At 69.7% G+C, this 113,568-nt stretch carries 100 protein-coding genes, 1 tRNA gene, 1 pseudogene and 1 riboswitch (2 of these 103 running past the window's edge); of the genes and pseudogenes, 64 read left to right on the top strand and 38 right to left on the bottom strand.

Annotation, left to right across the window (positions count from 1 at the left end; all coding sequences use genetic code 11):
- Positions 1-1,980 carry the 5' portion of a S41 family peptidase gene (locus AB0H78_RS25395; RefSeq protein WP_363236864.1) on the bottom strand. The gene continues 1,278 nt to the left of window position 1, outside the view, so only the first 1,980 of its 3,258 coding nucleotides appear in the window; the start codon lies at positions 1,978-1,980; its stop codon lies beyond the left edge, outside the window.
- A gap of 255 nt (positions 1,981-2,235) precedes the next feature.
- On the opposite strand from AB0H78_RS25395, the gene AB0H78_RS25390 reads away from it, so the two are divergent.
- Both AB0H78_RS25390 and AB0H78_RS25385 read left to right on the top strand, forming a co-directional pair.
- Positions 2,236-2,805, top strand: coding sequence for a TetR/AcrR family transcriptional regulator (locus AB0H78_RS25390; protein ID WP_363236863.1), 570 nt, complete (start codon positions 2,236-2,238; stop codon positions 2,803-2,805).
- A gap of 119 nt (positions 2,806-2,924) precedes the next feature.
- Positions 2,925-5,162, top strand: coding sequence for an MMPL family transporter (locus AB0H78_RS25385; RefSeq protein ID WP_363236862.1), 2,238 nt, complete (start codon positions 2,925-2,927; stop codon positions 5,160-5,162).
- 32 nt (positions 5,163-5,194) lie between these two features.
- On the opposite strand, the gene AB0H78_RS25380 is transcribed toward AB0H78_RS25385, so the two are convergent.
- Entirely contained in the window at positions 5,195-5,575 is a 381-nt protein-coding gene (locus AB0H78_RS25380; protein WP_363236861.1) for an SsgA family sporulation/cell division regulator, read from the bottom strand.
- A gap of 155 nt (positions 5,576-5,730) precedes the next feature.
- On the opposite strand from AB0H78_RS25380, the gene AB0H78_RS25375 reads away from it, so the two are divergent.
- The 3 genes from AB0H78_RS25375 to AB0H78_RS25365 are packed head-to-tail and all read left to right on the top strand — an operon-like array spanning position 5,731 to position 8,325.
- The gene (locus AB0H78_RS25375) at positions 5,731-6,807 is read left to right on the top strand and encodes an energy-coupling factor ABC transporter permease (RefSeq protein WP_363236860.1); all 1,077 of its coding nucleotides are present in this window, start codon (positions 5,731-5,733) and stop codon (positions 6,805-6,807) included.
- A 1-nt stretch (position 6,808) separates the two neighbouring features.
- Positions 6,809-7,570, top strand: coding sequence for a cobalt ECF transporter T component CbiQ (cbiQ, locus tag AB0H78_RS25370; protein WP_363236859.1), 762 nt, complete (start codon positions 6,809-6,811; stop codon positions 7,568-7,570).
- On the top strand, positions 7,558-8,325 hold the full coding sequence (locus AB0H78_RS25365) for an ABC transporter ATP-binding protein (RefSeq protein WP_363236858.1): 768 nt from the start codon (positions 7,558-7,560) through the stop codon (positions 8,323-8,325). The genes cbiQ and AB0H78_RS25365 overlap by 13 nt, the downstream gene beginning before the upstream one ends.
- A gap of 3 nt (positions 8,326-8,328) precedes the next feature.
- On the opposite strand, the gene AB0H78_RS25360 is transcribed toward AB0H78_RS25365, so the two are convergent.
- Together AB0H78_RS25360 and AB0H78_RS25355 are read right to left on the bottom strand one after the other, a co-directional pair.
- Positions 8,329-8,988 (bottom strand): NUDIX domain-containing protein, encoded by a 660-nt coding sequence (locus AB0H78_RS25360; RefSeq protein ID WP_363236857.1) that lies wholly within the window; start codon positions 8,986-8,988, stop codon positions 8,329-8,331.
- Positions 8,989-9,022: 34 nt separating this feature from the next.
- Positions 9,023-9,808, bottom strand: a complete 786-nt coding sequence (locus tag AB0H78_RS25355; RefSeq protein WP_363236856.1) for a DeoR/GlpR family DNA-binding transcription regulator — start codon at positions 9,806-9,808, stop codon at positions 9,023-9,025.
- Positions 9,809-9,929: 121 nt separating this feature from the next.
- Here AB0H78_RS25355 and AB0H78_RS25350 point away from each other — a divergent pair, with 121 nt between their 5' ends.
- Together AB0H78_RS25350 and AB0H78_RS25345 are read left to right on the top strand one after the other, a co-directional pair.
- The gene (locus AB0H78_RS25350; protein WP_363236922.1) at positions 9,930-11,087 is read left to right on the top strand and encodes a serine hydrolase domain-containing protein; all 1,158 of its coding nucleotides are present in this window, start codon (positions 9,930-9,932) and stop codon (positions 11,085-11,087) included.
- A gap of 7 nt (positions 11,088-11,094) precedes the next feature.
- A complete protein-coding gene (locus AB0H78_RS25345; RefSeq protein ID WP_363236855.1) occupies positions 11,095-11,862 on the top strand; it encodes an SDR family NAD(P)-dependent oxidoreductase in 768 nt (255 codons plus the stop codon).
- A 54-nt stretch (positions 11,863-11,916) separates the two neighbouring features.
- Here AB0H78_RS25345 and AB0H78_RS25340 read toward each other — a convergent pair whose 3' ends face one another.
- From AB0H78_RS25340 to AB0H78_RS25315, 6 genes are all read right to left on the bottom strand, one after another.
- Positions 11,917-12,762, bottom strand: coding sequence for a DMT family transporter (locus tag AB0H78_RS25340; RefSeq protein WP_363236854.1), 846 nt, complete (start codon positions 12,760-12,762; stop codon positions 11,917-11,919).
- Positions 12,759-13,238, bottom strand: a complete 480-nt coding sequence (locus tag AB0H78_RS25335) for a YbaK/EbsC family protein (RefSeq protein ID WP_363236853.1) — start codon at positions 13,236-13,238, stop codon at positions 12,759-12,761. The genes AB0H78_RS25340 and AB0H78_RS25335 overlap by 4 nt, the downstream gene beginning before the upstream one ends.
- A 56-nt stretch (positions 13,239-13,294) precedes the next feature.
- Positions 13,295-14,947 (bottom strand): penicillin-binding transpeptidase domain-containing protein, encoded by a 1,653-nt coding sequence (locus AB0H78_RS25330; RefSeq protein WP_363236852.1) that lies wholly within the window; start codon positions 14,945-14,947, stop codon positions 13,295-13,297.
- A 136-nt stretch (positions 14,948-15,083) separates the two neighbouring features.
- The gene (locus AB0H78_RS25325) at positions 15,084-16,637 is read right to left on the bottom strand and encodes a TULIP family P47-like protein (RefSeq protein ID WP_363236851.1); all 1,554 of its coding nucleotides are present in this window, start codon (positions 16,635-16,637) and stop codon (positions 15,084-15,086) included.
- Between the two features lie 72 nt (positions 16,638-16,709).
- A complete protein-coding gene (locus AB0H78_RS25320) occupies positions 16,710-17,999 on the bottom strand; it encodes a TULIP family P47-like protein (protein WP_363236850.1) in 1,290 nt (429 codons plus the stop codon).
- 146 nt (positions 18,000-18,145) lie between these two features.
- The gene (locus AB0H78_RS25315) at positions 18,146-19,927 is read right to left on the bottom strand and encodes a phospholipid carrier-dependent glycosyltransferase (RefSeq protein WP_363236849.1); all 1,782 of its coding nucleotides are present in this window, start codon (positions 19,925-19,927) and stop codon (positions 18,146-18,148) included.
- A 62-nt stretch (positions 19,928-19,989) separates the two neighbouring features.
- Here AB0H78_RS25315 and rsmI point away from each other — a divergent pair, with 62 nt between their 5' ends.
- From rsmI to AB0H78_RS25265, 10 genes are all read left to right on the top strand, one after another.
- Entirely contained in the window at positions 19,990-20,898 is a 909-nt protein-coding gene (gene rsmI, locus AB0H78_RS25310) for a 16S rRNA (cytidine(1402)-2'-O)-methyltransferase (RefSeq protein WP_363236848.1), read from the top strand.
- A 164-nt stretch (positions 20,899-21,062) separates the two neighbouring features.
- Complete coding sequence (locus AB0H78_RS25305; RefSeq protein ID WP_363236847.1) at positions 21,063-21,440, top strand: hypothetical protein; 378 nt, start codon at positions 21,063-21,065, stop codon at positions 21,438-21,440.
- Positions 21,441-21,473: 33 nt separating this feature from the next.
- Positions 21,474-22,358 (top strand): TatD family hydrolase, encoded by an 885-nt coding sequence (locus tag AB0H78_RS25300; protein WP_363236846.1) that lies wholly within the window; start codon positions 21,474-21,476, stop codon positions 22,356-22,358.
- A gap of 84 nt (positions 22,359-22,442) precedes the next feature.
- Entirely contained in the window at positions 22,443-23,864 is a 1,422-nt protein-coding gene (locus tag AB0H78_RS25295; RefSeq protein WP_363236845.1) for a ubiquitin-like domain-containing protein, read from the top strand.
- Positions 23,861-24,721 carry a 16S rRNA (adenine(1518)-N(6)/adenine(1519)-N(6))-dimethyltransferase RsmA gene (rsmA, locus tag AB0H78_RS25290; RefSeq protein ID WP_363236844.1) on the top strand — a complete coding sequence of 287 codons (861 nt, stop codon included), beginning with the start codon at positions 23,861-23,863 and terminating at the stop codon, positions 24,719-24,721. Before AB0H78_RS25295 ends, rsmA begins: the two co-directional genes overlap by 4 nt.
- The gene (locus AB0H78_RS25285) at positions 24,718-25,620 is read left to right on the top strand and encodes a 4-(cytidine 5'-diphospho)-2-C-methyl-D-erythritol kinase (RefSeq protein WP_363236843.1); all 903 of its coding nucleotides are present in this window, start codon (positions 24,718-24,720) and stop codon (positions 25,618-25,620) included. The genes rsmA and AB0H78_RS25285 overlap by 4 nt, the downstream gene beginning before the upstream one ends.
- A gap of 221 nt (positions 25,621-25,841) precedes the next feature.
- Positions 25,842-27,653 (top strand): ABC-F family ATP-binding cassette domain-containing protein, encoded by a 1,812-nt coding sequence (locus tag AB0H78_RS25280; protein ID WP_363236842.1) that lies wholly within the window; start codon positions 25,842-25,844, stop codon positions 27,651-27,653.
- A 164-nt stretch (positions 27,654-27,817) separates the two neighbouring features.
- Positions 27,818-29,626 (top strand): PQQ-binding-like beta-propeller repeat protein, encoded by a 1,809-nt coding sequence (locus AB0H78_RS25275; RefSeq protein ID WP_363236841.1) that lies wholly within the window; start codon positions 27,818-27,820, stop codon positions 29,624-29,626.
- Between the two features lie 46 nt (positions 29,627-29,672).
- Complete coding sequence (locus AB0H78_RS25270; protein ID WP_363236840.1) at positions 29,673-31,421, top strand: PQQ-binding-like beta-propeller repeat protein; 1,749 nt, start codon at positions 29,673-29,675, stop codon at positions 31,419-31,421.
- A gap of 156 nt (positions 31,422-31,577) precedes the next feature.
- Complete coding sequence (locus AB0H78_RS25265; RefSeq protein ID WP_363236839.1) at positions 31,578-32,312, top strand: LuxR C-terminal-related transcriptional regulator; 735 nt, start codon at positions 31,578-31,580, stop codon at positions 32,310-32,312.
- Positions 32,313-32,334: 22 nt separating this feature from the next.
- Here AB0H78_RS25265 and AB0H78_RS25260 read toward each other — a convergent pair whose 3' ends face one another.
- Positions 32,335-32,610 carry a hypothetical protein gene (locus AB0H78_RS25260; protein ID WP_363236838.1) on the bottom strand — a complete coding sequence of 92 codons (276 nt, stop codon included), beginning with the start codon at positions 32,608-32,610 and terminating at the stop codon, positions 32,335-32,337.
- Between the two features lie 15 nt (positions 32,611-32,625).
- On the bottom strand, positions 32,626-34,296 hold the full coding sequence (locus AB0H78_RS25255; protein ID WP_363236837.1) for a sodium:solute symporter family protein: 1,671 nt from the start codon (positions 34,294-34,296) through the stop codon (positions 32,626-32,628).
- A 239-nt stretch (positions 34,297-34,535) separates the two neighbouring features.
- Here AB0H78_RS25255 and galT point away from each other — a divergent pair, with 239 nt between their 5' ends.
- The 5 genes from galT (at position 34,536) to AB0H78_RS25230 (ending at position 39,071) form a co-directional block, all read left to right on the top strand.
- A complete protein-coding gene (gene galT / locus AB0H78_RS25250) occupies positions 34,536-35,597 on the top strand; it encodes a galactose-1-phosphate uridylyltransferase (RefSeq protein ID WP_363236835.1) in 1,062 nt (353 codons plus the stop codon).
- A gap of 11 nt (positions 35,598-35,608) precedes the next feature.
- Complete coding sequence (gene galE, locus AB0H78_RS25245; RefSeq protein WP_363236834.1) at positions 35,609-36,580, top strand: UDP-glucose 4-epimerase GalE; 972 nt, start codon at positions 35,609-35,611, stop codon at positions 36,578-36,580.
- A complete protein-coding gene (gene galK / locus AB0H78_RS25240) occupies positions 36,577-37,707 on the top strand; it encodes a galactokinase (RefSeq protein ID WP_363236833.1) in 1,131 nt (376 codons plus the stop codon). The genes galE and galK overlap by 4 nt, the downstream gene beginning before the upstream one ends.
- Before the next feature lie 77 nt (positions 37,708-37,784).
- Positions 37,785-37,946, top strand: a complete 162-nt coding sequence (locus AB0H78_RS25235) for a hypothetical protein (protein ID WP_363236832.1) — start codon at positions 37,785-37,787, stop codon at positions 37,944-37,946.
- A gap of 351 nt (positions 37,947-38,297) precedes the next feature.
- A complete protein-coding gene (locus AB0H78_RS25230) occupies positions 38,298-39,071 on the top strand; it encodes a response regulator transcription factor (RefSeq protein ID WP_363236831.1) in 774 nt (257 codons plus the stop codon).
- Here the strand turns inward: AB0H78_RS25230 and AB0H78_RS25225 are convergent.
- On the bottom strand, positions 39,030-39,527 hold the full coding sequence (locus AB0H78_RS25225; RefSeq protein WP_363236830.1) for a MarR family transcriptional regulator: 498 nt from the start codon (positions 39,525-39,527) through the stop codon (positions 39,030-39,032). The genes AB0H78_RS25230 and AB0H78_RS25225 overlap by 42 nt on opposite strands.
- Positions 39,528-39,617: 90 nt before the next feature.
- Between AB0H78_RS25225 and AB0H78_RS25220 the strand changes: the two genes are divergently transcribed.
- Together AB0H78_RS25220 and AB0H78_RS25215 are read left to right on the top strand one after the other, a co-directional pair.
- Complete coding sequence (locus tag AB0H78_RS25220) at positions 39,618-40,421, top strand: trans-aconitate 2-methyltransferase (protein WP_363236829.1); 804 nt, start codon at positions 39,618-39,620, stop codon at positions 40,419-40,421.
- On the top strand, positions 40,421-40,792 hold the full coding sequence (locus tag AB0H78_RS25215; protein ID WP_363236828.1) for a VOC family protein: 372 nt from the start codon (positions 40,421-40,423) through the stop codon (positions 40,790-40,792). The genes AB0H78_RS25220 and AB0H78_RS25215 overlap by 1 nt, the downstream gene beginning before the upstream one ends.
- Here the strand turns inward: AB0H78_RS25215 and AB0H78_RS25210 are convergent.
- Positions 40,768-41,526, bottom strand: a complete 759-nt coding sequence (locus AB0H78_RS25210) for a helix-turn-helix transcriptional regulator (protein WP_363236826.1) — start codon at positions 41,524-41,526, stop codon at positions 40,768-40,770. The two genes, AB0H78_RS25215 and AB0H78_RS25210, sit on opposite strands and share 25 nt — an antisense overlap.
- 55 nt (positions 41,527-41,581) lie before the next feature.
- Here AB0H78_RS25210 and AB0H78_RS25205 point away from each other — a divergent pair, with 55 nt between their 5' ends.
- The gene (locus AB0H78_RS25205) at positions 41,582-42,757 is read left to right on the top strand and encodes an MFS transporter (protein ID WP_363236825.1); all 1,176 of its coding nucleotides are present in this window, start codon (positions 41,582-41,584) and stop codon (positions 42,755-42,757) included.
- On the opposite strand, the gene AB0H78_RS25200 is transcribed toward AB0H78_RS25205, so the two are convergent.
- Both AB0H78_RS25200 and AB0H78_RS25195 read right to left on the bottom strand, forming a co-directional pair.
- Positions 42,754-43,452 carry a TetR/AcrR family transcriptional regulator gene (locus tag AB0H78_RS25200; RefSeq protein WP_363236824.1) on the bottom strand — a complete coding sequence of 233 codons (699 nt, stop codon included), beginning with the start codon at positions 43,450-43,452 and terminating at the stop codon, positions 42,754-42,756. The two genes, AB0H78_RS25205 and AB0H78_RS25200, sit on opposite strands and share 4 nt — an antisense overlap.
- On the bottom strand, positions 43,449-44,426 hold the full coding sequence (locus AB0H78_RS25195) for a fatty acid desaturase (RefSeq protein ID WP_363236823.1): 978 nt from the start codon (positions 44,424-44,426) through the stop codon (positions 43,449-43,451). Before AB0H78_RS25195 ends, AB0H78_RS25200 begins: the two co-directional genes overlap by 4 nt.
- 293 nt (positions 44,427-44,719) lie before the next feature.
- On the opposite strand from AB0H78_RS25195, the gene ppc reads away from it, so the two are divergent.
- A complete protein-coding gene (gene ppc / locus AB0H78_RS25190; RefSeq protein ID WP_363236822.1) occupies positions 44,720-47,449 on the top strand; it encodes a phosphoenolpyruvate carboxylase in 2,730 nt (909 codons plus the stop codon).
- Between the two features lie 58 nt (positions 47,450-47,507).
- Here the strand turns inward: ppc and AB0H78_RS25185 are convergent, their stop codons facing one another.
- From AB0H78_RS25185 to AB0H78_RS25160, 6 genes are all read right to left on the bottom strand, one after another.
- Positions 47,508-47,954 carry a hypothetical protein gene (locus AB0H78_RS25185; RefSeq protein WP_363236921.1) on the bottom strand — a complete coding sequence of 149 codons (447 nt, stop codon included), beginning with the start codon at positions 47,952-47,954 and terminating at the stop codon, positions 47,508-47,510.
- Positions 47,955-48,007: 53 nt separating this feature from the next.
- Positions 48,008-48,598: an aminoacyl-tRNA hydrolase gene (gene pth / locus AB0H78_RS25180; protein WP_363236821.1), complete on the bottom strand. Its 591-nt coding sequence runs from the start codon at positions 48,596-48,598 to the stop codon at positions 48,008-48,010.
- Positions 48,599-48,685: 87 nt separating this feature from the next.
- On the bottom strand, positions 48,686-49,270 hold the full coding sequence (locus AB0H78_RS25175) for a 50S ribosomal protein L25/general stress protein Ctc (protein ID WP_363236820.1): 585 nt from the start codon (positions 49,268-49,270) through the stop codon (positions 48,686-48,688).
- A gap of 193 nt (positions 49,271-49,463) precedes the next feature.
- Positions 49,464-50,441: a ribose-phosphate diphosphokinase gene (locus AB0H78_RS25170; RefSeq protein WP_363236819.1), complete on the bottom strand. Its 978-nt coding sequence runs from the start codon at positions 50,439-50,441 to the stop codon at positions 49,464-49,466.
- 93 nt (positions 50,442-50,534) lie between these two features.
- Positions 50,535-51,983, bottom strand: a complete 1,449-nt coding sequence (gene glmU, locus AB0H78_RS25165; protein WP_363236818.1) for a bifunctional UDP-N-acetylglucosamine diphosphorylase/glucosamine-1-phosphate N-acetyltransferase GlmU — start codon at positions 51,981-51,983, stop codon at positions 50,535-50,537.
- An 84-nt stretch (positions 51,984-52,067) separates the two neighbouring features.
- Positions 52,068-52,139 (bottom strand) — tRNA-Gln (locus AB0H78_RS25160).
- Positions 52,140-52,290: 151 nt separating this feature from the next.
- Between AB0H78_RS25160 and AB0H78_RS25155 the strand changes: the two genes are divergently transcribed.
- Complete coding sequence (locus AB0H78_RS25155; RefSeq protein ID WP_363236817.1) at positions 52,291-53,595, top strand: histidine kinase; 1,305 nt, start codon at positions 52,291-52,293, stop codon at positions 53,593-53,595.
- Between the two features lie 6 nt (positions 53,596-53,601).
- Here the strand turns inward: AB0H78_RS25155 and AB0H78_RS25150 are convergent, their stop codons facing one another.
- Positions 53,602-54,105, bottom strand: coding sequence for an SUKH-3 domain-containing protein (locus AB0H78_RS25150; protein ID WP_363236816.1), 504 nt, complete (start codon positions 54,103-54,105; stop codon positions 53,602-53,604).
- 10 nt (positions 54,106-54,115) lie between these two features.
- On the bottom strand, positions 54,116-54,631 hold the full coding sequence (locus AB0H78_RS25145) for a YwqJ-related putative deaminase (RefSeq protein WP_363236815.1): 516 nt from the start codon (positions 54,629-54,631) through the stop codon (positions 54,116-54,118).
- A gap of 236 nt (positions 54,632-54,867) precedes the next feature.
- Between AB0H78_RS25145 and AB0H78_RS25140 the strand changes: the two genes are divergently transcribed.
- From AB0H78_RS25140 to AB0H78_RS25125, 4 genes are all read left to right on the top strand, one after another.
- A complete protein-coding gene (locus AB0H78_RS25140) occupies positions 54,868-55,875 on the top strand; it encodes an HNH endonuclease (RefSeq protein ID WP_363236814.1) in 1,008 nt (335 codons plus the stop codon).
- A gap of 7 nt (positions 55,876-55,882) precedes the next feature.
- Positions 55,883-58,312 carry an SUKH-4 family immunity protein gene (locus tag AB0H78_RS25135; RefSeq protein WP_363236813.1) on the top strand — a complete coding sequence of 810 codons (2,430 nt, stop codon included), beginning with the start codon at positions 55,883-55,885 and terminating at the stop codon, positions 58,310-58,312.
- Between the two features lie 76 nt (positions 58,313-58,388).
- Entirely contained in the window at positions 58,389-59,447 is a 1,059-nt protein-coding gene (locus tag AB0H78_RS25130) for an LCP family protein (protein WP_363236811.1), read from the top strand.
- 102 nt (positions 59,448-59,549) lie between these two features.
- The gene (locus AB0H78_RS25125; protein WP_363236810.1) at positions 59,550-60,440 is read left to right on the top strand and encodes a cellulose-binding protein; all 891 of its coding nucleotides are present in this window, start codon (positions 59,550-59,552) and stop codon (positions 60,438-60,440) included.
- Here AB0H78_RS25125 and AB0H78_RS25120 read toward each other — a convergent pair.
- Entirely contained in the window at positions 60,412-61,164 is a 753-nt protein-coding gene (locus AB0H78_RS25120; protein WP_363236808.1) for a helix-turn-helix domain-containing protein, read from the bottom strand. The two genes, AB0H78_RS25125 and AB0H78_RS25120, sit on opposite strands and share 29 nt — an antisense overlap.
- Before the next feature lie 263 nt (positions 61,165-61,427).
- On the opposite strand from AB0H78_RS25120, the gene AB0H78_RS25115 reads away from it, so the two are divergent.
- Genes AB0H78_RS25115 through AB0H78_RS25105 form a run of 3 tightly spaced genes read left to right on the top strand, consistent with a single transcriptional unit; the run spans position 61,428 to position 63,870 of the window.
- The gene (locus AB0H78_RS25115; protein ID WP_363236807.1) at positions 61,428-62,096 is read left to right on the top strand and encodes a DUF4097 family beta strand repeat-containing protein; all 669 of its coding nucleotides are present in this window, start codon (positions 61,428-61,430) and stop codon (positions 62,094-62,096) included.
- A 20-nt stretch (positions 62,097-62,116) separates the two neighbouring features.
- Positions 62,117-63,088, top strand: a complete 972-nt coding sequence (locus tag AB0H78_RS25110) for an ATP-binding cassette domain-containing protein (protein ID WP_363236806.1) — start codon at positions 62,117-62,119, stop codon at positions 63,086-63,088.
- Positions 63,085-63,870: an ABC transporter permease gene (locus tag AB0H78_RS25105; protein WP_363236805.1), complete on the top strand. Its 786-nt coding sequence runs from the start codon at positions 63,085-63,087 to the stop codon at positions 63,868-63,870. Before AB0H78_RS25110 ends, AB0H78_RS25105 begins: the two co-directional genes overlap by 4 nt.
- A gap of 107 nt (positions 63,871-63,977) precedes the next feature.
- Here AB0H78_RS25105 and AB0H78_RS25100 read toward each other — a convergent pair.
- The 7 genes and pseudogenes from AB0H78_RS25100 to AB0H78_RS25070 form a co-directional block, all read right to left on the bottom strand.
- Positions 63,978-64,163, bottom strand: a pseudogene (locus tag AB0H78_RS25100) (DUF1266 domain-containing protein); the annotation flags it as partial.
- A gap of 675 nt (positions 64,164-64,838) precedes the next feature.
- Positions 64,839-65,024, bottom strand: coding sequence for a 4-oxalocrotonate tautomerase DmpI (dmpI, locus tag AB0H78_RS25095; RefSeq protein ID WP_363236804.1), 186 nt, complete (start codon positions 65,022-65,024; stop codon positions 64,839-64,841).
- A gap of 115 nt (positions 65,025-65,139) precedes the next feature.
- Complete coding sequence (locus tag AB0H78_RS25090; RefSeq protein WP_363236803.1) at positions 65,140-66,006, bottom strand: LysR family transcriptional regulator; 867 nt, start codon at positions 66,004-66,006, stop codon at positions 65,140-65,142.
- Between the two features lie 146 nt (positions 66,007-66,152).
- Positions 66,153-66,383 (bottom strand): e9imm peptide, encoded by a 231-nt coding sequence (locus tag AB0H78_RS25085; RefSeq protein WP_363236802.1) that lies wholly within the window; start codon positions 66,381-66,383, stop codon positions 66,153-66,155.
- A gap of 98 nt (positions 66,384-66,481) precedes the next feature.
- Positions 66,482-66,835 (bottom strand): DUF4333 domain-containing protein, encoded by a 354-nt coding sequence (locus AB0H78_RS25080; RefSeq protein WP_363236801.1) that lies wholly within the window; start codon positions 66,833-66,835, stop codon positions 66,482-66,484.
- Positions 66,836-67,032: 197 nt separating this feature from the next.
- Positions 67,033-68,208 (bottom strand): S8 family serine peptidase, encoded by a 1,176-nt coding sequence (locus AB0H78_RS25075; protein ID WP_363236800.1) that lies wholly within the window; start codon positions 68,206-68,208, stop codon positions 67,033-67,035.
- The gene (locus AB0H78_RS25070; RefSeq protein WP_363236799.1) at positions 68,205-69,014 is read right to left on the bottom strand and encodes a hypothetical protein; all 810 of its coding nucleotides are present in this window, start codon (positions 69,012-69,014) and stop codon (positions 68,205-68,207) included. Before AB0H78_RS25070 ends, AB0H78_RS25075 begins: the two co-directional genes overlap by 4 nt.
- A gap of 967 nt (positions 69,015-69,981) precedes the next feature.
- Between AB0H78_RS25070 and AB0H78_RS25065 the strand changes: the two genes are divergently transcribed.
- The 9 genes from AB0H78_RS25065 to AB0H78_RS25025 all read left to right on the top strand — a co-directional run bounded on the left by AB0H78_RS25065 (position 69,982) and on the right by AB0H78_RS25025 (position 77,496).
- Positions 69,982-70,323 carry a hypothetical protein gene (locus AB0H78_RS25065; RefSeq protein ID WP_363236798.1) on the top strand — a complete coding sequence of 114 codons (342 nt, stop codon included), beginning with the start codon at positions 69,982-69,984 and terminating at the stop codon, positions 70,321-70,323.
- 7 nt (positions 70,324-70,330) lie between these two features.
- A complete protein-coding gene (locus AB0H78_RS25060) occupies positions 70,331-71,776 on the top strand; it encodes a hypothetical protein (RefSeq protein WP_363236797.1) in 1,446 nt (481 codons plus the stop codon).
- Between the two features lie 89 nt (positions 71,777-71,865).
- Positions 71,866-73,203, top strand: a complete 1,338-nt coding sequence (gene mycP / locus AB0H78_RS25055) for a type VII secretion-associated serine protease mycosin (RefSeq protein ID WP_363236796.1) — start codon at positions 71,866-71,868, stop codon at positions 73,201-73,203.
- 689 nt (positions 73,204-73,892) lie between these two features.
- Complete coding sequence (locus AB0H78_RS25050; RefSeq protein WP_363236795.1) at positions 73,893-74,156, top strand: hypothetical protein; 264 nt, start codon at positions 73,893-73,895, stop codon at positions 74,154-74,156.
- Between the two features lie 64 nt (positions 74,157-74,220).
- A complete protein-coding gene (locus tag AB0H78_RS25045) occupies positions 74,221-75,555 on the top strand; it encodes a hypothetical protein (RefSeq protein WP_363236794.1) in 1,335 nt (444 codons plus the stop codon).
- A 41-nt stretch (positions 75,556-75,596) separates the two neighbouring features.
- Positions 75,597-76,091 carry a hypothetical protein gene (locus tag AB0H78_RS25040; RefSeq protein WP_363236793.1) on the top strand — a complete coding sequence of 165 codons (495 nt, stop codon included), beginning with the start codon at positions 75,597-75,599 and terminating at the stop codon, positions 76,089-76,091.
- A 70-nt stretch (positions 76,092-76,161) separates the two neighbouring features.
- Positions 76,162-76,671: a hypothetical protein gene (locus AB0H78_RS25035; RefSeq protein WP_363236792.1), complete on the top strand. Its 510-nt coding sequence runs from the start codon at positions 76,162-76,164 to the stop codon at positions 76,669-76,671.
- Positions 76,672-76,733: 62 nt separating this feature from the next.
- A complete protein-coding gene (locus AB0H78_RS25030; RefSeq protein ID WP_363236791.1) occupies positions 76,734-77,087 on the top strand; it encodes a DUF4333 domain-containing protein in 354 nt (117 codons plus the stop codon).
- Positions 77,088-77,253: 166 nt separating this feature from the next.
- Entirely contained in the window at positions 77,254-77,496 is a 243-nt protein-coding gene (locus AB0H78_RS25025; protein WP_363236790.1) for a hypothetical protein, read from the top strand.
- Between the two features lie 58 nt (positions 77,497-77,554).
- Here AB0H78_RS25025 and AB0H78_RS25020 read toward each other — a convergent pair whose 3' ends face one another.
- On the bottom strand, positions 77,555-78,997 hold the full coding sequence (locus AB0H78_RS25020; protein ID WP_363236920.1) for an MDR family MFS transporter: 1,443 nt from the start codon (positions 78,995-78,997) through the stop codon (positions 77,555-77,557).
- Between the two features lie 741 nt (positions 78,998-79,738).
- On the opposite strand from AB0H78_RS25020, the gene AB0H78_RS25015 reads away from it, so the two are divergent.
- The 5 genes from AB0H78_RS25015 to AB0H78_RS24995 all read left to right on the top strand — a co-directional run bounded on the left by AB0H78_RS25015 (position 79,739) and on the right by AB0H78_RS24995 (position 88,069).
- Positions 79,739-80,527, top strand: coding sequence for an ABC transporter ATP-binding protein (locus AB0H78_RS25015; protein ID WP_363236789.1), 789 nt, complete (start codon positions 79,739-79,741; stop codon positions 80,525-80,527).
- Positions 80,524-83,097: an FtsX-like permease family protein gene (locus AB0H78_RS25010; protein WP_363236788.1), complete on the top strand. Its 2,574-nt coding sequence runs from the start codon at positions 80,524-80,526 to the stop codon at positions 83,095-83,097. Before AB0H78_RS25015 ends, AB0H78_RS25010 begins: the two co-directional genes overlap by 4 nt.
- A 187-nt stretch (positions 83,098-83,284) precedes the next feature.
- A complete protein-coding gene (gene mfd / locus AB0H78_RS25005) occupies positions 83,285-86,818 on the top strand; it encodes a transcription-repair coupling factor (RefSeq protein ID WP_363236787.1) in 3,534 nt (1,177 codons plus the stop codon).
- Positions 86,815-87,273: a hypothetical protein gene (locus AB0H78_RS25000; protein WP_363236786.1), complete on the top strand. Its 459-nt coding sequence runs from the start codon at positions 86,815-86,817 to the stop codon at positions 87,271-87,273. The genes mfd and AB0H78_RS25000 overlap by 4 nt, the downstream gene beginning before the upstream one ends.
- 19 nt (positions 87,274-87,292) lie before the next feature.
- Positions 87,293-88,069 (top strand): HNH endonuclease family protein, encoded by a 777-nt coding sequence (locus AB0H78_RS24995; RefSeq protein ID WP_363236785.1) that lies wholly within the window; start codon positions 87,293-87,295, stop codon positions 88,067-88,069.
- A 115-nt stretch (positions 88,070-88,184) separates the two neighbouring features.
- On the opposite strand, the gene AB0H78_RS24990 is transcribed toward AB0H78_RS24995, so the two are convergent.
- Positions 88,185-88,889 (bottom strand): hypothetical protein, encoded by a 705-nt coding sequence (locus AB0H78_RS24990; RefSeq protein ID WP_363236784.1) that lies wholly within the window; start codon positions 88,887-88,889, stop codon positions 88,185-88,187.
- 54 nt (positions 88,890-88,943) lie between these two features.
- A complete protein-coding gene (locus tag AB0H78_RS24985) occupies positions 88,944-89,408 on the bottom strand; it encodes a hypothetical protein (protein WP_363236783.1) in 465 nt (154 codons plus the stop codon).
- A gap of 185 nt (positions 89,409-89,593) precedes the next feature.
- Here AB0H78_RS24985 and AB0H78_RS24980 point away from each other — a divergent pair, with 185 nt between their 5' ends.
- From AB0H78_RS24980 to AB0H78_RS24965, 4 genes are all read left to right on the top strand, one after another.
- Positions 89,594-91,654 carry an N-6 DNA methylase gene (locus AB0H78_RS24980; RefSeq protein WP_363236782.1) on the top strand — a complete coding sequence of 687 codons (2,061 nt, stop codon included), beginning with the start codon at positions 89,594-89,596 and terminating at the stop codon, positions 91,652-91,654.
- 96 nt (positions 91,655-91,750) lie between these two features.
- Positions 91,751-92,332, top strand: a complete 582-nt coding sequence (locus tag AB0H78_RS24975; protein ID WP_363236781.1) for a hypothetical protein — start codon at positions 91,751-91,753, stop codon at positions 92,330-92,332.
- A complete protein-coding gene (locus AB0H78_RS24970; RefSeq protein WP_363236780.1) occupies positions 92,329-93,870 on the top strand; it encodes a serine/threonine-protein kinase in 1,542 nt (513 codons plus the stop codon). The genes AB0H78_RS24975 and AB0H78_RS24970 overlap by 4 nt, the downstream gene beginning before the upstream one ends.
- Positions 93,871-93,945: 75 nt before the next feature.
- Positions 93,946-94,788: a glycoside hydrolase domain-containing protein gene (locus tag AB0H78_RS24965; RefSeq protein WP_363236779.1), complete on the top strand. Its 843-nt coding sequence runs from the start codon at positions 93,946-93,948 to the stop codon at positions 94,786-94,788.
- A 31-nt stretch (positions 94,789-94,819) separates the two neighbouring features.
- Here AB0H78_RS24965 and AB0H78_RS24960 read toward each other — a convergent pair whose 3' ends face one another.
- Positions 94,820-95,719, bottom strand: coding sequence for a class I SAM-dependent methyltransferase (locus tag AB0H78_RS24960; RefSeq protein ID WP_363236778.1), 900 nt, complete (start codon positions 95,717-95,719; stop codon positions 94,820-94,822).
- A 98-nt stretch (positions 95,720-95,817) separates the two neighbouring features.
- Positions 95,818-98,289: a YfhO family protein gene (locus AB0H78_RS24955; protein ID WP_363236777.1), complete on the bottom strand. Its 2,472-nt coding sequence runs from the start codon at positions 98,287-98,289 to the stop codon at positions 95,818-95,820.
- A 219-nt stretch (positions 98,290-98,508) separates the two neighbouring features.
- Here AB0H78_RS24955 and AB0H78_RS24950 point away from each other — a divergent pair, with 219 nt between their 5' ends.
- From AB0H78_RS24950 to AB0H78_RS24895, 12 genes are all read left to right on the top strand, one after another.
- On the top strand, positions 98,509-98,955 hold the full coding sequence (locus tag AB0H78_RS24950) for a GtrA family protein (protein ID WP_363236776.1): 447 nt from the start codon (positions 98,509-98,511) through the stop codon (positions 98,953-98,955).
- Between the two features lie 59 nt (positions 98,956-99,014).
- Positions 99,015-99,671, top strand: a complete 657-nt coding sequence (locus AB0H78_RS24945; RefSeq protein ID WP_363236775.1) for a SurA N-terminal domain-containing protein — start codon at positions 99,015-99,017, stop codon at positions 99,669-99,671.
- A gap of 148 nt (positions 99,672-99,819) precedes the next feature.
- Positions 99,820-100,800, top strand: a complete 981-nt coding sequence (locus AB0H78_RS24940; RefSeq protein ID WP_363236774.1) for a nucleoside triphosphate pyrophosphohydrolase — start codon at positions 99,820-99,822, stop codon at positions 100,798-100,800.
- Positions 100,797-102,038, top strand: a complete 1,242-nt coding sequence (locus AB0H78_RS24935) for a cytochrome P450 (protein ID WP_363236773.1) — start codon at positions 100,797-100,799, stop codon at positions 102,036-102,038. Before AB0H78_RS24940 ends, AB0H78_RS24935 begins: the two co-directional genes overlap by 4 nt.
- Before the next feature lie 113 nt (positions 102,039-102,151).
- On the top strand, positions 102,152-103,018 hold the full coding sequence (locus AB0H78_RS24930; RefSeq protein WP_363236772.1) for a transglycosylase family protein: 867 nt from the start codon (positions 102,152-102,154) through the stop codon (positions 103,016-103,018).
- A gap of 269 nt (positions 103,019-103,287) precedes the next feature.
- Positions 103,288-103,435, top strand: a riboswitch (cyclic di-AMP (ydaO/yuaA leader).
- Between the two features lie 3 nt (positions 103,436-103,438).
- Positions 103,439-104,173: a transglycosylase family protein gene (locus tag AB0H78_RS24925; RefSeq protein ID WP_363236771.1), complete on the top strand. Its 735-nt coding sequence runs from the start codon at positions 103,439-103,441 to the stop codon at positions 104,171-104,173.
- Positions 104,174-104,433: 260 nt separating this feature from the next.
- Positions 104,434-105,720: a phosphopyruvate hydratase gene (eno, locus tag AB0H78_RS24920; protein ID WP_363236770.1), complete on the top strand. Its 1,287-nt coding sequence runs from the start codon at positions 104,434-104,436 to the stop codon at positions 105,718-105,720.
- 96 nt (positions 105,721-105,816) lie between these two features.
- The gene (locus tag AB0H78_RS24915; protein ID WP_363236769.1) at positions 105,817-106,287 is read left to right on the top strand and encodes a septum formation initiator family protein; all 471 of its coding nucleotides are present in this window, start codon (positions 105,817-105,819) and stop codon (positions 106,285-106,287) included.
- Between the two features lie 25 nt (positions 106,288-106,312).
- Positions 106,313-106,846 (top strand): DUF501 domain-containing protein, encoded by a 534-nt coding sequence (locus tag AB0H78_RS24910; protein ID WP_363236768.1) that lies wholly within the window; start codon positions 106,313-106,315, stop codon positions 106,844-106,846.
- Positions 106,843-107,778, top strand: a complete 936-nt coding sequence (locus AB0H78_RS24905) for a Ppx/GppA phosphatase family protein (protein ID WP_363236767.1) — start codon at positions 106,843-106,845, stop codon at positions 107,776-107,778. The genes AB0H78_RS24910 and AB0H78_RS24905 overlap by 4 nt, the downstream gene beginning before the upstream one ends.
- A 344-nt stretch (positions 107,779-108,122) precedes the next feature.
- Positions 108,123-109,514, top strand: coding sequence for an NAD(P)/FAD-dependent oxidoreductase (locus AB0H78_RS24900; protein ID WP_363236766.1), 1,392 nt, complete (start codon positions 108,123-108,125; stop codon positions 109,512-109,514).
- A gap of 196 nt (positions 109,515-109,710) precedes the next feature.
- Positions 109,711-111,003: a cyclopropane-fatty-acyl-phospholipid synthase family protein gene (locus tag AB0H78_RS24895; RefSeq protein ID WP_363236765.1), complete on the top strand. Its 1,293-nt coding sequence runs from the start codon at positions 109,711-109,713 to the stop codon at positions 111,001-111,003.
- Positions 111,004-111,084: 81 nt separating this feature from the next.
- Here the strand turns inward: AB0H78_RS24895 and AB0H78_RS24890 are convergent, their stop codons facing one another.
- Positions 111,085-113,568: the 3' portion of an FtsX-like permease family protein gene (locus AB0H78_RS24890; protein WP_363236764.1), read on the bottom strand. It continues 36 nt past the right edge of the window; only the last 2,484 of its 2,520 coding nucleotides appear in the window; its start codon lies off the right edge, out of view — the gene reads right to left on this strand; it ends in the stop codon at positions 111,085-111,087.

Raw genomic sequence — 113,568 nt, 5'->3', positions numbered from 1 at the left:
GCCGGTCTCGGTCGAGGGGACGGCCCGCAGCTCGCCCTCGTCCATCACCACCAGGCGCGTTCCGTCGCCGCTGAGCGCGAAGTAGTCGAGGTTGTCGACCAGTTCGGTGCGCCGCGCCTTCGCGATGTTGAAGTGTTCGAGGGTGGGGCGTCCGGACGTGTCGGCCGGGTTGGCGAAGGTCTCGCCGAGTGCGCCGGAGATCGGCCAGCGCAGCCAGACCAGGCCGCCGCCGCTGACCGCGTACAGGGCGGAGTACTTGGAGGCGCGTACGGGGAAGGGCGTGACCCGGTTCTCCAGGCCCTCGATCTCGACGGTGACCGCCGATCCGTCGCCCACGTCGTCCACCGGGTCCAGACCGCCGGCCGCCGGGCGCCCGTCGGGGGAGAGCGCGAAGGGGGAGGGGGTCGCGGAGGAGAGGGGGACCAGGTACGGGCGGCAGCCGAGCGGGAAGGAGAGGTCGCCGGTGTGGACGTCGTAGACCGGGTCGAAACCGCGCCAGGAGAGGAAGGCGAGGTAGCGGCCGTCCGCCGTGAAGACCGGATTCTCGTCCTCGAAGCGGCCGTTGGTGACGTCGACGATCGTGCGGTCCTTGATACGGGCCATCTTGATCTGGCGCAGCGAGCGGCCGATCCCGGGGTGCGACCAGGTCAGCCAGGCGCCGTCGGGGGAGAAGGCGAGGTCGCGGACGGGGCCGTTGATGGAGCGGATCAGCTCGGTGACCTCGCCGTTGGACTCCTCGGTGGCGTCGATGAGGAGCAGGCGGCCGTCGTGGGACGCGATGGCGAGGCGCTCGCCGTCCGGATCCGAGAGGAGCTCCAGTACGCGGCCGAGCTCGCCCGAGGCGAGCCGGCGGGGCTCGCGTTCGCCGCTGGCCCGGGGGAGGTAGGCGATCTCCACGGTGTCCTCGCCCAGGGCGTCGGTCACGTAGGCGACCTGGCCGCCGCTGCCGAGCATTTCGGGGAGGCGTACGCGAACGCCCGCGGTGTCGGTGATGGTGCGGGCCGGGCCGTCGCGGTGGGTGAGCCAGTACAGGCTGCCGCGTACGACGACCGCGCTCGCCCGGCCCGTCTCGTCGACGGAGAGGGCGTCCACGTGGTTGGCGGCCGGGACCTGATAGCCGCGGCGTCCTGCGCGGGGGCCGCCGAGGCGCACTTCGAGCTTGCGGGGCGTGGAGTCGGCGGCGAGGTCGTCCACCAGCCAGATGTCGCCCGCGCACTGGTAGATCACGCGGCGGCCGTCGGACGAGGCGTGCCGGGCGTAGAAGGCGTCGTGGTCGGTGTGGCGGCGCAGGTCGGAACCGTCGGGGAGGCAGGAGTAGAGGTTGCCGATGCCCTCGTGGTCGGAGAGGAACGCGATGCGGCCCGCGACGAACATGGGGGAGTCGAGGTGGCCGTTCAGATCGGGCAGGATCCGCTCGCCGTGCAGCCACAGGCGGCCTGTGGCGCCGCCCCGGTAGCGCTTCCAGGCCGCCGGCTCGTGGGGCGGCTTGCCGGTGAGGAGGAGGGTGCGGCGCTCGCCGTCGACGTCCGCGACCGCGATGTCCGCGACCGGGCCCCAGGGGAGCTTGCCGCCCGGGGAGCCGTCGGTGGACAGGCTGTAGGCCCAGGAGAAGTACGAGAAGGGCTGGCCGTGCGAGGAGACGGCGAGGATGGACGCCGGGCCGTCCGCGGTCTCGGGGGCCCAGCCGCAGACCCGGGTGTCCATGGAGCCCCAGTGGCTGAGGCGGCGCGAGGGGCCCCCGTCGACGGGGGCGAGATGGATCTCGGGGTCCAGGGAACGCCAGGTCGTGTACGCGATGGACCCGCCGTCGGGGGAGAAACGGGGGTGGCCCACGCGGGTCCGGTCGACGGTGATGCGCCAGGCGCGGCCCGGGCGGTGGCCCTCGGGGACGAGCGGGGCGACCCAGAGGTCGTCCTCGGCGGCGAAGCACAGCAAGTCGCCGTGCAGGTGCGGGAAGCGGAGGTACGCGGCGTCGCTCACCTTCCTATGTTTTCCGCAGGTGAGGGGGTCGGCAACCGGAAGCCGGGCGGGTTCCTGATCCCCGCTCCCGGGGGCGCTGCCCCCGGACCCCCGCTGCTCAATCGCCGCAGGGGCCTGATCCTGCCGGGACGCAGGCCGCAGGCCCAGGGTTGCTGTGGCGGAGCCCACATGCGAAACGACGTCGTTTCGTTTACGCGTCGCGTACGGTCGTGGTGTACGACACCGTTTCGCTTCGCATCCAGGAGGAGGTCGACGATGGCAGGCAGGCTCACGCCCGAGCGCGAGGCAGAGCTCTACGAAGCCGTGCTCGATCTGCTCCGCGAGGTCGGTTACGACGGCCTCACCATGGACGCCGTGGCCACCCGTACGCGCTCCAGCAAAGCCACCCTCTACCGCCAGTGGGGGAGCAAGCCGGAGCTCGTCGCGAGGGCGTTGCGGCACAACAAGCCGGCGCAGCTCGACCAGATCGACACCGGTTCGCTGCGCGGTGATTTCCATGCGGCGATGGCGCTCGGGGACGACTGCAAGATGGAAGAGGACTCCGCGCTGATGCGGGGTCTGATGCATGCCGTCCACGACAATCCCGATCTCCACAAGGCGATGCGCGAGCTGCTGGTCGAGCCCGAGATGAACGGGCTCAACCGCATCTTGAGGCGCGCGGTGGACCGTGGCGAGATCAGTGCCGATCTCCCCGCGCTCAAGTACGTCACCCACATGCTCGTCGGCGCCTTCGCCGGCAGGCAGTTCATCGAGGACAAGGCGCCCGACCGGGCCTTCCTCACCGACTATGTCGACGCCGTGGTCCTCCCCGCCCTCGGCGTCTGACCTCCAGATCTCCCCAGCTGTCCCCGTACGACCACGCCCCACCTGACACGCCGCTCTCGTCGTCGGGCTGGTTCAATACGCCCTTTTTCGTCCCACGACCTGACCGGGAGTCCGCCCTCGTGGCCACTTTCCTTTACAAGCTCGGACGGTTCGCCTTCCGGCGCCGCCGCTATGTCGCCCTGGTGTGGGTGGCGCTCCTGGCCCTCGCGGGCTTCGGAGCCGCCTCCGCAGCCACCTCGACCTCCAGCTCCTTCTCGATCCCCGGCACCGAGGCCCAGAAGGCCTTCGACCTGCTGGACCAGCGCTTCCCGGGCTCCAGCTCGGACGGCGCCACGGCCCGGATCGTCTTCAAGGCCCCGTCGGGCGACAAGATGACCGACCCGGCCGCCAAGGCCGAGGTCAAGAAGGTCTCGAACGAGCTGACGGACGGCTCCGACCAGATCAAGTCGGTCTCGGACCCGTACGCCACGAACGCGGTCTCCAAGAAGGGCGACATCGCCTACGTCACCGTCGCGTACAAGGTCAACGCGATGGAGCTGAAGGACGAGGCCAAGGACTCGCTCCAGGACACCGCGACCGCCGCCCAGAAGGCCGGGTACACCGTCGAGATCGGCGGTGACGCGCTCCAGGCCATGCCCGAGACCGGCTCCGGCGAGGTCATCGGTGTCATCCTCGCCGGCATCGTGCTGGTGGTGACCTTCGGTTCGCTGGTCGCCGCAGGGCTGCCGCTGCTGACCGCGCTCATCGGCGTGGGCATCGGCGTCTCGTCGATCACCGCACTCGCCAACGTCCTGGACCTCGGCTCCACCACCTCCACGCTCGCGATGATGATCGGCCTCGCGGTCGGCATCGACTACGCGCTCTTCATCGTCTCCCGCTACCGCGCGGAGCTCGCCGAGGGCCGTGAACGCGAGGAAGCGATCGGCCGTGCCGTGGGGACAGCCGGTTCCGCGGTCGTCTTCGCCGGTCTGACCGTGGTCATCGCCCTGGTCGGCCTGGCCGTCGTCAACATCCCGATGCTGACGAAGATGGGCATGGCAGCCGCAGGTACGGTCGCCATCGCCGTTCTCATCGCGCTGACCCTCATCCCCGCGATGCTCGGCTTCGTCGGCAAGCGCGTCTTCGGCCGCAAGGCCCGCAAGGCCGCCGACGTGAAGAAGACCTCGCTCGCCAAGGGCGAGGCCGCCACCGAGGCCAAGCCCAACATGGGTACCCGCTGGGCCCGCACGGTGCTGCGCCGCCCGGTCCTGGTCCTGCTCATCGGTGTACTGGGCCTCGGCGCCATCGCGCTCCCCGTCTCCTCGCTGGAGATGGGCCTGCCCGACGACGGCTCGCAGCCGACCAGCACCACCCAGCGCAAGGCGTACGACCTGCTCTCCGACGGCTTCGGCGCCGGATTCAACGGTCCGCTGATCGCCGTCGTCGATGCCAAGACCAGCGACAACCCCAAGGCCGCAGCCACCGACATCGAGAAGAAGATCAAGGCGCTCGACGGCATCGCGGCCGTCATCCCGGCCCAGTTCAACAAGGCCGGCGACACCGCCACGATCACCGTCGTACCGAAGTCGGGTCCCAGCGACATCAAGACCGAGGACGTCGTCCACTCCATCCGCGACGCCGCCCCGGACATCAAGTCCGACACCGGCGCCGAGGTCCTGGTCACCGGCTCCACGGCCATGAACATCGACTTCTCGCAGAAGATGAACGACGCGCTGCTGCCCTACCTGGGGCTCGTGGTCGGCCTGGCCTTCCTGCTGCTGATGATCGTCTTCCGCTCCATCCTGGTGCCGCTGAAGGCAGCCCTCGGCTTCCTTCTCTCGGTCGTCGCCGCACTCGGCGCGGTCGTCGCGGTCTTCCAGTGGGGCTGGCTCGGCTCGCTCTTCGGTGTCGAGCAGACCGGTCCGATCATGTCGATGATGCCGATCTTCATGGTCGGTGTGGTCTTCGGTCTCGCGATGGACTACGAGGTCTTCCTGGTCACGCGCATGCGTGAGGCGTACGTCCACGGGGAGCGCCCCGCCGACGCGATCGTCACCGGCTTCAAGCACGGCGCCCGGGTGGTCACGGCCGCGGCCGTCATCATGATCGCGGTGTTCTCCGGCTTCATCGGGGCCAGCGACTCGATGATCAAGATGATCGGCTTCGGCCTCGCGATCGCGGTCTTCTTCGACGCCTTCGTGGTCCGTATGGCGATCGTGCCCGCGGTCCTGGCCCTGCTCGGCAAGCGGGCGTGGTGGCTGCCGCGCTGGCTGGACCGGGCGCTGCCGAACGTGGACGTCGAGGGCGAGGGGCTGCGCAAGCTCGAAGCGGAGCGGACCTCCGACCCCGACGACAAGCGCGAGCTCGTGAACGCGTAATGCGCGACGCGTGACGTGCGACGCGTGACGCGTCAGTGAAGTCGTCCCCCGTGCCCGGCCAGGGCGCGGGGGACTTCTTCGTTCTCGTACGTACGACGGAGAAAGCGGATCAGCGCCGCGCTGTCGAACTGCACCAGCGCCGCCCCCTGCGCCGAATGGAACTCCAGGACCGCCTGCACCCGGCCGCAGGGCCACACGCCCACGTCCCCGCTGCGGACCGGGGTGCGCAGGCCGGTGATCAGCAGCTCGCGGGCGAAGATCCAGTCGCTGCCGCCGGGGAAGACGACATGGACGTCGGCCGGACTGGCCGCGGGGTCGTAGCGCAGGGCCACAGGGACGGAGCGGTGGCCGATGGCGTCCGAGACGATCTGGCCCCGGGTGTGGGCCTCGATGGCGGGATACGTCGGGGTCATCGGCTGGCTCCTCACGCTTTGCGGCGATTCGTATCTAATGTCGCATATTTCTCGGCGCAAGCCGTCCGCCTTGTGTGCCCCCATGCGCTGTTGCAAGCCATTCGCAATAAGGCACTATCATCGAACGGTTCGCCGCCTGCCCGCGAGGAGTTCCGATGCACGTACCCGACGGATTCATCAACACACCCGTCTCCGCCGCCACGGGTGTCATAGCCGCCGGAGCCATAGCCGTCTCCCTGCGCGGAGCCCGCAAGGAGCTCGACGAGCGGACCGCGCCGCTCGCCGGACTGGTCGCCGCCTTCATCTTCTCCGTGCAGATGCTGAACTTCCCGGTCGCGGCCGGCACCAGCGGACACCTGCTGGGAGGGGCCTTGGCCGCGATACTCGTAGGCCCCTATACAGGGGTTCTCTGCGTTTCCGTGGTCCTCCTCATGCAGGGCATCCTCTTCGCCGACGGCGGGCTCACCGCGCTCGGCGTGAACATCACCGACATGGCGATCGTGACGACGGTCGTCGCGTACGCCGTCTTCCGCGGCCTGGTGAAGGTCCTGCCGCGCCGCCGCAGCTCCATCACTTTCGCCTCCTTCGCCGCGGCGCTGCTCTCCGTGCCGGCCGCCGCACTCGCCTTCACCGCGATGTACGCGCTCGGCGGGACCACCGACGTGCCCATCGGCAAGGTGCTGACCGCGATGGTCGGCGTACATGTCCTCATCGGAATCGGCGAGGCCGCCATCACCGCGCTGACCGTGGGTGCGGTCATCGCCGTACGCCCCGACCTGGTCTACGGCGCACGCGGTCTCACCGCCCCGCTCAAGCTGCGCGTCGGCGGGGAGCTCGTGGACGCCCCGGCCTCCGCGCCGGTCCCGGTTGCCGCCCGTACGAAGACCTCCACCCGTAAGGGCCCCTCCACTCGTAAAATCTGGGGCACCGGCCTCATCGCCGCCCTCGTCCTCGCCGGCTTCGTCTCCTTCTACGCCTCGGCCAGCCCCGACGGCCTGGAGAAGGTCGCCCACGACAAGGGCATCGACGCCAACACCAAGCCGCACCACACCGAGGACTCCCCGTTCGCGGGCTACAGCCTCAAGGACGTCTCCAACTCCCGCCTGGCAGGCGGCATCGCGGGCGCCGTCGGCGTCGGCGCGACGATCGCGGTCGGCAGCGGGGTCTTCTGGGTGATCCGGCGCCGCCGTACGGACACGACCACCCCGGCCCGTATCGCGGAATCCGTCTGACATGGGCGCGGGCCACGCACACCGCCTCTACCGGCACGGGCACTCGCCGGTCCACGAGCTCCCTCCGCACTGCAAACTCGCCGCCGTCTTCGCCTTCGTGATCATCGTCGTCTCGACGCCGCGCGAGTCGATGTGGGCCTTCGGGCTGTACGCGGTGCTGCTCGCGGCGGTCGCGGCGGCGGCCCGCATCCCGGCCGGATTCCTCCTCAAGCGCCTCCTGATCGAGATCCCCTTCGTGGCCTTCGCGGTCCTGATGCCGTTCGTCGTACCCGGCGACCAGGTGCACGTCCTCGGTCTCTCGCTCAGCGAGCCCGGCCTGTGGGGCGCCTGGAACGTCCTGGCCAAGGGGACGCTGGGCGTGGCCGCGTCCGTCATCCTCGCCTCGACGACCGAACTGCGCTCGCTGCTCCTGGGGTTGCAGCGGCTGAAGCTGCCGCCGCTCCTCGTGCAGATCGCGTCCTTCATGATCCGCTACGGCGACGTCATCACCGACGAGATGCGCCGGATGTCGATCGCCCGCAGGTCCCGCGGGTTCGAGGCGAAGGGCATCCGCCACTGGGGCGTGCTCGGCAAGTCGGCCGGCGCCCTGTTCATCCGCTCCTACGAACGGGGCGAACGCGTCCACCTGGCCATGGTCAGCCGCGGATATGCGGGCTCCATGCCGGTCATCGACGAGGTCACCGCCTCGCGCGAGCAGTGGACGTACGCCGCGGGCCTCCCGGTCGCGGCCCTCTTCATCTGTCTGCTGGGATGGACGCTATGACGACCACCGCACCCGCACCCTCCCTTGAGGTCTCCGGCCTCGCGTACGCCTATCCCGACGGCCACCAGGCGCTCTTCGGCGTCGACCTGACCGTCGCCCACGGCGAGCGCGTCGCCCTGCTCGGGCCCAACGGCGCGGGCAAGACGACCCTCGTACTGCACCTCAACGGCATCCTCACCGCCGGCGCGGGCACGGTCGCGGTGGCCGGTCTGCCCGTCGCCAAGGCGAACCTCGCGGAGATCCGCCGCCGCGTCGGCATCGTCTTCCAGGACCCCGACGACCAGCTGTTCATGCCGACCGTCCGCGAGGACGTGGCCTTCGGCCCGGCGGCCGCGGGCATGCGCGGGCCCGAACTGGAGGCGCGCGTACGCAAGGCGCTCGCCCTGGTCGGCATGGAGGAGTACGCGGAGCGGCCCCCGCACCACCTCTCCTTCGGGCAGCGGCGCCGGGTGGCGGTGGCGACCGTACTGGCGATGGAGCCGGAGATCCTGGTCCTGGACGAGCCCTCGTCCAACCTGGACCCGGCCTCGCGGCGCGAACTGGCCGACATCCTGCGGTCGTTGGACGTCACGGTGCTGATGGTCACGCACGACCTTCCGTACGCCATGGAGCTCTGCCCGCGCGCGGTCATCCTCAGCGAGGGCACGATCGTCGCGGACGCCCCGACCCGCGAGCTGCTGAGCGACGACGAGCTGATGCGCTCGCACCGGCTGGAGCTGCCGTTCGGCTTCGACCCGAAGAGCGTCAGCGTTTGAGGATCAGCGTCTGAACGGGCCGTCCAGCGCCGCCCATTGGAGCAGCATGACGGTCTTCGCGTCGGCGATCGAGCCGTCGCGGACCATCGCCAGGGCCTTGTCGAAGGCGAGCTCGACCGTCTCGATGTCCTCGCCCTCCTCGGCGATCCCGCCGCCGCTGCCGGTGGCCGCCGACGGGCTGTAGGGGGCGGCGAAGAAGTGCAGGCGCTCGGTGACGGAACCCGGGCTCATGTACACGGCGAAGACCGGCTCGGGCGTGCCGACGGTGTGCCCGGTCTCCTCGGCCGCCTCCCTGCGGATGGCCTCCTCGGGGCTGTCGCCGTCGAGGAGTCCGGCCGCGGTCTCCAGGAGCATGCCGTCGGGGTGGCCGTTGACGTACGCGGGCAGCCGGAACTGGCGCGTCAGCAGCACGGTCGCGCGCTCGGTGTCGTAGAGGAGGATCGTCGCGCCGTCGCCCCGGTCGTAGGTCTCGCGCTGCTCGCGGCTCCAGTGGCCGTCGCTGTGGCGGTAGTCGAAGGTGGTCTTGCGCAGGACGTACCAGTCGCAGGCGAGCACCTCGACGTCGCTGATCCGGACGCCGGGATTGCCGTCGAGGTCGCGGCCGTGCCGGTCGAGGCCGGTGCGGCCGCGGCGGTCGGGGGTGTCGATGCCGGGGGTGGGCATGAGGGTGCTGCTCCTTGATAGGAGATACGAGTTCTTATACGAGGACGGTTTCCGCGCCCGCTTCGCGCAGGGCGCGCAGGGTGTCCGGGCCGCTGGGGTGAGTCGCCGGGTCGTCGGCGGCGGTGTCGGTGACGAAGGTGTCCACCGCGCCGAGCGCGGCGACCTGGCCGAAGGCGCGCACGCCGAGCTTGGTGGCATCGGCCACCGCTGTCGTACGGGCGGACTGGGCGAGGCCCACCTGCTTGACGGCCGCGTCCTCCAGCGAGAACTCCGAGAAGCCGTGCTCGGCGTGCACTCCGCCGATGGACATGACGAAGTGGTCGAAGACCAGGGACTCCAGCGTGCGCAGCGCCAGCGGACCGACCAGCGAACGCTCCCCGGGCCGCGACAGCCCGCCGACGACGAGGAGGTCGATCCCTGGCCGGTCCGCGAGCACGACCGCCGCCTGAAGGCTGAGGACGGCGACCGTCAACGGGCCCTGCGCGGCGAGGTGTTCGGCGACGTGCACGGTGGTGGTCCCCGCGTCCAGCAGGACCCGGGACCCCGGCTCCACGGTCGCGGCGACGCGTGCACCGAGCCGGTCCTTGGTCGCGGCCTCCCACGGCTCCCGTACGGCGAAGCCCGCCCCCTCCTCGCGGGTGCGGTGCGCGACCGCGCCGCCGTGCACCCTGCGGACGAGGCCCTGGCGTTCCAGGGCGTCCAGGTCTCTTCGTACGGTCATCTCCGAGACGCCCAGGCGCTGGGCGAGTTCGGACACGGAGGCCTGGCCCGATCCCTGGACGAGGCGCAGGGTCAGATCGAGGCGGTGGGCGACACTCATGGATCATTTCTAACATGTGAGTGTGAGAGCGAACAAAAACCTGTTCGTTGTTGTTCGGCGATGCACTATGGAGTGCGGGTGGCGCCGGTGGGGCGCGCAGGATCGGCGGGAGCAGGCAGTGGTGGACGTCCAGGGCGCGGTGGCGGACGGTTTCGAGCCGGTCAGGGATGCGTTCGTGCGCAACTTCGAGCAGCGCGGCGAGCGCGGTGCCGCCGTCACCGTCTACCGCGACGGGCACAAGGTCGTCGACCTGTGGGGCGGGACGCGGGATGTGGACGGGGATGCGCCATGGGCCGTGGACACCGCTCAGGTCGTACGGTCCGCGACGAAGGGCGTCGCGGCCGCTGTGCCGCTGCTGCTGCACCAGCGGGGGCAGCTGGACCTGGACGCACCCGTCTCCACGTACTGGCCGGAGTTCAAGGCGGGCGGCAAGGAGCGGGCGCTGGTGCGGCACCTGCTGTCGCACCGGACCGGGGTGCCGGCGCTCGACCGTCCGCTGAGCGTGGCGGAGGCGTGCGACGGGGAGTCGGGGCCGCGGGCCGTCGCGGCGCAACAGGCGGTGTGGGAGCCGGGGACCGACCACGGGTATCACGCGCAGACCTACAGCTGGCTGATGGCCGAACTGGTGCGGCGGGTCACCGGGCGGACGATCGGCCGCTGGATCGCGGAGGAGATCGCGCGCCCGCTGGACCTCGACTTCTGGGTCGGTCTGCCGGCCGAGGAGGCGCACCGGGTGGGCCGGATCGGGAGTGTCGAAGTGGCTTCGGTGGGCGGGGAGTTGAAGCTGCGCCCCAAGCGTTCGGTGACCGAGGCGTACACCGATCCCGCCTCTCTCACCCGCCGTGCCTTCGGCGCCATCGACCCCCTCCCGGACGAGAACGACCCCGCCTACCGCGCCGCCGAACTCCCCGCGTCGGCCGGGATCTCGACCGCGCGGGCGCTCGCGCGGGTGTACGCGTCGATGCTCGGCCCCGTCGACAACGGCACGCGCCTCTTCGCCCCCGCGACGCTCGCGCTGGCGCGCACGGAGGAGTCCACGGGCCCGGACCGCGTCCTGGTGGTCAACACCCGCTTCGGCCTCGGCTTCATGCTGCACGGCCCCGCGTCCCCGCTCCTGGGCCCCGGCTCCTTCGGTCACCCCGGACGGGGCGGGTCGCTGGGCTTCGGCGATCCGGAGTCGGGGATCGCGCTCGGATACGTGACCAACGGGATGCAGAAGGGAGTCACCGCCGATCCCCGTGCGCAGGCTCTGGTCAGGGCGGTGCGGGCGGCGTCATGATCGCGGGATGAAGCGATTCGAGGGTTACGGAGTCCTGATCACCGCCGCCGGACAGGGAATCGGGGCGGCAGCGGCCCGACGGCTCGCCGAGGAGGGGGCCAGAGTCCTGGTCACCGACCTGGACGGGGAGCGCGCGCGGAAGACGGCCGGCGAGATACCCGGCGCCCTCGGACTCGCCTGCGACGTCGGCGACCGGGCGGCGGTGGAGGCGGCGGTCGCGTACGCGGTGGGGGAATTCGGATCGCTGGACGTGGTGGTGAACAACGCCTACTCCTGCACCCTCGACGCCCCGCGCTTCGAGGACGAGGACGAGGAGACCTGGAACCGGGACCTGGACGTGACGCTGACCGGCGCGTACCGGGTGTGCAGGGCGGCGATGACACATCTGGCGGCGGCGCCGGGCGGGCGCGGCGCGATCGTGAACGTCGGCTCCATCAACGCCGAACAGGACTTCGGCAACCACTCCTACAGCGCGGCCAAGGCGGGCCTGGCCTCACTGACCCGCACCCTGGCGGGCCACGCGGCTCCGCGCGGCGTACGCGTCAACATCGTGGAGCCCGGCACGATCCACACCCCCGCCTGGGCGGGCCGCGAGGACCAGCTCGCGGAGCTGGCGGGCGCCTACCCGCTGGGCCGGGTGGGCGAGCCCGAGGACATCGCGGCGGCGATCGCTTTCCTGGCGTCGCGCGACGCGTCGTGGATCACGGGGACGACGCTGCGGGTCGACGGCGGGATGCTGGCGGTCAACTCACCGTTCCGGCAGAGCACTCCGTGAGGATCCTGGCCTCCTGGCCTCCTGACCTCCATGCCGTCGGCCCGGTAGGCGCCGTCAGCCCGCGTGCAGCATCAGGCCGATGCCGACCACCATCAGGCCGGCCGCGGCGATTCTCGGCGCCCCGAACTTCTCCTTGAAGAAGAGCGCGCCGATCGCCGCGCCCACGATGATCGACGACTCGCGCAGGGCCGCGATCGGCGCGAGCTCGGCGCGGGTCTGGGCCCACAGGACCAGGCCGTACGCGATGATCGACAGCGTGGCGCCGGTCATGCCCCGGGCCGCCACCGGCCGCAGCTGCGGCAGGAGTTGGGCACGCCGCTTGTGCAGGGCGTAGACCGGGATCGCGATCCCCTCCAGGATCATCAGCCAGGCGATGTAGCCGAGCGAGGATCCCGAGGCGCGCACCCCGACCCCGTCGACCGTCGTGTACGAGGCGATCGCGAGCCCCGTCGCCAGCGCCGCGAACAGCGCCGGCCACTGCGGGCGCGAACCCTTCATGCCCCACAGGGCGACCCCGACCAGACCGGCCGAAGCGACGGCGACGCCCGCCAACTGCCAGGCCCCCGGCACCTCGTGGACGAAGACGGCGGCCAGGACGGTGACCACGAGCGGTGCCGTACCGCGCGCGATCGGATACATCTGGCCGAAGTCGCCCAGCGTGAACGACCGCATGAGCAGCAGCATGTACGCGACGTGCAGGACCGCCGAGCCGATCAGATACGGCCAGGCCCCCGCGTCCGGGAAGGGGACGAACGGCGCGGCCAGCAGCCCGAGCAGCGCGCCGCCGCCGGATATGAGTGTGAAGGAGACCAGCTGGTCCTTCATGTGGTGGGCGAGGGCGTTCCAGGTGGCGTGCGTTATCGCGGCGATGACGACCGCGAGGGTGACGAGCGGAGTCACGCGGTGAGCTCCCGGACGTCGACGAGCTTCGCCCCGGCGTGCTCGATCACGGACTTGGGGTCGAGGGCGAAGACGGTGTGCGGGGTCCCGGCCGCCGCCCAGACCACGTCGTGGTCGAGCAGGCCGCGGTCGGCGAGGACGCGGGTGCGGTTGCGGTGGCCGAAGGGCGGGACGCCGCCGATGGCGTAGCCGGTCGTCTCCCGTACGAGAGAGGCGTCGGCGCGCTTGACCTTCGCGGCGTAGAGCGCGGAGCGGACCAGCTCGGTGTCGACGCGCGAGGCGCCGTCCACGAGGACGAGGACGGGGACCTTGTCCGCCTCGAAGATCAGGGACTTGACGATGGCGCTGAGCTCGCAGCCGATCGCGGCGGCGGTACGGGTGGCGTCGGGGAAGCTGCGGACCTCGACGTCTTCCAGGCCGAGTGCGCGGAGCGCTTCGGCGAACCTGGGGTTGACGGCAGGTGCGGGAGTACTCATGGTCCGCACGCTAGCGGGCGGCGTGCGGACCATGCGAAGGAGTATCAGGGGGTGGGTCAGCCTGCGTTCAGGACGGCCGCGACGACCGGGCCTGCGGCGGTGCCGCCGTGGCCGCCGTCCTGGACGACCGCGGCTGCGGCGAGGTCGCCGCTGTAACCGGTGAACCAGCTGTTGGGCTTGCCCTGGGCATCGACCTCGGCGGAGCCGGTCTTGGCACCCTTGTCGTAGCCACCGACGCTCGACATGGCCTGCGCAGCGGTGCCGCTCGTCGCGGTGAGATGCATCATGCTGCGCACCTGCTGCGCCACGTAGGCGGGCAACTGGCGTTGGGCGCGCGCGATGTCGCGCCCGTCCAGCGACGCCGCGACGAGGATCGGCTGCTTGAAGTATCCGGCTTTCACGGTGGCCGTGATCGACGCCATGTTGAGCGGGTTCATCTGGACCTGACCCTGACCGATGTACTCGGCAGCGGCTTCGCCGCCGGTGACCTCGGGCACGCTGCCGTCGAAGGTGACCACACCGGTCTTCCAGTTGTTGAGGCCGATCCCGAAGACCTGGTGGGCCTCCTTGGAGAGTGCGGCGTCATCCTTCGTGTCATCGATTAGCTTGATGAAGGCGGTATTGCAGGAGCGGGCGAAACTCTGCGCGAAGGTGGACCCTGCGGGCAGGGAGAAATTCTTCAGGTTGACGAAGGTCCGGCCCTGGTAGAGGACGTTCGGCGGGCACTCGGTGGCTTTGCCGGCGGAGGCCAGACCCTTCTCGATCAGCATCGACGCGGTGACGATCTTCATCGTCGACCCGGGTGCCAGCTTTCCCTGGGTCGATGCGGGGAACTTGTCCGCCCGGTTGTCGGCGATGGCCCGGATCGCTCCTGTGCTGGGCTTGATCGCCACCACGGATGACTCCGGGAACTTCTTCACCGCCCGCTCGGCCGCCCCCTGCACATCCGCGTCCAGCGTCGTCTGCAGCCGGGCGGGCGTGCCCTTGGAGAGCGTGAGAATCGTGGAGTTCACGGCCGATGCGTCATCGCCGCCCGTGATGTACGTCTCGATGCCCGGCTTCCCGCCGGTCTTCGCGCCGTACTTGTTCCGGAGCGTGTCCAGGATCGCCCCCAGCGACGGGTACTTCTCCTTCGTCAGTTCCCGTCCCCGGTAGTCGACCGCCTTGATCGCCGCCGTCGGCGCCTCGCCCGTGCGGATCGACTGCCCGGTCTTCAGCTGCGGGTACAGCACGCTCGGCAGCCAGTCGACCAGCGGGCGCCCCGTGGACTTTCCGCGTACGACGGTGAGCGTCGACGCGTACGACCACGGCTTACTCACGCCGCCCGAGGAGACCGTGGCCTTCACCGTGTACGGCACCTTCGTGCCGGCCGGCGCCCCCGGCTCGATCTGCAGCTTCGAGACCGCCGCGTCCTCCTTGAAGGAGGCCAGTGAACTCAGCGAGTCCACCGGGTTGTTGGTGAGCTGCGAGGCCTTGTCCGGGTCCCCCGACGCCCACGCCGCCAGGAAGTCCTTCGCGGTGTTCTTGATCTCGTCGTCGCTCACCGGGCCGGTCCCCGCCGGGGCGGCCTGGGTGGACGTGCCGCCCTTGCCGTTCCCCGACGACCCGCCGGTGACCCCGTTGAACACGTTGTACGCGCCGTAGCCGATGCCGCCGACCACCACCGCGAACACGCTGCCGACTATGCCGACCTTCACCCCGCTGCGCATTGCGCTGTCCCCTCCCCAGGAGCCCCGTTTCCTTGAACATGTTCAAGGAATCACTGGAGGACACAGTAAGCGCATTCCGTGAGGGAGATGTGTCTGCAGGGGCCACCGTTACAAGACCGGGATCCCGTGCCGGGCCCTAGAAGGGGTTGCCTCCCATCTGCAGGCCTCCGTTGAGGACGACCTGGGTGAGTTTGAAGTCCTTGGAGTCGGTCCACTTCTGGTTCGCGGTCGCCCCGGACACCAGCGCGTTGAGGTTGGGCACCGAGTCGGGCACCGACCCCGCTATCCACTCCGGTATGTGCTCCAGAACGGCGGCCACGGCCGAGACGACCCCGCCCACCAGGATCCCGACCAGCACCCGCACCACGGTCCGCTCGATCGCGGGGACGATTCCGCCGATCACCGCGCCGATGACGGCGAGGATGACGTCGGCGATGGCCTCGGTGATCTGCACCCAGGGGGCCACGGTGTACCAGGTGTGCTCCACCGGGTTCTGCAGCTGGACCCAGGTCAGCGACTGCGTGCCGTCGTTCTTCGTGGCCAGCTGCATGCCGCTGTAGTACGTGATCTCGCAGTAGGAGTCGATTCCCGGCGAGATGGGCGTGTGGACGTAGATGTAGGACTCCATGGTGGAGCCCTGGATGGTCATCTTGTACGAGGTCACCGTCGGCGTGTAGTCGATCGCGCCGACCCTGACCTTGTTCAGGTTGAAGCTCGACGTCGCGGTGATCTGTGTGTCGTTGTTGCCCAGCGCGAAGGTGTTGGGCGGCGCGTTGGTGAACTGCGCGGGCAGGCTCGGCAGCACCATCTTGCGCATGAAGCGCTCCAGCGACATGTTGAAGCTCGCCCGTGCCCCGGACGGTATGGCGCCGGCGGCGATCTCCTGGACGGTGCCCTCGTCGGAGCGGTTCTCCGTCATGCACAGGACGCCGAGGAGCGCCTTGTTGATGTCCGCGTTGTCGATGTACGCGTACTCGGTCTCGGTGGGGTTCATCCACGCGAAGCCGCCGGTGGCCGCCTGCGCGCTGAGGTTGACGCTGGCGAAGACGTGCTGGAACGCCTGGAGATTGGCGTTGAACCAGCTGGCGAGGAGCTGCTGCAGGATGTTGCCCATGCCCTGGTCGTACGGGGTCGGGGAGGTGTACGTCACGGAGGAGACGGTGACGACCGGGTCGTCCGGACTGCCGCCGGACGTACGGACCTTGAGGTTGTTGGGGGTGCCCTTCGAGCTCGGCGCCTGCGGGATGTAGACGAGCTTGACCTCGATGTAGGCCGTACCGCCGCTGAACTGCAGGTTGGTGGTCCCGGAGGTCAGGCGGGCGGTGAACGGGACGCGCATCCGGATGATGGAGCCCGAGCCGCCCTGCGCCAGCGACCAGGTGCCGAAGCTGCCGGTGCCGTCGATCTTCGGGGTGAACATCGAGGCGGGCAGGCTCGCCGTCCAGCTGGTGGGCGAGGTCTTCTTCGACGCGATCGCCTTGTTCACGTCGGGGATCGGGACGACGTAGACGGTGTCCCAGCCGTTGGTGTTGTACGGCACGGACGTGGCGGCGGCCATGGCCAGCTGCCTCGTGCTGCGGAGGAGCTGCTGCGAGGGGCCCGAACGGTCCGCGCTGGCCTTGAGGTGCTCGACCTCGATGTGCAGGAGCTTGTCCTCGTCGATGTGCGGGAGGTAGTGCTGTGTCGCCATCGGGCACCTCTCAGGCTCAGGCTGGAACCGGCCCCGGAGCCGGGGCCGGCAAAGAAAGGGAGGAAGGGGTGTTCAGGCCCCGGTGCCGTTGACCATCAGTGCGCCGTTGAGCCGGGCCAGGGAGGCGGAGAAGGCACGCGCGCCCTGCCAGTGGACGGACTGGGCCGCCAGCGAGCCGAGCCCCACGGACCCCAGGTGTGCGCTCAGGTCTCCGGCGAGGCTGTCGGCGATCATCGTGACCACGACCTCGGTGATCGCCTCGACCAGCGGACCGCCGGCCCAGAACCACCACGGGATGCTCGCCGAATGGCCCGAGCGCGATCCGGTGCTGTTGGCGAAGGAGACCCGCTGCCCGGTCCGGTCGAACGCCATCGGGTACTGGCCGGTGATCCACCAGTTCATCGAGATGCCGGCCTTGAGGTCGCAGTCCCCGCTGACCGCCAGGGCGAGCTGGCCGCCGACCACGCCGACACTGAGCGAGCCGACCTGCGGGGTGTACCAGATCGCCCCCTCCTTGACGGAGTTGGTGGCGAACCTGCGGGCCGCGGTGATGATGTGCCGGCCGGCGTCGTACCCGAAGCAGCCGGGGCCCGACCCGCCGCCGAAGACCTGGGGCAGTGCCGGGGCGATCAGCTTGGTGAGCAGGAGGTCCTGCGACATCGCGAAGGCGAGTTCGTCGCCGGTGGCGAAGAGTTCGGGGTCCACCGTGTGTTCCAGGCGGCTGATGTCCCGGTCGGTGGTCACGCTCATGATCACGAGCTGCCCGCTGCGGCCGCGCGGCTCCTGATAGACGAACGCGCTGCGGACCGGCGTGAGCCAGCTCCCGGACGCGGGCGGCACCAGATTGAGAGAGGCGAAGACGAAGGAGACCTCGGAGGCGTGGGCGGCCAGGGCTCCGGCGACCGCGTTCAGCACCAGCCCCTCGCCGACCGGACCCAGCGTGTTCGCGGTCGCCGGCGACGCGTTGAGCCGGACCGGGGTCACCACGCCAGGAATGCTGGGCACACCGACGCGTCCGGCCTGGTGCATCGCGAACACCAGGTTCTGGCTGCGTCCGTCGGCGGTCGGCAGCAGTTCCAGCGACACATCGACCAGCGCGGAGCTGCCCGCCAGGTCGACGGGGCCCGCCGAGGCCGGACGGATGGTGCCGGCCGCGATGGGCACGACGACGCGCAGGATGTTGCCCGATCCGCCCGGGACGATACGCCAGGTGCCGAATTCACCCTGCAATTCGTACGAGGTCCCCAGCGTTTCGCCGCTCACCTTGAATTGGGTGACCAGGCGTGCTGAATTCTGCGCCAAGGATCGATTCGCCGCGTCAATGGAGAGCGCGCTGACTGTGTCCCACCCGTAAATGTTCATTAGCCCCCCCGGCCAGGTTCCTTGGATAAGGAACCACCCCGTGCCGTATGGAGAGTTCTACCGGGATCAACAGATGTCAATACGACGCAGCGGAAGTGTGGCGGCTGGGGCGGGCCAGGCCCCGACGCAGGGCCCGGCCCGGACCGTCAGACCCAGGTGGTCAACCACATCCTGTTGTTCCAGGAATCCAGTGGGATTGCCTGTCCGGTGAAAATCGGCCAGAAGTAGATGAAATTCCAGACAATCAGCAGGACCAGAACACCGGAGCCGATTGCTCCGATGGCCCGCCGCCGTTCGCTCGAACCCGGTGGGCCGAGAATCGCGCCGATCATCATGGCCAGTGCCAGACAGATGAAGGGGACGAATACGACCGCGTAGAAGAGAAAGATCGTCCGCTGCTGGTACATGAACCACGGCAGATATCCCGCCGCGATTCCGCACGCGATCGCGCCCGCCCGCCAGTCGCGCTTGAAGATCCAGCGCCACAGCACGTACAGCAGCGCGAAGCACCCCGCCCACCACAGCAGCGGTGTCCCGATCGCCAGGACCTCGCGGGCGCAGGTGCCCGCCGTGTTCGCGGGGCAGCCGTCGGTGCCGGCCTTGGGGGACTCGTAGAAGTACGAGACCGGGCGGCCCAGGACCATCCAGCTCCACGGGTTCGACTGGTACTGGTGCCCCTCCGTCAGGCCCACATGGAAGCTGTAGACCTCGGACTCGTAGTGCCAGAAGCTGCGGATCACCGGGGGCACCCAGTCCGTACCGAACTGCGGCAGGTTGATCGTCCCGATCAGCGGCAGCTTGATGTGGTCGGGGGAGAGGCTCTGGCGGTTGTCGGCCCAGCCCCTGAAATAGCCGCCGGTCTTGGGGTCGCTCATGAACCAGCCGGTCCAGGACACCATGTACGTCACGAACGCGACCGGGATCGTCGACACGAACGCCGGCAGCACGTCGCGCCGCAGCACCGCGCGGTACGGGGAGACCGCGCCCGCGGTCCGCCGTGCACCCGCGTCCCACAGGACCGACATCAGGGCGAACGCCGCCAGGATGTACAGCCCGTTCCACTTCGTCGCACAGGCCAGGCCCAGCATCACGCCGGCCGTGATCCGCCACGGCCGCCAGCCGAGGCGCAGCGTCTCGGCGATGTCCGCGTCGGGACGCAGTACGCCTTCCTCGTCCTCCGGGAGCGCGGCCACGAAGCGTGCCCGCGTCTTGTCCCGGTCGATGAGCAGCGCCCCGAAGGCCGCCACGGTGAAGAACATCACCATGAGGTCGAGGAGCGCGGTGCGGCTCATCACGAATTCGAGGCCGTCCACGGCGAGCAGCAGACCCGCCAGGCAGCCCAGGAAGGTGGAACGCAGCAGGCGCCGTCCGATGCGGCAGATCATCAGCACCGCGAGGGTGCCGAGCAGCGCCGTCATGAACCGCCAGCCGAACGGCGTGAAGCCGAAGAGCTGTTCACCGATCCCGATGACCCACTTGCCGACCGGCGGGTGCACCACATAGCCGGGGGCGGACGGCACGGGTACGGCGTCGGGGTTCGCCAGGATCGACGGGTCGATTTTGGCGGGCCATGATCCCTCGTACCCCTGGTGCATCAGCGCCCAGGCGTCCTTGGCGTAGTACGTCTCGTCGAATATCACCGCATCCGGGCTGCCGAGCCGCCAGAAGCGCATCAGCCCCGCGACAAGGGTGACCAGCAGCGGGCCGCCCCAGGCCGACCACCGCACCAGCCGCTCCGCGAGCACAGGCGAGAAGCCGAGCACGCTCCACAGCTGGGAACTGGGCTTGGTGTACGGCGGCACCAGCCGGTCGCGCAGGGAGATTCTCGACGGGATCGCATAACCGAACCGTCGCAGCCGCTGCCCCCATGTGGGCGGCTGTTCCCCGGCGTCTTGGCCCTGCAGGGCTTTGGGCGCTGTACTCGTCACCGCGCCATCGTAGAGAAGGCATCTGTGCGAGTCGCCGGTGCGGGGCTGGGAGTATGGGGATTGTGACTGGAACGCACGCTGAATCGTCAACGACGGCCGGAACGCTCGTCCTCGCCGGGACCCCCATCGGCGACATCGCCGACGCCCCGCCGCGGCTCTCCGCCGAACTGGAGCGCGCCGATGTGATCGCCGCGGAGGACACCCGGCGGCTGCGCTCGCTGACGCGGGCACTCGGGGTGCACACCTCGGGGCGCGTCGTCTCGTACTTCGAGGGCAACGAGACCGCCCGTACGCCCGAGCTGGTCGAGGCCCTGGAGAGCGGTGCGCGCGTCCTCCTGGTGACCGACGCGGGCATGCCGTCCGTCTCCGACCCCGGCTACCGCCTCGTCGCCGCGGCCGTCGAAAAGGACATCCGCGTCACCGCCGTGCCGGGACCCTCCGCCGTGCTCACCGCCCTCGCCCTCTCCGGGCTGCCCGTCGACCGTTTCTGCTTCGAGGGCTTCCTGCCCAGGAAGGCGGGCGAGCGGCTCGGACGGCTGAAGGAGGTCGCCGGTGACCGTCGTACGCTCGTCTACTTCGAGGCCCCGCACCGGATCGCCGACTCCCTCGCCGCGATGGCCGAGGCCTTCGGGGACGACCGCAGGGCGGCCGTCTGCCGCGAGCTCACCAAGACGTACGAGGAAGTGAAGCGCGGTGCGCTGAAGGACCTCGCCGCGTGGGCGCTGGAGGGCGTACGGGGAGAGATCACCGTCGTCGTCGAGGGCGCCCCGGAGAGCGGACCCGGCGATCTGGACGCCGCCGAGCTGGTGCGCAGGGTGCAGGTGCGCGAGGAGGCGGGGGAGCGGCGCAAGGAGGCCATCGTGTCGGTCGCCGCGGAGGTCGGGCTACCCAAAAGGGACGTTTTCGATGCGGTCGTCGCCGCAAAGAATGCGGCTCGCGGAAGCTCTTCAGAAGGTAAAGAACGCGCGTAGATGGCAAAAGCGCCCCGGCTTCCACCGGGGCCTTTTCCATGACTGGGCCAAGAGCCGATCAATACTCGGCAGCCCCTGGTGCGCATCGGCCGCCACGGGCGTCCACTGGTTGAGGAGGCGCATTCGTCTCCGAACGGCTTGTCCGGCGGACAAGAGGAGTGGGCATGAGCGAGATCGTCGAAACCACAGCGCACGAGGCCTACGCGTTCGCGTGCATGCGGTGTGGACATGGCTGGGAGCAGGCGTACGAAATCGAGCATCACGTGGACGCTTCGGGCCACGCATTCGTCATGTACAAGGCCGAGGGCGAAAGGGTCCCCTCGCCGCTTTCCACCCCCAGCTGCTTGAACTGCGGCAACAACGTTGTACGGATCATGCGGTCGGGCCAGGTCTCGACCGTGCAGGGCCTCATGCACCCCCAGAAGAAGACACCGAAGCCTTCCGAGCCCGGGACCGCGGAGGCACCGGCCGAGCCGGATGCCGAACGCCACGATCACCACTGGCACCTGTCGGACCTCCTCCACCCCTTCCACCGCAAGTGACCATCGCGACCATGGCTGGCTAGCCTGGGGCCCATGAGCCCCAAGGACGCCATCCCGCCGCTGCCCGAACCCCTGAAGGCCGCGGTCGCGGACTCGCACACCCACCTGGACATGCAGGACTCCACGGTCGAAGAGGCCCTGGCCAAGGCCGCCTCGGTCGGTGTGACGACCGTCGTCCAGGTGGGCTGCGACATCAAGGGCTCCCGGTGGGCGGCCGAGACGGCCGAGGCGCACGAGAACGTGCACGCCGCCGTCGCCCTGCACCCCAATGAGGCGCCGCGCATCGTGCTCGGCGATCCCGACGGCTGGTCCCGCCAGGGGGCCCGAACCCCTGGCGGGGACAGCGCACTCGACGAGGCGCTCGCCGAGATCGACCGGCTCGCCGGCCTCCCGCACGTCCGGGCGGTCGGCGAGACCGGTCTCGACTATTTCCGTACGGGACCCGAGGGCATGGCCGCCCAGGAGCGGTCCTTCCGCGCGCACATCGAGATCGCCAAGCGGCGGGGCAAGGCGCTGGTGATCCACGACCGCGAGGCCCATGCCGATGTGCTACGCGTCCTCGCCGAGGAGGGCGCCCCCGAGCGGACCGTTTTCCACTGCTACTCCGGTGACGCGGAAATGGCCGAAATCTGCGCCGCCCAGGGCTACTTCATGTCCTTCGCGGGAAACGTCACCTTCAAGAACGCCCAGTCGCTGCGCGACGCCCTCGCCGTCGCCCCGCTGGAACTGGTCCTCGTCGAGACCGACGCGCCCTTCCTGACACCCGCCCCGTACCGCGGTCGGCCTAATGCCCCGTATCTCATTCCGGTCACGGTGCGTGCCATGGCGGAGGTCCGCGGGATCGATGAAGAGGCTCTTTGCAAGGCGATTGCGGACAATACGGACCGCGCATTCGGACTGGAGCGCGACACGGTGTAACCGCCCGGCTTTGGAGAGTGAGCGGCGCTCCGCTAGTGTCCCGGCCCGACCACCCGGACCGGACCTCTGAAGCGAGTGAGCGTCGTGAGCAGTGCGCAGGGCAGTCACCGTGCCGAACGCGGCAGTCACCGCGGGGCGAGCAGGACCGCGCAGCCGTACGAGGCGCCGTACGAGCCCTACGAGGCTCAGTACGCCCCCTCCCCGGACAGCTACACGCCCGCGTACGAGCTGCGCGAGCCCCGCCTCCTCCCCCGCCAGAACCCCCTCTCCGCGGCCCGCCAGTCCGCGCCCCCCGCCGCCGACGGCGGCGAGCCGGGCGCCGGCGGCCGGGCCGAGGCGCGCAGGGCCGCGCGCCGGCGCAAGGGCGACCGCGCGGGCACCGCCGCCGCAGCCACCGCCGCAGCCCCGCGCCGCCCCGACACCCTGCGCCGTCTCGTCCCGCAGGCCCTGGTCGTGGCGTTCCTGGCGGGCGGCACCACCGCCTTCGTCGCCACCGACAAGGCCGTACGGATCGACATCGACGGCACCTCCCGCACCCTGCACACCTTCGCGGGCGACGTCGAGGAGCTCCTCGAGGACGAGGGCGTCGCCATGGGCGAGCACGACCACGTCTTCCCGGACCCCGGCACCGCCCTGGCCAGCGGCGACGAGATCGCGGTCAGCCACGGCCGCCCCGTCGCCCTCACCCTCGACGGGCAGCGCCGCCAGATCTGGACGACCGCGCGCACCGTCGACGGGGCGCTGCGCCAGCTCGGCGTGCGCGCGGAGGGCGCGTACCTCTCCACCTCGCGCTCCTCCGCGATCGCCCGGCACGGCCTCGCGCTGGACGTACGGACCGAGCGCAGCGTCACGTTCATGGCCGACGGCCGCGAGCGCACCATCCGTACGAACGCGGCGACGGTCGGCGAGGCCCTGGACGAGGCCGGCATCGGCCTGCACGGCCAGGACACCACCTCGGTGCCCGCCGACAGCTTCCCGCGCGACGGCCAGACGATCACCGTCATGCGCATCACCGGGACCAAGGAGGTGCGCGAGGAGCCGATCGCCTTCGCCACCCAGAAGTCCTCGGACGCCTCGGTCTTCTCCGGAACGGAGGTGGTGGCCAAGCAGGGCAAGGAGGGGATGCGCAAGGTCACGTACGCGCTGCGCACCGTCAACGGCGTCAAGCAGAAGCCGAAGAAGATCGCCGAGGAGGTGGTGCGCGAGCCCGAGACGCAGATCGTGAAGGTCGGCACCAAGCCCCTGCCCGCCTCGGTCTCCGGCACCGGCAACCTCAACTGGAGCGGGCTGGCGCACTGCGAGTCGGGCGGGCGCCCCGGTGCGGTGGACGCGACGGGCAACTACGGCGGGCTGTATCAGTTCGACGGCCAGACCTGGCGCTCGCTCGGCGGCAGCGGCGTCGCCCAGAACGCCCCGGCCGAGGAGCAGACCTACCGGGCCAAGAAGCTCTACGTGCAGCGGGGGTCGAGTCCGTGGCCGCACTGTGGCCGTAGGCTTTACGGGTGAGCACCACTGAGCCCGACGCACTCCTCGGCCCCGCAGACATCCGCGAACTGGCGGCAGCGCTGGGCGTACGCCCGACCAAGCAGCGCGGTCAGAACTTCGTCATCGACGCCAATACGGTCCGCCGGATCGTACGGACGGCCGAGGTGACCCCCGACGACGTGGTCGTCGAGGTCGGCCCGGGTCTCGGCTCGCTGACCCTCGCACTGCTGGACGCGGCACGGAGCGTGGTGGCCGTCGAGATCGACGACGTGCTCGCATCCGCGCTGCCCGCGACGATCGCCGCGCGTCTTCCGGCGCGGGTCGCGGACTTCTCGCTGGTCCACTCGGACGCGTTGCTGGTGAAGGAGCTGCCGGGCGCGCCGCCCACGGCGCTGGTCGCGAACCTCCCGTACAACGTGGCGGTCCCCGTCCTGCTCACCATGCTGGAGCGCTTCCCTTCGATCGAGCGCACGCTGGTGATGGTCCAGGCGGAGGTCGCCGACCGGCTCGCGGCCAAGCCCGGCAACAAGGTGTACGGAGTGCCGTCGGTCAAGGCGAACTGGTACGCGGACGTGAAGCGGGCCGGCTCCATCGGCCGCAATGTCTTCTGGCCCGCCCCGAACGTCGACTCGGGCCTGGTGTCCCTGGTCCGGCGGACGGAACCGGTCAAGACGACGGCGACCAGGGCCGAGGTCTTCGCCGTGGTCGACGCGGCCTTCGCCCAGCGCCGCAAGACGCTGCGCGCGGCCCTCTCCGGCTGGGCGGGCTCGGCGGCTGCCGCCGAGGCCGCGCTGGTGGCGGCGGGGGTGTCGCCGCAGGCGCGCGGCGAGGCGATCACGGTGGAGGAGTTCGCGGCGATCGCGGAGAACAAGGCATGAGCGGTGGTGTGACGGTCCGGGTCCCCGCGAAGGTGAACGTCCAGCTGGCGGTGGGCGCGGCCCGGGCGGACGGCTTCCACGACCTGGCGAACGTCTTCCTGGCGGTCTCCCTGTACGACGAGGTCACGGTCACCCCCTCCGACCGCCTCCACCTGACGTGCTCGGGCCCGTACGCGGACCAGGTCCCTCTGGACGCCACGAACCTCGCGGCGAGGGCGGCGGAAGCGCTGGCCGCCCGGCACGGAATCACCCCCGCCGTGCATATCCACATCGCCAAGGACATCCCGGTCGCGGGCGGCATGGCGGGCGGCAGCGCGGACGGCGCGGCAGCACTGCTGGCCTGCGACGCACTCTGGGGAGTGGGGTCCTCCCGTACGGAACTCCTCGACATCTGCGCCGAGTTGGGCAGCGACGTCCCCTTCAGCCTGGTGGGCGGAGCGGCGCTGGGCACGGGCAGGGGCGAGAAGCTGACGGAGCTGGAGGTCGGCGGAGCCGGTTTCCACTGGGTCTTCGCGACGGCGGACGGCGGGCTCTCCACCCCGGCGGTCTTCCGCGAATTCGACCGCCTGACTCCGGACGCCCCGGCGCCGGAGGCGTCGCCCGCGCTGCTGAAGGCCCTGCGGACGGGGGACGCGGAGGCCCTGGCGGCCACCCTCACCCACTCCAACGACCTCCAGCCGGCGGCCCTGTCCCTGCGCCCGTCCCTGGCGGAGACGCTCGAAGCGGGTGTCTCGGCCGGCGCCCTGGCAGGCCTGGTCTCGGGCTCTGGCCCGACGACGGCGTTCCTGGTGGCGGACGCGGAGTCGGCGGAGAAGGTCGCGGCGGCGCTGGTCGCGTCGGGCACGTGCAAGGCGGCGAGGGCGGCGACGAGCCCGGTGCCCGGGGCGCGGGTCGTCTGACGCGGGTCGGAGCTGCGGCCGACCTGCGGCCGCCGACGGTGGGCGACCACCCACAGGGGGAGTCCGCCGAATCGTGTCCGGCGCTTCGGGGCGGTGCGTGGGTGGGAGACGGGTCGGGGTCCGCGGAGCGGACGGAAGGCCCCGCGCGGAGCGCGGGAGAAACCCCGGCCCCCCGCCACGTACGCTGGGAGATCGACAGATCCCCCTTCTCTGGAGCGTCAATGGCCGTCAACCTCGTCAATGTCGAGGCCGTCAGCAAGGTCTACGGGACCCGTGCCCTGCTCGACGGAATCTCGCTCGGCGTCTCCGAGGGGGACCGGATCGGTGTCGTCGGGCGCAACGGCGACGGCAAGACGACGCTGATCCGGATGCTCGCGCAGCTGGAGGAGCCGGACACCGGCCGCGTCACCCAGGTCGGCGGGCTGCAGCTCGGCGTGCTCACGCAGCACGACTCCCTCGACCCGCAGGCCACCATCCGCCACGAGGTCATCGGCGACATGGCCGACCACGAGTGGGCGGGCAACGCCAAGATCCGCGACGTGCTCACCGGGCTCTTCGGCGGGCTCGACCTGCCCGGCTTCGGGCAGGGACTCGACACCGTCATCGCGCCGCTCTCCGGCGGCGAGCGCCGCCGTATCGCGCTCGCGAAGCTGCTCATCGCCGAGCCCGACCTGATCATCCTCGACGAGCCCACCAACCACCTCGACGTCGAGGGCATCTCCTGGCTCGCCAAGCACCTCCAGGCCCGCCGCTCCGCACTCGTCTGCGTCACCCACGACCGCTGGTTCCTCGACCAGGTGTGCACGCGCATGTGGGACGTACAGCGCGGATCGGTGCACGAGTACGAGGGCGGGTACAGCGACTACGTCTTCGCCCGCGCCGAGCGCGAGCGCATCGCCGCCACCGAGGAGTCCAAGCGCCAGAACCTGATGCGCAAGGAGCTGGCCTGGCTGCGGCGCGGAGCGCCCGCCCGTACCTCCAAGCCGCGCTACCGCATCGAAGCCGCCAACGAGCTCATCGCCGACGTACCCCCGCCGCGCGACACCAGCGAGCTGATGAAGTTCGCCAACGCCCGCCTGGGCAAGACCGTCTTCGATCTTGAGGACGTCACCGTCCAGGCCGGGGACAAGATGCTGCTGAAGCATCTGACCTGGCACCTGGGACCCGGCGACCGCATCGGCCTGGTCGGGGTGAACGGCGCGGGCAAGACCTCGCTGCTGCGCGCGCTCGCCGAGGCGCAGCGTACGGGCGGTGAGATCCAGCCCGCCGCCGGGAAGATCGTCGTGGGCAAGACCGTCAAGCTCGCCTACCTCTCGCAGGACGTGCAGGAACTGCCGCCCACCCTGCGGGTGTTGGAGGCTGTGCAGCAGGTACGCGACCGGGTGGACCTGGGCAAGGGCCGCGAGATGACCGCCGGCCAGCTCTGCGAGCAGTTCGGTTTCTCCAAGGAGAAGCAGTGGACGCCCGTCGGCGACCTCTCCGGTGGTGAGCGCCGCCGCCTGCAGATCCTGCGTCTGTTGATGGACGAGCCGAACGTCCTCTTCCTCGACGAGCCCACCAACGACCTCGACATCGAGACGCTGACGCAGCTCGAGGACCTGCTCGACGGCTGGCCCGGGTCGATGATCGTGATCTCCCACGACCGGTTCTTCATCGAGCGCACCACCGACAAGGTGTTCGCACTCCTCGGCGACGCCACGCTGCGGATGCTGCCGCGCGGGATCGACGAGTACCTGGAGCGCAGGAAGCGGGTCCTCGACGCGTTCGTGGCTTCGGCGCCTGCCGCCTCGGCTGCGCCCTCCGCGCCGAAGGTCTCCTCGGAGGAGGCCCGCGCCGCGAAGAAGGAGCTGCAGAAGATCGAGCGGCAGCTCAGCAAGATGTCCGACCGCGAGACGTCGCTGCACGCGCAGATCGCCGACAACTCCACCGACTTCGAGAAGGTCGCGAAGCTCGACGCCGAGCTGCGTGAACTCATCTCGCAGCGCGACGAGTTGGAGATGCGCTGGCTGGAGTTGGCGGAGGCCGCCCAGTAGGTCACGTAACAGAGGCATCACGGGCCGGTTCTCCCTTGGGCACAGGGGAGTGACCGGCCCGCGTTCTTTGGTGCGCAAGTGATAGAAATAGCTCCCGCTTTGAGTGACCTGGAGCGGTCCGGGCCGTCCCTGAACGGCGATCAGCAGCAAAGGGGGACGTGCTGATGACCCAGCCGCCCAACTCGCAGCCGCCGCAGGGCGGATTCGGTGCACCTCAGGACCCACGGCTCGGGGGGCAGAAGCCGCCGGCCCAGCCCGGGCCGCCGCCTCCGCCCGCCCAGGCGCCGCAGATGCCGCCGCCGCCCGCGGGGCCGCCGCAGGCACCGCAGCCGCAGCCCGGGTACGGATACCCGCAGAACCCGCCGCCCCCGCAGCCGGGTTACGGGTACCCGCAGCAGGCGCCGGGCCAGGCACCGAATCCGTACGCCCAGCAGCCCCAGCAGCCCCAGCAGTTCCCCCAGCAGCCGGGCCCCTACGGCGCGCCCCAGCCCCCGTACGGCCAGCAGCAGTTCCCCGGCGCGCCTGTTCCGCCCGGCCCTCCCGGCGCGGGCGGCGGCAGCCCCTTCAAGGGCAAGCCCGGCATCATCATCGCGGCCGCCGTGGCCGGTCTCCTCGTCATCGGCGGCGGCATCTGGTTCGCCACCAGCAGCGGCGACAAGGACGACAAGAAGCCCATCGCGACCGACAGCAAGAAGCCCACGGGCGGGACCAGCGCGAACCCGACGAACTCCGGCAGCCGTGACGGCGGCGACGACCTCAACGCCGGCCGCAAGGACGGCGAGGCCCAGGTCCTGTGGTCGCAGACCAACAAGGTCGACCTGCCGCGCAACGGAGCCGACGCGTACGGCATGTGGTTCACCGGCGACACCGTCGCCAAGGCCATGTACAAGACCGTCACCGGTTACGGAGCCGCCGACGGCGCCCAGAAGTGGGAGATCCCCCTCTCCACCGAGATCTGCGGCGCGCCCCCGCAGTCGACCGCCGACGGCAAGATCGTCATCGGCGTGAAGAACGGCAACACCGAGAAGAGCGACTGCAACCAGCTCCAGCAGGTCGACCTCGCCACCGGAAAGCTCGGATGGAAGAAGGAGGTCCCGAAGGAGAACGCCTTCGACATCATGACCGAGCTCTATCTCTCCATCTCCGGAAACACCGTCGGCGTGACCCGCATGGGCGGCTCCAGCGCCTTCTCGGTCGCCGACGGCCACAAGGTCTTCGGCCGGATGGCGGGCAACTGCCAGCCGGCGGGCTTCGCGGGCGGCGCCAAGATGCTCGCCGCCGAGACCTGCCGCTCGGGCGGCCAGGAGGCCGGAGCGCAGGTCCAGGAGCTCAATCCGGACACGGGCAAGGCGAATTGGACGTACAAGCTGCCCGCAGGCTGGGAGGTGAAGAAGGTCTACGCGACGTCCCCGCCCGTCCTCTACGTCACCAACTCCAAGAAGAAGACGTGGAACGTCCTGTCGCTGAAGCCGAACGGCGCCTTCCGCTCGGAGCTCCACCTCAAGGACTCCTTCCAGCCCAGCTGCGGCATGTCGATCTTCGTCGGTGAGATGCAGAGCTGCACCGGAGTGGCCACGGACGCCAACACGCTCTATCTGCCGACGACCCCGGCGCAGTCCACGAGCTCGGGCCGGCAGAACGAGATCGTCGCGATCGACCTCAACACCGGCAAGGCGAAGTGGCGTTCACCGGCAGGTGACGGCCGCACCGCGATGCCGCTGCGGACCGAGGGCGCCAACCTGCTCGCGTACCTGGAGCCGAGTTACGACAAGGCCGGCGCGATCACCAGCATCGGCCCGTCGGGCGGCAAGGCGACGGTGGTGCTCCAGCACCCGCTGTCGACCGCCTCCATCGAGAACGGCTTCTTCTCCAAGAAGGTCGAGTACGTGGACGGGCGCTCGATCATCATGTCCAGCCGTGTCGACGGCAAGGACGACTCGACCGACAAGATCATGCTGGTGTACGGCAAGTGACGGCTCCCCGACCCCTCGACTCCCAGGCACCGAAGGCAGACCCGCGATGACCCAGCCGCCACCGCCCCCGCAGCAGCCGCCGAACCAGCCACCCCAGCCCCCGCAGGGCGGCTTCGGCGCGCCCCAGCAGCCGCCGTACGGCCAGCAGCCCCCGCCGCAGCCCGGCTACGGCTACCCTCAGCAGCCGCCGGCGCCGCAACAGCCGTACGGCCAGCCCCCGCAGCAACCGCAGCCCGGCTACGGCTACCCGCAGCAGCAGCCCCCGTACGGCTACCCGCCCCAGCAGGGCTACGACTTCCCGCAGCAGCCCGTCACCCCGCCCCCCACCCCCACCGGCGGCTCGGGCGGCAACCAGACCCGCATCGTCATCGCGGCGGTCGTGGCCGTCGCCCTGATCGTCGGCGGCGGCCTCTGGTACATGTCCGCCCAGGACAGCGGCAACAAGGGGGGCAAGGAGCAGAACCAGTCCCAGGGCGGCACGACCGGCGGCGGCAAGAGCGGCGGCGGCACCGGCGGCAACAAGGGCCTCGGAGGCGGCGGTTCGGAGAAGGTGCCCTCCTCCACCGCGGCCAAGCTGTCCTTCCAGGTCCCCGCCCCTCCGATCGACCTGGTCACGGCGGTGGACGGCTCCTGGGCGACCGACAAGTACTACGTGAAGTCCGGCGTCAACCAGGTCGTCGCCTACGACCCGGCCACCGGCACCCCCGCCTGGACGATCAAGCTGCCGGGCCCGGTCTGCGCCGCCTCGTCGCACATCTCCCCGGACGGCAGGACAGCGATCGCCTTTCAGCCCGCCCAGCCCACCGCGGCCAAGAACTTCTGGGGCTGCTCCCAGGTCGCGGCCGTCGACCTCAACGCGGGCAAGCTGCTCTGGCGCAAGCAGTTGGACGACCCGGAGCAGAAGGGCAAGCAGATCTCGTTCGACGAGATCACCGTCGGCCCCGGCGTCGTCGCCACCGGCGGTGTGCACGGCGGCGCGGCCTTCGACCTGGCCACCGGCGCCCCGCGCTGGACGCCGAAGGCCAACTCCGACAACTGCGAGGACCGCGGATACGCCGGGGGCGAGGCCCTCGTCGCCGTACGCAGCTGCGGTGACTACGACAGCCCGCAGCTGACCATCCAGCCCCTGGACCCGGTCACCGGCAAGGCGCAGTCCTCGTACGCCCTCCCGCGGGGCGTCCAGTACGCGCACGTCGTCTCGACCAAGCCGCTGGTCGTCGCCGCCGACGTCGGCGACACCGCGGGCGACGGCAGCGGTATCTCCGACTACTTCTCCATCGACGCGAAGACGGGCAAGCAGCGCGCCCGGATCGCCGCCCAGGCAGCGAAGTACGGCGGCCGGTGCAGCTCCACCGAGGTCGAGGTCTGCACCAACATCGTCGTCGGCAACGACCGGCTGTACCTCCCCACGGAGGAGCACGACCGGTCGAACGAGATCCTCTCCTTCGACCTGGCGACCGGCAAGCCGACGAGCGACAACTCGCCCTCGGGCGAGGGGTACACGGTCGTGCCGCTCCGCATGGACGGCGGGAACCTCATCGCGTACAAGGTGCCCCCGTACGACAAGGGCGGACAGGTCGTGTCGATCGACGGCGGCTCCTTCAAGGAGACGCTCCTGATGGAGAACCCGGCGGACAAGGCGATCAGGGACGTGGAGACCGCTTTCTCACAGGAGCGCGCGGAATACCGTTTCCGCAACGGCCACTTGTTCATCAGCTCCATCAACCTCACCCAGAGCGAGAACCGCCTCGAAGGAAGCAAGTACCTCGTCGCGGTGGGCTTCGGAACGAACTGATCCGGTGCTCGAATAGCCCAGAATGAAAGGGATTTAAACAATCCGGGGGGCTTCTGACCGGTAAGGGGCGCGCGACGTCGAACAAGCGTGTAGCTTGCCGGGTCAGGAGGCCGGGGGGCCTGCTCCGTGTGGTCACACTGTGGGGGGTAGAGCTCTATGGGCGTCCGGCTCATGGTGGTGGACGACCACCGATTGCTCGCCGAGGCACTCGCCTCGGCGCTGAAACTCCGCGGTCACCGCGTGCTCGCCGCGGCCGCACCCACCGGCGGATCGGCCGAGCTGGTGATCGGCAGGGCGCCCGAGGTCTGCCTCTTCGGTACGGCAACACCCGCCGAACCAGGGGCTTTCGACCCCATCGTGCGGATCAAGAAGGAGCGCCCCCAGGTCGCCGTCGTGGTGCTCGGCCCGGTGCCGAGTCCGCGCGGCATCGCGGCGGCCTTCGCCTCGGGCGCATCGGGTTACGTACGCCATGACGAGCGCATCGAAGGCGTCGAGCGCGCCATGGTGAAGGCACGGGCGGGCGAGGCGGCGGTCGCGCCGCAGCTGCTGCAGGGCGCCTTCGCCGAACTCCTCAACCCGGCCGCCCAGCCCGACGACGAGGGCCAGCGGCTGCTCCAGATGCTGACACCGCGCGAGGTCGAGGTGCTGGTACGGGTGGCCGACGGGGAGGACACCCGGCTCATCGCGGCCGGGATGGGCATAGCGCCGAGCACCGCCCGCACCCACGTCCAGCGCGTCCTGATGAAGCTCGGTGTCGGCTCGCGCCTGGAGGCGGCCGCGCTCGCGGCGCGCACCGGGCTCCTCGACCGGGCGACGGTCAGCGCCGGGGTGCACACGGCGATGGGCGGTACGGATCCGGACATGCGGACGGGGCCGGACCTCAGCGAGTGAAGTCCGGCCCCGTCCGCGGCGGTTACGCCTCCGGGGTCGTCGGCGGCACCACCGGGCGCAGCTTCAGCCAGACCAGGAAGAAGATCCCCAGGGCGAGCATCGCGAGCCCCGTCCAGAGGTTGATGTTGACCCCCTGCGCCTTCTTCATGTCCGCGTCGGACGCCATGATCCCGGCGATCGTGACGATGACGCCGTAGACGACGAACAGTCCGCCGATGATCCGCCGGATGTCGAAGAGGCGGGCGGCCGTGGCCGACTTGGCCTCCAGCTCGGAGACTTCCTTGTGCAGCTCAGACATGGTGGTTGCCTCCGATCAGATCGAGTACGGGATGTAGCAGAGCGCGGCGAGCACGATCGCGCCCCAGCCGAGCAGTGCGGGCTTGCGGTACCAGGCGTCGTCGCCCTCGGCGGGCGGCTCCTCCATGTCAGGGGACTTCGTGCCGTACACCAGACCGGCCAGTTCGGCCTCCGGCTTGGGCGCGGTGAAGAGCGTGACCACGACCATGACCACCGCACCGGCGACGAAGCCGACGATCGCCGAGACGAAGTTGGCGCCTTGGTCGGTGGGGATGGAGATGACGCCCTGCTTGTAGATCCAGAAGTAGTTGAGCATGGCGGCCGAGGTGCCCGCGAGCAGGCCCCAGACGCCGGACTTCATGGACGCGCGCTTCCAGAACATTCCGATGATGAAGACCACGAACATCGGGACGTTGAAGAAGGAGAACAGGGTCTGCAGGTACCCCATGATGTTGGAGAACGACGAGGCGATGAAGGCCGTGCCGATGGAGGCCAGCACGCCGACGGCGGTGATGAGGCGGCCGAAGCGCAGGTAGTACGCGTCCGGCTTGTCCTTCTGCACGTACCGCGCCCAGATATCCGTCGTGAAGACGGTGTTGAAGGACGAGACGTTGGCCGCCATGCCCGCCATGAAGGCGGCGAGCAGACCGGTGACCGCGATGCCGAGGACACCGTTGGGGAGCAGGTCCTGCATGAGCAGCGGGATCGCGTCGTTGTACTGCAGACCCGAGCCGGCGAGGCCGATCTTCGGGGCGACGACGGCAGCGACCAGGCCCGGGATCATCACCAGGAAGACGATGAAGATCTTCGGGAAGGCGGCGATCAGCGGGGTGCGCTGGGCGGCCGAGAGGTTCTTCGCGGAGAGTGCGCGCTGCACCTCGGCGAAGTTGGTCGTCCAGTAGCCGAAGGAGAGGACGAAGCCGAGGCCGAGGATGATCGTCAGCCAGTTCGCGCCGAGCGGGTTGGCCTGGCCGATGGCCGTGCCGTCCCAGGCGGACAGGAAGCTGTGGCCGTGGCTCTTCTCCAGGGAGTTCGTCAGACCGTCCCAGCCGCCGACCTTCTTCAGGCCGAGGATGGTGAGCGGGATCAGCGCGGCGAGGATCACGAAGAACTGCAGGACTTCGTTGTAGATCGCCGACGAGAGACCGCCGATGGTGATGTACAGCAGGACGAAGAGGCCCGCGACGACGATCGCGACCCACTGCGGCCAGCCCAGGAGCGCCTCGACGACGATCGACAGGGCGTAGAGGTTCACGCCCGCGATGAGGATCGCCGCGAAGGCGAAGAGTATCGAGCTCAGCAGGTGGGCGGACTTGTCGAAGCGCTGGAGCAGGAACTCCGGTACGGAGCGCACTTTCGACTTGTAGTAGAAGGGCATCATCACCAGGCCGAGGAAGACCATGGCAGGGATGGCGCCGATCCAGTACCAGTGGACGACCGCGACGCCGTACTGCGCGCCGGTTGCCGCCATGCCCAGGATCTCGGTCGCGCCGAGGTTGGCCGCGACGAACGCCAGGCCGGTGACCCAGGCCGGCAGTGAGCGGCCCGAGAGGAAGAAGTCGAGGCTGGTCTTGACGCTGGCGCGGGCCGCGAAGCCGATGCCGAGGACCACGACGAAGTAGATCGCCATGATCGCGTAATCGAGCCCGTTGGTGGGGAGCCGGAGCCCGGCGGCGAGATGGTTCATGGGGGGTACTCGCTTCGTTGCGTGAACTGAACAGGACCGGAACTTACGCTTCCGACTTCACGAAGTGAACAGTTTTGTTGATGTTCTTTGTTGGATTGTGATCGCAGAGGTTGTTTTGTCCGGATGAAAGCGCTTGCCCGATGAACGCGTCGCACCCATTGACTGCGCTGTTGGCTTGTGGTTTGTTATGTTCGGTTCTGTTGAGTGTGCGTGTGAGTCAGTGTGCGAGGAGCGCCAGCGTGAAGAAGACATCGACCCGGCTAGCCGACGGTCGTGAGCTGCTCTACTACGACTCCCGCGACGACGTCGTACGCGACGACGCGGACCTGCGCCCGCTCGACCCCGTCTCCACCGCCTCGGAGGTCCGCCGCGACCCGCTGCTCGGTGACGCCGTCGCCGTCGCCTCGCATCGCCAGGGCCGGATCTACCACCCGCCGGCCGACGAGTGCCCCCTCTGCCCCTCCCGTAACGGACGACTCAGCGAGATCCCGGCGCCCGAGTACGACGTGGCCGTCTTCGAGAACCGGTTCCCCTCCCTCGCGGGCGACTCGGGCCGCTGCGAGGTCGTCTGCTTCACCTCCGACCACGACGCGTCCTTCGCCGACCTCACCGAGGAGCAGGCGGGCCTGGTCCTGGAGGCCTGGACCGACCGCACCGCCGAACTGGCCGAACTCCCGCAGATCAAGCAGGTGTTCTGCTTCGAGAACCGCGGCGCGGAGATCGGCGTCACGCTCGGCCACCCGCACGGCCAGATCTACGGCTACCCCTTCATCACCCCGCGCACCGAGGCGATGCTGCGCAGCGCGGACGCGTTCGCCGAGGCCACCAGCGGCGGCAACCTCTTCGACGACGTCGTCGCCCGCGAGCTGGCCGAGGGGGCCCGGGTGGTCCTGGAGGGCGAGCACTGGGTGGCCTTCGTGCCGTACGCCGCCCACTGGCCGTACGAGGTCCACCTCTACCCGCGCACGCGCGTCCCCGACCTGCGCTTCCTTTCGGAGGAGGCCCGCACAGAGTTCCCACAGATGTATCTGGAACTCTTGAGGCGCTTCGACCGGATCTTCGGTGAGGACCAGCCGCAGACGCCGTACATCTCGGCCTGGCACCAGGCGCCCTTCGGCGAGCTGGACGGATTCGCCGTCAACCGGGACGAATTCGCCCTGCACCTGGAACTTTTCACCATCCGCCGCACTTCCGGCAAGCTGAAGTTCCTCGCGGGTTCCGAGTCCGGCATGAACGTCTTCATCAACGACGTGCCGCCGGAGGCCGCGGCGACGCGACTCCGAGAGGTAGCAAGCAAGTGAGCGACAAAGCTGTGTCTTCCAAGTACCTGGTCACAGGCGGCGCGGGCTATGTGGGCGGCGTCGTGGCGGCCCACCTCCTCGAAGCGGGCCACGAGGTCACCGTCCTCGACGACCTCTCGACCGGCTTCCGTGAAGGCGTCCCCGCCGGCGCGCACTTCATCGAGGGCCGCATCCAGGACGCGGCCCAGTGGCTCGACTCCTCCTACGACGGCGTGCTGCACTTCGCGGCGTCGTCCCAGGTCGGCGAGTCCGTCGTCAACCCGGAGAAGTACTGGCTGAACAACGTCGGCGGTACGACGGCCCTCCTCGCGGCGATGCGCGACGCGGGCGTCCGCACCCTCGTCTTCTCCTCGACGGCGGCGACATACGGCGAACCGGCCTCGGTCCCGATCCACGAGTCCGCGCCGACCGCGCCCACCAACCCCTACGGCGCGACGAAGCTCGCCGTCGACCACATGATCACGGGGGAGTGCGCGGCCCACGGCCTGGCGGCCGCATCGCTGCGCTACTTCAACGTGGCCGGTGCGTACGGGGTGCAGGGCGAGCGTCACGACCCCGAGTCCCACCTCATCCCCCTGGTCCTCCAGGTCGCCCAGGGCAGGCGCGAAGCCATCTCCGTGTACGGCGACGACTACCCGACCCCCGACGGCACCTGCGTCCGCGACTACATCCACGTCGCCGACCTCGCCGAGGCCCACCTCCTCGCCCTGGCCGCGGCCACCACAGGCGAGCACCTGATCTGCAACCTCGGCAACGGCACGGGCTTCTCGGTCCGCGAGGTCATCGACACCGTACGCAAGGTCACCGGCCACCCGATCCCCGAGATCCTGGCCCCCCGCCGCGCCGGCGACCCGGCCGCGCTGGTCGCCTCCGCGGACACCGCACGCGAGCGCCTCGGCTGGACGCCCAAGCGCTCGGATCTGCCCGGCATCGTCTCCGATGCGTGGACTTTCGCCCAGAACAAGGGAGTTGCTGAGGCATGAGTTTCCTGGAGCTGTACGGAACGGCCCCCGAGGGGGTCTGGGCCGCGCCCGGCCGGGTCAACCTGATCGGCGAGTACACGGACTTCAACGAGGGCTTCGTCATGCCCCTCGCCCTGCCGCACACGGCGGTGGCCGAGGTCTCGCGCCGTACGGACGGCGTCCTGCGCCTGTACTCCGCGGACATCGAAGGCGGCGTCGTCCAGCTCCACGTGGACGAACTCGAACCCCTCACCAACACCAGCTGGGCCGCGTACCCGGCGGGCGTCGTCTGGGCACTCCGCGAGGCGGGCCACGCCGTCACGGGCGCGGACATCCACCTGACGTCGACGGTCCCGACGGGCGCGGGGCTCTCCTCCTCGGCGGCCCTGGAGGTCGTCACCGCACTGGCCCTGAACGACCTGTACGAACTGGGCCTCGACCGCAGTGAGTTGGCGGTCATCGCCCAGCGCGCGGAGAACGCCTTCGTCGGTGTCCCCTGCGGGATCATGGACCAGACGGCCTCGGCCTGCTGCACCGAGGGCCACGCCCTCTACCTGGACTGCCGCGACCTCTCCACCCGCCAGGTCCCCTTCGACCTGGCCGCCCAGGGCCTCCAGCTCCTGGTGGTCGACACCCGCGTCAAGCACGCGCTCGGCGACGGCGCGTACGCGGAACGCCGCGAGGGCTGCGAGGAGGGCGCGCGACAGCTGGGCGTGACGCACCTGCGGGACGTCCCGTACGCCGAACTCCCGCAAGCCCTGGCCAAGTTGTCGGACGAGCGCATCACCCGCTACGTCCGCCACATCGTCTCCGACGACCACCGCGTCGAGCGGACCATCGAGCTCCTGGACGCCGGGGACGTCCGCGCCATAGGTCCCGTCCTCATCGAGGGCCACGCCTCGCTCCGCGACGACCTGCGCATCTCCTGCGAGGAGCTGGACCTGGTCGTCGACACGGCGGTGGCGGCCGGCGCGATCGGTGCCCGTATGACGGGCGGCGGCTTCGGCGGCTCGGCGATCGTCCTGCTGGAGGCGGCGGACGCGGAGTCGGTGACGAAGGCCGTCGAAGAGGCCTTCGCGGCGGCGGGCTTCACGGCCCCCCGCGTCTTCGAGGCGACCCCTTCGGCAGGCGCCCGCCGCCTGTCCTGAGCCCCGGATGCGGGTCCGGCGCGGCAGGGGGAGAGTGGAGTGGTCCGCTTTCCGGCCGGCCGAGGAGGCCCGTGTTCATGGCCAAGCAGAGCAGGAACCCCAGGGAGCAGTCGCAGAAGTCCCGCAACGACGCCGCCCAGCAGCATGCGCAGCAGGCGAAGCGGAACATCGACTCGATCGCGGCGAAGACGCGCGGGATGCAGCAGAAGGCGCAGGCCCGCCGTCAGGGCAACCGCTGAATCGACGCCGAAGCCGGCGCGCAGGCCGGACCTGCGCGCCGGCGCCGTCGCTTCCGGCGGGGGTCGGCGGGCCTGTTTCTGTCGATTTCTGTCACGGTGCGACACACCCGTCCCGCGAACCACGCACCGAACGGCCAGTTCTGCAAAGGGGCTTCCGCTCCGGCGTCGCAGCCGTACTCTGAGCAACAGCACCGGTGGGGGCCGGTGTTGATCAGGGGGCGAGACAGTCGGGTACGACGCCCGGGGTGGGGTAGTAGTCGAAGCACGGCGGCGGCCGTGCGAGATCACGCGATCCTTGCACCGGGCGCCGTATCTGCGCCGGTCCGTCCCCCGACGCATGGGGGTTATGCAGTGGTACGTATCCGGGTTCTCGTGGTCGATGACCACCGCATCTTCGCCGAGTCGCTCGCAGCCGCACTCGCGGCCGAGCCCGACGTGGATGTCGCCGCGGCCGGCAGCGGTCCGGCCGCGCTGCGCTGCCTCGACCGGGCGGCGGCAGAGGGCCGCAGATTCGATGTGATGCTGGTCGACGCCGACCTCGGTACGACGGCGGCCGCCTCGCTGGGTGTGCGCGCCATAGCCGTCCCCGACGGGGCGGACAACGGCCTCGTGGACGGCATCTCCCTGGTGGTGGGCGTCCGTTCGGGCCAGCCTTCGGTGCGTACGGTCGTGCTCGCCGAGAAGGACGACCCGCGCAGGGCCGCGCTCGCACTCCAGGCGGGGGCCTCGGGCTGGGTCGCCAAGGACTGTTCGCTGCAGCGGCTGCTCGCGGTCATACGGGGCGTGCTGCGCGACGAGACACATCTGCCGCCCGCGCTTCTCACCGGCGTACTGCGTGAGTTGACGGCCGCCCGCAAGCACCGCACCGAGAGCGAGCGCCTCGTCGAGTCGCTCACCCCCCGCGAACGCGAGGTGCTGCGCTGCATGGTGGCTGGTCTGGGCAGGAAGGCGGTCGCGGAGCGGCTGTTCCTCTCCCCGCACACGGTCCGCACCCATATGCAGAACGTGCTGGGGAAGCTGGGCGTCCACTCCACCCTCGCCGCCGTCGCACTCGCCCGCAGGGCGGGCGTCGGTCCCGTCGACCTAGCCGGGGACGTTGTCGAACGGGGCGGTCAACTGGCGTAGCAGACCGGCCAGTTCGCTGCGCTGGTTGCGCGACAGCTCGCCCAGGATGGCGCGTTCCTGCGCGAGCAGTCCGGCCAGTGCCTGGTCGGCGCGGTCGCGGCCCTCGGGGGTGAGCCGCACGAGCACGCCGCGCCGGTCGGAGGGGTCGGGCAGCCGCTCGACGAGGCCCTTCTTCGTGAGCCGGTCGATGCGGTTGGTCATGGTGCCCGAGGTGACCAGCGTCTGGGTGATGAGCTGCCCGGGGGAGAGCTGGTACGGGTCGCCGGCCCGCCGCAGGGAGGTGAGCACGTCGAACTCCCACGGCTCCAGCGAATGCTCCGAGAAGGCGAGCCTGCGTGCCCGGTCCAGGTGGCGTGCCAGCCTGGAGACGCGACTGAGAACCTCGAGTGGTTCCACGTCGAGGTCGGGGCGCTCTCGGCGCCATGCTGCGACCAGTCGGTCGACCTCGTCCTCCATAGCTGATCAGTGTAGAGGTTCCCTCGACATGAAGTCTCTTGAATTCAACTATCTTGACATCGAGATACTTTTGGCGGGAGCCTGTACGCCATGACACAGACATCTCCGGTATGGGACCCGCAGCAGTACCTCAACCACGCGGACCACCGCACGCGCCCCTTCCACGACCTCCTCGCCCGTACTGGCAACTTCGTGGGCGGCGAACCGGCCCGCATCGCCGACCTGGGCTGCGGCGCGGGGAACGTCACCACGGTCCTGGCCGAGCGCTGGCCGAAGGCCCGTATCACCGGCTACGACAACTCTCCGGAGATGCTCGCGGAGGCCAAGAAGCATGCGACGCCCACGCTCGACTTCGCCCTCGCCGACGCGGCCGCCTGGGCGCCCACCGAGACGTACGACCTGATCGTCTCCAACGCGCTGTACCAGTGGATCCCCGGCCACGCGGACCTCTTCCCTGCCCACCTGGAAGCCCTCGCCCCCGGCGGCACCTTCGCCTTCCAGGTCCCCGGGAACTTCACCGCCCCCAGCCACACGCTCCTCGCCGCACTCCGCGAATCCCCGCGCTGGCGCCCGCGCCTGCACGGTGTCGGCGACCGTACGGCAGCGGTCCTGGAGCCCGCCGGGTACTTCGAGCGCCTCGCCGACCTGGGCCTGGAGCCGGACGTCTGGGAGACGACCTACACCCAGGTCCTCACCGGCGAGGACCCCGTCCTGGACTGGGTGAAGGGCACCGCGCTGCGCCCGGTCCTCACCGCGCTCGCCGACGACCCGGAAGCCACCAGCGCTTTCCTCGCCGAGTACGCCGCCCTGCTCCGCGAGGCCTATCCGCCCACCGCGCACGGCACGCTCTTCCCCTTCCGCCGGATCTTCGCCGTCGCCCGCAAGGAGTCCTGATGCTCGCCTCCGTCGACCACGTCCAGCTCGCGGCGCCGCCCGGCACGGAGGATCTGCTCCGTACGTACTACGAGGGCGCACTCGGCATGACCGAGATCCCCAAGCCCCCGGTCCTCGCGGCCCGCGGCGGCTGCTGGTTCCAGGCGGGGGCCGTGCAGCTGCACCTGGGCATCGAGGCGGACTTCAGGCCGTCGGCCAAAGCCCACCCGGGTCTGCGCGTCACGGACATCGAGGCGTACGCCGCACGGCTGGAGGCCCACGGCGCGAAGGTCACCTGGGACGGCGACCTTCCCGGCCACCGCCGTTTCTACTCCTGGGATCCCGTCGGCAACCGGCTGGAATTCCTTCAGCCGCTGGACGAGACCGGCTGACGGTACTCGCCCGGCGTCGTACCGAAAGCGCTCCTGAAGGCGTGGATGAACGCGCTGGGACCGCTGTAACCGCAGGCCGCGGCGGTCCCGGTGACGGACGTGTCGGCGGCCAGCAGGGTCAGCGCGTGATGGAGGCGGAACTGGGTGCGCCACTGCGGGAAGGTCATCCCCGCCTCCTCGCGGAAGAGCCGGCTCAGCGTGCGTTCCGAGGAGCCCACCGCGGCACCGATCCCGGCGAGCGTACGGCCGTCGCCCGGATCGTCCCCGAGCAGCCGGGCGACATCCCGCAGCCGGGGGTCGGCGAGCGCGGGGAGATGCACCTGCAGCGCCTCGACCCGGCGCAGCTGGTCCCGGGCGACGCGCTCCAGATTGCGCTGCGGTCCCGGCCGCAGCTCCTCCGACTCGTCGGTCAGCGCGGCGATGACCTCCCGGAGCAGGGGAGTGACCGCCAGGACCGTCGGCCGGTCCAGACGCAGCGGATTGACCGAGCGGCGGAAGATGAGCGCCCGGAGCTCCGTCGGACCGTACGCCTGGTGCGCGTGGGCGACGCGGGCGGGCAGCCAGACCGCCCGGTGCGGGGGCACGACCCAGGAACCCAGTGCGGTGGAGACCTGGAGGACACCGGTGCCCACGCTCACGAGCTGATGGTCCGCGTGGTCGTGCCAGTCGATGCGCTCCTGATGCGCGAGCGGGACACGGGCGGGCTTCTCGCGGTGTTGGCAGGTTGTCGACATGACTCGGCAGAGTATTGCTAGCCCGCCGCGCCCGTCACGCGGAATTGTTGACGGCATGACCGAAGCGATCACAACTGCCGCATCCGTACGGGCAGTTCAGACCACCTCCGGCTGGCGGCGCATGCGCATGTGGGCGGCCGCCCATGCCGTCGACGACCTCTACCAGGGCCTCGTCCCCGCCTGCGTCCCCTACTTCGTCCTCGACCGCGGCTACAGCTATGTGGCCGCCTCCGGCCTCACCCTCGCCGCGGCCCTCGGCAGCTCCGTGCCCCAGCCGTTCATCGGCCTCGTCGTCGACCGGCGCCCCGTGCGCTGGATGGCCGGCGCCGGGGTCGCCCTCGCCGGGCTCGGGCTCGGGGCCTCCGGGCTCGTACCGTCGTACGCGGCCGTGTGGATCCTCGTCCTGATCTCAGGTCTGGGCGTCGCCATGTTCCACCCCGCCGCGGGCAAGGCCGCCCGTGAGGCGGCCGGGGACTCCGCCGGGGCGATGAGCATCTTCGCGGCGGGCGGCAGCGTCGGGTTCTTCCTCGCCCCCGTCCTGGCCACACCGCTGCTCGTCTCCCTGGGCGTCGGCGCGACCGCGCTCTTCATCCCGCCCGCCCTGATCACCGCACTGGTCCTGCTCAGGCACAGGCCCGCCGCCGTGACCTCCGCGAAGGCGACCCGCAGCGGCACCGACCGCTGGAACCCGTTCCTGGTCCTCACCGGGGTCGAGGTGGTCCGCTCGGTCGTCTTCTTCGGCGTACTGACCTTCATCGAGCTCTACTGGATCCGGCATCTGCACGCGGGGAAGGCCGTCGCGGGCACCGCACTGGCCTGTTTCCTGATCGGCGGAGTCACCGGAACGCTCCTCGGCGGACGCATCGCCGACCGCCACGGCATGGTCCGCACCGTCCAGTTCGGCAGCGCCCTGGCCGTACCCATGCTGCTGGGCCTGCGGCTGGCTCCCGGCCCGTACGCCCCGCTGCTCTTCGCGGTCCTGGCCGGGATCGCCCTCAACATCCCCTTCGCGGTCCTGATCAAGCTCGGCCAGGACTACCTGCCGACCCGCCCCGGCACCGCGGCCGGCGTGACCCTGGGCCTCGCGGTCTCCGTCGGCGGGCTCATCGCCCCCGCGCTGGGGGCGGCGGCCGAGGCGTACGGCCCGCAGGGCGTCTTCGCGATCCTCTGCGCGATCCCGGTGGCAGCGCTGGTGCTCGGCCTGTTCCTGACCGACCCGGAGCAGCCCTAACGCTTGCGGTGCCCTATCAGCCGCGGCTTCGCTTCCAGGTTCTCCAGACCGTGCCAGGACAGGTTCACCAGATGTGCGGCGACCTCCGCCTTCTCGGGCTTACGGGCGTCCAGCCACCACTGGCCGGTCAGGGCCACCATGCCGACCAGCGCCTGCGCGTACATCGGCGCCAGCGTCGTCTCGAAGCCGCGGTTCTTGAACTCCATGTCGAGGATGTCCTCGACCTGGGTGGCGATGTCCGAGATCAGCGAGGCGAAGGTGCCGGTCGACTGGGCGACGGGGGAGTCGCGCACCAGGATGCGGAATCCGTCCGTGTACATCTCGATGTAGTCGAGCAGCGCGAAGGCCGCCTGCTCCAGGAGCTCGCGCGGGTGACCGGCGGTCAGGGCGCCGGTCACCATGTCGAGCAGCTGGCGCATCTCCCGGTCGACCACGACCGCGTACAGGCCCTCCTTGCCGCCGAAGTGTTCGTACACGACCGGCTTGGAGACGCCCGCCTTCGCGGCGATCTCCTCCACGGACGTGCCCTCGAACCCCTTCTCGGCGAAGAGGATGCGGCCGATGTCCAGCAGCTGCTCACGGCGTTCCTTGCCGGTCATCCGGACCCGGCGCGTCCGCCGGACCGGCGCCGCAGCGGCTCTCTTGCGTTCGTTGCCGCTGGTACTGCTGCTGTCGATCGCCACGTCGTCCATCATGCCGTTTCTGTGAGCTCGCTCTGCCGTCGGGCTTCGATGCGCTCGGCCGAAGGCCAGCGCACGTCGTAGGCCCACCCCGCCTGCTCGAACCAGCGGATCAGCCGGGCGCTGGAATCCACCTGGCCGCGCAGGACGCCGTGCCGTGCGGACGTCGGGTCCGCGTGGTGGAGGTTGTGCCACGACTCGCCACAGGAGAGGACCGCAAGCCACCACACATTGCCTGAGCGGTCACGCGACTTGAACGGCCGCTTGCCGACCGCGTGGCAGATCGAGTTGATCGACCACGTCACGTGGTGCAGCAGCGCGACGCGCACCAGCGAACCCCAGAAGAACGCCGTGAACGCGCCCCACCAGGACATCGTCACCAGACCGCCGACGAGAGGGGGGATCGCCAGGGACAGCAGCGTGAAGCACAGGAAGTTGCGGGAGATCCAGCGGATCGCCGGGTCCCTGAGCAGGTCCGGTGCGTACTTCTCCTGCGAGGTGCGCTCCTCGTCGAACATCCAGCCCATGTGCGCCCACCACAGGCCCTTCATCAGGGCCGGCAGGGTCTCTCCGTACCGCCACGGCGAGTGGGGGTCGCCCTCGGCGTCGGAGAACTTGTGGTGCTTGCGGTGGTCGGCCACCCAGCGCACCAGCGGCCCCTCGACCGCGACCGAGCCCATCAGGGCGATCGCGATCCGCAGCGGGCGCTTCGCCTTGAAGGAACCGTGCGTGAAGTAGCGGTGGAAGCCGATCGTGATGCCGTGGCAGCCGATGAAGTACATGGCCACCATCAGACCCAGGTCCAGCCAGCTCACGCCGCCCCAGCCCCAGGCCAGCGGCACCGCCGCGAGGACGGCCAGGAACGGCACCACGATGAAGACGAGGAGTGTGATCTGTTCGATCGAGCTCTTGCTCTCCCCGCCGAGCGTCGCGGAGGTGGGCGGCGCCTCCTCGGAGGCATCGGTGATCAGCTCGGGGCTCATGGTCATGAAGGTCCCTGTGGGGTGAGGGGTGCGCCGGGGGATGGCACGTCGCGGCAGCGACACATCGTCACTACGGTTCCGTAACCTACGGCGTCGTAAGTATGGCAGTGCCAAGCCTCGCGGCAAGAGGCTCGTAGATGCTGTATTCCCCGGCAGCGCCCCGGGATGCCTGGCCTGACCCCGGCGGGGATGGACAGCCGGAGCAGAGCACGGAACAGGACACCTATCCTGGGTGTCATTCGGACAGCGCGGTCCGCATCCCCTGCCAGTCGTGCCAAACACTGCAAGGAGCCGCACCTGTGAGCAGTGCCGACCTGACCCCCACCGCCAGCACCGAGCTGCGCGCCGACATCCGCCGCCTGGGCGATCTCCTGGGCGAGACACTCGTACGGCAGGAAGGCCCCGAGCTCCTCGAGCTCGTCGAACGGGTCCGCGCCCTGACGCGCTCCGACGGCGAGGCAGCCGCCGAGCTCCTCGGTGAGACGGAGGTGGAGACCGCGGCGAAGCTGGTCCGCGCGTTCTCCACGTACTTCCACCTCGCCAACGTCAGCGAGCAGGTCCACCGCGGCCGCGAGATGCGGGCCGTCCGCGCCGCCGAGGGCGGGCTCCTCGCCCGTACCGCCGACCGTCTCAAGGACGCCGACCCCGATCACCTGCGCGAGACGGTCAAGCACCTCAACGTCCGCCCGGTCTTCACCGCGCACCCCACCGAGGCCGCCCGCCGCTCCGTCCTCAACAAACTGCGCCGCATCGGCCAGCTCCTCGAGACCCCGGTCATAGAGTCCGACCGCCGCCGCCACGACCTGCGTCTGGCGGAGAACATCGACCTCATCTGGCAGACCGACGAGCTCCGCGTCGTCCGTCCGGAACCGGCCGACGAAGCGCGCAACGCCATCTACTACCTCGACGAGCTGCACGCGGGTGCGGTCGGCGACGTACTGGAGGACCTGGCAGCGGAGCTGGAGCGTGTCGGCGTCGAACTCCCCGCCGGCACCCGCCCGTTGAGCTTCGGAACCTGGATCGGCGGCGACCGCGACGGCAACCCCAACGTCACCCCGCAGGTGACCTGGGACGTCCTGATCCTGCAGCACGAGCACGGCATCACCGACGCCATCGAGCTCATCGACTACCTGCGCGGACTGCTCTCCAACTCCATCCGCTACGCCGGCGCGACGGAGGAACTGCTCACCTCCCTCCAGTGCGACCTGGAGCGACTCCCGGAGATCAGCCCCCGCTACAAGCGCCTCAACGCCGAAGAGCCCTACCGGCTCAAGGCCACCTGCATCCGCCAGAAGCTCGTCAACACCCGCGAGCGCCTGGCCAAGGGCACCGACCACGAGGACGGCCGCGACTACCTCGGCACCTCCGAGCTCATCGCCGACCTCACCCTCATCCAGACCTCGCTGCGCGAGCACCGCGGCGCGATCTTCGCCGACGGCCGGATGGACCGCACCATCCGCACGCTGGCCGCCTTCGGGCTCCAGCTCGCCACGATGGACGTACGCGAACACGCGGACGCCCACCACCACGCGCTCGGCCAGCTCTTCGACCGTCTCGGCGAGGAGTCCTGGCGGTACGCGGACATGCCGCGCGACTACCGGCAGAAGCTCCTCGCCAAGGAGCTCCGCTCGCGCCGCCCGCTCGCACCCCGTCCGGCCCCGCTCGACGCGGCCGGCGAGAAGACCCTCGGCGTCTTCCAGACCATCAAGAAGGCCTTCGAGCGCTTCGGCCCCGAGGTCATCGAGTCGTACATCATCTCGATGTGCCAGGGCGCCGACGACGTCTTCGCCGCTGCCGTACTGGCGCGCGAGGCAGGCCTGTTGGACCTGCACGGCGGCTGGGCGAAGATCGGCATCGTGCCGCTCCTGGAGACGACGGACGAGCTGCGCGCCGCCGACGTCATCCTCGACGAGATGCTCGCCGACCCGTCCTACCGTCGCCTGGTCTCGCTGCGGGGTGACGTCCAGGAGGTCATGCTCGGCTACTCGGACTCCTCGAAGTTCGGCGGCATCACGACGTCGCAGTGGGAGATCCACCGCGCCCAGCGCAGGCTCCGCGACGTCGCCCACCGCTATGGAGTACGCCTTCGCCTCTTCCACGGCCGCGGCGGCACCGTCGGCCGCGGTGGCGGCCCCTCGCACGACGCGATCCTCGCCCAGCCGTGGGGAACGCTCGAAGGCGAGATCAAGGTCACCGAGCAGGGCGAGGTCATCTCCGACAAGTACCTCATCCCGTCGCTGGCCCGCGAGAACCTCGAACTGACCGTCGCGGCAACGCTGCAGGCCTCCGCCCTGCACACCGCCCCGCGCCAGTCCGACGAGGCCCTCGCCCGCTGGGACGCGGCCATGGAGGTCGTCTCGGACGCGGCGCACGCCGCGTACCGCAAGCTGGTCGAGGACCCGGACCTGCCGACGTACTTCCTCGCCTCGACGCCGGTCGACCAGCTCGCCGACCTGCACCTGGGCTCGCGTCCTTCCCGCCGCCCCGGATCGGGTGTCTCCCTCGACGGACTCCGTGCCATCCCCTGGGTCTTCGGCTGGACCCAGTCCCGCCAGATCGTCCCCGGCTGGTTCGGCGTCGGCTCGGGCCTCAAGGCGCTCCGCGAGTCAGGCCTCGACACGGTCCTCGACGAAATGCACGAGCACTGGCACTTCTTCCAGAACTTCATCTCCAACGTCGAGATGACCCTGGCCAAGACGGACCTGCGCATCGCACGCCATTACGTCGACACGCTCGTCCCCGAGAACCTGAAGCACGTCTTCGCCGACATCGAGGCGGAGCACGAGCTGACGGTGCAGGAGGTCCTGCGCGTCACGGGCGGCGAGCGGCTCCTCGACTCGCACCCGGCGCTGCAGCAGACGTTCGGCATCCGTGACGCCTACCTGGACCCGATCTCCTACCTCCAGGTCTCCCTGCTGGCCCGCCAGCGGGCGGCGGCGGAGCGGGGCGAGGCCCCGGACCCGGTCCTGGCCAGGGCGCTGCTCCTGACGGTGAACGGCGTGGCCGCGGGCCTGCGCAACACGGGCTGATGCGAGCCGGCGGGGGTTCCCGGGGCGCTGCCCCGGGAACCCCCGCCGGATTGTGCCCCTACAGCGCGATGAACGTCGCCATCAGGAGCGCCGCCCCCGCCAGGCCCACACCCCACGCGGTCCGCGTGAACCGCAGGCCGCCCCCGATCACCAGCCCCGCCAGGATCAGCGCCCCGCCCAGCGGCACCCACGCGTGCAGCACGCCCGCCGCTCCCGTCCGCACCGCCTGGTCCGTGCCCGGTTTCACCACCACCGGGAGGCGCTGGCCCTTCTTGGCCGCCACCGACCGGTCAATGCTCACCCGCGCGTGCGGCGCCGAGCCCCCGGACGGTGCGTACGGACCCGTGCACACGTCGTCCCCGCACGAGGCCACCGTCATCGTGCCGTGGTCCCTGCCCTTGGCCAGCAGCACGTGCTGCGCCGTCCCCCACGACGCCCAGACGCCTCCGACCAGGACCACCGCGACCACGCACCCGTACAAAAGGATGGCCAGATTCCGCCTCATGCTCATGCGGCGCGATCCTTGGCCATAGGCCTACGCCAGGTCAAGCCGAGGGGTCAGGAGTTGTACGTGCTCTGGGCCCGCTCCAGGCCCTCCACGACCAGCGCCTCGACCGCGTCCGCGGCCCGGTCCACCAGATAGTCCAGCTCCTTGCGCTCCGCGCCGGAGAAGTCCTTCAGCACGAAGTCGGCGACCTGCATCCGGCCCGGCGGCCGGCCGATCCCGAATCGCAGCCGGTGGTAGTCGGGGCCCAGCGACTTGGTCATCGACTTCAGGCCATTGTGGCCGTTGTCCCCGCCGCCCAGCTTCAGCCGCAGCGTGCCGAAGTCGATGTCGAGTTCGTCGTGGATCGCGACGATGTTCGCGGTGTCCACCTTGTAGAAGTCCCGCAGCCCGGTCACCGGACCGCCCGAGAGGTTCATGTACGACATCGGCTTGGCCAGGATCACGCGCCGGTTCAGCGGCCCCGGCGGTCCGATCCGGCCCTCCACGACCTGCGCACGCGCCTTGTGGGCCTTGAACTTCCCGCCGATCCGCGACGCCAGCAGATCGGCGACCATGAAGCCGACGTTGTGGCGGTTGGCCGCGTACTCGGGACCGGGGTTGCCGAGCCCCACGATCAGCCAGGGCGCGGTCGGATCCGTCATCTGCATGTCTCCTTCATAGACCAACCGCCGCCCTGCTCCTCGGGAGCGGGGCGGCGGTTGCCGTGGAAAAACGAGTCAGCGCGAAGCTCAGGCCTCGGTGCTCTCGGCGTCGGCGTCGGCCGCGGCCTCTTCTTCCTTCGTCGAGACGACCTGGAGGACGACCGCGTCCTCGTCGGTCGCCAGGACGGTGCCCTCGGGCAGCGGAACATCCTTGGCGAGGATCGACTGACCGGCGTCCAGGCCCGCGATCGAGACGGTGACCGACTCGGGGATGTGGGTGGCCTCGGCCTCGACGGTGAGGGTGTTCAGGACGTACTCGAGCAGGTTGGCGCCCGGCGCCAGGTCGCCCTCGGCGATGACGGAGACCTCGACGGTGACCTTCTCGCCCTTCTTGACCGCGAGCAGGTCGACGTGGGTGATGGTGCGCTTGATGGCGTCACGCTGGATGGCCTTGGGGATGACCAGCTCGGTGCGGCCCTCGATGTCCAGGGTCAGCAGGGCGTTGGCGGTCTTGAGCGCCATCATGAGCTGGTGGCCCGGAAGGGAGATGTGCACCGTGTCGGCGCCGTGGCCGTAGATGACCGCGGGGACGCGGTTGTCGCGGCGGGTCTGGCGGGCAGCGCCCTTGCCGAAGTTCGTGCGTACTTCTGCGGCGATCTTGATCTCGGCCATGGTGGCACTCCTCGTAGGTGAATCACGGGTGACAAAAAAGAGGGGTCACCCGGCCACGACTGTGCAGCCTGCTACGAAGAGCGCGTCGATAACGGAGCCCCGTACTGAAACCAGTACGGCCTCCCTCGCCGAGCAACTCAGTGAGTCTACCCGGAGGGGAGGCCGTACCAGAAATTGATCTACGTGAGGGTGATCAGGCCAGCTCGTCGAAGAGGCTCGTGACCGAACCGTCCTCGAAGACCTCGCGCACCGCGCGCGCGATCGTCGGCGCCATGGACAGCACCGTGATCTTGTCGAGCTCGAGGTCGCCCGGGTCGGGCAGCGTGTTCGTGAAGACGAACTCGCTGACCTTGGAGTTCTTCAGGCGGTCCGCGGCGGGACCGGACAGCACGCCGTGCGTGGCCGTCACGATGACGTCCTCCGCACCGTTGGCGAACAGGGCGTCCGCGGCGGCGCAGATCGTGCCACCGGTGTCGATCATGTCGTCGACGAGGACGCAGACGCGGCCCTTCACGTCACCGACGACCTCGTGGACGGTGACCTGGTTGGCGACGTCCTTGTCGCGGCGCTTGTGCACGATCGCCAGGGGGGCGCCCAGGCGGTCGCACCAGCGGTCGGCCACGCGCACGCGGCCGGCGTCGGGGGAGACGACGGTGAGCTTGTCGCGGTCGACCTTGGCGCCCACGTAGTCCGCCAGTATCGGCAGCGCGAAGAGGTGGTCGACCGGGCCGTCGAAGAAGCCCTGGATCTGGTCGGTGTGCAGATCGATCGTGAGGATGCGGTCGGCGCCCGCGGTCTTCAGGAGATCGGCGATCAGGCGGGCCGAGATCGGCTCGCGGCCGCGGTGCTTCTTGTCCTGGCGGGCGTAGCCGTAGAACGGCACGATCACCGTGATGGAACGGGCCGAGGCCCGCTTCAGCGCATCGACCATGATGAGCTGTTCCATGATCCACTTGTTGATGGGAGCCGTGTGGCTCTGCATCAGGAAGCAGTCCGCTCCACGGGCCGACTCCTGGAAACGGACGTAGATCTCACCGTTCGCGAAGTCGAAGGCCTTCGTCGGCACGAGGCTGACACCCAGGTGGTGTGCAACCTCCTCGGCCAGCTCGGGGTGGGCGCGGCCGGAGAAGAGCATCATCTTCTTCTCGCCGGTCGTCTTGATCCCGGTCACAGCACAGTCTCCTCAGACGTGTTGGATTGCTGCTGGGCGAGCCAGCCGTGTGCATTTATCACGGTACGCCGACATCGACGTGCCTGTTTCCGGTCAGCTTTCGCCGGACGTCTCCTGGGGATCGGCCTGGGCCGCCTGGGCGGCCGCGCTGCCGGGCCGCTTGCGCGCCACCCAGCCCTCGATATTCCGCTGCTGGCCACGGGCGACGGCCAGTGCGCCGGACGGTACGTCCTTCGTGATGACCGAACCGGCGGCCGTGTACACACCGTCCCCGACTGTGACAGGTGCCACAAACATGTTGTCCGCTCCGGTACGGCAGTGCGAGCCGATGGTGGAGTGGTGCTTGCTCTCGCCGTCGTAGTTGACGAAGACGGAGGCCGCCCCGATGTTCGTGAAGTCGCCGATCGTGGCGTCCCCCACGTACGAGAGGTGTGGGACCTTCGAGCCCTCCCCGATGGAGGCCTTCTTGATCTCGACGTACGCGCCGACCTTGGACTTCAGCCCGAGCTTCGTGCCGGGGCGGAGGTAGGCGTACGGGCCGACATTGGCGCCCTCGCCGATCTCCGACCCGGTCGCCACGGTGTTGTCCACCCGGGCGCCGGGTCCGACGGTGGTGTCGATCAGCCGGGTGTTGGGCCCGACCTCGGCGCCCTCGGCGATGTGCGTCGCGCCGAGCAGCTGCGTACCGGGGTGGACGAGCGCGTCCTGCCCGAAGGTCACGGTGACGTCGATGAAGGTGGTGGCCGGGTCGATCACGGTCACCCCGGCGAGCATGGCCCGCTCCAGCAGTCGCGCGTTCAACAGGGCGCGTGCTTCGGCGAGTTGGACGCGGTTGTTGATGCCGAGGATCTCGCGGTGGTCGGCGGCGACGGAGGCCCCGACGCGGTGGCCGGCCTCGCGCAGGATCGACAGCACGTCGGTGAGGTACTCCTCGCCCTGGCTGTTGTCGGTACGCACCTTGCCGAGCGCGTCCACCAGGAGCTGTCCGTCGAAGGCGAAGACCCCGGAGTTGATCTCGCGGATGGCCCGCTGGGCGTCGGATGCGTCCTTGTGCTCGACGATCGCGGTCACGGCGCCGGTGTCCAGGTCGCGCACGATCCGTCCGTACCCGGTGGAGTCCGGGACCTCGGCGGTCAGCACCGTGACGGCGTTGGCGTCGGCGGCGTGCGTGGCGGCGAGGGCGGTCAGGGTCTCGCCGGTGAGCAGCGGGGTGTCGCCGCAGACGACGACCACGGTGCCTTCGACCCGGCCGCCGAGCTCTTCGAGCGCCATGCGGACCGCGTGCCCGGTGCCGTTCTGCTGGGCCTGGAAGGCGGTGCGTACATCGGTGTCGGTCTCCGCGAGGTGCGCCTGCACCTGTTCGCGTGCGTGACCGACGACCACGACGAGGTGGGTGGGGTCGAGTTCACGGGATGCGGCGACAACATGTCCGACGAGCGAGCGCCCGCTGATCTCGTGGAGGACCTTGGGGGTGGCCGACTTCATACGGGTGCCCTCACCCGCTGCGAGGACGACGACGGCGGCCGGGGTGTTGGCGCTCACGGTGGTGCCCTTCGGCTTCGGGTGGATGTCACCCAGAGGATACCGGGGGGTATCGGGCCGGAAATGAGCGCGGGCGGAGAGAGGCTCCCCCGTCAGGACTCGAACCCGAACTTAAGGCACCAAAAGCCTCAGTGCTGCCAATTACACCACGGGGGATGGAAACGGTCTGAAGCGGACATCGCAGGGGAAGACCGAGGGAACTCCCTGCAGCGTCCGGCCGTTGACCGGGCACGGAACACTATGCCGTACCACCTGGCTTCGACGCGACGCCCATAAATGAGTCGCGCCCGCCCGTAGGCTGGAAGACATGACCGTAACGGGGGCGCAGCACCACGGCGCCGCGGGGTTGACCTCCCGCGGCTGGTGGTGGTGGGAGAGGCGGCGCAGTGCCGTCCTGGATGTGGGGCTGGGCGTCGTCTCGGCCTTCGAGTGTGCGGTGGAGGGTGTGACCTTCGCCGGGCAGGCAGGGGTGCCTGCGGCGGCGGGGGTGGTGTTCGGGCTGCTGGCCGGGGTGTCGCTCGTGCTGCGGCGGCGGTGGCCCATCGCCGTGGTGCTGGTGTCGATCGCCATCACGCCTGCCCAGATGGGCTTTCTCATGGGGATCGTCGGGCTCTACACCCTGGCGGCCTCGGAGGTGCCGCGCAGGCTGACCGGAGTGCTGACGGTGATGTCCCTGGTGGGGACCTTCATCGTGAGTTCCGTACGCCTGCGGCACGGGGTGGGGACGGACGCGGGGGATCCGGGGCCGGCCTTCGTCGTCCTGGTGTCGTTGTTCGTCTCGCTGGGACTGACCGCGCCCCCTGTGCTGTACGGGCTGTACATAGGCGCCCGGCGGCGGCTGATGGAGTCCCTGCGGGAGCGGGCCGACAGCCTGGAGCGGGAGTTGGCGCTGCTGGCCGACCGGGCCGAGGAGCGCGCCGAGTGGGCCCGTACGGAAGAACGGACGCGGATCGCGCGCGAGATGCACGACGTCGTCGCCCACCGGGTGAGCCTGATGGTCGTCCATGCCGCGGCCATTCAGGCCGTGGCGCCCAAGGACGCGGCGAAGGCCTCGAAGAACGCCGCGCTGGTGGGCGACATGGGACGCCAGGCGCTGACCGAACTGCGGGAGATGCTCGGCGTGCTGCGGTCAGGGGAGACCAAGAAGGCGCCGGTCGCCGTGCCGCTGGCCGCCGTGGGAGCCGCTGCCGCGGCAGCGGCCGCCGCAGCGGAGGACGGGCCCTGTCTGGACGAACTGGAGACGCTCGTCGGGCAGTCGCGGGCCGCGGGGATGACCGTGGAGCTCGTGCTGGAGGGCGATGTGCGCAGCTATCACGCGCTCGTGGAGCAGACCGCCTACCGGGTCGTGCAGGAAGCGCTGACCAATGTGCACAAGCACGCCGCGGGCGCGAAGACCTGGGTGCGGCTCGCGTACCGGGGCGGTGAGGTCGCCATGCAGGTGGAGAACGGCCCTTCGGACGCGGGAGTCGCCGACGCGGGGCTGCCGAGCGGGGGCAACGGCCTCGTGGGCATGAAGGAGCGGGTCACCGCGCTGGGCGGGGTGTTCGTGTCGGGGGTGACGGACTCGGGGGGCTTCCGGGTCTCGTGCGTACTGCCCGAGCGGGCGGCCTGAGAGCTTTCAGTCCGAGGTCAGGCGGATCGGCTGGACGCCGGTGATCAGGGTCGTCAGGGCCCGGTCGATGTCGGGGCCCAGGTACCAGTCGCCGGTGTGGTCGACGCTGTAGACCCGGCCCTCGGTGTCGATCGCCAGGACCGCCTGGGCCTCGCCCTCCTCGCCGAGCGGGGACAGCCCGGTGCCCAGTGCGCGGCCGAGGTCGGCGAGCGTACGGGCGAGGTGCAGCCCGCAGAGCGGGTCGAAGCGGATCTCGGCGGGTGCCGTCTGGCGTCCCGGGCCGGTCGCGGTGATCGCGAGGCCGCCGAACTCGGCCCATGCCTCGACCGCCGCCGGGAAGACCTGGTGGTGGTGGCCGGCGGGCGATGCGTACGCGCGCAGGGCGTCGGCCCACTCCTCGGCCTGGCGGATGTCCCAGCGGCCCGGCTGCCAGCCGGATTCGCGCAGGGCGGCGTCGACCGAGGCCGGGAAGCGGGTGACGGAGGAGGGCGTGGCGGTGGCTTCGTGCATCGGGTGGTGCTCAGCCCTTCTCGGCGGCGTCGGTGGCGGGGTCGACCGCGCGGACGCCGAAGTGGGCGAGCATGGCCGTACAGGTGCGGCAGGGCGGTGCGTAACTGCCGTGCAGCGGGTCGCCGTCCTCGCGGATACGGCGGGCGGTGACCTTCGCGTGCTTGAGGGTACGACGGGCCTCGCCGGAGGTGAGCGGCTTGCGGGCGGCCCGCTTGGAACGCGAGGACTCGACGCCCCCGAGGTGACGGGAGAGCAGGATCGCCTCGGGGCAGCGCCCCGTGAAGCGCTCGCGCTGGCCGCTGGCGAGGGTGTCGAGGAAGTCCTGGACGAGGTGGTGGAGCGCGGGCGGCTGATCGGCCTTGCCCGCGGTCGCCGTGAGGGTGTCCGCGCCGCGCACCGACAGGGCGGCGGCGACGGTGGGCAGGATGCCGTCGCGGCGGTGGCGCAGGGTGGGAGGCGGGGTGGCCGCGCTGCCCCAGTTGAGGCGCGGGTCTCCCGTCGCGGCTGATGCCGGTGCGGTGTGCATCGTCGTACCTTCCCTCCCACTTTGCTGCAAGCCCCCGCGTTGCAGGGGGCCAGACTGCCAAACGTGGCTGTGCATACGGAAGCTGGGGCCTTGCATCGCGTGTTGGACCGGGGGTGATTTCGGCACTGGGTCACTTCGCTGTGACGGTTCGTTACGTAAGCGGAGGGGCGGTTCTCCCTCTTGCCGTACCGCATAGGCTGTGGTCAACACGCCGGACGCAGCAGGGGGCAACCGCAATGACGACAGGTCGGCTCGGGCAGCAAGCCGCGCCACCGAACGCGGCTTATGCCGGGCAGGTCGTGAACTTCCCGGACCCGGTCCGGGCCACACGCCACCCTCGGGGTGTGCGGGTGGACAGCGACGGTTTCCCGGACTTCGCGCCGTACGCACGCGCCGCCGCGACGATCGCCGACCCCCCGGAGGGGTTCGGCGTCGACGAGCTGCGGCTGACGGACTATGTGTCCGCCAACGCGGCGCTGGCCGCCGACGGGCACGAGCTTTGGGGCACGATTCCGGCGGTCGCGACTCCGCACGGCTGGACCTGGCACCACGTACCGAACACGCGGCGCCTGGAGCTCGTTCCGGTGGACGTGAAGGCGCTGCTGCGGCACCACGGCGGCATCGCGACGGCCACGGTCGACCACGCCAAGCGCGGGACGCGTCCGCTGCAGGAGACCAGGCCCGTGCACTTCGGTGTGCCCAAGGGCGAGGTCGCGGTGAGCGAGCAGCAGATCCTGGCCGCGGAGGAGGACCTGGGCTTCCGGATGCCGGGCGCCTACCGCTCCTTCCTCAAGGCCGCGGGCGGGTGCGCGCCGGTGGGCGCCGCGCTCGACGCGGAGCTGGGGCTCCTGATCGACCAGCCGTTCTTCACGGTCCGGGACGAAGCCGCCGTGAACGATCTGGTGTACGTCAACAAGTGTCTGCGCGATCACCTGACGAAGGACTTTCTGGGCGTCGCGTTCGTCCAGGGCGGTCTGCTCGCGGTGAAGGTGAAGGGCAGCGGGGCCGGTTCGGTCTGGTTCTGCGCCTACGACGATGTGCGGGACGTGGATCCTTCGTGGTCCCCGGCCGAGCGGGTGGAGCGGCTGCTGATGCCGTGCGGTGAGGATTTCGACGCGTTCCTGGCGCGCTTGGCGGGCAATCCGCCGGAGCTGGAGACGGTGGCGAATCTGATGGTGGACGGCGGCTTCGCGCACGCCGTGCCGGTTGGTGCGGCCGGTTCGGCCGATTCGGTGGGGGAGTGAGCTTCCGATGGTGACCTTCGCGCAGGCGCAGGAGCGCGCGGAAGAGTGGGTCAACGGGGATGTCCCCGCGTATCAGCACCGCGAGGTGCGGGTGCGGGAGTTCGAGCTGGGCTTCGTGCTCTGGGCGGAGGACCGCGCCGACGGGCCCTCGGGCGGCGGTGGCCGGCAGCGGCTGGTGATCGCGCGCGACAGCGGTGAGGCGACGCTGTGGCCGGGGCTGCCGGTGGGCGAGGTCATCCGCCGGTACGAGGAGGAGTACGGCATCCGGGACGCGCCGCCTTCGGGGGCCGCTTCCGGGGCGCCGCAACGGGTCGATCTGAACCAGACGTCGTTCCTGCTGACGCCGCCGGAGTGGCTGCAGGACGTGGCGGACAGCAAGGCGGAGGCCGGTTCCGGGGCCGCCAACGGGGCGCCGAATGCGGCGGGTTCGGACTCCGCTGCGCCGGTTTCCGGTACGTCCGGGGCCGGTTGGCCGTCGTCCGGGGACTCGTCCGCCGGGATGCCGTCCGCCGATGTGAGCGCCTCGCCGTCGAACTGGCCGAAGGCGGGGGTGCCCGACGGGGCGACCCCGTGGGCCGGCACCGACACCAACTCCATGCCGGGATCGGACGCCGCGTCCGTGCCGCTGCCCGCGACGGTGTTCGCGCCGCCGCTCGCCGGGTCGGACGAGGACGACACCCCGGCGCCCCAGGTGAAGCCGGATGCGGCGACTTCACTGCTGCGCGGTGGCAGTCAGCTGCCTCCGACGGCCGTGGATCCCGCTGTCAAGCCTGCTCAGCCCGCCCCGCCCGGTCAGCCCGCCGGTCCCGTGCCCCCGGACTCCGGTCCCGCCGACATCGCCGATGCGGCCACCAGCAAGGCGGCCCCGCCGAGGGCCCCGCGCGGTGGCTCCGGCGCGCCCCCGCCCCCGCCCGGCGCCCCCGGGACTCCGGGCGCGCGGCCCGGCGGTGCTCCGGTGCCGCCGCCCGGGGTTCCCGCGGGCGGTTACGTACCGACGCAGATGGTGCCGCAGCAGGGCCCTCCGGGTGCTCCTCACCCCCCGGGCCCGCCCGGCGTCCCCGGCACCCCGGCGGGTCCGCCGCCCGCACCTCCGGCCGGCCCCGGCGACGTACACCACGCGGCGACGATGTTCGCCGACCCGAACTCTCCTGGTGCGCCTCCGCCGCCCCCGCCTCCGGTCGGGAACGGCGGCGGTGGTGTGCACCACGCGGCGACGATGCTGGCCGGTCCCGGCCAGGTCGGTCCGCCGATGCCGCCGCCGGCTCCCGGCTCCGGTCCGGCAGGGCCCCCGATGCCGCCGCCCGCTCCCGGGTCAGGTCCGGCCGGTCCGCCGATGCCGCCCCCGGCCCCGGGTGCGGTGCCGTTGGGCGGGCCGCCGCCGCCCGCGCCCGGCCCCGTACAGCAGCAGCCTCAGCCGCCGCAGCCCGCGTACGGCTATCCGCAGCCGCCCCCCACCGGCCAGCCGACCGTCGGCCCCGGCTACCAGGCGGTGCTGCGCTACCGCGCGCAGGACGGCTCCGAGCAGCAGCTCATCCGCCGCTCCGCGCCCGGCACCCCGCACCCCGAGTGGCAGATGCTGCACGAGCTGCGGGCGATGAACGTGCCGCCGCAGCAGGTCCTCGAGCTGCACACCGAGCTGGAGTCCTGCGAGCTGCCGGGCGGTTACTGCGCCCGCATGATCCGTGAGACCTGGCCGCAGGTACGGATCACGAGCGTCGCCCCGTACGGCAAGGACCACGCCAGCCGTCAGCAGGGCATGGCCCATCTCCTCACCCACCAGGGCGAGTTGCACCAGGTCGCGGACGGCCCGGCGCGCCCCGCGCCCGTACGCACTCCGCTGCCGCCGGTCCAGCCGGCCCCGCCGATCCCCCCGGAGGGGGTCGCGCAGGAGCTCGCGCAGGCCTTCGGGCCGCAGGGGATCTTCCGCTTCGACCAGCGGGCGGTGTCCCGTCAGGGTGTGCCCGAGGTCGTGGCGATGACCCTGGTGTGGGCGGGTCTGCCGGTCGATTTCGGTCCGTTCTTCTGGGCGCAGGCGGTCCCCGGGCAGCCGGTGCCGACCCTCGCCGAGCTGGCGCAGCAGCGCGGGGTGCAGCCGGCGTCCGACGCGGGTTCGTATCTCGTCATGGGCTCGGACTTCGGCCGGGCGATCTGCGTGCAGTACGGCACGGCGAGCATCGTGGCGGTTCCGGTGGAGGCCGGTCCCGGCGGTCAGCCGGCGCCGCCGCAGTTCGTGAACTCGGGTCTGCCCGAGTTCGTACGGTCGATGGCGCTGCTCGGCCGGATGTGGCGGCTGCGCTTCAGTCTGAATCCGGAGCAGGCCGGCCGCTGGACGGTGGACTTCCAGGCGCAGCTGGCGATGCTGGACCCGGCGGCGCTGGCGTCGCCGGAGAGCTGGTGGTCGGTGCTGGTCGAGCAGATGTGGGACGGGCTGCTCTGATCCATCTGCCGTACCTGACGTACTGACAGGAAGGCTCCGGCTCGCCCCGTGGGATCCCTTATGGGAGTTTCGTCCCATGAGTGTGCCGGAGCCTTTCCCGCAGCAGCAGAGCTCTTCGGCGCTGTACCGCGCGAAGGGGCGGAAGCGGCGCAGGCCCGGCAGGCGCCGTCGGCTGAGCTGGCCCAAGCGGATCGCGATCCTCGTGCTGACCCTGGTGCTGCTCGCGGCCGGTTACGTACTCGGCCTGTGGATCTGGGCCGACAGCCGCCTGCAGACGACGGACGCCTTCTCCGACTACTCCGGACGGCCCACCGCCGGCCAGGGCACGGACTGGCTGCTGATCGGTTCCGACAGCCGCTCCTCGCTCACGGCGCAGGAGCGCAAGGATCTGCACGTCGGCAACGACGAGGGCCTGAACACCGACACGATCATGATCCTGCACTACGGCGAGAACGGCCCCTATCTCGTCTCGATCCCGCGCGACTCCTATGTCTCCATCCCCGGCCACGGCAAGAACAAGATCAACTCGGCATACGCGATCGGCGGCGCCAAGCTCCTCACCCGGACCGTCGAGGAGGCCACGGGCCTGCACCTCGACCACTACGCCGAGGTCAACTTCGGCGGCTTCGTGAACGTGGTCGACTCCCTCGGCGGCGTACGGATCTGCGTCCCGGCCGGCGGCCTGCACGACGAGAAATCGGGGGCCGACTTCGACGCGGGCTGCCAGCAGATGAACGGCAGGCAGGCACTCGCGTACGCCCGCGCCCGCTACAGCGACCCCGAGGGCGACCTCGGCCGCGTCAAGCGCCAGCAGCAACTGGTGAGCGCGATCGCGCACCAGGCGCTCACCCCCTCCGTACTCCTCCTCCCCTGGAACCTGATCCCTTTCCTCAGCGCCTCGCTCGACGCGCTGACGGTCGCCGAGGGCACCGGCCTGTTCGACCTGGGCCGGATGGGCTGGCAGATGAAGCACATCGCGGACGGCGACGGCACGACCACCACGGTCCCGGTCTCCAGTACGGGGACCGAGATCCCGGGCATCGGCGACGTGGTCCTGTGGAACGACGCCGATGCCAGGGAGCTCTTCACCGCACTGCAGGACGACACCGCGATTCCCACCTTCTCGACCTCTTGACGCATCCTTGGGCGGAGTGTCGCGTTATGGGCGCTTCGCGTTGATCCACCAAGATATGCGCGTCTGGTGGGTGTCTGTCGTGTGTCGTAAGGGGCTTCAAGGATGAGTACTGCATCGGTGTCACCGCACGGTTTCGCCGTCGTACGGGGCCGCGGCTACCGGTCGGAGCAGGTCGACCGCTATGTGGCCGGGCTCTCCCTCGACCGTGACGAGGCGTGGGAGCGCGCGGCGCGCCTGACCGTACTGGCCAAGGAGATGGAGGCCGGCGCTGCGGCGCTGCGCGAGCGGGTGGCGGGGCTGGCCCCGCAGACGTACGCGACGCTCGGCGAGCGGGCCCAGCGGCTGATGGCGCTCACCGAAGAGGAGGCGGAGGCCGTACGCACTCAGGCGCGCGACGCCGCCCACGCGGTGCGCGAGGCCGCCGAGCAGGTGGCGCGCCGACTGCGGGACGCGGCGCGCGCGGACGCGGACGCGGTGCACACCGCCGCGGACGTACGCGCGCAGCAGCTCCTCCACGACGCGCAGGGTACGGCGGACGAGCTGCGCATCGGCTCGCGCCGGGATGTGAAGGAGTGGCGCGGCGAGGCGCTCGCGGCGCTGAAGGACGTGCGGCTGCGCACCTCGGCGTTCCTCGCGGATCAGGAGAAGGAGCAGACGGAGCGCTGGGAGGAGGCGGGGCGCGAACTGGCCGAGCGGGAGCGGGAGTTCACCGCGCGGCATGCGGAGCTCACGGCGTATGCGGACAGCAAGCTCGCCGAGGCGCAGCGCGCGCTGGCGCAGGCGGAGGAGACGGCCCGCCACGGCCAGGAGGACGCGGAGGCTCGGGGTGCGGAGCTGATCGCCGAGGGCCGGGTCCGCGAGGAGCGGGTGGCGCGCGAGACGGAGCGGATCCTGCGGGAGCACGAGGAGGCGCGGGAGGAAGTCCAGGCGCACATGACGCACGTACGCAGCAGCCTGGCGGCGCTCACGGGGCGGGCGCCGGCGGAGGGCTGACCGCCTCTGCGGATTCGGGGCCCGGCTTGAGGATTTCGCGGGCCTGTTCGGCGGCGCGGAGCAGGGCCTCGCCGACGAAGTCCATGAAGCGGGCGATGTTTTCGAGGCGTTCGGCGGCCGGGGTGCCGGGGCCGAGGACTCCGACGCCCTGGCGGGCGGTCTCGGAGAGCAGGGTGTTGGCGCGGGCGGCGGCGGCCATCGACTGGAACCAGACGTCGTTGTCGACGACGTAACGCTCGCGGCGGCGTTCGTCGCGGTCCTTGCGGATGAGGCCCTGGTCGGCGAGGAACGTGGTCGCCTTGGAGACGGACGCCGGGCTGACCTGGAGGCGCTGGACGAGTTCGGACGCGCTGAGGCTGCCCGCGTCGGTGGTGAAGATGCTGGACAGCACCCGGGAGGCCATCCTCGGCACGCCTTGCTGGGTGAAGAGGGTGGTGAAGGTTTCCTCGTACGCGCGTACGGCCTCGGGGTCGCGTCCGTGGGGCTGCTGCGGCTCCTGGGGGGCGCGGGGTGCGGTCTGCCTGCGCTGGTGGGTGCGGCGTTCGGTGGCGCGGTGGGCGAGGTCGGAACGGTAGGCGGTGGGGCCGCCGTTGCGCATGACCTCGCGCGTGACCGTCGAGGTGGGGCGCTCCAGGCGCCTCGCGATCTCCGCGTAGGCGAGGTCGTCGGCCAGTCCCAGCGCGATCTGCTGGCGTTCCTGCTGAGTGAGCCTGCCGCCCGGCATGTGGATCTCCCTATCCGACCTGGTCCAAGGTGTCGCCAGCATAGCGTTCACTTCCAACCCATTGCAACGCAACGAGTGGGCTGCTGTTGCATTAGATCCCAAGCCATTGCAATGAAAACCCTGGACTGGCCTGCGATTACTGCCTAGTTGCGCAACAAGCTTGTTGCCGAGACCTCGAACGCAACGTAGCTTTTCCCTTGTCGGAAACGAGGCGCCGCACCGCACGAGGCGGATACGGCGCACGCACCCAAGGAGCGCACACCATGCAGAAGTTCGAGACCACCGGCCAGATCTCCGCCGTCGTCGACATCCCGGCCGGCCGGATCCAGTTCATCGCCGCCGACCGGAGCGACACCACGGTCGAGGTCCTCCCCGCGAACGCATCGAAGAGCCGCGACGTGAAGGCGGCCGGGCAGATCGAGGTCGCGTACGCCGGCGGCGTCCTGCGGATCGAGGCCCCGGACGCCAGGAACCAGTTCTTCGGCCCCTCCGGATCCGTCGAGGTGACGGTCCAGCTGCCCGCCGGTTCGCACATCGAGGCCAAGGCGGCCAGCGCCGATGTCCGCGGTGTCGGCCGGCTCGGCGACGTCGCCTTCGAAGGCGCGCACGGCTCGGTCAAGCTCGACGAGGCCACGAACGTCCGGATCACCCTCGCCGCCGGTGACATCACGGTCGGCCGGCTGGGCGGCCACGCGGAGATCACCACCACAAAGGGCGACATCAAGATCACCGAGGCCGTGAGCGGCAAGATCGTGCTGAGCACCCAGGCCGGCGATGTGACGGTCGGCGCCGCCCAGGGCGTCTCCGCCTCGCTGGACGCGGGCACGACCCTCGGCCGTATCAACAACGCGCTCAAGAACACCGAGGGCAAGCCCGAGTTGAGCATCCACGCGACCACCACGGTCGGCGACATCGACGCCCGCAGCCTCTGACTTCGAAGGAGCTCCCCACCATGACGAACCTGGCCATCGCGGCGAACGGCCTGCACAAGGCGTACGGCGACAAGACCGTGCTCGACGGCATCGACATAGCCGTCCCCACGGGCACCGTCTACTCCCTGCTCGGCCCGAACGGAGCGGGCAAGACCACCGCGGTCAAGATCCTCTCCACCCTGATCGGCGCCGACGCCGGCGACCTGCACGTCGCCGGCCACGACCTGGCCACCCACCCGCAGGCGGTACGCGCGGCGATCGGCGTCACCGGCCAGTTCTCCGCGGTGGACGGCCTGATCACCGGCGAGGAGAACATGCTCCTCATGGCGGACCTGCACCACCTCTCCAAGAAGGAAGGCCGGCGGGTGGCGGCCGAACTCCTGGAACGCTTCGACCTGGTGGACGCCGCCAAGAAGCCCGTCGCCACCTACTCGGGCGGCATGAAGCGCCGCCTGGACATCGCCATGACGCTGGTCGGCGACCCGCGGATCATCTTCCTCGACGAACCGACCACCGGCCTGGACCCGCGGGCACGCCACACCATGTGGGGCATCATCCGCGAGCTGGTGACGGGTGGGGTGACGGTCTTCCTCACCACTCAATACCTGGACGAGGCGGACGAACTGGCGCACCGCATAGGGGTCTTGAACGACGGAAAGATCGTCGCCGAGGGCACCGCCGAGGAGCTCAAGCGCCTGATCCCCGGCGGCCACATCAAGCTCCGCTTCACGGACCCGGCGGCGTACCAGAGCGCAGCGCTCGCACTGAGCGAGGCGGCGAGGGACGACGAGGCGCTGTCGCTCCAGCTCCCCTCCGACGGAAGTCAGCGCGAACTGCGCGCAATTCTCGACCAGTTGGACGTGGTGGACATCGAGGCGGACGAACTGACGGTGCACACCCCCGACCTCGACGACGTGTTCTTCGCCCTGACGTCCACCGCGTCCCCCGCCCCCTCCGCATCCGCGACCCAGCCCAAGGAGACAGTCCGATGAGCACCCTCTCCCTAGCAGCACGCGACTCCTCCACCATGCTGCGCCGCAACCTCCTGCACGCCCGCCGCTACCCGTCGATGACCCTGAACCTGCTGCTCACCCCGGTGATGCTGCTCCTGCTCTTCGTCTACATCTTCGGCGACACGATGAGCGCGGGAATCGGCGGCGGCGACCGCTCCGCCTACATCGCCTACGTGGTGCCCGGCATCCTCCTCATGACCATCGGATCCACGGTGATCGGCGCCGCGGTCTCCGTCTCCATGGACATGACCGAGGGCATCATCGCCCGCTTCCGTACGATGGCGATCCACCGCGGCTCGGTGCTGATCGGCCACGTGATCGGCGGCGTACTGCAGTCGATCGCCAGCGTGGTCCTGGTCGGCGCGGTGGGCGTGGCGATCGGCTTCCGCTCGACGGACGCCACCACCCTGGAATGGCTGGCGGCCTTCGGCCTCCTGGCCCTCTTCGCCCTGGCACTCACCTGGATCGCGGTCGGCATGGGCATGGCCAGCCCGAACCCCGAGGCGGCCAGCAACAGCGCCATGCCGCTGATCCTGCTGCCGCTCATCTCCAGCGCGTTCACCCCGATCGACTCGATGCCCGGCTGGTTCCAGCCGATCGCCGAGTACCAGCCCTTCACCCCGGCGATCGAAACCCTCCGCGGCCTGCTGCTCGGCAGCGAGATCGGCAACAACGGCTGGCTGGCGGTGGGTTGGTCCATCGGCCTGGCGGCGCTCGGCTACTTCTGGTCGGCGTCGAAGTTCAACAGCGACCCGAAGTAACGGCGATGACGACGCGGGCCGGAGCCGCCCGCAACTCACCCCGCCCCTGGGCGGCGTACTCCGACAGGATGCCGGAGAGCGCCGCCCTTAGTGCTGATGTCGGTCGATCAGCACGCTGTGGAACGTCGAAGATCCCAAGGGATGTTGAGCCAGGGGCTTCCCGGATCGGTGGTGAGAATACGGTGGGCTGCGAGGACCTCGGTGTACCAGTTGCCGAACTTCTCACTGTCGAAGTGCAGGCACCGGCCGAGAGCGAACCCGGCCGAGAACTCCGGCCAGGAGCGGTAGACCGCAAATGGAGATCACGCAGGAAGATGCCGCATCCATGCTGGGGGTGGCTGAGATCTTGCCGGTTGCTGAGTGACGACAACAGGGAACTCGGAACTAGTATTCATCCACTCGTATTCATCCAACTGAAGGCTCAAGCCTTGATCCGTCGGGCGGTGTCATGCAATGGGAGCGCTTGCTGCGGTGATTAAGGCCTTGTCCGGGGTCGAAGAGGAGTTGGAGCGGCACGCCGCCGGCCGAGGCCGCGTGAGCAGTGTCAAGCAACTCTCAGCGATCCGTGGGCAGCTGGCACAGATGGCTGAACACCTCTCGGGGCCCCAACCTCTCTCTGCGCCGCAGCGCTTGCAGGGAGCGGGCCACGCCGTTGCTGACTCCTGGCCCTTCGGCAACGCGCTGGGCGCCATGATTCTGGAAGCTGAGCAGCTCTATCTTCAGGTGTGACCATCTAAGTGCCGACGGACAGTCTTGCCTGGGTGTAAAAGTGGGCTGCCAAATGGACGCGTAACCAGCACAGCCGCCCACAGGCCCGTGGTCGAGCTGGACGTAGCAGGCAGCGGAACCCCCGAAAGGGACAGGTGCAACTGTGCCGCCCCTTTACCCCTGCCCCTGGGAGCAGGATCCGTTGAGAGGGAGTTCCGGTGCGCTTCTCCCTGGGTGGCTCCTCGAACCGTATGGGCGCGCTACTTCTTGTCGGCCGTGAGCGTGCCGCCGATCGCCCAGCTGTCCGTGGGGACTTCCTGGATCCAGACCTGTACGGCCTCGGCGGGGATCTTCAACGAGTCGACGAAGGCGTCCGTGACGCGCTGGACCAGGTCGCGCTTCAGCTCGATGTCGCGGGGACCCTGCTGAATGGTGACGATCGGCATGGCTGAACTCCCTTTTCTCCGGCGGCTTCCCGGCTGTTCCGGGCCGCTTTCCGGTGTGACCTCAGTCCATCCGATGCGGGCCCGCCGACCAACAGGCAGAGTGCGCACGCAGCGATCAGGAATCGTGATCGCTGCTGGCCCGGAGGAGGAGTTCCAGGGTGGCGGGGGCGATGTCCGTACGCGTCACGAGAGCAGTCGGTATGGCGAGGCTGCAGTCCCGGAATGGGCGGAACGCCACTCTGGGGCTGTGGAGTTGGGTCGCGTGGGCGGCGTACACCACGGTCCACAGGGGGGTCGCCCCGATGGTGGCGAGGATGTTCTGGAGTGAGCTGGCGGGCGGTCCTGGGCGGGGTTCGAAGCCGGCGGACTGGCAGGCGTTGACGACGAGGTCGACCAGGGCGGGGTTGTGGCGGCGGTCGGTGAGGGTGAGGGGGAGCTCGGCGAGTTCGCCCAGGGACACGTCCGCGCCGGTGGCGGCGGGGTGGGCTGCGGGGACGGCCGCGACCAGGCGGTCTTCCCAGACGGGGTGGATGCGGAGCCCGGGTGCGGGTTCCGGGGAACGTACGAATGCTGCGTCGAGGCGCCCGTCGGCGACCTGTTCGAGGCGCTCGCGGGCGGGGGAGGAGGTCAGCTCGACCGACGTACCGGGGGAGAGCTCGGCGAGCGCACCGAGGATGCGGTCCAGATGGGCGCCGAGCCCGGTGCCCGTGCCGAGCCGCAGACCGGGCTGGACGGCGACGGCGGCGCGGGCCCGTTCGGCTGCGGCGAGGACGGCTCGGGCCTCGGGGAGGAGGCGCTCGCCAGCGCCTGTGAGGCGTACGTGGCGGGGCGAGCGGTCGAAGAGGTCGGCGCCCAACTCGCGTTCCAGGCGGCGTACTTGCTGGCTGACCGCGGACTGGACTATGTGGAGCCGCTCGGCGGCCCGGCCGAAGTGCAGTTCCTCGGCGACCGTCACGAAGTAGTTCAGCTGGCGTAGCTCCATGGTTCGGACTTTAGGTCTTGTCCGGCCGATCATGTATGCAGTACCGGGCCGTCGCCACCACTCGCTACGACAAGCGCGGCTACGACTTCCTGGGCACCGCCACCGCGGCAGACCTCATGATCTGGCTCCGTAGCTGAGTGCCGGCCCTACAGGGCAATCGGCCGGTACGCCAAGGCTTCATCGACCACTTCCTCGGCGGACAACTCCCGTTCCGGCGGCCAGAAGATCAGGCCGCTGACATGGCCGGACGGGCAGGCCAGAGCGCTGTCGAGTCTGTCGAGCCAGTCGTCCGCCTCGTCCTCAGAGGAGTAGCCCGCGTCGATGATCCGCTGGACGAGCGCGACCGCTTCCGGTCGACTCAACTTCACTGCACTCATCAGACCCCTCCCCTCGTCGCCACCTTAGCGAGCGGGGTGATCGGCCGGACAAGGTCCCAGATGGCTGGGTGATGCGCTGTTGATCGGGCGGCGGGCTGTCAGTTCTGGGCCGGGGTGGGCGTCTGGTCGGCCTCGAAATCAAAATTGATGTTGTCTCCGTCGACGGAGGAGACCTTGATGGTGACACCCAGGGTGCTGCCGTCGGATGCCGTCAGCGTGCAGCGGGTGGTCGTCCCGACCTTCCCGGCGAGGTCCTCGGGGCAGCTGATGTCCGGCTTCGCCTGGCCCGTCGTGGAGGCGAGCTTCGTGGCGACCAGGTCGGCCAGCTTTACCTTGGACAGCTTCGGGTCGGAACTTCCTACGTGGACCGAACCCGAGCAGCCGACGAGCAGTGCGGCTGCGGCGACGGCTGCGATGCCCCATGTTGCTGCGGACAGAGTGGGCTTGATCATGGTTGTTCCGTTCCAGGTGAAAGGCGGGTTTGGCCGGCATCGGGGCGACAGCATAAGTCGCCCACGGGGCTCACCCCCGGCCTGCTTTGCCGTGAACCGGACAACTGGCTGCGCTCCATGGAGTCCTCACCTCAGGAGCAGACGATCTCTACTGCTTGGGATCGTTTTCGCGGTGATGCATCCACTCGTGCGTCGGGTCAACTGCCGACTGTTCGCCGCCCCTTGCGCAGGAGGAGTACGCAGCCAATCACCATCAGCAAGCCGACCGCTGCGGTTCCGAGGCCGCCCCACCAGTAGATCGGGTCCAGTGGCAAGTGCTGCATCTTCTGTGTGCCGTCAGGGGTGGCCAGGTGTTCCTGACCCTTGAGTTCGGTGGTCGCCGCGGTGTCCACGGGTGGGGAGGCTGCAGCTCGGACGGCTGCGGCCGCATTGATCGTTCCGTACCCGACCAGGGCGTTGTGCCCGCTCGTGGGGTGATGGGCGGTGGTGGTGAGGATGGTCCGGGTCTGGGCGACGGTGAGTTTGTCGTTCTTCGAGAGCATCAGAGCCACGACTCCGGCTGCCAGGGCACAGGCCGGGGACGTGCCGGCCACCAGTTTGGTGCCGCCGGACCTCGAGGCGCTGTTGATCTGCACGCCGGGGGCAGCCACGGAGTTGTACGTCCGTACGGTCGAGAAGGGGGCGCGGATGCCGTTCTCCATGGTGGCTGCGACGGCGATCACGCTGGCATATCCGGCGGGATACGACGGTCGGTTCTCTTTCCCCTGGCCCCCGTCGTTGCCCGCGGAGGCCAGCACGGGAACCCCGTGGCTGATCGCATTGCCGATGGCGTTGGCTTCGGCATCGTTGTAGCCACCGAACCGTGCTTCGCTGCCGAGCGACATCGTGATCACGTCGGCATTGTGGGCGACCGCGTAGTCAATGGCCTTGGACAGCTTGGTGGGACCTGTCGTGGCGTCCCAACTGCCGCCTTGGTTCTCGTCGATCACTCTTACGGAGAGAATTCTGGCCCTTGGAGCGACCTTGAGTACGTCCGATGCCATGGCGGTGCCGTGGACGCCCCACTTCGGGCTGCTGGATTTGATTCCGTCCTCGGCGAGATCGGGACCGGTGGTCACCTTGCCCTTGAGGGCGGGGTGGTTGACCATCACGCCGGTGTCGAGGACCGCGACGGTTACGCCCTCGCCTTGGCTGACTCTCTGTGCGGCGGGGAGTCCGAGGGCGGCCGACTCCCATCCGCTGGTGGGCAATGGTGCTGCGACGGCCGGCGTGGTGGCCGTACTGCACAGGACTGCGCCAAGTGCGGTTCCGACGAGAGCGATTCGGCTCCTCCGGAGCAGGGGCGAGGTCGCGTGGGTTTGCCGGTCGCTCATTCGTCGTCCTTGAGCTTGATGGAGGAGAGGGATTTCCCGAACATCGAGGAGATATCCGCAGCTGATGACATCCAGGAGGATCGGTCCGACTCACCGTCATGCTCGGCGTCGCGTGCACCCCAGGCGCCCGGCAGCTTGCCTGCGACGCGTGCGTCGGTCGCGCCGGTGGCGACTGCGATCAGGTATGGCTTTCCGTCGAGGGAGCTGTCACTTGCCATGCCGTTACGTCCGGCATCGGTCCAATGGGCAGCTGCTGTGCCTGGTACGGCATAGGCATGGACTACGTCGTCGGGATGTTCCTGCCGCTGTTGCTCAGCGAGGTCGTCCCGGAGCTTCTGCGTGTCGCCGTCGGCCGTGGCAAGCACGATGAGCGCGACAGTGGCCACCGTGCCCGCGGAGGGGTCGACGTAGGTGGCGCGCAGGACAGCGGTGCAACCCTGTTTGAGCACGGCTTGCTTCATCGTTCCGGTGAGCCCCTTGTCGCAGGACGTCTCCGGGGAAACGCCGAGCCGGTGCCACTGTGCGCGTTCCGCATCGGAAGGGACCGTGGCGGGGGCATCCGGGTCTGAGCTGTTTGCTCCGCCGCTGAGGGTGGCGGGGAAGATCGTTTCCGTCTTCTCGTTGCGCCACATCACCGGGTAATAGGCGGTCGTGTTCGTCTCAGCGCGCTGGTGGTTCCGATAGCCCGCCGCGGCGAGGGCTCCGCCGCCGAGGACCAGCACAACGCCGAGGAGCCCGAGGGCGGCGCCGAAGCACCCGCGGGCGACGCTGCGGCGTGGGGCAGCGGGCGGGAAGGGGGCCGGCATTTGGAAAGGTGCCGGCTGCTGGGTGCTGGGAGCGAACTGCGGGGGCGGTGGGGGAGCAGCCGCGGGCCACTGGCCTTGTTGGCCGTATGGGCTGTATTGACCCTGGGGTTGTGGTTGTTGCTGCGGCTGCCACCCCCCTTGCTGAGGCTGCTGGGAGTATGGGTTGTCATTGCCCAGGCCTCCGGGCGGCGTCGATTGCGACATGGCTTCTCTCTCGCCAGGGCCCGGCAGGGCCGGGGTTCAACGGGCGAAGAGGCGCGGCTGCGTAGGGCCTGCCGGCTGTCCATTCCCCCGTACTTACGCGACACACCCTAACCAGACGCCACTTGAGACACTTGGTGCGCTTGTGGCCGCCAGTTGACTTCACAGTGGGTGAGCAATCGACCTGTCGGTTGGCGAGTTGTCGCGCATCTTCCCGGAATGTGCTGGGCTGCGAATCGGGCAGGGGGTGCCTCCTGGACAGTTCGCGCCAGGGGAAGGAATGGCGGCGCGAATGCAGAGACCTGCCGAACTCGGCATCAAGGGCGGGGTATGAGGCTGCGGGCGCTGACTGGCTCATGAACGCCGATGCGGCGGCTGACTGGGTTGAGTTGGCCTTGGAGCGGACTCGATCGGGTGGTGGTCGATCGTCCGGTCGCTCAGCCGCTCTCGCGGGGGCACGACCCGCGCGGCATGCTGGTTCGATCTTGGCACCTGGGTCCGCTCAAGGCGTTGACCTTGGGTGGTAGGACGCAGCGGCGCCCATTGCGTGTTGGATTGGCGACTCTTCGCGACCGTTTCGCTCCAGTCGGGGGCGGACGATGAGCGGGTTGTTGTGACTGGGCTGTGACAGGGGATACGTGGGCGCCCCTGGGCCTTGTCGGTGGCGGCCGATACAGTTGTTCAAAAGATAAGCTGGGATAGCTACGTTGAGTGACCGAGTGGCTGCGGCGTTGCATCGGTGAACGGGGAGAGGGGCTGACTCGCGATGGCGAGCGGAGAGTACAGAGTCGATCTGAGCGCGCTGGACGAGGTCGTCCGGAAGCTCAACGGGATCATCTCGGACCTGGGCGACGCCAAGTCCGACTCGAAGTACCAGACGCATCTGCCTCCGGGCGCGCTGGGTATGGATGCCGACTGCGCGTCAGGGAAGTTCATCGAGGCGGGAAAGCTGCATGCCGCGCACTCCGAGATGAAGACGCACCTTGAGCAGATCGTTGACCACATTCACGGTCTGACGGACGATTTCGGTACAAAGACGAAGAAGACGCACGGCGCTTACCAGGACCAGGAAGCAGACGTGAAGAAGTCGATGCAGGGTGGGGAGTGACCCGGTCATGAGCGGCGGTAAGGGCGACGGCTACTCGTACGAGTACCAGCCGGCGACGATGTGCTACAACGCGAAGCACGAGTCGGACTTTGCGAACATGGACATGGACCAGATGAAGGCCATGGTCAGCAGTGCGAACCCTGGCGCGGTGCATGACGTTGCCCGAGGCTGGACCAACGTCAACAACAAGCTGGTCGGTGAGGGTGGGGGAGGCGGCGCGCGGCACGCCTTCTTGGCTGCGGTGTCCGCAGTGCTCGAACACTGGGAGGGCGACTCTGCCGACCGGTTCAAGGCGCAAGCCGACGTCATTGCGCAGAAGCTTCAGGACGGTGCGCAGTACGCGCAGTACACCTCCACGGCGATGCACAGCGCGGCAACGGTCCTGGAGACCATCAAGCCTGAGGTCGAGGCGATGGAGAAGCCGGGGAAGGCGAGCAGCCTCCTGGACCACGTGAAGGACGGGCACCGCACGGATGCCGGGCTGAAGGACGACCTGAAGAACGGGGTCTCCACAGAGGATGCCCTGAACAACAACAAGGGTGATCTTTCGGCGGGCAAGGAAGCACAGCTGAAGATGGCTGTGAAGATGGAGCAGTTGGGGGCTGCTTACGCTTCGCAGACCAAGGCGATGGGGTCGTGGAAGCGGACCGGGTTTATCGATGAAAAGGAGACCGATTACCCGGGCCCTCCGGGCGGTGCGGCGCCGGTCCCGATCGTGGTGATGCCGACTGAGTCTGGCCCCAAACTTGTCGGCCGTGCACCGTACTCCGGTGGATCGACAAGTAATGCAGGCCGCTCGACCGTTGCCCCGACTCCCAGCAACCCGAACCGAATTGGTGGTCCGGGCGCTGGTTCGTCGTCGAAGTCGACGGCACCCGCTGGAATTGGCACGGGTGTGGACAGCATCACCGCTACGAACCCTCACGGCACGGGCTCCGGGGCAACACTCGGTGCCGGCGGTGGAGGAATCGGCGGGGGAAGCGGTATCCGCCCTGGTGGTGCAAACGGCATCACTGGAGCAGGAGCGGGCTTCCCAGGAACGCTTGGAAACCCGGGAGCGGGGATAGGAGGTCGCGGCTCGGTGAGCGGCACTGGTTCTGCGACCGGCGCGGGTCGCCCTGGGATGGGTGGCGCCGGTCTGGGTTCTGGTGCAGGCAAGAAGGGCGGCTCCGGAGTTGGAGGTCGCGGCCCTCTTGCGCGAACCAGGGGCGGGGTCATTGGTGAAGCCGAAGGTGCGGCTGGGGCCGGCAGCAAGGCGGGCTCTGGACTGCACGGCAGCCGCGGTGGCACCGCTGAGGGTCGCAAGACTGCAGGCATGGGTGGCGCGGGTGGCGCTGCTGGCAAGAAGCGTGACAAGAAGAAGGATGGAAGCGAGCGTCCTGATTACCTGGTGGAGGATGAAGAGACCTGGGTGTCAGCGGACCAGAATGTCGCCCCTAGGGTGATCGAGTAAGCCCGCAAAGGACGTCGAAGTCAGCAATAAGGTGGGGCTCGCGGCTTCTCGCCGCGAGCCCCGTTCAGCGGGACGAAAGGGAATAGAGCATGGCGCTCAAGCAGACGCTGCGCATTGTGGGCAGTGTGGCGGCAGCGGGGGCGCTGCTCTTCTCCACGGCGACGGCCGCATCGGCGGATCAGACGCGGAACGATCAATGGCCACTTGGGGCTTTTGGCGCCAGCAAGATCTGGCAGATCGCCACCGGAAAAGGTGTCACGGTTGCTGTCATCGATTCCGGAGTCGATGCCACACACGCCGACCTCAAAGGTAACGTCCTTCCAGGCAAGGACTTCGTTGACGGTGATGCTGATGCATCGCCCGAAGGAATCGACCATGGCACCGCCATGGCCGGGATCATCGCGGGACATGGTCACGGGGCCAACGGTTCTGAAGGGGTCAAGGGCCTGGCGCCTGACGCCAAGATCCTCCCAATTCGGGATGAGGGGCAGGGGGACGCACCGTTCGCCGAGTCGATTCGATACGCGGTCGACCACGGTGCTTCGATCATTAACATCTCTCAAATCTCTTCACCTCCGACTAAGGCTGGAGAAGAGGCTGTCGCTTACGCAGTCAAGAAGAACGTCTTGGTTGTCGCAGGTACTGGAAATGATGGGACGGGCGGTGATCAGCCGCTCTACCCCGCCAGTTACCCCGGCGCTGTCGCGGTGGGTGCGGTCAAGGAGTCTGGACAGATCTGGGAGAAGTCCAACTACGGCCCCAAGACCCTGCTGACTGCGCCTGGGGACAAGATCGTTTCGACCAGCTCGGACTCCTCCCTCTATCGCAGGGCTAGCGGCACCTCCGACTCCACCGCCTACGTCTCCGCTGCCTGCGCTCTCCTCCGCGAGAAGTTCCCCGACCTCACCGCAGGCCAGATCGTGAACCGTCTGACCAAGACGGCCGGTCTCCCCGACGACCTCAAGGGCGCCAAGCTTCCTGACCAGAAGTACGGCTACGGCTACATTCAGCCCCTCGCCGCGCTCAAGCAGGACATCCCGGCCGGCTCCAAGAACGGCCCCCTGGCCGCACTGCCTGCCGCCGACTCCACTGGCAGTGGCGCCGGGACCGGCAAGGGCGACGCCGCCACGCCCTCGTCCAACTCCAGCAAGTCGGATGACAGTGGCAGCAGTTCCTCCACGATCATCGGCGCCGTCGTGGGCGCACTCGTCGTTCTCCTCGTTGCGGGCGGCATCGTCCTCCTCGTGGCTCGCAGCAAGAAGCGGGCCCGTCGAGACTCCGCCTCGAATCCTCCGCCCGGGTACGGGAGTTACCCCGCCCCGCAGCCGAATCAGCCGCCGCAGCGGTACGGCGACCCCGGTGCGTACCAGCAGCCCGCGCCGCCGAACCAGCCCCCGCCCGGCGGGGGCAACCCGTACCAGCAGTAGATCGGCGACGCGCAATTCGGATGACCTCTGCTCGCGACGTCCCGTCGAAGGCTTGGGATCCCAGGCCCCCAAGTCGCCCTTTCGTTTCTGGCTGCGCTACTGCACGCAGTGGGTGTGGGGTCCTCCCGTTTAGTTGCTCGCACCCCTTTCGATCATTCTGCTGACGGTGCTTGGAGTGGATCTGCAAGGGTCCGGACCGGGAAACCGTGCCGCGGGAATTCGGCTGGGTGCTTTGGCCTGGTGCGGCGCGGGATCTGCCCAAATGGTTGCGGCTTACGTGTCCCGGGCCGGCTGTCCAGAGTCAGGTCAGTCCATACAGGTTGACGGGGGATCAGGCCGGTACGGCTCTTTAAGCCGTGCCGCCGCCTCCGGCCTGTACCGCGCGACAAACCGTTGCGGGTCTGGCGAGGTCCTTGCTAGTGTCACGCAAATTATCGGTGGACCTGCCGGATTTCCCTCTTGTGCAACCGGGAGAAGCGGCGGTGTGCGCACGTCGGAAGTTGGCCGGGGTATTTCCTGTCGCCGCCGACAGAATTGCGTCAAGTACCACTAATTTTCGCCTCATACGGAATGTGTGAGGACACGGGGTGTATGGGGGATATGGCGTGTACGGGGGATTTGGCATGTCGGCGGGGACGGAAATCTCGGATCCCGTAGAGCTCAGCCGGGCAGGCGCAGGTGCGCGCGAAATGGCAGGTCAGACGCAGACCTCCGGTGCTCTTCCGGTGGACGGGACGCAGTCGGCATCCCGGGACTTCGGCAACGGTAACTGGGACGGTGCGCTGGGCGGGGCACTCGCCAACCTCGCGGAGACCTGGTCGTCGCAGGTCTCCGCGCTCATCGCCGACTGCAATCGCCTCGCCGGCCAGTGCGCCGAGTCCGGAAGGGCGTATCAGCGCACCGAGCTCGCGAACGTGCACACCATGGACTCCCTGGCCGACGACTTCGGCTGATCCAGGCCTGCGCCCACCGCCAAGCATTCACGACTCACGATTCCACGGGGGATTCGCCGAGCTCATGCCGACCTACGAGCAGCTCTACCACCTCAACCTCAGCAACCTCCAGGCGGCCGCGGAACACTGGGAGGAGGCGGCCGCCAAGTTCAAGGGGCTGCACACCGCGTACGGCGACCAGGTCGCCCGCCCCTTCCAACAGGCAGGCTGGACACAGCCGTTCCTGACCGTGGCCAAGGCCAGCGCTGATGTGTACGCAGCCCAGCAGCAGTTCGAGAGTGCCCACGCCGAGGCGCAGGGCATAGCCGGCGTGCTCACCTCGCTGCATGCCACGCTGAAGCAGGCCAAAGCCGATCTCCACCGCCTCGCCGACTTCGAGGCGAAGGTGAAGGATCTGCAGGTCAGTGCGGTCGGGATGGTCACTCCGCGCGTGGACATCTCGCAGGACACCGGGGCCCGTCACGACCCCGACGGCCAGGCCGCGATCCGCCAACAGCAGGAAGACTGCGAGGCGTTCGCCCAAAGTCTAGTGGTGGTGCTCCAGCGGGCCGCCGGCGCCGATGAGACCGCCAGTTGGGCTCTGCGGCGTGATCTCGGTGGCAGCCGGAGCGACTTCAACTCCCAGGTCGTCACCTCCCTTCCCGAAGCGGTGGCCACCCGCGCCGTCGAGTCGCTGATGGCGGGCGGCACCGCGAAGACGGAGAACGACGGATGGGTCGGCGAGGGCGAGGCCGAAGCGTCCGGTCCCGAGGCCGGTGCGTCGGCCAGTGGGCCCGACCTCGCGAACGGTTCGTTGGGCGAGGCCGAAGCGCATGCCACTCTCGGCGGCGCGAGCGCCGAGGGCAAGCTCACCAACGGCGCGATGGAACTCACCGGGGAGGCGGAAGCTTCCGTGGGTGCCCACGCCTCCGCGTCCGGCAGCTTCTCCCGTCAGGGCATTTCGGGCGAGGCTTCCGCCTTCGCGGGCGCCGAAGCCTCGGCCAAGGGGACCGCGGACTACGGTCCCATCGGGATGAACGCCGAGGCGGAGGCCAAGGCGGGCGCCGAGGCGAGCGCCAGTGTCGGGGCGGACAAGGACGGGTTGCACGCGGGCGCGGAGGCGTTCGCCGGCGCGAAAGCCTCGGCTTCAGGGGGTGCTGACATCGGCGGTGTCGGGGTAGGCGGGACTGCGGAGGGCTGGGCAGGCGCCGGGGTCGAGGCCGAGACGACGTTCGGGAAGGAAGCGGACGGCAAGTGGCACATCGGCGGGGAAGTCGGTGTCGCGGTCGGGCTCGGCGGCAAGCTGGGCTTCGAGACGACCGTCGACCCGGGGAAGATCGTCGACACCGCGGGCGATGCGGCCGATGCCGTCGGGGACGGGGCCAAATGGGTCGGTCACGGGATCAGCAAACTGTTCTGACATCCCCCGAAGGCACACCGTTGCAGTAAGGAAGGTCCGAAATGCCCACGACTCTGCCCGTACCGATCGAGTTCGAACTGCCGGACGGCTGGAGCCCCGCGCCGCCGGACGAAGTCGGTGCACCGGGTTCGGCGTTCGTCGCGCTGCATCCGCATCCGGACGCGGGATTCACCGCGAACATCACGATCGACGGCGAGTACCGCCCCGACGCGGCGACCCTGCCCGAGATCGGCATCGCGTCCGTGGAGCGGCTGCGCACGGCCGGTGCGGCGGTCGAGGTCGAAGGGCGCCAGGAGATCGGCTCCGCTGAGGCACCCGGGCTGACCCAGCAGCTGCGCATCGCTGCCGTCGTCGCCGGTGCGCGGCGCGACCTCCTGCAGTCCCAGGTGTACCTGTCCATGCTGGACGTCGCCGATCAGCGCAGGCGGGCGGTGATCCGGCTGGTCCTGACGGCCACCGCATCCCAACACCCCGCGGTCCTGGCCGACTTCCAGGACTTCGTACGCACGGTCCGCCCGGACGTCCGCGCGAGCTGACACCGCCCGGGTCTCCCTCCCGAATCCGGGCTCCTTGTACCTGTAATCCGACTCCTCATAGGTTGATCTCATGGGACTCTTCGACCGGCTGACCGGAACCAAGCACCCCGCCGACGGCGTCGCACCGCGCTCCGCGGCCGAGGTCTACGCGGCGCTGCTCGGCCTCAACCGCCCTGACGTCCCGTACGTCGTCAGGGACGGCCGAGCGGAGGGCGCCGACCTGGTGGCCGAGTGGCGCGTCATGGACCCGGCCTGGCACGCCTTCTTCGTCCGCACCCAGGTCAGCCGGGTCTTCCAGGTCCGTATGCGCCTGGTCCCGGAGAAGAACGAGGTCCGCACTCTCGACCAGGAGTACGAGGTGACGTGGTCCAGCGGCGTCCCCGTGCTCTCGCTCAGCGTCGAGGCCGAGCGCGGTCAGGTGCGTACGGTCTCCAAGCGCTGGACGATCGGCGGCGAGGACGGCGGCCCGGGGTTGACCGAGTCGTACAAGTTCGACAGCGCCGATCTGAAGCCCCCGCTGCAGGACATGGTCCTGGCAGGAGGCTGGACCTGGCGCGGAGTCGTCGCCGGCAAGCTGTGACCTTTCGTTTCCCTCTCCTCCCTCTCCCGGGTTTTCCTCGCTCCCCTTGAATGGAATCCAGAATGATCAAGTCTGCTCTGTCCGCACTGCCGCTGGGCCTCGCCGTTGCGGCCGCAGGCGCACTGCTCGTCGGCTGCTCGGGTTCCGTCCACGTAGGGAGCTCCGACCCGAAGCTGTCCAAGGACAAGCTGGCGGACACGGTCGCCACGAAGCTCGCCTCCACGACGGGTCAGGCGAAGCCGGACATCAGCTGCCCCGAGGACCTCGCCGGGAAGGTCGGGACGACCACCCGCTGCACGCTGACGGCATCCGACGGCAGCACCCTGGGCGTGACGGTCAAGGTCTCCTCCGTCGAAGGAAAGCAGATCAACTTCGACATCAAGGCCGACGCGACACCCACCCCGGCCAAGAACTGACAGAGGGGGCGCGTACTCAGCTTGTCTTCGGGACGTACTTATACCGGGTGGTCGGTGATCATCCGACGACTGGGCGAAGCGGGTGGAAGTCTGTGTCCAACGGTGGGGGTGAGGCGTTTCATTCAGCGGCGGGCACATCCGCCGCCGCTAGCGAAGGGGACTCCTGATGAAGTACACCAAGGTTGCCGCAGCTGTTGCCGGGACGGTTCTCGCCCTCGGTATGGCCAGCCCGGCCCTGGCCGACGACGGGAACCTGGTCACCTCCGACACCGTGGAGAAGGCCAAGGTCAAGAACCCCCTGGAGTCCCTGCGCATCAACGCCCTCGTCGGTGCGGTCACCAAGGTCACCGACAAGGTGAAGGCCACCAACGACACCGTTGCCCACAGCAAGGTCGGCGACAAGCACTGACGTTCAGCGCTCTTTGTGCAGCAGGCCCGCCGCGATTGTGCGGCGGGCCTGCTGCGTGTCAGCCCTCGTCCTCGGTGAGGACCGGGAAGCGGCGCGGGGCGATGAAGACGAGGGTCAGGAGTGCGAGGGCCGCGGCTGCCGCCGCGCCGATGTAGACGTGGTCGACCGCTGCCGCGACCGCTCTGCGGAGGTGGTCCGCCGCTGATGCGGTGAGTGCGGACGGGTCCTGGAGCGCGTGGGACACCGCGTCCAGGTCGCCCGCGCCGCCCAGCCGGGAGGCGAGCGTCGCGTTGGCGACCGCGCCGAAGAGGGCCGCGCCGATCGACTGGCCGACCTGGCGGCAGAAGAGGATCGAGGCGGTCGCCGTACCCCGCTCCGACCAGCCGACGGACGACTGCACACCGATGATCAGGGGGAGTTGGAAGAGGCCGAGGGCCGCTCCCAGCAGGAACATGATCAGGGCCGGCTGCCACGGCCGGCCGGGGTAGGGCAGCAGCGGGAAGGCCAGGAGGATCAGCATTCCCGCCGTGATGCCGATGATCGCCGTGTTGCGGAAGCCGATGCGGTTGTAGAAGCGGTTGGAGAGCGCCGCGCTGACCGGCCAGCTCAGGGTCATGACGGAGAGCACGAAGCCTGCGGCTGTCGGGCCCAGGCCGAGGACCGATTGCGCGTACGTCGGCAGGAAGACGGTCGGCGCGACCATGAGGAGACCGAGCGCGCCCAGCGCCAGGTTCACCGCGGAGATGGTGCGGCGGCGCCAGACCCAGCCGGGGATGATCGGCTCCGCTGCCCGGCGTTCGATCCGTACGGTGAGCGCCGCGAGTGCCGCGCTGCCCGCGAAGAGCGTGAGCGAGGGCGCCGAGAGCCAGGGCCAGGCGACGCCGCCCTGGACCAGGGCGGTGAGGAGAAGGGTTCCCGTCGCGAAGACCGCCAGGGCTCCCTGCCAGTCGATACGGGGGCGGGTCGCGGGCTGGTGGTGGCGTGCGGGCTCCGTGAGGTGGCGCGTGACCAGGAGCAGCGCGAGCAGGCCGATGGGGACATTGATGAGGAAGATCCAGCGCCAGTCCGTGTACGCCACGAGGAGGCCGCCGATCGCCGGGCCCGCGACGGAAGAGGCCGCCCAGACCGTGGACAACTTGGCCTGGATCCTGGGGCGTTCCTTGAGCGGGTAGAGATCGGCGGCGACCGTCTGGACGGTGCCCTGGATCGCGCCGCCGCCCAGGCCCTGGACGATGCGGAAGGCGATCAGCGCGGCCATGTTCCAGGCGGTGGCGCAGAGGACCGAGCCGAGGAGGAAGAGGACGATCCCGGTGATCAGGACGGGCTTGCGGCCGAAGGTGTCGGAGAGCTTGCCGTAGACGGGGAGCGTGACCGTGACGGCGAGGAGATAGCCGGAGAAGAGCCAAGAGAAGACCGAGAAGCCGCCGAGACTGCCGACGATCTGGGGGACGGCGGTGGAGATGATCGTGGAGTCGAGTGCGGCCAGGGCCATGGCGAGCATGAGGGCGGCCACGACTGCTCCGCGTTTGCCGCTGGGTGCGGGTCCTGCGGGGCCGGCCTGGGGATTCGGGGGCTCTGCCCCCGGACCCCCGCTCCTCAATCGCCGGAGGGGCTTGATTCTGGCTGGTGTGGATTTGGATTGTGCGGGTGCGGGTGCGGGTGCGGGGTCGTCCGTGGGGGCGATTGGGGACTCCGGTGCGGGAGTTGGGTCGCTCTCGGGTGCTGGCGCCAGGGTGGAGAAGGGGGTGGAGGGCGGCTCGGGGTGCTGGGTCGGTATGCCGCTCGTACCGTCGGCGTCTGTTCCTGCGGCCGGCGCGCCTCCGCTTTCCGTCGCGCCGGCATCAGCGCCGCTGCTGGTCCCCCCGCCGACGCTGCCGCCGGCACTTCCGCTTTCGTTCACCGAGATCCTTTCCCCTTGCACCTATCGCGACCGGGCCACCTTCTCACTTGACCCTCACGCTGCGGGAGGGTGGACGTTCCCCTGAGACGGGCGTCCACCCAGGGGCCCAGACCCCTAAGGGGATCTCCCTACTTAGGTCGAGGGGACATTCGTCCCGGCGGAGGACGTGAGGGCACGGGGGCGTTCTTTAAGTTGGTCCTACAGCAGACCGCAGGGGCCGGGGTGGGGAAAACCCCAGGGCAAGTGGGAGACGCGCACCAGTGCGGTCGGGCCCCTCGGATCGACAGACTTGAAACACGCAAGCGGCAGTGACTGGCGCTTCACCTACCGAGGAGACTTACCGTGACAACGGCTGTGACCATTCCCAGGCACGGGGGCACTGGAGAGCGTACGGCCGTTGCCGCGCGAGCGCGGCAGGTCGTGAAGGCGTACGGAACCGGGGAGACCCGGGTCGTGGCGCTCGACCATGTCGATGTCGATATCGCCCGCGGACAGTTCACCGCGATCATGGGCCCCTCGGGGTCGGGCAAGTCCACGCTGATGCACTGCCTGGCGGGGCTCGACACGGTGACGGAGGGTCAGATCTATCTGGACGAGACCGAGATCACCGGGCTGAAGGACAAGAAGCTCACCCAGCTGCGGCGGGACCGGATCGGGTTCATCTTCCAGGCCTTCAATCTCCTGCCGACGCTGAACGCGCTGGAGAACATCACGCTGCCGATGGACATCGCCGGGCGCAAGCCCGACGAGGCATGGCTGCGGCAGGTCGTGGAGACCGTCGGTCTGCACGACCGGCTGAAGCACCGGCCGACCGAGCTCTCGGGCGGTCAGCAGCAGCGCGTCGCCGTGGCGCGTGCGCTCGCCGCACAGCCCGAGATCATCTTCGGCGATGAGCCGACCGGAAACCTCGACTCCCGTGCGGGCGCCGAGGTGTTGGGGTTCCTGAGGCGGTCCGTGACCGACCTCGGACAGACCATTGTGATGGTCACGCACGACCCGGTCGCGGCGAGTTACGCGGACCGTGTCCTGTACCTCGCGGACGGGCGCATCGTGGACGAGATGCACTCGCCGACCGCGGACCAGGTTCTTGACCGTATGAAGGACTTCGACGCGCGCGGGCGGACGTCATGACCGTATGGAAGACCTCGATGCGCAACTTCTTCGCGCACAAGGGGCGGATGGCGCTCTCCGCCGTCGCGGTGCTGCTCTCGGTGGCATTCGTGTGCGGGACGCTCGTCTTCACCGACACCATGAACACCACCTTCGACAAGCTCTTCGCTGCGACCTCGTCCGATGTGACGGTCAGCCCGAAGGACGCGGACGACCAGGGCGGTCAGGGCGAGCAGAGCGGCAAGCCCGAATCGCTGCCCGCCTCCGTGGTGCAGCAGGTGAAGAAGGCCGCGGGCGTGAAGTCCGCCGAAGGCGGCGTCTCCAGCTCCAGCGTCACGGTCGTCGACACGCACAACAAGAACATGGGCTCCGACAACGGCGCCCCGACGATCGCCGGCAACTGGGGCACCAACGACGCCCGGACGATGGACATCACCTCCGGCCACGCCCCGCGCGGGCCCACCGAGGTGATGGTCGACGCCGACACCGCCAAGAAGCACCACCTCAAGCTGGGCGACGAGCTCCGTACGATCGCCGTCTCCGGCGACCTGCGGGCGCGGATCTCCGGCATCGCCACCTTCAAGGTGACCAACCCCGGTGCGGCCGTCGTGTACTTCGACACCGCCACCGCGCAGAAGGGTCTGCTCGGTGCGCCCGGTCTCTTCACCCACATCTCCGTCACCGCGCAGGACGGCATCAGCGACACCCAGCTGAAGCAGAACGTCGCCGGTGAGCTGCACAGCACGTACAAGCTGCAGACGCAGAAGGAGAGCGAGGCCGCCAACAAGTCGAACGTCGGCTTCCTCGACGTCATGAAGTACGCGATGCTCGGCTTCGCCGGGATCGCCTTCCTCGTCGGCATCTTCCTGATCATCAACACCTTCTCGATGCTGGTCGCCCAGCGGACGAGGGAGATCGGCCTGATGCGTGCCATCGGGTCGAGCCGCAAGCAGATCAACCGCTCCGTACTGGTGGAAGCGCTGCTCCTCGGGATCTTCGGTTCCGTGCTGGGTGTCGCCGCCGGTGTGGGGCTCGCGATCGGGCTGATGAAGCTCATGGGGTCCATCGGGATGGACCTGTCCACGGACGACCTGACGGTCAAGTGGACGACCCCCGCCATCGGTCTGCTGCTGGGGATCGTGGTGACCGTGGTCGCCGCGTACGTCCCTGCCCGCCGGGCCGGGAAGATCTCCCCGATGGCCGCCCTGCGCGACGCCGGCACCCCGGCGGACGGCAAGGCCGGCTGGATCCGGGCCTCGATCGGGCTGGTGCTCACCGGTGGGGGCGCTGCCGCTCTCTTCGCCGCAGCCCAAGCGGACAAGGCGAGCGAAGGTTCGCTGTTCCTGGCCGCGGGTGTGTTCTTCACGCTGATCGGCTTCGTGGTGATCGGCCCGCTGCTCGCGGGGGTTGTCGTACGGGCGATCAGCGCCCTGGTGCTGCGGATGTTCGGGCCCGTCGGGCGGATGGCCGAGCGCAACGCGCTGCGCAATCCGCGGCGTACGGGAGCGACCGGCTCCGCCCTGATGATCGGCCTCGCACTGGTCGCCTGTCTGTCGGTCGTCGGGTCCTCGATGGTCGCCTCGGCCACCGACGAGCTCGACCGCTCGGTCGGCGCGGACTTCATCATCCAGTCCAGCAACGGCCAGCCGGTCGTGCCGCAGGCCGAGAAGGCGCTGCGTGCGGCGCCGGGCATCGAGCACATCACCAGCTACAAGTACCCCGATGCCAAGATCACCTCGCCCGACGGCACCACCGAGGACCAGGGGATCTCCGCCACCGACCCCTCGTACATGCAGGACCTGCGGCGCGAGACCGTCTCCGGTGACCTCAAGGCGGCGTACGGCACGAACGCGATGTCGGTCGGCGACACCTACGCCGACAAGCACCACGTCAAGGTCGGCGACACCCTGTCCGTGGCCTTCAAGGGCGGCCAGACGGCGAAGCTGAAGATCGCGGCCATCACCTCGGACGACTCGAACGTCGACAAGGAGGCGATGTACACCAGCATCACGACGCTCTCGCAGTACATGTCGGCCGACAAGATGCCGAAGAACATGATCATGTTCGGCAAGGCCAAGGACGGGCAGGAGGACGCCGCCTACGCCGCGCTGAAGAAGTCGCTGGACGGGTACCCGCAGTACAAGGTGCAGAACCAGACCGACTTCAAGCAGGAGCTGAAGGACCAGATCGGGCAGCTGCTCAACATCGTCTACGGGCTGCTCGCACTGGCGATCATCGTGGCCGTGCTCGGGGTCGTGAACACCCTCGCACTGTCGGTCGTCGAGCGGACCCGGGAGATCGGCCTGATGCGGGCGATCGGGATGTCGCGGCGCCAGCTGCGCCGGATGATCCGCCTCGAATCGGTGGTCATCGCGCTCTTCGGTGCCCTGCTCGGGCTCGGGCTCGGGATGGGCTGGGGCACCACAGCCCAGAAGCTGCTCGCGCTGGAGGGGCTGAAGGTCCTGGAGATCCCGTGGCCCACGATCATCACGGTCTTCGTGGGATCGGCCTTCGTGGGACTCTTCGCGGCCCTGGTCCCGGCCTTCCGGGCCGGTCGGATGAATGTGCTGAACGCGATCGCCACGGACTAGCCGACCAGCAGGCGATACGCACCTGGACCGGCCCCGGCAAGCATCGGAAGATGCCCGCCGGGGCCGGCTCCGTTGTGGCGGCCGGGCGGCGGCTGTCAGTGGTGCGTCGTACGCTGGAGTCACCCCCGGCCCGTGCGACGTGTCGGGCCCTTCGCGTTGCCCACCCCACCCGGGACGGAACTTCTTCATGAGCCTGCACGGTCTGCTCGACGCCACCACCAGGGACCCCGCGCTCGCCGAAGCGGTGAAGGCGGCCACCGACGGGCACCGGATGCACGTCGACCTGGTGGGGCCGCCCGCCGCCCGCCCCTTCGCCGTGGCCGCGCTGGCCCGCGAGACCGGGCGGACCGTGCTAGCCGTGACCGCGACCGGGCGCGAGGCCGAGGACCTGGCGGCGGCCCTGCGCTCCCTGCTGCCCGAGGACAGCGTCGCGGAGTATCCGTCGTGGGAGACGCTCCCGCACGAGCGGCTGTCGCCGCGCAGCGACACCGTCGGGCGGCGCATCGCGATCCTGCGCCGGCTCGCGCACCCGAGCCAGGACGACCCCACGGCCGGCCCGGTGAGCGTGGTCGTCGCTCCGGTGCGCTCCGTGCTGCAGCCGCAGGTCAAGGGGCTCGGCGACCTGGAGCCCGTGGCGCTGCGCTCCGGGCGGAGCGCCGACCTGGGCGAGATCACGGAGGCGCTCGCGGCCGCCGCGTACGCACGGGTCGAACTGGTCGAGAAGCGCGGCGAGTTCGCCGTACGAGGCGGGATCCTCGATGTCTTCCCGCCCACCGAGGAGCACCCGCTGCGCGTGGAGTTCTGGGGCGACGAGGTCGAGGAGATCCGTTACTTCAAGGTCGCCGACCAGCGTTCCCTGGAGGTCGCCGAGCACGGTCTGTGGGCGCCGCCCTGCCGCGAGCTGCTGCTGACCGACCAGGTGCGCGAGCGGGCCGCCGCACTCGCCGAGGCCCACCCCGAGCTGGGCGAGCTCCTCGGGAAGATCGCCGAGGGGATCGCGGTCGAGGGCATGGAGTCGCTGGCTCCGGTGCTCGTCGACGACATGGAGCTGCTGATCGACGTGCTCCCGGCCGGCGCGATGGCCGTCGTATGCGACCCGGAGCGGGTCAGGACGCGTGCCACGGACCTGGTGGCGACCTCGCAGGAGTTCCTGCAGGCGTCCTGGGCGGCGAGCGCGGGCGGTGGCGAGGCGCCGATCGACGTGGGCGCGGCCTCGCTGCGGTCGATCGCGGACGTACGGGACCGGGCGCGCGAGCTGGGGCTGATGTGGTGGTCCGTATCGCCGTTCGCGGCCGATGACGCGGACCTCGACGACGACACCCTGAAGCTGGGGATGCACGCCCCTGAGACGTACCGCGGGGACACCGCGCGGGCGCTCGCCGACACCAAGGGGTGGCTGGCCGACGGCTGGCGGGTCGTGTACGTCACCGAAGGGCACGGGCCCGCCGCCCGTACCGTCGAAGTGCTGGGCGGGGAGGGGATCGCCGCCCGACTCGACGCCGAACTGGGGGAGTTGACGCCCTCGGTCGTCCATGTGTCGTGCGGGGCCATCGACTTCGGGTTCATCGAGCCCGAGCTGAAGCTCGCCGTACTGACCGAGACCGATCTCACCGGCCAGCGCACCGCCACCAAGGACCTGGGCCGGATGCCCACGCGCCGGCGCAAGACGATCGACCCGCTGACGCTGGAGGCCGGGGACTACATCGTCCACGAAGCCCACGGCGTCGGCCGCTACGTCGAGATGGTCCAGCGCACCGTGCAGGACGCGACTCGCGAGTACCTCCTCGTCGAGTACGCGCCTGCCAAGCGCGGCCAGCCCGGCGACCGCCTCTACATCCCGACGGACCAGCTGGAGCAGGTCACCAAGTACGTGGGTGGTGAGGCCCCTACGCTGCACCGGCTCGGCGGCGCCGACTGGACCAAGACCAAGGCGCGCGCCAAGAAGGCCGTCAAGGAGATCGCCGGCGACCTGATCAAGCTCTACTCGGCGCGCATGGCAGCCCCCGGGCACGCCTTCGGCCCCGACACCCCCTGGCAGCGGGAGCTGGAGGACGCCTTCCCGTACGCCGAGACGCCCGACCAGCTCTCCACGATCGCCGAGGTCAAGGAGGACATGGAGAAGACGGTGCCGATGGACCGCCTGGTCTGCGGCGACGTCGGGTACGGCAAGACGGAGATCGCGGTGCGGGCCGCCTTCAAGGCCGTACAGGACGGGAAGCAGGTCGCGGTGCTGGTGCCGACGACGCTGCTCGTGCAGCAGCACTTCGGTACCTTCACCGAGCGGTACGCCCAATTCCCCGTCGTGGTGCGGGCGTTGAGCCGCTTCCAGAGCGACAGCGAGGCGAAGGCCGTCCTGGAGGGGCTGAAGGACGGGTCCATCGACCTCGTCATCGGCACGCACCGGCTCTTCTCCTCCGAGACCAAGTTCAAGGACCTCGGGCTGGTCATCGTCGACGAGGAGCAGCGCTTCGGCGTCGAGCACAAGGAGCAGCTGAAGAAGCTCCGCGCCAATGTGGACGTCCTGACGATGTCCGCGACCCCGATCCCCAGGACCCTGGAGATGGCGGTCACCGGCATCCGCGAGATGTCGACGATCACCACCCCGCCGGAGGAGCGCCACCCGGTGCTGACCTTCGTCGGTCCGTACGAGGAGAAGCAGATCGGCGCCGCCATCCGCCGTGAACTGCTGCGCGAGGGCCAGGTCTTCTACATCCACAACCGCGTCGAGTCGATCGACCGGGCCGCGGCCCGGCTGCGCGAGATCGTGCCGGAGGCGCGCATCCAGACCGCGCACGGGCAGATGGGCGAGACGGCGCTTGAGCAGGTCGTCGTCGACTTCTGGGAGAAGAAGTTCGACGTGCTGGTCTCGACGACGATCGTCGAGTCGGGCATCGACATCTCCAATGCCAACACCCTGATCGTCGAGCGCGGCGACAACTTCGGGCTGTCGCAGCTGCACCAGCTGCGCGGGCGCGTGGGGCGTGGGCGCGAGCGCGGGTATTCGTACTTCCTCTATCCGCCGGAGAAGCCGCTGACCGAGACCGCGCACGAGCGGCTCGCGACGATCGCCCAGCACACCGAGATGGGCGCGGGCATGTACGTGGCGATGAAGGACCTGGAGATCCGCGGAGCGGGAAACCTGCTGGGCGGCGAGCAGTCCGGGCACATCGCGGGCGTCGGCTTCGACCTGTACATCCGCATGGTGGGCGAGGCCGTGGCCGACTACCGCTCGGCCGTCGACGGGGGAGAGGAAGAGGAGACCTTCCTCGAGGTCAAGATCGAGCTGCCGGTCGACGCGCACGTCCCGCACGACTACGCACCGGGTGAGCGTCTGCGTCTGCAGGCCTACCGGTCGATCGCCTCGGCCAACACCGAGGACGACATCAAGGCCGTACGCGAAGAGCTCACCGACCGGTACGGCAAGCTGCCCGAGCCGGTCGAGAACCTCCTGCTGGTGGCGGGGCTGCGGATGCTGGCGCGGGCCTGCGGGGTCGGCGAGATCGTGCTCCAGGGCCCCAACATCCGCTTCGCACCGGTGGAGTTGAGGGAGTCGCAGGAGCTGCGGCTCAAGCGGCTGTATCCGCGCACCATCATCAAGCCGGCCGCCCATCAGATCCTGGTGCCGCGCCCGACGGCCGGGAAGATCGGCGGGAAGCCGGTCGTGGGGCGTGAACTGCTGGCATGGACAGGGGAGTTCCTGACGACGATCCTGGGGTCGTGACAGCGAGAACGGGCAATTCCGGGGGGCCGAAGGCGATCGTCCTGCGCATCGTCTTCGCGCTGCTCGCGCTCGGCAGCATCGGGTTCCTGGCGTGGACGGCGATGCTGCGGCTGGCGATCGTGGGCCGGAGGCGGCGCGACTGGGCCCTGTTCTGGGCGCAGTCGGCGCTGACCCTGGTGTGCGTGGGGATGCTGGAGTCGCGCTTCGCCGACACCTGGATCGCCAACACCGGGATGATCGTCCTGATGGTGCAGGGAGTGGCGGTCTTCGCGTACTTCCTGATCACCGACACCCGACTGCACCGCAGCTCTGCGCAGGTGCACGCGCCGGGGCTGTACGTCCCGCCCCCGGCGGCCCCGGCACCACCGGCGCACACCGGGCAGAGCATCGAGCACCGGCGCGCCGAGCTGGATGAGCTGGCGCAGTACCTCCGGGAGGGTGGCAGGGGCCGCTGACCCGCATAGGGTGTCGGACATGCGCCGATTCGGGATACGTACCGCAGTTGTCTTCTGCACCGTCAGTTCGGTTGCTCTCATAGCGGGGTGCGATGCCACGACCGTGGGCGGGACCACCGCCGGTGGCGCGCAGGGCACGGGCGCCCCGGCAGGAACGTACGGCGCCAGCCCGCTCGACAATCCCGACGGTACGAAGCCGGGCCTGGCCCCGCTGACCTCGGCCACCGACCAGGCGGCGGCCCGCAAGGTCATCGAGAAGGTGGCGACCAAGGGGCGCGGTCCCAAGACCGGTTACGAGCGCGACAAGTTCGGCAGCGCCTGGCTGGACACCGCGGACGGGGTGCCGCTGTCCCGCAACGGGTGCGACACCAGGAACGATCTGCTGAAGCGGGACGGCAAGGACCTGACGTACCGGGGGAGCGGGTCGAAGAAATGCGTCGTCATGTCGATGACGCTGAACGATCCGTACACCGGCAGGACGATCGCCTGGAAGAAGGCGACGGCGACGGCCGTTCAGATCGACCATGTGATGCCGCTGTCGTACGACTGGCAGATGGGCGCCGCCCGGTGGGACACCGCCAAGCGCAAGCAGATCGCGAACGATCCGCTCAATCTGATCCCGGTGGACGGGCCTTCGAACGGTTCCAAGAGCGACTCGGGTCCGGCGTCCTGGCTGCCGCCGTACAAGCCGATCCGCTGCTCCTACGTGGTGCGCTTCGCGCAGGTGTCGCTGAAGTACGGGCTGCCGGTGACGGTGCCGGACAAGAAGATGATGCTCGCCCAGTGCGGGGGCTGATCCCCTCAGCCCCCGCACTTTTCCCAGGCCCCCGTGGTTCATGTGGCGCCGAGCCCCCGGCTTGCAAGCCCCCCGGCTTGCAAGCCGCCGGCATCCAAGCCCCCCTCGGGCCGCGTCAGTTGCCGAGGTCCACGATGTCCTTCTTGGCCGGGGCCTTGGCGCCGACCGGCTTGTTGAAGCCTGAGAAGGCCAGTGTGGTCGGCTGGTCGCCGCCGGCGACGTTCAGCTTCAGGAGGTAGGGCGTGCCTTCGGTGGCGACGTGCATCGTGTACGTCTCCTTGCCGTCCTTCTCCGTGAGTGTGGCCGCCTTCTGCCCGTCGACGGTGGTGTCCTCGCCCTTGTCCGCGGCCGTGTCGGTGGGGTCGAAGGTGCCCAGGAGCTCGTCGATGTCGCACATGGCGGCCAGGTCCTTGATGTCCGCGTCGGAGGTCGTCGACTTCACCCAGTGGCCGACGAGCATCTTCACCGCGGCATCGGTGTCCTTCTTCGGCTCACCCTTGCTCTGGGCGCGCAGCAGCTTCTCGTCGTAGCTCATGTAGACCGTCCTGCCGGTCTTGATGAGTCCCATCGAGCCCTGGCCGTCGAGGGCGATGGTGCCCTTGCAGTCGCCCTTGTGGTCGATGGCCAGGTCGACGGTGATGTCGCCTTCCTTGGGGTCGCTGACATTGCCCTTCACGGTGAAGGAGGTGGCGGCCCGGTTTGCCTTGATCGACTGGGTGGCGAGGTGGCCACCGTCGCCCTCTTCCGCGAAGGGATTGCAGGCGGTCAGGGCGGCTGCGGCGGTGAGGCAGAGGGCGGTGGTGGCGAGGGTGCGGCGCATGGTGGATTTCCCCCCAAGGGAAAGGTGAGTCGGCTGTGGGCTATCGGCCGGCGATCAGAATTCGCTGTTGGTGATCGTTTCGCCGGTGGCGTCGTAGACGGTGACGAGACCGTTGTCGCTGTGCTTCCAGTCCTTGAACGCGGACGTGATCAGTTCGGAGGGAGCCGCGCCCTTGCCCATCAGCCCGCCGGTGAAGTCGGTGTAGATGTCGGCGGTGTCCATGACGTTGTTCAGCTTCTCGGCGCCCTGGACCTTGGTGATGTGGGCGACGGCGGCCTTCTCCTTCGCGGAGCCGTTCTTGTTCACGAACGCCTTGAACTGGTCGGCCTGGGAGCCGGCCGCCTTCTTCTCGGGCTTCTTCCCGGACTTCTTGTCCGCCTTCTTGTCGGCGGTGTCCGTGACCGAAGTGCCCTTGTCGGAGGAGGCGTTGCCGCCCTTGTCGTCGGTCGATGCCGAGCAGGCGCCGAGAGCGACGATGCCTGCGACGACGCCGAGCGTGACCTTGACCTTGATGCCCATGACTGTTCTCCCCCTTGTGAACCGGCTCCGTCTGAACCGATGGGTCAATAGAAGCAGAGCCTGTGAACCGAGTCAACACGGTTCATGATGAATCATCGGTTCACGCTGTGAAGTGGGTGCTGCGCGCCGTAGGGCTATGCTCGGCGCCACAGCCACAGGTGTACGCGTACGAGGGGAGTGGCCAGGTGCCGGAGAACACGGCAGAGGTGACCGCCGCCGGGATCGCCCGGCTCGCGGGAGTGGGCAGGGCGGCCGTCAGCAACTGGCGGCGCCGTCACGCCGACTTCCCCAAGCCGGTCGGCGGCACCGAGACCAGCCCTTCCTTCGCGCTGCCCGAGGTCGAGCTGTGGCTCCGCGACCAGGGAAAACTGGCCGAGGTGCCGCTCCGTGAGCGGGTCTGGCAGCAGCTGGCCGGCCACCCGTCGGGCGCCGTCACCGCACTGCGCCACGCGGGCTGCGCGCTCCTTCTCGTACGGGAACGGCCCCGCGCCTGGCTGAAGTTGGCGGCCGTCTCCGACGAGCAGCTCGCCCGGGTGCTGCCGACCGCCTTCGCGGAGGTGCTCCTGGCGCGCTTCGGTGTCCCCGGCTCCCTGACCACCCCCACCGCGGCCGACCTGCTCCCCTCCGTCCCCCTGCTGCGAGCCGCCACCGAGCTGGCCGCCGAGACCGGGGCCTGCGAGGCCTTCGAGTTCCTGCTCGGCCGCCACCTCGACGCCAATCCCCGCCAGTACACGCTCACCCCGCAGGGCCCCGCCGAGCTGATGGCCGCCCTGGCCACGCCCGCAGCCGGCCCCCCGGCACGGACCGTCCTCGACCCCGCGTCGGGCACCGGCTCCCTGCTCCGTGCCGTACGCGAAGCCACCGTGCTCCACGCCCAGGAGTCCGACCCCGAACTCGCCGCCCTCACCGCGCTGCGCCTCGCCCTGCACTCCGGCGCCGAGGTCGAGGTCAGGACCGGCGACACCCTGCGCGCGGACGCCTTCGGGCAGCTCGCCGTCGACGCGGTGCTCTGCCACCCGCCGTTCAACGAACGCAACTGGGGCCACGACGAACTGGCCTACGACCCCCGCTGGGCCTACGGCTTCCCGGCCCGTACGGAATCCGAACTGGCCTGGGTCCAGCACGCGTTGGCCCACCTGCGCGAAGGCGGCACCGCCGTCCTCCTGATGCCCCCGGCCGTCGCGTCCCGCCGCTCCGGCCGCCGCATCCGCGCCGACCTGCTGCGCCGCGGCGCCCTGCGCGCCGTGATCGCCCTCCCCGCCGGCGCCGCGCCCCCGTACGGCATCCCGCTCCACCTCTGGGTCCTGCGCAGGCCCGGCGCCGGACAGGCCCCCGCACCCCAGGTGCTGCTGATCGACGCGGCGGGCGGCAGCGAGAGTGGCCGCGACAAGCTGTCCTGGCCCGCCGTGCAGAGCACGGTCCTGGACGCCTGGGGCCCCTTCGACCGCACCGGCACCGCCGAGGAGCAGCCGGGTGTCAGCCGGGTGCTGCCCGTCATCGAACTCCTCGACGACGACGTCGACCTGGCCCCGGCCCGCCATCTGCCGCCCCCGGCCGGCGACCGGGGCGCGGCCGCGCTCGATGCCGTACGGGAAAGACTGGCCGACACCCTGCGCCGCACCACCGAGCTCACCCCGCCGCCCGCCGAGCCGGTGGCGCGGCCCGCGCACCGTACGCTCACCACCGTCGGTGAACTGGCACGCGCAGGAGCTCTGTTGCTGCGGGCGGGCGGTGCGGGAGCCGCCCCCGAGGGCGGCGGGGCCGACGCCGTCCGCGTCCTCACCGAACATGACGTCCTCGCCGGTACGGAACCGTCAGGAACCCTCCCCGAGGGCCCGGCCGAGGAGCCGGTGCGCACCGAGGCGGGCGACGTGGTCGTGCCCGTGCTGGGCGGAGGGTCGGTGGCGCGGGTCGTCGACGAGGCCACCGCGGGCGCGGCCCTCGGCCGCAATCTGCATCTGCTGCGGTGCGACCCGGCGGCGCTCGACCCGTGGTTCCTCGCCGGATTCCTGCGCGGCACCGCCAACCACCGCCAGGCCAGCAGCTATGCGTCGACCTCCACCCGGCTGGACGTCCGCCGCCTCCAGTTGCCGCGCCTGCCGCTCGCCGAGCAGCAGCACTACGGTGCGCGCTTCCGCGATCTGGCCCGGTTCGAGGACGCGTTGAGGACGGCGGGAAGACTGGGTGAACAGCTGGCGCAGGGGCTGTACGACGGGCTGACGGATGGCACGGTGACCCCGCAGTAACGAGTTGCACAACGGTTCGGTACAACCCTGGGGCCGTTGTCGGTGTCGGTGTATACGCTCGGAAACACTCAGTTCGGTACGTCATCAGGAGCAGCCATGTACGGCCCGGCGCCGTCCATCAAGAGCGGCAACATGGCCGTGCGCGTCAGCGTGCGCGTGCTTTTGACGATCTGTGCCCTGGGCACCATCGGGATCCTCTCCTGCGGCCCGCTCTTCCGGGTCGCGTCCCTTCGCCGCCGCTGGTGGGACTGGACGATCGCCACGGTCAGCGTGCCGCTGGGCATCGGCTGTTTCGCGACGGTCGGCACCGTGGAGGAGACGAACCACTGGGGGGACGCGGCCCTGGTCGTGCTCATGCTGATGGGCGTGTCCAGTGCGACGTACTACCTGATCGTGGACCTCCAGCACCCGCGTGTGCCGCGCCGACTGCCCGCCCCCGCACCGTATTTCGGCCCCCGGACCACGCTCGGGCAGTACGGCCCCTACCAGCCCTACGCGGAGACCGTGCCCGTCGCACCGCCCGTCCAGCCCGTCGCGCCGCAGTCCCCGCCGCAGCTCCCGCCGCAGCCCCAGCACCCCATACCGCAGCCCCGAATAGACCAGGTCCGCGCCGAGCTGGACGAGCTCAGCGACCTCCTCCGCAAGAGGCCCGAAGGGCCGCAGGGGCAGGGCCGTTGACCGGCGGCCGCGTCATCGCGGAGCGGTACGAACTGGCCACCCTCATCGGCCAGGGCGGCATGGGCCAGGTCTGGACGGCGTACGACCAGCGGCTCGACCGCCGGGTCGCGGTGAAGCTGCTGCGCCCCGACCGGGTCGCGGGCGCGGCCGACGCCGACGAGCTGCGCCGCCGCTTCGTCCGCGAGTGCCGGGTCACCGCCCAGGTCGACCACCCCGGCCTGGTCACCGTCCACGACGCGGGGAACGACAGCGACGACCTCTACCTCGTCATGCAGTACGTCGAGGGTGCCGACCTCGCCGACCATCTGGCCGAGCACGAGCCCTTCCCCTGGCCGTGGGCCGCCGCGATCGCCGCCCAGCTGTGCGCCGTGCTCTCCGCCGTGCACGCGGTGCCGATCGTCCACCGCGACCTCAAGCCCCGCAACGTCATGGTGAAGCCCGACGGCACCGTCACCGTCCTCGACCTCGGTGTCGCCTCCGTCCTGGACACCGACACCACCCGCCTCACCCATACCGGCTCGCCGATCGGCAGTCCCGCGTACATGGCGCCCGAGCAGGCGATGGGCGGCGCGGTCGGCCCGTACACCGACCTCTACGCCCTCGGTGTGCTCCTGCACGAACTCCTCAGCGGGGACGTGCCGTTCGCCGGATCGACCGTGCTCGGCGTGCTCCACCGCCACCTCTACGAACCGCCCCAGCCGGTCCGTCAGATCAGGCCCGAGGTCCCCGAGCCGCTCGAAGCCCTCGTACTGAGGCTGCTCGCCAAGGACCCCCAGCACCGGCCCGCCTCCGCCCAGGAGGTGTACGAACTGCTGGCCCCGCTGCTGCCGGCCCGGACCCCGGCCCCGACCGCTCCGACCGGCCCGCTCGACCCCACGCGCCCCTTCCTGCGCCCGCACGCCCCCTGGCCCGACCGCGCCGCGACACCGCCCCCCGCACAGCCCGCGCCACCGGCGATGGCGCAGGGCAGACCCGATGTGGCGGGCGCGGTCGACGAGGTCAAGCAGCTGCTCGGCGAGGGCCGCATCACCCAGGCCGTGGACATCCTCGGTTCGATCCTCCCGGCCGCCGCCGATGAGCACGGCGAGAAGTCCCCGGTGGTCCGCATCCTGCGCAAGCAGTACGCGGCGACGCTGATGGACGACGGGCAGTTCCGCCGCGCCCTGCCCGAACTGCGCCGCCTCGCGGACGACCGCGCGGCGGATTCCGGCCTGGCGGACCCGCAGGCGCTGCAGTTCCGCTTCGACGCGGCCCAGTGCCTGGAGCAGCTCGGCGAAGCCGCGGCGGCGCTGGCCGAATACCGCGCGATCCTGCCGTACTACGAGAACGCGTACGCGACGGGAAACGATCCCGCCCGCGCCTTCGAAATCCGCCACCGCGTGGGCCACTTGCTGCTCGCACTCGGCGACCACGCGGCGGCGCACCACCAGCTGCAGGCCCTGCTGTACGACACCGAGCGAGCGTACGGACCGCACCACCCGCTCCCGGTCGACCTGCGGCGAATGCTGGAGCGGCACCGCGAGATGCGGCGTACGTAGCGGCCCCAAAGCCCGTGAGCGTAACCCCGAATTTATCAACTGTCCCTGTTTGGAGCCCCCTTGTCCCTCCACCGCATGTCGAAGAGACGCCGCCACATCGCCTGGGCCGTCGGCGGCGTGACCGTCCTGGCGGGCGGCGCGGTGACCGCGTACGCCACCGTGTCGACGCCCACCCTGTCCAACACCTCGGCGGCGGCCCGCCCCAAGCCGGCCGTCTTCACCGGCAACGCCTTCGACGCCTGCACCGCCCCGTCCCTGGCCGCCATGAAGGCCTGGCGCACGAGCTCCTCCTACCGTGGCGCCGCCGTCTACATCGGCGGCAAGAACCGCGGCTGCGCGCAGCCCAACCTCACCGCGTCCTGGGTGAAGTCCGTCGACGCGGTGGGCTGGAAGCTCATTCCGCTGTACGTCGGCGCCCAGCCGCCCTGCCAGAGCGGCACCCGCAACGAGAAGATGACGACCACCAACGCCGCGTCGCTCGGCGCCACCGACGGCAACGACGCGATCGCCAAGGCGGCCGCGCTCAACATGAAGCCGGGCAGTGCGCTCTACCTCGACATGGAGTCGTACGACATCACCAACACCGCCTGCAACAACGCGGTGATCGCCTACGTCAAGGCCTGGGACCACGCGCTGCACGCCAAGGGCTACTGGGCGGGCTTCTACGGCTTCTCGACCACCAGCGCCAAGGCCGTCGTCAACACCGCGAACCACAGCGAGATCCCCGACGTCCTCTGGTACGCCAAGTACGACAACGTCAACTCCACCACCACGGGCTTCCCGTTCGACGCCAAGCGCTGGACCGGCCACCGCCGCGGCCACCAGTACGCGGTCAACGCGAAGGTGAGCCACGGCGGGTACACGATCACGCTCGACCGTGACGCGTGGGACGCGCCGGTCGCGATCGTGGCGAAGTAGGTTCGGCAACTCCCTCCCTGCGGGCGCGGGTTCAGCGCGCCCGCAGGAACGCGGAGGTGGACACCTGGCCGACCTTCTTCAGCCGGGTGTCGCCCGCCAGGTGCTTCTCCAGCGCCTCGCCGACGCCCTCCCAGCTCGGGTCCCCGCAGTCGTCGAGGACCACGATGCCGCCGGGCGCCACGATCTCCTCGACCCACTCCAGGTCGGCGGCGACGCCCTCGAAGGAGTGGTCGCCGTCCACGATGATCACGCCGTACTCACGGTCGGAGACCTCGGCCCGTACTTCCGGATCGCCCGAGAAGCCCTGCCTGATGCGCGCCTCGGCGCCCGAACGCCCGCCGCCGAGCAGCAGATTGGCGCGTACGACGTCCTCGCGGACCGGCGTCCCCGTCGGATCGGACCAGGCCGCGGTGCCCGGCTGCAGCTGTGAGCCCGCGAGAGGGTCGACGATCGTGAGGCGCGGCTCGATGCCCGAGCGGTGCAGCATCCTGCTGAGCGCGGCGGCGAACATCCCGTAGAGCGTGCCGATCTCCAGGACGTCGGCGTTCGGCGGCTTCAGCAGCGGGATGGTGGCGAGCTTCCCGCAGATGTTGGAGGTGCCGCCTGCGAGACGGCCGACGCCCAGGGCCTCCAGAGCGATCACATTGCGGTAGGCGACGGTGGCATTGCGGCGCGCGAGAGCCTCGTTGACGACGACCTCCGTGATCTCGGCGACGAGGGAGTCCATCTGGGCGGCGTCGGGCATGCGGTGGATGCCGCGGCCGGTGGAGTCGACCAGCATTTTCAGGGCGTAGCTGCTGCGGCGCATGGCTTTCAGCTCGCCCTGGGCGGTGGTCAGTTCGCCCCGCAGGGTGCTGAGCTCGCGCCTGAAATCGGCGGTGAGGGCCTTCTGGGCGCGCCTGACGAGTCGGGAGGGCAGAAGTGCTGACATCGTGAAATCGCTTCCGGAAAAGGGGAGTTGGGGGCTCCGGTGGGTGGCTGATCGGCGACCGTACGCCGTGTGTGCGCCCGGTGGGCCATCTGCGTGCACTAGGCGAATGAACTCTTCGTGACGGCCCGGCGGCGTGCGTACGCGAGGGGCAGCAGCCCGGTCGCGAGCAGCCCGAGCAGGCCGACCGCGCCGACCCGGAGGCCGGCCGCGAGCCCCGGCGGACGGAAGGTGCAGGCGACGGACGAGGCGCTGCCGTCGAGGGGTACGGAGACCAGGCCCAGATAGGCCGTCGCAGGGCGAGCGGGGTGGTCCCCGGCCCGGCAGCTCCAGCCCTCGATGGCCGGCATCGCGAAGACCGCCGTGCCCCGGGACCCGGGCGGCAGTTCGGCCCGTATCGAGGTGTCCGTGACCCGGACGGAGGTGGCGCCGGTCGCCTTGAGCCCGTCGACGGCCGCGGTGAGCCTGGCAGGGTCCAGGCAGCCCGTCAGGGCGTCGAGGGTGCCGCCCTGACCGTGGGCCGCCGTGGCGCCGGGCGCGGTGCCCAGCGGCTGGAGTGCCGCACTGCGGGCGGGGCGGCCGCCGCGCATCTCGGCCAGGTTCCTGCCGAGAATCGCGTTCTTTCCGAGCGCCACGTATCCGAAGTGGTCCGGCGCCCAGACGAACACCTCGGTGCCTGCCGGGCACTTCGCGCCGTGCCCGACCGTTGTATAGACCGAGGAGCCGAGCAGCACTTCCTGATTGCGGAAGGGGGAAGAGGTGAAGTGCGGCACGGGGCCCGGTGGCCGTACGGTCACCAGCGGTGCCACGCTGCTCCTGCTCACCGACGTCTCCCCGCCCTTCACCCAGTGCGCCCGCGCCCCGACCGCGAACAGCGCATCGGTGACCGGGTTGTCGAGGCTCTGCAGATTGCGCCCGCGCGAGGTCCAGCCGCCGCCGAGCGCCTGCATGGTCCTGGTCAGGACGTCCGGGGTCATGCTGCTGTAGTACGCGCCGCCCTGGCCGCCGACCAACAGGGGGTCGTTGCCGGTGAGTTGGGTGCGCCCGGGATCGGTGCGGTAACCGGGCCAGCCGTCCGCGCCGCTCACCGCCTCCGCACGGGCCGTGTGTTCCTGCCCCCAGTTGGGATAGTCGTCGAGCCGCTGGACCCGCGCCCGGTCGCCGTACGCCACGGTCACCGCCGCCTGTCCGACCAGCGCCGAGACGATCAGCAGCGCGGCCAGCCGCCCGAAGCCGCGATGGCGGCCGATGAGCAGCCCGGCCGCCGAGGCGGCGAGCCCGGCGACGAAGACCGGATACGTCCAGTGCGAGACGAGCCCCCCGCTGAAGGCCGCCCCGGCACCCGCCACGGCCAGCACCCCGACACCGCCGAAGAGCGCGCGCCCCCCCGGCAGCCCGTACGACAGACAGCTCCAGGCGGCGATCACCAGCAGGCCGCTGAGGACGAAGGTCTCGCGGTACGGGCTGCCGTTGGGGGTGACGAAGGCGTGCCACATCAGATGGGTCGGTTTCCACTGAAGGGAGAGCGCGACGAGGAGGGCGAGCGCGGGCCAGGCGTACCGCTCACGGGCGGGCACGCCCCGGTGGAAGACCAGGGTGCAGGCGAGGAGCAGGGCGCCGGAGCCGAGGAAGAGGGCGGGGGAGGCGAAGCTGTACGTCGCCGGGAGCAGCCGGGCGAGGAAGTCGGGCAGGCCGACGGGGCGGAACTCCGTGGTCCGGCCGGGGAAGGCGTTCTTCGTGCCGAGATAGACGGTGAAGAGAAGAGGAGCGGACAGCGCGATGCCGAGAGCGACGGACCGCGCGGCACGCACAAGCCCCCACACCCGCTCCCGTACCACCGGCTCCTCCAGCACCAGCCGCACCACTAGCACCAGGCCGGCACCGATGGTCGCCATGTACGCGGTGTAGAAGTTCGCGGTCCAGACGAGGGCGACGACCAGCGGCCCCAGCACGCGGCGGCGCCCGGTCCGTGCCCACTCGCCGACCAGGCAGAGAAGCGGAAAGGCGATGAGCCCGTCCAGCCACATGGTGTTGTACGTGCCCTCGAGGACCGACCAGCCGCAGAGCGCGTACGAGGCTCCGAGCACCCCCGCGAGCCAGCGGTGGCGACCGCGGTCGCGCAGGGCGAGGAGCAGCACGGTCATGGCGACGGCGGCGGAGGCCATTTTCAGCACGGTGATCGCGTAGACGGCGAGATCGATGTGGTCGCGCGGGAAGAGGGCGACGAGCGGGGCGAAGGGGCTGCTCACATACGTACCGAGGTCGGGCAGGAAGGAAGTCCCGTACCCGGACTGCCAGTTCAGCAGCAACCCGCCGTCGGTGCGGCCGTGCAGCAGGTCCCAGAGGTGGGCGTGGAAGGGAACGTACTCATTGCCCAGATCGTTCACACTGCGCCGGTGGCGCCCGAAAGGCGCGACCCGCGCGACGGCGTCGGCGCCGCACACGGCGACGACCGTGATCAGCGCGGCCAGGGCGGCGGCGCGGGCGCGGGGCCGGTCGCGCTTCAGGCGCTGTGGGCCGGGGGCGCCGGACTGGCGGGGGAGGCGGAGGCGGGGGGCCTGGAGAGTGGGCATCGGGATCCTTCTGCGGGTCGCTGCCGCCGAATATGCCGGACCGATGCGGACAAAAGAGCAGGTGCGAAGCGCAGTTCACGCAATGGTCGCCGCGCGGTCACCTGCGCCGGGGAGCCGTGGGGGGACCGGTGATGGTGCTGAGGGGCACAGTCGGGGAAGATGGCGCGGTATCCCCGCCGGAATACACAGAGGAACGACGCCCCCGGAGCCCGTGCACCCATGACCCTGACCGCCGCCACCGCACCGATAGCGCAGATGATCCGCTTCGCCCTGGTCGGCGGGGTCAACACCGGCACGTACTACATCTGCTATCTGGCCCTGCTGACCGAGCTGCCGTATCTCGCGGCGCACACGCTGGCCTTCATCCTCTCCATGATCGGCTCGTTCTTCCTGAACGCGTACTTCACGTACCGCATACGCCCGACGTGGCGGAAGTTCGTGCTCTTCCCGCTCACCAACGCGGCCAATTTCGTGATCACGACCTTCGGCGTGTACGCGCTGGTCGATCTGGCCCACTTCAGCAGCACTTGGGCGCCTCTGGTCGCCGCGGTGGCCGCCATTCCCATCACTTTTGTGGTTTCGCGGACGATCATGCTCCGCCCCGACAACCGTCAAGCCTCCGAATCGTTGGGCGAATCAGTGGCTCAGACCACGCCGACTGCCTAACATCGATCACCGCAAGGCTTTGTGCACCGCCGCACAATCTCGCCGCCCGGGAGGCTCCTTTGCACCGCCGCCGTCGCACTGCGCTCTCCGTCTCCGCCGCGCTCCTCTGCGCAGCCCCATTCCTCGCCGCCTGCGGCAGTGACGCCCATCCGGGAGCCGCAGCCGTCGTCGGCGGCCAGCGGATCGCCGTCTCCTCGGTGCAGGCCCAGGTCAAGGACGTACGGACAGCGCAGGCGGGCTCCGCGAACGCCGCGGACCTGGTCAAGAACACCGGCCAGCTCGGCCGCGCCAAACTGCACACCCTGATCTTCGACCAGGTGCTGGCACGTGCTGCGGACGACGCCGGGATCAAGGTGTCCCGCAAGGAGATCCAGGACGCCCGCAAGTCGTGGATCCAGCAGGCGGGCAGCGAGGAGAAGGTGGAACAGACGCTGCTCCAGCAGAACGGCATCGCCCCCTCGCAGATCGACGATTTCGCACGCGAGCAGGTCCTCGTGAGCAAGCTGGCAAGCCAGTTGGGTGTGGATCCCACGTCGCAGGCGGGCAACAAGCAGCTGCTGACGGTGCTGTCCGACGCCTCCAAGAAGCTGAAGATCGACGTCAACCCGCGCTACGGCGAGTGGAACAACCAGCAGGTGGCACTGGACAACGCCAAGGCGCCCTGGATCACCCAGGTGACGAAGGAGCCACAGCCGGCGGCGCAGGCAGGCGCCTGACACGCACCCGCACATCCCGGGCCCACATCAGTGAGCGGGGTCCGGGGCGGAGCCCCGTGACGTCACAGCGGGAGGGGGCGGGCCAGGGGACTCCGCTCGAGCAGCGGCCCACCCCGGCCCTCCCCGCCCCGCGGGATAACGTCAACGGGTGACCCCAGAAGAATCCGCCGCCCCCGGCCGCATCGTCCTCCTCACCACCAGCCACAGAGTCGCCCCCGGCCTCCTCTCCTGGCCGGCCTGGCAGACCCTGCAAGAAGCCGACCGCGTGCTCTGCGCAGATACAGCGCACCCCCACCTCCCCTACCTCCGCGAGGCAGGCATCGAGGTCGAGCACACGGCACCGGACGCCCAGGACCTGGTGGACGACTGCGCCGGCGGCCGGACCCTGGTGGTCATCCCCACCGGCGGCGGCGAGGGCGACCAGCGCCTCACCGACTCCCTGGCCCGCCTCGCCGGCAGCGGCCGCGTACAGATGCCCGCCCTGGAACTGCTCCCCGCCTCCTACGACCTCCCCGGCGCCCGCCTCCTCGACCTCGTCCAGGTGATGGACCGGATCCGCCGCGAGTGCCCCTGGTCCTCGCAGCAGACCCACAAGGGCCTCGCCAAGTACGGCATCGAGGAGGCGTACGAACTCGTCGAGGCCATCGAGGACGGCGACCGCACCGAGCTCCGCGAGGAACTGGGCGACGTACTCCTCCAGGTCGTCTTCCACGCGCGCATCGCCCAGGAGGACCCCGAGGAGCCCTTCTCCATCGACGACGTCGCGGCGACGATCGTGGAGAAGCTGATCCACCGCCACCCCCACGTCTTCGGCGACGAGACGGCCGAGACCCCCGAGGACGTCAAGGCCCACTGGCTGCGCACCAAGGCCATCGAGAAGCAGCGCGACTCGGTGACCGAGGGCGTCCCGCTCGGCCAGCCCGCCCTCGCGCTCGCGGCCAAGCTGACATCCCGCGTACGTACGGCAGCCCTCGACGTCCCCCTCCCCACGGGCACCGGCGTCGGCTACCAACTCCTCGCCCTGGCCGCCGAGGCCGAGGCGCAGGGCACGGACCCCGAGGCCGCCCTGCGCGCGGCGGCCCGCGCCTACCGGGACGCGATCCTCGCGGCAGAGGGTGTGGAGCGGTGACCGCGGCGCCCCAACCCGAGCTGTTCACCTGGGAGTTCGCGACCGACCCGTACCCCGCGTACGCCTGGCTGCGCGAGAACTCCCCGGTCCACCGGACCACACTCCCCAGCGGTGTGGAGGCCTGGCTGGTCACCCGGTACGCGGACGCCCGCGAAGCCCTGGCCGACCAGCGGCTCTCCAAGAACCCCGCGCACCACGCCGAGCAGGACCACGCCAAGGGCAGGACGGGCATCCCCGGCGAGCGCAAGGCCGAGCTGATGACGCATCTGCTCAACATCGACCCGCCGGACCACACCCGGCTGCGCCGCCTGGTCTCCAAGGCCTTCACCCCGCGCACGGTGGCGGAGTTCGCCCCGCGCGTGCAGGAGCTGACGGACCGCCTCATCGACAACTTCGCGCAGAAGGGGGAGGCGGACCTCATCCATGACTTCGCCTTCCCGCTCCCCATCTACGCGATCTGCGACCTGCTGGGCGTCCCGCGCGAGGACCAGGACGACTTCCGCGACTGGGCCGGGATGATGATCCGGCACGGCGGCGGCCCGCGCGGGGGAGTGGCCCGCTCGGTCAAGAAGATGCGCAACTACCTCGCCGAACTCATCCACCGCAAACGCGAGAACCCCGGCGACGACCTGATCTCCCACCTCATCAGCGCCTCGGACCACGGCGAGCACCTCAGCGAGAACGAGGCCGCCGCGATGGCCTTCATCCTTCTCTTCGCCGGCTTCGAAACCACCGTCAACCTCATCGGCAACGGCGTCCACTCCCTCCTCCAGAACCCCACCCAGCGCGAGCGCCTCCAGTCCTCGCTGGCGGCGGGAGAGACCGAGCTGCTGGCCACCGGAGTCGAGGAACTGCTGCGCTACGACGGCCCGGTCGAGCTCGCCACCTGGCGCTTCGCCACCGAAGCGCTGACGCTGGGCGGCCAGGACATCGCCGAGGGCGACCCCGTGCTCGTCGTCCTCGCGGCCGCCGACCGCGACCCGGAGCGCTTCACCGCGCCCGACACCCTCGATCTCTCCCGAAGTGACAACCAGCACCTCGGATACGGCCACGGAATCCACTACTGCCTCGGTGCGCCGCTCGCCCGCCTGGAGGGCAGGACGGCCCTCGCCACGCTCCTCACTCGCCTCCCTGACCTGCGACTTGCGGGAGATCCTGCCGATTTGCGCTGGCGCGGCGGGCTCATCATGCGTGGACTGCGCACGCTTCCGGTGGAGTTCACGGCCGAACAGAACTGACGCTCCGTCAAGACTGTGACTTTCACGTGATCTGCGCTGCATCGACTTGTGACCCGCGTTCGATTCCGGCTAGGTTCGCCGTTCGACTCATCCGTCACACGGAAGGCCCTCGCATGAGCTCCGGGAACGGTCGGCATCGCCGCCCTCGTCAGGCTCCCGCTTTTGTCGTAGCGGCAGGAGTGACGGGTTCGGCCATCGCGATTCCGCTTCTCGCCGCAACGGGCGCCCACGCGGCGGACTCCAGCACCTGGGACCGGGTCGCACTCTGCGAGAGCGGCGGCATGTGGAGCGCCGACCTCGGCAACGGCTACTACGGCGGTCTGCAGTTCTCGCAGGAGAAGTGGGACACCTACGGCGGCTCGCAGTACGCGGCGCGCGCCGACCTCGCCAGCCGCGCCCAGCAGATCGCGGTGGCCCAGAAGGTCCTCGACGCGGAGGGCACCAAGCCCTGGGCGAGCTGCGCGGAGATCTCCGGCCTGGCGAACGCGGCCGAGGCCGGTGCGACTCCGTCGGTCGACCCCGGCGCCACGAACACCGCGACACCCGCGCCGACGGATTCGGCGACGCCGGCCCCCTCGGACACGGAGACGTCGACTCCGTCCGCAACCCCCTCGCAGTCCGCGAAGCCCGACGCCACGGCCACGCCCGCACCCTCCGCGAGCGCGGACGCGGACAAGGGCGCGGACCAGGGCAAGGGGCAGGGCCAGGGCAAGCACCGCGGCGGAACGGACGCGTCGGACACCTCCGACACGTCGGGCACGGGCCGCGACACCGGCCGCCACGCCTCCCGCGGTGACGCCACGGATCGCTCCGAAGCCGCCGCAGGCGACTACACGGTCCGCACCGGCGACAACCTCTGGGCCATTGCGGACGCACACGACATCAAGGGCGGCTGGCCGGCGCTCTACGCGGCCAACGAGAAGACCGTCGGCTCGGATCCGGACCTCATCGTTCCTGGTCAGAGCCTCGATTTGGGCTGAAAAGCGGGGCAGTTGGGGCGCTAATGTCCCAATTTGAGCAACTGAGACAAGGGTCTCTTCACCCTCCGCTCATGCCCGGTTCGTTCCGTACGTCCAACCCGTCGCCCACCTGCACACATGTGGTCTTCCTGTGTGCAAGCAGCGGCTTTTCGCCCCGATGTTCGTCTTTGAACATCGGGGCGACCTGTGTTTACGGTTCAGGCCGCTCGTCAAAGCGAGCACCAGCGACCGTCACGCCGAATCCTGCCGTCGGTCGCTCGGGATACTCGACGCGTAAAGCGCCGTAGGCAGGAGCGGGGGACCCAGGTAAGTGCCGGGAGACCGGCTTGGGGTTAAGCCGAGCGCTAGGACGCTCGGCCGGGCAACTCATTGGCCCGAACCCGACAGCTCACCTCGTAGGCGTCGGTGAGGAGATTCCGCATGCTGTTTTCCAGCAAGTCCAAGCACCGCCGCCCCTCGAAGGCCGTTCGCTACACCATGCTCGCCGGCATCACCGGTGCCGCTGTGGCCGCGCCTCTGATCGGCGCCACCTCGGCCTCCGCCGCCTCCGTCTCCACCTGGGACGCTGTCGCCCAGTGCGAGTCCGGCGGCGACTGGTCGATCAACACGGGCAACGGTTACTACGGTGGCCTGCAGTTCTCCGACTCCAGCTGGGCCGCCGCCGGCGGTACGCAGTACGCCCAGCACGCCAACGAGGCGACCAAGGACCAGCAGATCGCCACGGCCGAGAAGCTGCTCGACATGCAGGGCCCGGGTGCCTGGGCCTGCGCCGGCGCCGGCAACCTGAGCAACGACGGTGTCGACCCGGGCGTCAGCACCGACTCCGGCAACTCGGCGTCGAGCGACTCGTCCTCCAGCGACTCGTCCTCGTCCTCGTCCGACAACTCGTACTCCGCGGACTCCAGCTCCTCCTCGGACAGCTCGTCCTCGGACGACTCGGCCCAGGCCCCCGCCGCGGAGACCCCCGCGCCGAAGGCGTCCTCCTCGTCCTCGTACGAGAAGGGCGACGGCGAGTACAAGGTCAAGACCGGCGACACCCTCAGCAAGATCGCCGAGTCGCACGACACGACCTGGCAGAAGCTGTTCAAGGCCAACGGCGACATCGTCAAGAACGCCGACCTGATCTACCCGGGCCAGCAGCTGCACCTCAGCTGATAGCTGAACCAGCCGGAGCCGATCCAGGCTCCCCCCAGGGCACCCCGGCCCGGCGCGACATCCCCCGTTCGCGCCGGGCCGGGGTTTTCAGCTATTACCGGGCAGTAACTTTCAGGTCCTTCGCCCTGCAATACTCGACTTTGGGCCCTTTTTCGTCCCAGGGGCCGGTCGCACGGCTGGCCGAACCCCGCCAGCCGGTTAGGCTCTTGTCGCAAGGCCAAAGCGACCCTGCACCCCATAGCGTCACATCCCATAAGGAGATGCTCGTGCCGTCCATCGACGTCGTCGTAGCCCGGGAAATCCTGGACTCCCGAGGCAACCCCACGGTCGAGGTCGAGGTCGGCCTCGACGACGGCAGCACGGGTCGTGCTGCTGTTCCGTCTGGTGCCTCCACCGGTGCTTTCGAGGCCATTGAGCTCCGTGACGGTGACCCCAACCGTTACCAGGGCAAGGGTGTCGAGAAGGCCGTCCTCGCCGTCATCGAGCAGATCGGCCCGGAGCTCGTCGGTTACGACGCCACCGAGCAGCGCCTGATCGACCAGGCGATGTTCGACCTCGACGCCACGGAGAACAAGGGTTCCCTCGGCGCGAACGCCATCCTCGGCGTCTCGCTCGCCGTGGCCCACGCCGCCTCCGAGGCCTCCGACCTGCCGCTGTTCCGCTACCTCGGTGGCCCGAACGCGCACCTGCTGCCCGTCCCGATGATGAACATCCTCAACGGTGGGTCGCACGCCGACTCCAACGTCGACATCCAGGAGTTCATGATCGCCCCGATCGGCGCGGAGTCCTTCTCCGAAGCCCTTCGCTGGGGTGCGGAGATCTACCACACGCTGAAGAAGGTCCTGAAGACCAAGGGTCTCTCGACCGGTCTCGGCGACGAGGGCGGCTTCGCCCCGAACCTCGAGTCCAACCGCGCCGCCCTGGACCTCATCATCGAGGCCATCAAGGAGGCCGGTTACGTCCCCGGCAAGGACGTCGGTCTGGCGCTCGACGTCGCCGCGTCCGAGTTCTACAAGGACGGCAAGTACGAGTTCGAGGGCAAGTCCCGCTCGGCCGCCGAGATGACCGAGTACTACGAGGAGCTCGTCTCCGCGTACCCGATGGTCTCCATCGAGGACCCGCTGTACGAGGACGACTGGGCGGGCTGGAAGGTCCTCACCGACAAGCTGGGCGCCAAGGTCCAGATCGTCGGCGACGACCTCTTCGTCACCAACCCGGAGCGCCTCGCCCGCGGCATCGACGAGGGCTCGGCCAACGCCCTGCTCGTCAAGGTCAACCAGATCGGTTCGCTGACCGAGACCCTGGACGCCGTCGAGCTGGCGCAGCGCAACGGCTTCAAGTGCATGATGTCCCACCGCTCCGGTGAGACCGAGGACGTCACCATCGCCGACCTCGCGGTCGCGGTGAACTGCGGCCAGATCAAGACCGGCGCCCCGGCCCGTTCGGACCGCGTCGCCAAGTACAACCAGCTGCTGCGCATCGAGGAGATCCTCGACGACGCGGCGGTGTACGCGGGCCGCAGCGCCTTCCCGCGCTTCAAGGGTTAATCGCCCTAAGCCTCCACGCGTCCCCGCACACGGTCCCGTACCGTGTGCGGGGACGCAGGCGCGTAAAGGCGCGTATCGGGGAGGCGGAGAGACGACATGGCAGCGGACAAGCGGGACCGGTTCTCCACTGCGACCAGGATCCGCGTCCTCGGCGAGCAGACCGCCGCCCGCGTCTACCGCTCGCAGACCCGCCGCCAGGCCCGCCGCTCCCGCCTCACCGGGCGGGCCGCGCTCCTTGTCATGGTCGTGTGCACGCTGATCGTGGCGCTCGCGTATCCGATGCGGCAGTACGTCTCCCAGCGCGCGGACATCGCCGACCAGCGCAAGCAGTCGCAGGACGCGCGCAAGCGGGTCGAGGAGCTGCGCGACGAGAAGGCCCGGCTCCAGGACCCCGCGTACATCGAGCGCCTGGCCCGCGAGCACCTTCATTACCTACGGCCGGGGGAGACCGGCTTCACGGTCGTCGACCCGGACGCCCGTACGACGAGCACCGACGACCAGGGCGCCGCCGACCGCCCCTGGTACTCCAACCTCTGGGACGGCGTGGACAACGCCGACCGCCACTGACGACACGACACGTAACGGAAGCACGATGCAGACGCCCCCTCCGCAGACCGAGTCCACCGCGCCCACCGACGCGGACATCGCCGCCTTCCAGGAGCAGCTGGGCCGCCCGCCGCGCGGGCTGCGCGCGATCGCCCACCGTTGCCCGTGCGGCAATCCGGATGTGGTCGAGACGGCCCCCAAGCTGCCCGACGGCACGCCCTTCCCGACGACCTTCTACCTCACGTGCCCGCGCGCGGCCTCCGCGATCGGCACCCTCGAGGCGAACGGCGTCATGAAGGAGATGACGGAGCGCCTGGCGACGGACCCCGAGCTCGCGGCCGCGTACCGCAAGGCGCACGAGGACTACATCGCCCGCCGCGACGCGATTGAGGTCCTGGAGGGCTTCCCGAGCGCGGGCGGCATGCCGGACCGCGTGAAGTGCCTGCACGTCCTGGTGGGGCACTCGCTGGCCGCGGGCCCGGGTGTGAACCCGCTGGGCGACGAGGCGATCGCGATGCTGCCCGAGTGGTGGGCGAAGGGCCCGTGCGTGGCGCCGTGCGGCGAGAAGGACTCCGAGTGACCCGCGCGGCCGCCATCGACTGCGGTACGAACTCGATCCGTCTCCTCGTCGCCGACGCGGACCCTGCCACGGGTGAACTCGTGGACCTGGACCGGCGGATGACGATCGTCCGGCTCGGCCAGGGCGTCGACAAGACCGGCCGGCTCGCCCCCGAGGCGCTGGAGCGGACCTTCGCGGCGTGCCGCGAGTACGCGGAGGCCATCAAGGCCCATGGCGCGGAGAAGGTGCGCTTCGTGGCCACGTCCGCCTCGCGCGATGCCGAGAACCGCGACGAGTTCGTGGCGGGGGTCCGGGAGATCCTGGGCGTCGAGCCCGAGGTGATCACGGGAGAGGAGGAGGCCGAACTCTCCTTCTCCGGTGCCACGGCAGAGGTGCAGACCGGGGACCCGGAGCCTCACAGCGAACGATTTCTCGTCATCGACGTGGGCGGCGGCTCCACCGAATTCGTGACCGGCAGCAGCACCGTGGAGTCCGCCCGTTCCGTCGACATCGGCTGTGTTCGGCTCACGGAACGCCACGGTCTGACGGGCGACCCGCTCACCGGCGAGCAGATCGCCGCCGTCCGCGCCGATATCGACAAGGCCCTCGACGAGGTCGCCGAGACCGTTCCGCTCACCGACGCCCACACCGTGGTCGGCCTGGCCGGCACGGTCACCACCCTGGCCGGGATCGCGCTCGGCCTTCCGGCCTACGACTCGGCCGCCATCCACCGCTCCATGCTGGCGTACCACCAGGTCAAGTCGATCACGAACCGCCTGATCCGGGCGACGCACGCGGAACGTGCGGCGATCCCGGTCATGCACCCCGGCAGGGTGGACGTGATCTGCGCCGGGGCGCTCATCGTTCTCGCGATCATGGAGCGCACCGGAGCCCGCGACATCGTCGTTTCGGAGCACGACATCCTCGACGGGATCCTCTGGTCCCTCGTCTGATCGATCAGGCGAAAAAAACTTCGTGAACTACTTCACAAGGAAAAAGGGTCTGTTGGTCGACGGGGAGGGGCTTATGGCCCTCCTACGCGGTCCGCAGGGCCTGCATGCACGCAATTCGGGCAGCCCACGGCGTGTTACGGCGGCGTTAATTTCATCAGTGGTCTACGGGCCGGTAAGCCGTGAAGGCCACGTCAGCGGGGGTGTACAACGCACCCCCGGGCCCCTTGGTTCCTTGCGCGACCATGACCTGTGTCACGCGAGCCGCGCAGTGTAGCAGAGGCACCACCGATGCTTGTGAAGGGGCTCACGAGCACCCCCCGCATTGGGGGTGGATACTCGATGGCATGAGCACCACGGAGCGTCCCAGGATCCTCGTAGTAGGTGGCGGGTACGTAGGCCTGTACGCAGCACGACGCATCCTCAAGAAGATGCGTTACGCGGAAGCGACCGTCACGGTCGTCGACCCGCGCTCGTACATGACGTACCAGCCCTTCCTCCCAGAAGCCGCCGCAGGCAGCATCTCTCCCCGTCACGTCGTCGTCCCGCTGCGACGCGTGGTGCGTGGAGCCGAGGTGCTCACCGGCCGCGTCACGACCATCGACCAGGACCGCAAGGTCGCCACCGTCGCGCCGCTCGTCGGCGAGGCGTACGAGCTGCCCTTCGACTACCTGGTGATCGCGATGGGTGCGGTCTCCCGCACCTTCCCGATCCCCGGCCTGGCCGAGCAGGGCATCGGCATGAAGGGCGTGGAAGAGGCCATCGGCCTCCGCAACCACGTCCTGGAGCAGCTCGACAAGGCCGACTCCACGACCGACGAGGACGTCCGCCGCAAGGCGCTGACCTTCGTCTTCGTGGGTGGCGGCTTCGCCGGCGCCGAGACCGTGGGCGAGGTGGAGGACATGGCGCGCGACGCGGCCAAGTACTACACCAACGTCAAGCGCGAGGACATGCGCTTCATCCTCGTCGACGTCGCCGACAAGATCCTTCCCGAGGTCGGGCCCGAGCTCGGCACCTGGGGCAAGGAGCACCTCGAGGGCCGCGGCATCGAGGTCTACCTCAAGACCGGCATGGACTCCTGTGTGGACGGCCACGTCGTCCTCAACAACGGCCTCGAGGTCGACTCCAACACCCTGGTGTGGACCGCGGGCGTCAAGCCCAACCCGGCGCTCTCGCGCTTCGGCCTCCCGCTCGGCCCCCGCGGCCACGTGGACGCCCAGCCGACGCTCCAGGTCACCGGTACGGACTACATCTGGGCCGCGGGCGACAACGCCCAGGTCCCGGACCTCGCCGCGATCAAGGCGGGTACGCCGCCCGAGCGCGCCTGGTGCCCGCCGAACGCCCAGCACGCGCTGCGTCAGGCCAAGGTCCTCGGCGACAACGTCATCTCCGGCATGCGGGGCTTCCCGCAGAAGGAGTACAGCCACGCCAACAAGGGTGCGGTGGCGGGCCTCGGCCTCCACAAGGGCGTCGCGATGATCGTCATGGGCAAGGTGAAGATCAAGCTCAAGGGCCGTCTCGCCTGGTACATGCACCGTGGCTACCACGGCATGGCCGTGCCCACCTGGAACCGCAAGATCCGCGTCTTCGCCGACTGGACCCTCGCGATGTTCCTCAAGCGCGAGGTCGTCTCGCTCGGCGCCATGGAGACTCCCCGCGAGGAGTTCTACGAGGCAGCCAAGCCGGCCCCGGCTCCGGCCGCGGTCAAGCCCGAGGGCGAGAAGGCCAAGGCCTCCTAGCTCCAGCAGTACCTGTTCAGCCCGAAGGGGCCGCTCGCCATCCGTGGTGCGGGCGGTCCCTTCGGCATTTCGTGACAGATATACATGTAGGCACCATGGATTTTGCGTTCTCATTACGCGGCATCGGGACTGCGTGACGGGGTCATCGGTGTTTACGTATTGCTGAGCATTTCCCATCCTTACGGAGGTGTGCGCCATGGCCGACGCCGCGTCGCGGCTGACCGCTCTTGCCGATGATCTGCTGGGGACACCGCTCCCGGTCCGCATCCGGGCCTGGGACGGCAGTGAGTCAGGGCCCCCCGGCGCCCCCGTCGTGGTCCTGCGCCACCGCCGCGCCCTGCGCCGGCTGCTCTGGAAACCCGGTGAACTCGGCCTCGCCCGGGCCTGGGTGGCCGGTGAGCTGGACATCGAGGGTGATCTGTACGAGGCGCTCGACCTCCTGGCCGGCCTCCTCTGGGAGCGCGGAGCCGACGCCAAGGACGCGGTCCATCCGATACGCAATCCGGCACTGCGCGCCGCCGCCCGCGAGCTGCTGACCATCGCAGGGCCGTTCCCTCCACCCCCACCACCACCGGAGGAACTGCGCCACCGCCGCGGGGTGGTGCACACCAAGCGCCGCGACAAGAAGGCGATCAGCCACCACTACGACGTGGGCAACGACTTCTACTCACTCGTCCTGGGCCCGTCCATGGTCTACTCCTGCGCGTACTTCGAGGACGCGGACACCACCCTCGAAGAGGCCCAGCGCGCCAAGCTCGACCTGGTCTGCCGCAAGCTCGACCTCAAGGAAGGCATGCGGCTGCTCGACGTCGGCTGCGGCTGGGGCTCGATGGCGATCCACGCGGCACGCGAGTACGGCGTCCAGGTCACCGGTGTGACGCTCTCCACCGAGCAGGCCGCGTTCGCCCGCAAGCGCATCGCCGAGGAGGGCCTCACCGACCGGATCGAGATCAGGGTCCAGGACTACCGCGACGTCCATGACGGTCCGTACGACGCGATCTCCTCCATCGGCATGGCCGAGCACGTCGGCTCGACCCGCTACCGCGAGTACGCCGACGACCTCTACGCCCTCCTCAAGCCGGGCGGCCGGCTGCTCAACCACCAGATCGCCCGCCGCCCCGAACGCGACGAATCGGCGTACCACATCGACGACTTCATCGACCGTTACGTCTTCCCCGACGGCGAACTCGCGCCGGTCGGCCGCACTCTGGCGACCCTGGAGGAGGCCGGCTTCGAGGCCCGCGACGTGGAGGTGCTCCGCGAGCACTACGCCCTCACCCTTCGCCAGTGGGTCGCCAACCTGGAGGCGCGGTGGCCCGAGGCGGTACGGATGACGAGCCCGGGCCGGGCGAGGGTCTGGCGGCTCTACATGGCCGCGTCCGCGCTCTCCTTCGAACGCAACCGGATCGGCGTCAATCAGATCCTGGCCGTGAAGACCCCGGAGGACGGGGCTTCGGGGGTGCGGCTGCGGCCGCGGCGCTGGGGCTGAGGCGCGCGGGCGTGTGACATGCGGCGGGCCCCGGACATCTCCTGTCCGGGGCCCGCCGCCGTACGTACAACTCCCTTGCCGCTACTCCGTCTTGATCGCGGTCAGCATGTTCAGCCTGGCCGCGCTGCGGGCCGGCCACAGGGCGGCGAGGATGCCGACGACGCCCGCGAGCACGATGAAGATGCCGATCCGCTCCCAGGGCAGGACGAGGGCGTACCCGGGGATGGAGTCCTTCAGGGTCTCGCCGAGCGCCCAGGCCAGGAAGGCGCCCAGGCCGACGCCGATCACCGCGCCGTAGATCGAGATGACGACCGCTTCGAGACGGACCATCCGCTTGATCCGGCGGCGGTCGAGGCCGATCGCCCGCAGCATGCCGATCTCCTGCTGGCGCTCGAAGACCGACATGGCCAGGGTGTTGACGACGCCCAGGACGGCGATGAGCAGGGCCATGCCGAGCAGGCCGTACATCAGGTTGAGCATGGTGTTGACGATGCCGCCGAACATGTCACGGATGTCCTGCTGGTCCATGACCTCGATGGCGGGGTTGGCGCCGAGGGCGTCGACCAGCTTCTGCTCGTTGGCGGAGGTGGCGCCGCCGTCGAAGTCGACGTACACGGCGTTGATCTCGGGCTTTTCGGTGAGGTGCCGGTCGAGGGCGGCGGTGTCCATGACGATGCCGTTGGTGAACTCGTTGTCCTCATAGACGCCGCCGATGGTCAGCTCGCCCTTGGACTTGTCGGGGAAGGTCGCGGTGACCGTCTCGCCGGCCTTCCAGTTCTGCTGCTTCGCCAGCTTGTCGGAGACCAGGATCGAGCCCTTGGCGAGCGTGGACTGCGAGCCGGAGGTGACGTCGAGGCTGAGCAGCTGGTCGATGTCGGCGGGGTTGACGCCGGTGACGCCCTGCCCGGTCGTGCCCTTGCCCTTGCCCGCGAACTCCAGCCAGGCGGACTGGTCGGGGGAGTACGCGGTGACGCCCGGGGCGGCCGCGAGGGCCTTCACGGCGTCGGGGGACATGTGCTGCCCGTCGCCTGCCATCGCGACCAGGTAGTCGGCCTTGATGTTGTCGGTCGTCATCTTGTCGACGGCCTGGCCGAGCGTGACACCGAGCGTGGTGATGCCGGTGACCAGGGTCAGACCGATGGCGAGCGCGGCTGCCGTGGCTCCCGTACGGCGCGGATTGCGGACCGCGTTCTGCCCGGCGAGCTTGCCGGAGACGCCCCACACACCGATGAGCAGCGGGCGTACGAGGGCGATGACCGGCCGCGACAGGAAGGGGATCAGCACGATCACGCCGATCAGCGCGAGGAACGCACCGCCCGCGATGATCATCCGGCCGCTGTCGGTGGTCTGTCCCGCACCCATCACGATCAGACCGGCGCCGAGGAGGGTGAGGACCGAGCCGATGATGTTCCGTACGACCAGCGAGCGGCCCTGGGGGGTCGCGTGGACGCTGCTCATCGCGGCGACCGGCGGGATCTTCGCGGCGCGGCGGGCGGGCAGGTAGGCGGAGACCAGGGTGACCAGGACACCGACAGCGAAGGCGGCCAGGACGGTCACGGGCGAGATGAGCAGCGAGCCGCCGGGGACCTTCATCCCGAAGGACGACATCACCGGACGCAGCCCGGCCGCGAGCCCGATGCCCAGGCCGAAACCGATCGCCGAAGCGAGCAGGCCGACCAGGACCGCCTCGCCGAGCACCGAGCGGGTGACCTGCTTGCGGGAGGCGCCGACGGCCCGCATCAGGGCGAGTTCCCTGGTGCGCTGGGCGACCAGCATGGCGAAGGTGTTGTAGATGAGGAAGATGCCGACGAAGAGCGCGATGCCCGCGAAGGCGAGCAGTCCTGTCTTCATCGAGGAGAAGTTGGACTCGATCGACTTCGCCTGCTCCGCGGCCAGTTGGGTGCCGGTCTGGGCGTGGGCGTCCTTGGGGAGGACCTTCACGACCGCGTCGAGGAGCTGGGCGTCGTCCGCGCCGCCCTTGGCGGTGACGGTGACCGAGTCGAAGTAGCCGGGGGTGCCGTAGAGCGACTGCGCCTCGGCGGTGGAGAAGAGGCTGAGCGTGCCGCCCGCGCTGACCGCGCCGTCGTTGGTGGTGAAGATCCCGGAGAGGGCGTACGACTTCACCGGGCCGTTGCCCGCGATCCGTACGCTGTCCCCGACCTTCACCCCGGCCTTGTCGGCGGTCTCCTTGTCCAGCGCCACCTGGCCGTCCTTGGTGGGCGCGGCTCCGGTGGAGAAGGAGTAGTCGCCGGTGGGCGTGTAGTTCGCGCCGGTGCTCGACCAGCCCTGGCCGATCAGCTTGCCGTTCTTGTCGGCGACGCCGGCGAATCCGTCGACCTGGCCGGCGGCCTTGTCGACGCCGTTGATCGCCTGGATCCTGTCGACCGTGGACTGGGGCAGGCCCTTGCCTTCGCCGTCGTGCTCGACGGAGACGGCGACGTTGTCGTAGCTCTTCGCCGACTGGTTCTTGTAGGCGGAGCCGAGGGTGTCGGTGAAGACCAGGGTGCCGGAGACGAAGGCGACGCCGAGCATGACGGCGAGCACGGTCATCAGGAGCCTGGCCTT

This window comes from Streptomyces sp. NPDC050738, assembly GCF_040654175.1.
Classification (GTDB): Bacteria; Actinomycetota; Actinomycetes; order Streptomycetales; family Streptomycetaceae; genus Streptomyces.
This window is presented reverse-complemented; position numbering and strand designations above follow the sequence as displayed.

Excerpts from the sequence above, each read along its gene's own strand:
- AB0H78_RS25390 (WP_363236863.1), top strand. The coding sequence starts at position 2,236 with ATGGCAGGCAGGCTCACGCCCGAGCGCGAGGCAGAGCTCTACGAAGCC.
- AB0H78_RS25380 (WP_363236861.1), bottom strand. The coding sequence starts at position 5,575 with ATGACCCCGACGTATCCCGCCATCGAGGCCCACACCCGGGGCCAGATC.
- AB0H78_RS25375 (WP_363236860.1), top strand. The coding sequence starts at position 5,731 with ATGCACGTACCCGACGGATTCATCAACACACCCGTCTCCGCCGCCACG.
- cbiQ (WP_363236859.1), top strand. The coding sequence starts at position 6,809 with ATGGGCGCGGGCCACGCACACCGCCTCTACCGGCACGGGCACTCGCCG.
- AB0H78_RS25365 (WP_363236858.1), top strand. The coding sequence starts at position 7,558 with ATGGACGCTATGACGACCACCGCACCCGCACCCTCCCTTGAGGTCTCC.
- AB0H78_RS25360 (WP_363236857.1), bottom strand. The coding sequence starts at position 8,988 with ATGCCCACCCCCGGCATCGACACCCCCGACCGCCGCGGCCGCACCGGC.
- AB0H78_RS25355 (WP_363236856.1), bottom strand. The coding sequence starts at position 9,808 with ATGAGTGTCGCCCACCGCCTCGATCTGACCCTGCGCCTCGTCCAGGGA.
- AB0H78_RS25345 (WP_363236855.1), top strand. The coding sequence starts at position 11,095 with ATGAAGCGATTCGAGGGTTACGGAGTCCTGATCACCGCCGCCGGACAG.
- AB0H78_RS25335 (WP_363236853.1), bottom strand. The coding sequence starts at position 13,238 with ATGAGTACTCCCGCACCTGCCGTCAACCCCAGGTTCGCCGAAGCGCTC.
- AB0H78_RS25330 (WP_363236852.1), bottom strand. The coding sequence starts at position 14,947 with ATGCGCAGCGGGGTGAAGGTCGGCATAGTCGGCAGCGTGTTCGCGGTG.
- AB0H78_RS25325 (WP_363236851.1), bottom strand. The coding sequence starts at position 16,637 with ATGGCGACACAGCACTACCTCCCGCACATCGACGAGGACAAGCTCCTG.
- AB0H78_RS25320 (WP_363236850.1), bottom strand. The coding sequence starts at position 17,999 with ATGAACATTTACGGGTGGGACACAGTCAGCGCGCTCTCCATTGACGCG.
- AB0H78_RS25305 (WP_363236847.1), top strand. The coding sequence starts at position 21,063 with ATGAGCGAGATCGTCGAAACCACAGCGCACGAGGCCTACGCGTTCGCG.
- AB0H78_RS25300 (WP_363236846.1), top strand. The coding sequence starts at position 21,474 with ATGAGCCCCAAGGACGCCATCCCGCCGCTGCCCGAACCCCTGAAGGCC.
- AB0H78_RS25285 (WP_363236843.1), top strand. The coding sequence starts at position 24,718 with ATGAGCGGTGGTGTGACGGTCCGGGTCCCCGCGAAGGTGAACGTCCAG.
- AB0H78_RS25280 (WP_363236842.1), top strand. The coding sequence starts at position 25,842 with ATGGCCGTCAACCTCGTCAATGTCGAGGCCGTCAGCAAGGTCTACGGG.
- AB0H78_RS25275 (WP_363236841.1), top strand. The coding sequence starts at position 27,818 with ATGACCCAGCCGCCCAACTCGCAGCCGCCGCAGGGCGGATTCGGTGCA.
- AB0H78_RS25270 (WP_363236840.1), top strand. The coding sequence starts at position 29,673 with ATGACCCAGCCGCCACCGCCCCCGCAGCAGCCGCCGAACCAGCCACCC.
- AB0H78_RS25265 (WP_363236839.1), top strand. The coding sequence starts at position 31,578 with ATGGGCGTCCGGCTCATGGTGGTGGACGACCACCGATTGCTCGCCGAG.
- AB0H78_RS25260 (WP_363236838.1), bottom strand. The coding sequence starts at position 32,610 with ATGTCTGAGCTGCACAAGGAAGTCTCCGAGCTGGAGGCCAAGTCGGCC.
- AB0H78_RS25255 (WP_363236837.1), bottom strand. The coding sequence starts at position 34,296 with ATGAACCATCTCGCCGCCGGGCTCCGGCTCCCCACCAACGGGCTCGAT.
- galK (WP_363236833.1), top strand. The coding sequence starts at position 36,577 with ATGAGTTTCCTGGAGCTGTACGGAACGGCCCCCGAGGGGGTCTGGGCC.
- AB0H78_RS25235 (WP_363236832.1), top strand. The coding sequence starts at position 37,785 with ATGGCCAAGCAGAGCAGGAACCCCAGGGAGCAGTCGCAGAAGTCCCGC.
- AB0H78_RS25225 (WP_363236830.1), bottom strand. The coding sequence starts at position 39,527 with ATGGAGGACGAGGTCGACCGACTGGTCGCAGCATGGCGCCGAGAGCGC.
- AB0H78_RS25220 (WP_363236829.1), top strand. The coding sequence starts at position 39,618 with ATGACACAGACATCTCCGGTATGGGACCCGCAGCAGTACCTCAACCAC.
- AB0H78_RS25215 (WP_363236828.1), top strand. The coding sequence starts at position 40,421 with ATGCTCGCCTCCGTCGACCACGTCCAGCTCGCGGCGCCGCCCGGCACG.
- AB0H78_RS25210 (WP_363236826.1), bottom strand. The coding sequence starts at position 41,526 with ATGTCGACAACCTGCCAACACCGCGAGAAGCCCGCCCGTGTCCCGCTC.
- AB0H78_RS25205 (WP_363236825.1), top strand. The coding sequence starts at position 41,582 with ATGACCGAAGCGATCACAACTGCCGCATCCGTACGGGCAGTTCAGACC.
- AB0H78_RS25200 (WP_363236824.1), bottom strand. The coding sequence starts at position 43,452 with ATGATGGACGACGTGGCGATCGACAGCAGCAGTACCAGCGGCAACGAA.
- AB0H78_RS25195 (WP_363236823.1), bottom strand. The coding sequence starts at position 44,426 with ATGACCATGAGCCCCGAGCTGATCACCGATGCCTCCGAGGAGGCGCCG.
- AB0H78_RS25185 (WP_363236921.1), bottom strand. The coding sequence starts at position 47,954 with ATGAGGCGGAATCTGGCCATCCTTTTGTACGGGTGCGTGGTCGCGGTG.
- pth (WP_363236821.1), bottom strand. The coding sequence starts at position 48,598 with ATGACGGATCCGACCGCGCCCTGGCTGATCGTGGGGCTCGGCAACCCC.
- AB0H78_RS25175 (WP_363236820.1), bottom strand. The coding sequence starts at position 49,270 with ATGGCCGAGATCAAGATCGCCGCAGAAGTACGCACGAACTTCGGCAAG.
- AB0H78_RS25155 (WP_363236817.1), top strand. The coding sequence starts at position 52,291 with ATGACCGTAACGGGGGCGCAGCACCACGGCGCCGCGGGGTTGACCTCC.
- AB0H78_RS25150 (WP_363236816.1), bottom strand. The coding sequence starts at position 54,105 with ATGCACGAAGCCACCGCCACGCCCTCCTCCGTCACCCGCTTCCCGGCC.
- AB0H78_RS25145 (WP_363236815.1), bottom strand. The coding sequence starts at position 54,631 with ATGCACACCGCACCGGCATCAGCCGCGACGGGAGACCCGCGCCTCAAC.
- AB0H78_RS25140 (WP_363236814.1), top strand. The coding sequence starts at position 54,868 with ATGACGACAGGTCGGCTCGGGCAGCAAGCCGCGCCACCGAACGCGGCT.
- AB0H78_RS25135 (WP_363236813.1), top strand. The coding sequence starts at position 55,883 with ATGGTGACCTTCGCGCAGGCGCAGGAGCGCGCGGAAGAGTGGGTCAAC.
- AB0H78_RS25130 (WP_363236811.1), top strand. The coding sequence starts at position 58,389 with ATGAGTGTGCCGGAGCCTTTCCCGCAGCAGCAGAGCTCTTCGGCGCTG.
- AB0H78_RS25125 (WP_363236810.1), top strand. The coding sequence starts at position 59,550 with ATGAGTACTGCATCGGTGTCACCGCACGGTTTCGCCGTCGTACGGGGC.
- AB0H78_RS25120 (WP_363236808.1), bottom strand. The coding sequence starts at position 61,164 with ATGCCGGGCGGCAGGCTCACTCAGCAGGAACGCCAGCAGATCGCGCTG.
- AB0H78_RS25115 (WP_363236807.1), top strand. The coding sequence starts at position 61,428 with ATGCAGAAGTTCGAGACCACCGGCCAGATCTCCGCCGTCGTCGACATC.
- AB0H78_RS25110 (WP_363236806.1), top strand. The coding sequence starts at position 62,117 with ATGACGAACCTGGCCATCGCGGCGAACGGCCTGCACAAGGCGTACGGC.
- AB0H78_RS25105 (WP_363236805.1), top strand. The coding sequence starts at position 63,085 with ATGAGCACCCTCTCCCTAGCAGCACGCGACTCCTCCACCATGCTGCGC.
- dmpI (WP_363236804.1), bottom strand. The coding sequence starts at position 65,024 with ATGCCGATCGTCACCATTCAGCAGGGTCCCCGCGACATCGAGCTGAAG.
- AB0H78_RS25090 (WP_363236803.1), bottom strand. The coding sequence starts at position 66,006 with ATGGAGCTACGCCAGCTGAACTACTTCGTGACGGTCGCCGAGGAACTG.
- AB0H78_RS25085 (WP_363236802.1), bottom strand. The coding sequence starts at position 66,383 with ATGAGTGCAGTGAAGTTGAGTCGACCGGAAGCGGTCGCGCTCGTCCAG.
- AB0H78_RS25080 (WP_363236801.1), bottom strand. The coding sequence starts at position 66,835 with ATGATCAAGCCCACTCTGTCCGCAGCAACATGGGGCATCGCAGCCGTC.
- AB0H78_RS25075 (WP_363236800.1), bottom strand. The coding sequence starts at position 68,208 with ATGAGCGACCGGCAAACCCACGCGACCTCGCCCCTGCTCCGGAGGAGC.
- AB0H78_RS25070 (WP_363236799.1), bottom strand. The coding sequence starts at position 69,014 with ATGCCGGCCCCCTTCCCGCCCGCTGCCCCACGCCGCAGCGTCGCCCGC.
- AB0H78_RS25065 (WP_363236798.1), top strand. The coding sequence starts at position 69,982 with ATGGCGAGCGGAGAGTACAGAGTCGATCTGAGCGCGCTGGACGAGGTC.
- AB0H78_RS25060 (WP_363236797.1), top strand. The coding sequence starts at position 70,331 with ATGAGCGGCGGTAAGGGCGACGGCTACTCGTACGAGTACCAGCCGGCG.
- mycP (WP_363236796.1), top strand. The coding sequence starts at position 71,866 with ATGGCGCTCAAGCAGACGCTGCGCATTGTGGGCAGTGTGGCGGCAGCG.
- AB0H78_RS25050 (WP_363236795.1), top strand. The coding sequence starts at position 73,893 with ATGGCAGGTCAGACGCAGACCTCCGGTGCTCTTCCGGTGGACGGGACG.
- AB0H78_RS25045 (WP_363236794.1), top strand. The coding sequence starts at position 74,221 with ATGCCGACCTACGAGCAGCTCTACCACCTCAACCTCAGCAACCTCCAG.
- AB0H78_RS25040 (WP_363236793.1), top strand. The coding sequence starts at position 75,597 with ATGCCCACGACTCTGCCCGTACCGATCGAGTTCGAACTGCCGGACGGC.
- AB0H78_RS25035 (WP_363236792.1), top strand. The coding sequence starts at position 76,162 with ATGGGACTCTTCGACCGGCTGACCGGAACCAAGCACCCCGCCGACGGC.
- AB0H78_RS25030 (WP_363236791.1), top strand. The coding sequence starts at position 76,734 with ATGATCAAGTCTGCTCTGTCCGCACTGCCGCTGGGCCTCGCCGTTGCG.
- AB0H78_RS25025 (WP_363236790.1), top strand. The coding sequence starts at position 77,254 with ATGAAGTACACCAAGGTTGCCGCAGCTGTTGCCGGGACGGTTCTCGCC.
- AB0H78_RS25020 (WP_363236920.1), bottom strand. The coding sequence starts at position 78,997 with ATGCTCGCCATGGCCCTGGCCGCACTCGACTCCACGATCATCTCCACC.
- AB0H78_RS25010 (WP_363236788.1), top strand. The coding sequence starts at position 80,524 with ATGACCGTATGGAAGACCTCGATGCGCAACTTCTTCGCGCACAAGGGG.
- mfd (WP_363236787.1), top strand. The coding sequence starts at position 83,285 with ATGAGCCTGCACGGTCTGCTCGACGCCACCACCAGGGACCCCGCGCTC.
- AB0H78_RS24995 (WP_363236785.1), top strand. The coding sequence starts at position 87,293 with ATGCGCCGATTCGGGATACGTACCGCAGTTGTCTTCTGCACCGTCAGT.
- AB0H78_RS24990 (WP_363236784.1), bottom strand. The coding sequence starts at position 88,889 with ATGCGCCGCACCCTCGCCACCACCGCCCTCTGCCTCACCGCCGCAGCC.
- AB0H78_RS24985 (WP_363236783.1), bottom strand. The coding sequence starts at position 89,408 with ATGGGCATCAAGGTCAAGGTCACGCTCGGCGTCGTCGCAGGCATCGTC.
- AB0H78_RS24975 (WP_363236781.1), top strand. The coding sequence starts at position 91,751 with ATGTACGGCCCGGCGCCGTCCATCAAGAGCGGCAACATGGCCGTGCGC.
- AB0H78_RS24965 (WP_363236779.1), top strand. The coding sequence starts at position 93,946 with ATGTCGAAGAGACGCCGCCACATCGCCTGGGCCGTCGGCGGCGTGACC.
- AB0H78_RS24960 (WP_363236778.1), bottom strand. The coding sequence starts at position 95,719 with ATGTCAGCACTTCTGCCCTCCCGACTCGTCAGGCGCGCCCAGAAGGCC.
- AB0H78_RS24955 (WP_363236777.1), bottom strand. The coding sequence starts at position 98,289 with ATGCCCACTCTCCAGGCCCCCCGCCTCCGCCTCCCCCGCCAGTCCGGC.
- AB0H78_RS24950 (WP_363236776.1), top strand. The coding sequence starts at position 98,509 with ATGACCCTGACCGCCGCCACCGCACCGATAGCGCAGATGATCCGCTTC.
- AB0H78_RS24930 (WP_363236772.1), top strand. The coding sequence starts at position 102,152 with ATGAGCTCCGGGAACGGTCGGCATCGCCGCCCTCGTCAGGCTCCCGCT.
- AB0H78_RS24925 (WP_363236771.1), top strand. The coding sequence starts at position 103,439 with ATGCTGTTTTCCAGCAAGTCCAAGCACCGCCGCCCCTCGAAGGCCGTT.
- eno (WP_363236770.1), top strand. The coding sequence starts at position 104,434 with ATGCTCGTGCCGTCCATCGACGTCGTCGTAGCCCGGGAAATCCTGGAC.
- AB0H78_RS24915 (WP_363236769.1), top strand. The coding sequence starts at position 105,817 with ATGGCAGCGGACAAGCGGGACCGGTTCTCCACTGCGACCAGGATCCGC.
- AB0H78_RS24910 (WP_363236768.1), top strand. The coding sequence starts at position 106,313 with ATGCAGACGCCCCCTCCGCAGACCGAGTCCACCGCGCCCACCGACGCG.
- AB0H78_RS24900 (WP_363236766.1), top strand. The coding sequence starts at position 108,123 with ATGAGCACCACGGAGCGTCCCAGGATCCTCGTAGTAGGTGGCGGGTAC.
- AB0H78_RS24895 (WP_363236765.1), top strand. The coding sequence starts at position 109,711 with ATGGCCGACGCCGCGTCGCGGCTGACCGCTCTTGCCGATGATCTGCTG.